The 115,343-nt window shown below is 46.0% G+C and carries 104 protein-coding genes, 7 tRNA genes, 1 rRNA gene, 1 other RNA gene and 1 pseudogene (1 of these 114 running past the window's edge); 36 read left to right on the top strand and 78 right to left on the bottom strand.

Going from position 1 to position 115,343, the window contains the following annotated elements; translation table 11 throughout:
- Positions 1 to 179: 179 nt before the first annotated feature.
- From ACUUHJ_RS12035 to ACUUHJ_RS12005, 7 genes are all read right to left on the bottom strand, one after another.
- Complete coding sequence (locus tag ACUUHJ_RS12035) at positions 180 to 491, bottom strand: hypothetical protein (protein ID WP_142496312.1); 312 nt, start codon at positions 489 to 491, stop codon at positions 180 to 182.
- 82 nt (positions 492 to 573) lie between these two features.
- On the bottom strand, positions 574 to 2,616 hold the full coding sequence (locus ACUUHJ_RS12030) for a molybdopterin-containing oxidoreductase family protein (RefSeq protein WP_472298981.1): 2,043 nt from the start codon (positions 2,614 to 2,616) through the stop codon (positions 574 to 576).
- 319 nt (positions 2,617 to 2,935) lie between these two features.
- Positions 2,936 to 3,448 carry a hypothetical protein gene (locus ACUUHJ_RS12025; protein ID WP_472298980.1) on the bottom strand — a complete coding sequence of 171 codons (513 nt, stop codon included), beginning with the start codon at positions 3,446 to 3,448 and terminating at the stop codon, positions 2,936 to 2,938.
- Between the two features lie 201 nt (positions 3,449 to 3,649).
- Positions 3,650 to 3,937: a barstar family protein gene (locus ACUUHJ_RS12020; RefSeq protein WP_472298979.1), complete on the bottom strand. Its 288-nt coding sequence runs from the start codon at positions 3,935 to 3,937 to the stop codon at positions 3,650 to 3,652.
- Positions 3,938 to 4,371: 434 nt separating this feature from the next.
- A complete protein-coding gene (locus ACUUHJ_RS12015; protein WP_472298978.1) occupies positions 4,372 to 4,857 on the bottom strand; it encodes a hypothetical protein in 486 nt (161 codons plus the stop codon).
- Between the two features lie 14 nt (positions 4,858 to 4,871).
- The gene (locus ACUUHJ_RS12010) at positions 4,872 to 10,439 is read right to left on the bottom strand and encodes a polymorphic toxin-type HINT domain-containing protein (RefSeq protein ID WP_472298977.1); all 5,568 of its coding nucleotides are present in this window, start codon (positions 10,437 to 10,439) and stop codon (positions 4,872 to 4,874) included.
- Between the two features lie 1,440 nt (positions 10,440 to 11,879).
- Positions 11,880 to 12,254 carry a hypothetical protein gene (locus ACUUHJ_RS12005; protein WP_472298976.1) on the bottom strand — a complete coding sequence of 125 codons (375 nt, stop codon included), beginning with the start codon at positions 12,252 to 12,254 and terminating at the stop codon, positions 11,880 to 11,882.
- A 276-nt stretch (positions 12,255 to 12,530) separates the two neighbouring features.
- On the opposite strand from ACUUHJ_RS12005, the gene istA reads away from it, so the two are divergent.
- Both istA and istB read left to right on the top strand, forming a co-directional pair.
- Positions 12,531 to 14,039 carry an IS21 family transposase gene (gene istA / locus ACUUHJ_RS12000; RefSeq protein ID WP_472298428.1) on the top strand — a complete coding sequence of 503 codons (1,509 nt, stop codon included), beginning with the start codon at positions 12,531 to 12,533 and terminating at the stop codon, positions 14,037 to 14,039.
- Positions 14,036 to 14,779, top strand: coding sequence for an IS21-like element helper ATPase IstB (gene istB / locus ACUUHJ_RS11995; RefSeq protein ID WP_087349016.1), 744 nt, complete (start codon positions 14,036 to 14,038; stop codon positions 14,777 to 14,779). Before istA ends, istB begins: the two co-directional genes overlap by 4 nt.
- Positions 14,780 to 15,198: 419 nt before the next feature.
- Here the strand turns inward: istB and ACUUHJ_RS11990 are convergent, their stop codons facing one another.
- From ACUUHJ_RS11990 to ACUUHJ_RS11975, 4 genes are all read right to left on the bottom strand, one after another.
- Positions 15,199 to 15,513, bottom strand: a complete 315-nt coding sequence (locus ACUUHJ_RS11990) for a hypothetical protein (protein WP_472298975.1) — start codon at positions 15,511 to 15,513, stop codon at positions 15,199 to 15,201.
- A gap of 98 nt (positions 15,514 to 15,611) precedes the next feature.
- Complete coding sequence (locus tag ACUUHJ_RS11985) at positions 15,612 to 15,758, bottom strand: aspartyl-phosphate phosphatase Spo0E family protein (RefSeq protein WP_229088030.1); 147 nt, start codon at positions 15,756 to 15,758, stop codon at positions 15,612 to 15,614.
- A gap of 294 nt (positions 15,759 to 16,052) precedes the next feature.
- Positions 16,053 to 16,202 (bottom strand): hypothetical protein, encoded by a 150-nt coding sequence (locus ACUUHJ_RS11980; protein ID WP_472298974.1) that lies wholly within the window; start codon positions 16,200 to 16,202, stop codon positions 16,053 to 16,055.
- Between the two features lie 2 nt (positions 16,203 to 16,204).
- Positions 16,205 to 17,566 carry a DNA-binding protein gene (locus ACUUHJ_RS11975; protein ID WP_472298973.1) on the bottom strand — a complete coding sequence of 454 codons (1,362 nt, stop codon included), beginning with the start codon at positions 17,564 to 17,566 and terminating at the stop codon, positions 16,205 to 16,207.
- Positions 17,567 to 17,896: 330 nt separating this feature from the next.
- Between ACUUHJ_RS11975 and ACUUHJ_RS11970 the strand changes: the two genes are divergently transcribed.
- Positions 17,897 to 18,100, top strand: coding sequence for a helix-turn-helix domain-containing protein (locus tag ACUUHJ_RS11970; RefSeq protein WP_409178384.1), 204 nt, complete (start codon positions 17,897 to 17,899; stop codon positions 18,098 to 18,100).
- 265 nt (positions 18,101 to 18,365) lie between these two features.
- On the opposite strand, the gene ACUUHJ_RS11965 is transcribed toward ACUUHJ_RS11970, so the two are convergent.
- The 4 genes from ACUUHJ_RS11965 to rnpB form a co-directional block, all read right to left on the bottom strand.
- Entirely contained in the window at positions 18,366 to 18,851 is a 486-nt protein-coding gene (locus ACUUHJ_RS11965) for a MarR family transcriptional regulator (protein WP_472298972.1), read from the bottom strand.
- Positions 18,852 to 18,953: 102 nt separating this feature from the next.
- Positions 18,954 to 20,465 carry a monooxygenase gene (locus tag ACUUHJ_RS11960; protein ID WP_472298971.1) on the bottom strand — a complete coding sequence of 504 codons (1,512 nt, stop codon included), beginning with the start codon at positions 20,463 to 20,465 and terminating at the stop codon, positions 18,954 to 18,956.
- A gap of 165 nt (positions 20,466 to 20,630) precedes the next feature.
- Complete coding sequence (locus ACUUHJ_RS11955; protein ID WP_472298970.1) at positions 20,631 to 22,967, bottom strand: S-layer homology domain-containing protein; 2,337 nt, start codon at positions 22,965 to 22,967, stop codon at positions 20,631 to 20,633.
- A 278-nt stretch (positions 22,968 to 23,245) separates the two neighbouring features.
- Positions 23,246 to 23,635: RNase P RNA component class B (rnpB, locus tag ACUUHJ_RS11950), an RNA gene on the bottom strand.
- Between the two features lie 116 nt (positions 23,636 to 23,751).
- On the opposite strand from rnpB, the gene ACUUHJ_RS11945 reads away from it, so the two are divergent.
- Both ACUUHJ_RS11945 and ACUUHJ_RS11940 read left to right on the top strand, forming a co-directional pair.
- Positions 23,752 to 24,060: an iron-sulfur cluster biosynthesis family protein gene (locus tag ACUUHJ_RS11945; protein ID WP_087349415.1), complete on the top strand. Its 309-nt coding sequence runs from the start codon at positions 23,752 to 23,754 to the stop codon at positions 24,058 to 24,060.
- Positions 24,061 to 24,073: 13 nt separating this feature from the next.
- Positions 24,074 to 24,607: a gamma carbonic anhydrase gene (locus ACUUHJ_RS11940; protein ID WP_472298969.1), complete on the top strand. Its 534-nt coding sequence runs from the start codon at positions 24,074 to 24,076 to the stop codon at positions 24,605 to 24,607.
- A 95-nt stretch (positions 24,608 to 24,702) separates the two neighbouring features.
- Here ACUUHJ_RS11940 and ACUUHJ_RS11935 read toward each other — a convergent pair whose 3' ends face one another.
- Positions 24,703 to 25,386: a DUF1385 domain-containing protein gene (locus ACUUHJ_RS11935; protein WP_289677442.1), complete on the bottom strand. Its 684-nt coding sequence runs from the start codon at positions 25,384 to 25,386 to the stop codon at positions 24,703 to 24,705.
- A gap of 77 nt (positions 25,387 to 25,463) precedes the next feature.
- On the opposite strand from ACUUHJ_RS11935, the gene yfkAB reads away from it, so the two are divergent.
- A complete protein-coding gene (gene yfkAB, locus ACUUHJ_RS11930) occupies positions 25,464 to 26,579 on the top strand; it encodes a radical SAM/CxCxxxxC motif protein YfkAB (protein WP_472298968.1) in 1,116 nt (371 codons plus the stop codon).
- 31 nt (positions 26,580 to 26,610) lie between these two features.
- Positions 26,611 to 26,865, top strand: coding sequence for an alpha/beta-type small acid-soluble spore protein (locus tag ACUUHJ_RS11925; RefSeq protein ID WP_472298967.1), 255 nt, complete (start codon positions 26,611 to 26,613; stop codon positions 26,863 to 26,865).
- A 2-nt stretch (positions 26,866 to 26,867) separates the two neighbouring features.
- Here the strand turns inward: ACUUHJ_RS11925 and ACUUHJ_RS11920 are convergent, their stop codons facing one another.
- From ACUUHJ_RS11920 to ACUUHJ_RS11900, 5 genes are all read right to left on the bottom strand, one after another.
- The gene (locus ACUUHJ_RS11920) at positions 26,868 to 28,277 is read right to left on the bottom strand and encodes an MDR family MFS transporter (RefSeq protein WP_472298966.1); all 1,410 of its coding nucleotides are present in this window, start codon (positions 28,275 to 28,277) and stop codon (positions 26,868 to 26,870) included.
- A 182-nt stretch (positions 28,278 to 28,459) separates the two neighbouring features.
- Entirely contained in the window at positions 28,460 to 28,648 is a 189-nt protein-coding gene (locus ACUUHJ_RS11915; RefSeq protein WP_017247839.1) for a hypothetical protein, read from the bottom strand.
- A 100-nt stretch (positions 28,649 to 28,748) separates the two neighbouring features.
- Positions 28,749 to 29,090, bottom strand: coding sequence for a LysM peptidoglycan-binding domain-containing protein (locus ACUUHJ_RS11910; RefSeq protein ID WP_472298965.1), 342 nt, complete (start codon positions 29,088 to 29,090; stop codon positions 28,749 to 28,751).
- 150 nt (positions 29,091 to 29,240) lie between these two features.
- Positions 29,241 to 30,461 carry a metal-dependent hydrolase family protein gene (locus ACUUHJ_RS11905; RefSeq protein WP_472298964.1) on the bottom strand — a complete coding sequence of 407 codons (1,221 nt, stop codon included), beginning with the start codon at positions 30,459 to 30,461 and terminating at the stop codon, positions 29,241 to 29,243.
- A gap of 165 nt (positions 30,462 to 30,626) precedes the next feature.
- Positions 30,627 to 32,162, bottom strand: a complete 1,536-nt coding sequence (locus ACUUHJ_RS11900) for a fumarate hydratase (RefSeq protein ID WP_016739747.1) — start codon at positions 32,160 to 32,162, stop codon at positions 30,627 to 30,629.
- 182 nt (positions 32,163 to 32,344) lie between these two features.
- On the opposite strand from ACUUHJ_RS11900, the gene ACUUHJ_RS11895 reads away from it, so the two are divergent.
- The 3 genes from ACUUHJ_RS11895 (at position 32,345) to ACUUHJ_RS11885 (ending at position 35,829) form a co-directional block, all read left to right on the top strand.
- Positions 32,345 to 34,306 (top strand): beta-propeller domain-containing protein, encoded by a 1,962-nt coding sequence (locus ACUUHJ_RS11895; protein WP_472298963.1) that lies wholly within the window; start codon positions 32,345 to 32,347, stop codon positions 34,304 to 34,306.
- An 80-nt stretch (positions 34,307 to 34,386) separates the two neighbouring features.
- Positions 34,387 to 35,073 (top strand): tetratricopeptide repeat protein, encoded by a 687-nt coding sequence (locus ACUUHJ_RS11890; RefSeq protein ID WP_012685860.1) that lies wholly within the window; start codon positions 34,387 to 34,389, stop codon positions 35,071 to 35,073.
- Between the two features lie 108 nt (positions 35,074 to 35,181).
- Positions 35,182 to 35,829: a SurA N-terminal domain-containing protein gene (locus ACUUHJ_RS11885; protein ID WP_289677434.1), complete on the top strand. Its 648-nt coding sequence runs from the start codon at positions 35,182 to 35,184 to the stop codon at positions 35,827 to 35,829.
- A gap of 53 nt (positions 35,830 to 35,882) precedes the next feature.
- On the opposite strand, the gene ACUUHJ_RS11880 is transcribed toward ACUUHJ_RS11885, so the two are convergent.
- From ACUUHJ_RS11880 to ACUUHJ_RS11845, 8 genes and pseudogenes are all read right to left on the bottom strand, one after another.
- Positions 35,883 to 36,572 (bottom strand): MBL fold metallo-hydrolase, encoded by a 690-nt coding sequence (locus ACUUHJ_RS11880; RefSeq protein ID WP_289677433.1) that lies wholly within the window; start codon positions 36,570 to 36,572, stop codon positions 35,883 to 35,885.
- Positions 36,573 to 36,678: 106 nt separating this feature from the next.
- Positions 36,679 to 37,467 carry an ABC transporter ATP-binding protein gene (locus tag ACUUHJ_RS11875; RefSeq protein ID WP_289677432.1) on the bottom strand — a complete coding sequence of 263 codons (789 nt, stop codon included), beginning with the start codon at positions 37,465 to 37,467 and terminating at the stop codon, positions 36,679 to 36,681.
- A gap of 86 nt (positions 37,468 to 37,553) precedes the next feature.
- On the bottom strand, positions 37,554 to 37,991 hold the full coding sequence (locus ACUUHJ_RS11870) for a hypothetical protein (RefSeq protein ID WP_012685856.1): 438 nt from the start codon (positions 37,989 to 37,991) through the stop codon (positions 37,554 to 37,556).
- Positions 37,988 to 38,818: a DUF3100 domain-containing protein gene (locus ACUUHJ_RS11865; protein ID WP_087349404.1), complete on the bottom strand. Its 831-nt coding sequence runs from the start codon at positions 38,816 to 38,818 to the stop codon at positions 37,988 to 37,990. Before ACUUHJ_RS11865 ends, ACUUHJ_RS11870 begins: the two co-directional genes overlap by 4 nt.
- A 27-nt stretch (positions 38,819 to 38,845) precedes the next feature.
- On the bottom strand, positions 38,846 to 40,021 hold the full coding sequence (locus ACUUHJ_RS11860) for an amidohydrolase (protein ID WP_472298962.1): 1,176 nt from the start codon (positions 40,019 to 40,021) through the stop codon (positions 38,846 to 38,848).
- Positions 40,022 to 40,680: 659 nt separating this feature from the next.
- Positions 40,681 to 41,916 (bottom strand): annotated as a pseudogene (locus ACUUHJ_RS11855) (amino acid permease); the annotation flags it as partial.
- Positions 41,917 to 42,240: 324 nt separating this feature from the next.
- Positions 42,241 to 42,858, bottom strand: a complete 618-nt coding sequence (locus tag ACUUHJ_RS11850; protein ID WP_472301177.1) for a putative bifunctional diguanylate cyclase/phosphodiesterase — start codon at positions 42,856 to 42,858, stop codon at positions 42,241 to 42,243.
- 57 nt (positions 42,859 to 42,915) lie between these two features.
- Complete coding sequence (locus ACUUHJ_RS11845; RefSeq protein WP_472298961.1) at positions 42,916 to 44,616, bottom strand: diguanylate cyclase domain-containing protein; 1,701 nt, start codon at positions 44,614 to 44,616, stop codon at positions 42,916 to 42,918.
- A 186-nt stretch (positions 44,617 to 44,802) separates the two neighbouring features.
- Between ACUUHJ_RS11845 and uvsE the strand changes: the two genes are divergently transcribed.
- Positions 44,803 to 45,729, top strand: coding sequence for a UV DNA damage repair endonuclease UvsE (gene uvsE, locus ACUUHJ_RS11840; protein WP_472298960.1), 927 nt, complete (start codon positions 44,803 to 44,805; stop codon positions 45,727 to 45,729).
- Here the strand turns inward: uvsE and ACUUHJ_RS11835 are convergent.
- Positions 45,688 to 46,008, bottom strand: a complete 321-nt coding sequence (locus ACUUHJ_RS11835) for a hypothetical protein (RefSeq protein ID WP_472298959.1) — start codon at positions 46,006 to 46,008, stop codon at positions 45,688 to 45,690. The genes uvsE and ACUUHJ_RS11835 overlap by 42 nt on opposite strands.
- Before the next feature lie 56 nt (positions 46,009 to 46,064).
- Between ACUUHJ_RS11835 and ACUUHJ_RS11830 the strand changes: the two genes are divergently transcribed.
- The 4 genes from ACUUHJ_RS11830 to ACUUHJ_RS11815 all read left to right on the top strand — a co-directional run bounded on the left by ACUUHJ_RS11830 (position 46,065) and on the right by ACUUHJ_RS11815 (position 49,162).
- Positions 46,065 to 46,601, top strand: a complete 537-nt coding sequence (locus tag ACUUHJ_RS11830; RefSeq protein WP_472298958.1) for a hypothetical protein — start codon at positions 46,065 to 46,067, stop codon at positions 46,599 to 46,601.
- Between the two features lie 6 nt (positions 46,602 to 46,607).
- Entirely contained in the window at positions 46,608 to 46,799 is a 192-nt protein-coding gene (locus tag ACUUHJ_RS11825; protein WP_289677423.1) for a hypothetical protein, read from the top strand.
- A gap of 328 nt (positions 46,800 to 47,127) precedes the next feature.
- The gene (gene hutH, locus ACUUHJ_RS11820; protein WP_289677422.1) at positions 47,128 to 48,642 is read left to right on the top strand and encodes a histidine ammonia-lyase; all 1,515 of its coding nucleotides are present in this window, start codon (positions 47,128 to 47,130) and stop codon (positions 48,640 to 48,642) included.
- Positions 48,643 to 48,721: 79 nt separating this feature from the next.
- The gene (locus ACUUHJ_RS11815; RefSeq protein WP_472298957.1) at positions 48,722 to 49,162 is read left to right on the top strand and encodes a thiol-disulfide oxidoreductase DCC family protein; all 441 of its coding nucleotides are present in this window, start codon (positions 48,722 to 48,724) and stop codon (positions 49,160 to 49,162) included.
- 139 nt (positions 49,163 to 49,301) lie between these two features.
- On the opposite strand, the gene ACUUHJ_RS11810 is transcribed toward ACUUHJ_RS11815, so the two are convergent.
- From ACUUHJ_RS11810 to ACUUHJ_RS11785, 6 genes are all read right to left on the bottom strand, one after another.
- Positions 49,302 to 50,222, bottom strand: a complete 921-nt coding sequence (locus ACUUHJ_RS11810) for an aldo/keto reductase (RefSeq protein ID WP_472298956.1) — start codon at positions 50,220 to 50,222, stop codon at positions 49,302 to 49,304.
- 76 nt (positions 50,223 to 50,298) lie between these two features.
- Positions 50,299 to 50,808 carry an acyl-CoA thioesterase gene (locus ACUUHJ_RS11805; protein WP_012685841.1) on the bottom strand — a complete coding sequence of 170 codons (510 nt, stop codon included), beginning with the start codon at positions 50,806 to 50,808 and terminating at the stop codon, positions 50,299 to 50,301.
- A gap of 56 nt (positions 50,809 to 50,864) precedes the next feature.
- Complete coding sequence (locus ACUUHJ_RS11800; protein WP_289677417.1) at positions 50,865 to 51,629, bottom strand: DUF3109 family protein; 765 nt, start codon at positions 51,627 to 51,629, stop codon at positions 50,865 to 50,867.
- On the bottom strand, positions 51,626 to 51,946 hold the full coding sequence (locus ACUUHJ_RS11795; protein ID WP_016739729.1) for a hypothetical protein: 321 nt from the start codon (positions 51,944 to 51,946) through the stop codon (positions 51,626 to 51,628). The genes ACUUHJ_RS11800 and ACUUHJ_RS11795 overlap by 4 nt, the downstream gene beginning before the upstream one ends.
- A 111-nt stretch (positions 51,947 to 52,057) precedes the next feature.
- Positions 52,058 to 52,342, bottom strand: a complete 285-nt coding sequence (locus tag ACUUHJ_RS11790; RefSeq protein WP_007724250.1) for a 4a-hydroxytetrahydrobiopterin dehydratase — start codon at positions 52,340 to 52,342, stop codon at positions 52,058 to 52,060.
- A 76-nt stretch (positions 52,343 to 52,418) separates the two neighbouring features.
- Positions 52,419 to 53,156, bottom strand: a complete 738-nt coding sequence (locus ACUUHJ_RS11785) for a class I SAM-dependent methyltransferase (protein ID WP_064199748.1) — start codon at positions 53,154 to 53,156, stop codon at positions 52,419 to 52,421.
- A 176-nt stretch (positions 53,157 to 53,332) separates the two neighbouring features.
- Here ACUUHJ_RS11785 and ACUUHJ_RS11780 point away from each other — a divergent pair, with 176 nt between their 5' ends.
- The gene (locus ACUUHJ_RS11780) at positions 53,333 to 53,758 is read left to right on the top strand and encodes a VOC family protein (protein ID WP_289677416.1); all 426 of its coding nucleotides are present in this window, start codon (positions 53,333 to 53,335) and stop codon (positions 53,756 to 53,758) included.
- Between the two features lie 33 nt (positions 53,759 to 53,791).
- Entirely contained in the window at positions 53,792 to 54,382 is a 591-nt protein-coding gene (locus tag ACUUHJ_RS11775; protein WP_289677415.1) for a TetR/AcrR family transcriptional regulator, read from the top strand.
- A gap of 69 nt (positions 54,383 to 54,451) precedes the next feature.
- On the opposite strand, the gene ACUUHJ_RS11770 is transcribed toward ACUUHJ_RS11775, so the two are convergent.
- The 4 genes from ACUUHJ_RS11770 to ACUUHJ_RS11755 form a co-directional block, all read right to left on the bottom strand.
- Positions 54,452 to 55,144 carry a deoxynucleoside kinase gene (locus tag ACUUHJ_RS11770; RefSeq protein ID WP_048032347.1) on the bottom strand — a complete coding sequence of 231 codons (693 nt, stop codon included), beginning with the start codon at positions 55,142 to 55,144 and terminating at the stop codon, positions 54,452 to 54,454.
- 42 nt (positions 55,145 to 55,186) lie between these two features.
- Positions 55,187 to 55,828, bottom strand: coding sequence for a deoxynucleoside kinase (locus ACUUHJ_RS11765; RefSeq protein WP_142496344.1), 642 nt, complete (start codon positions 55,826 to 55,828; stop codon positions 55,187 to 55,189).
- Positions 55,829 to 55,981: 153 nt separating this feature from the next.
- Positions 55,982 to 57,055: a spore photoproduct lyase gene (splB, locus tag ACUUHJ_RS11760; protein WP_289677413.1), complete on the bottom strand. Its 1,074-nt coding sequence runs from the start codon at positions 57,053 to 57,055 to the stop codon at positions 55,982 to 55,984.
- 72 nt (positions 57,056 to 57,127) lie between these two features.
- Positions 57,128 to 57,355 (bottom strand): hypothetical protein, encoded by a 228-nt coding sequence (locus ACUUHJ_RS11755; RefSeq protein WP_472298955.1) that lies wholly within the window; start codon positions 57,353 to 57,355, stop codon positions 57,128 to 57,130.
- 127 nt (positions 57,356 to 57,482) lie between these two features.
- Here ACUUHJ_RS11755 and ACUUHJ_RS11750 point away from each other — a divergent pair, with 127 nt between their 5' ends.
- The gene (locus ACUUHJ_RS11750) at positions 57,483 to 58,007 is read left to right on the top strand and encodes a sigma-70 family RNA polymerase sigma factor (protein ID WP_472298954.1); all 525 of its coding nucleotides are present in this window, start codon (positions 57,483 to 57,485) and stop codon (positions 58,005 to 58,007) included.
- A gap of 5 nt (positions 58,008 to 58,012) precedes the next feature.
- On the top strand, positions 58,013 to 59,344 hold the full coding sequence (locus ACUUHJ_RS11745) for a DUF4179 domain-containing protein (protein WP_472298953.1): 1,332 nt from the start codon (positions 58,013 to 58,015) through the stop codon (positions 59,342 to 59,344).
- A gap of 66 nt (positions 59,345 to 59,410) precedes the next feature.
- On the opposite strand, the gene thiD is transcribed toward ACUUHJ_RS11745, so the two are convergent.
- The gene (thiD, locus tag ACUUHJ_RS11740; RefSeq protein ID WP_289677408.1) at positions 59,411 to 60,205 is read right to left on the bottom strand and encodes a bifunctional hydroxymethylpyrimidine kinase/phosphomethylpyrimidine kinase; all 795 of its coding nucleotides are present in this window, start codon (positions 60,203 to 60,205) and stop codon (positions 59,411 to 59,413) included.
- Between the two features lie 108 nt (positions 60,206 to 60,313).
- Between thiD and ACUUHJ_RS11735 the strand changes: the two genes are divergently transcribed.
- The 3 genes from ACUUHJ_RS11735 to ACUUHJ_RS11725 all read left to right on the top strand — a co-directional run bounded on the left by ACUUHJ_RS11735 (position 60,314) and on the right by ACUUHJ_RS11725 (position 62,250).
- Positions 60,314 to 61,120: a sensor histidine kinase gene (locus ACUUHJ_RS11735; protein ID WP_289677407.1), complete on the top strand. Its 807-nt coding sequence runs from the start codon at positions 60,314 to 60,316 to the stop codon at positions 61,118 to 61,120.
- Positions 61,117 to 61,764 carry a response regulator gene (locus ACUUHJ_RS11730; protein ID WP_012685827.1) on the top strand — a complete coding sequence of 216 codons (648 nt, stop codon included), beginning with the start codon at positions 61,117 to 61,119 and terminating at the stop codon, positions 61,762 to 61,764. The genes ACUUHJ_RS11735 and ACUUHJ_RS11730 overlap by 4 nt, the downstream gene beginning before the upstream one ends.
- An 81-nt stretch (positions 61,765 to 61,845) precedes the next feature.
- Positions 61,846 to 62,250, top strand: coding sequence for an SET domain-containing protein (locus ACUUHJ_RS11725; RefSeq protein ID WP_012685826.1), 405 nt, complete (start codon positions 61,846 to 61,848; stop codon positions 62,248 to 62,250).
- Between the two features lie 86 nt (positions 62,251 to 62,336).
- Here ACUUHJ_RS11725 and ACUUHJ_RS11720 read toward each other — a convergent pair whose 3' ends face one another.
- From ACUUHJ_RS11720 to ACUUHJ_RS11705, 4 genes are read right to left on the bottom strand one after another with little or no spacing between them, the layout of a single operon-like run.
- Positions 62,337 to 63,791, bottom strand: coding sequence for a M1 family metallopeptidase (locus ACUUHJ_RS11720; RefSeq protein WP_472298952.1), 1,455 nt, complete (start codon positions 63,789 to 63,791; stop codon positions 62,337 to 62,339).
- Between the two features lie 24 nt (positions 63,792 to 63,815).
- Positions 63,816 to 64,268 (bottom strand): GNAT family N-acetyltransferase, encoded by a 453-nt coding sequence (locus tag ACUUHJ_RS11715; protein ID WP_472298951.1) that lies wholly within the window; start codon positions 64,266 to 64,268, stop codon positions 63,816 to 63,818.
- Between the two features lie 16 nt (positions 64,269 to 64,284).
- Positions 64,285 to 65,277: a TIGR03943 family putative permease subunit gene (locus ACUUHJ_RS11710; RefSeq protein ID WP_472298950.1), complete on the bottom strand. Its 993-nt coding sequence runs from the start codon at positions 65,275 to 65,277 to the stop codon at positions 64,285 to 64,287.
- Between the two features lie 10 nt (positions 65,278 to 65,287).
- Complete coding sequence (locus tag ACUUHJ_RS11705) at positions 65,288 to 66,214, bottom strand: permease (protein WP_472301176.1); 927 nt, start codon at positions 66,212 to 66,214, stop codon at positions 65,288 to 65,290.
- 252 nt (positions 66,215 to 66,466) lie between these two features.
- Between ACUUHJ_RS11705 and ACUUHJ_RS11700 the strand changes: the two genes are divergently transcribed.
- From ACUUHJ_RS11700 to ACUUHJ_RS11690, 3 genes are all read left to right on the top strand, one after another.
- Positions 66,467 to 66,856, top strand: coding sequence for an ArsR/SmtB family transcription factor (locus ACUUHJ_RS11700; RefSeq protein WP_012685821.1), 390 nt, complete (start codon positions 66,467 to 66,469; stop codon positions 66,854 to 66,856).
- Between the two features lie 143 nt (positions 66,857 to 66,999).
- On the top strand, positions 67,000 to 68,040 hold the full coding sequence (locus ACUUHJ_RS11695; protein WP_472298949.1) for a flavin-containing monooxygenase: 1,041 nt from the start codon (positions 67,000 to 67,002) through the stop codon (positions 68,038 to 68,040).
- A 27-nt stretch (positions 68,041 to 68,067) separates the two neighbouring features.
- A complete protein-coding gene (locus ACUUHJ_RS11690) occupies positions 68,068 to 69,069 on the top strand; it encodes a cation diffusion facilitator family transporter (protein WP_472298948.1) in 1,002 nt (333 codons plus the stop codon).
- 49 nt (positions 69,070 to 69,118) lie between these two features.
- Here the strand turns inward: ACUUHJ_RS11690 and acsA are convergent, their stop codons facing one another.
- Positions 69,119 to 70,834: an acetate--CoA ligase gene (gene acsA / locus ACUUHJ_RS11685; RefSeq protein ID WP_472298947.1), complete on the bottom strand. Its 1,716-nt coding sequence runs from the start codon at positions 70,832 to 70,834 to the stop codon at positions 69,119 to 69,121.
- A gap of 163 nt (positions 70,835 to 70,997) precedes the next feature.
- On the opposite strand from acsA, the gene ACUUHJ_RS11680 reads away from it, so the two are divergent.
- The 5 genes from ACUUHJ_RS11680 (at position 70,998) to ACUUHJ_RS11660 (ending at position 76,544) form a co-directional block, all read left to right on the top strand.
- The gene (locus ACUUHJ_RS11680; RefSeq protein WP_472301174.1) at positions 70,998 to 71,897 is read left to right on the top strand and encodes a metallophosphoesterase; all 900 of its coding nucleotides are present in this window, start codon (positions 70,998 to 71,000) and stop codon (positions 71,895 to 71,897) included.
- Positions 71,898 to 71,939: 42 nt separating this feature from the next.
- Positions 71,940 to 72,947 (top strand): PucR family transcriptional regulator, encoded by a 1,008-nt coding sequence (locus tag ACUUHJ_RS11675; RefSeq protein WP_472298946.1) that lies wholly within the window; start codon positions 71,940 to 71,942, stop codon positions 72,945 to 72,947.
- 112 nt (positions 72,948 to 73,059) lie between these two features.
- Positions 73,060 to 74,175 carry an ABC transporter ATP-binding protein gene (locus ACUUHJ_RS11670; protein ID WP_289677395.1) on the top strand — a complete coding sequence of 372 codons (1,116 nt, stop codon included), beginning with the start codon at positions 73,060 to 73,062 and terminating at the stop codon, positions 74,173 to 74,175.
- A gap of 113 nt (positions 74,176 to 74,288) precedes the next feature.
- Positions 74,289 to 75,059 carry a Cof-type HAD-IIB family hydrolase gene (locus tag ACUUHJ_RS11665; protein ID WP_472298945.1) on the top strand — a complete coding sequence of 257 codons (771 nt, stop codon included), beginning with the start codon at positions 74,289 to 74,291 and terminating at the stop codon, positions 75,057 to 75,059.
- 84 nt (positions 75,060 to 75,143) lie between these two features.
- Positions 75,144 to 76,544 carry a S8 family peptidase gene (locus tag ACUUHJ_RS11660; protein ID WP_472298944.1) on the top strand — a complete coding sequence of 467 codons (1,401 nt, stop codon included), beginning with the start codon at positions 75,144 to 75,146 and terminating at the stop codon, positions 76,542 to 76,544.
- A 123-nt stretch (positions 76,545 to 76,667) separates the two neighbouring features.
- Here ACUUHJ_RS11660 and ACUUHJ_RS11655 read toward each other — a convergent pair whose 3' ends face one another.
- The 8 genes from ACUUHJ_RS11655 to ACUUHJ_RS11620 form a co-directional block, all read right to left on the bottom strand.
- Positions 76,668 to 79,601: a hypothetical protein gene (locus ACUUHJ_RS11655; protein WP_472298943.1), complete on the bottom strand. Its 2,934-nt coding sequence runs from the start codon at positions 79,599 to 79,601 to the stop codon at positions 76,668 to 76,670.
- Between the two features lie 147 nt (positions 79,602 to 79,748).
- Positions 79,749 to 81,125: a bifunctional UDP-N-acetylglucosamine diphosphorylase/glucosamine-1-phosphate N-acetyltransferase GlmU gene (gene glmU / locus ACUUHJ_RS11650; protein WP_472298942.1), complete on the bottom strand. Its 1,377-nt coding sequence runs from the start codon at positions 81,123 to 81,125 to the stop codon at positions 79,749 to 79,751.
- Between the two features lie 22 nt (positions 81,126 to 81,147).
- A complete protein-coding gene (locus ACUUHJ_RS11645) occupies positions 81,148 to 81,306 on the bottom strand; it encodes a YwzD family small protein (RefSeq protein ID WP_157966782.1) in 159 nt (52 codons plus the stop codon).
- 113 nt (positions 81,307 to 81,419) lie between these two features.
- Positions 81,420 to 83,252: a glutamine--fructose-6-phosphate transaminase (isomerizing) gene (gene glmS / locus ACUUHJ_RS11640; RefSeq protein WP_472298941.1), complete on the bottom strand. Its 1,833-nt coding sequence runs from the start codon at positions 83,250 to 83,252 to the stop codon at positions 81,420 to 81,422.
- A 43-nt stretch (positions 83,253 to 83,295) separates the two neighbouring features.
- Entirely contained in the window at positions 83,296 to 84,657 is a 1,362-nt protein-coding gene (locus tag ACUUHJ_RS11635) for a nucleotide sugar dehydrogenase (protein WP_472298940.1), read from the bottom strand.
- A 26-nt stretch (positions 84,658 to 84,683) separates the two neighbouring features.
- The gene (locus ACUUHJ_RS11630; protein WP_472298939.1) at positions 84,684 to 85,487 is read right to left on the bottom strand and encodes a response regulator transcription factor; all 804 of its coding nucleotides are present in this window, start codon (positions 85,485 to 85,487) and stop codon (positions 84,684 to 84,686) included.
- Between the two features lie 27 nt (positions 85,488 to 85,514).
- The gene (locus ACUUHJ_RS11625) at positions 85,515 to 86,918 is read right to left on the bottom strand and encodes a glycosyltransferase family 2 protein (RefSeq protein WP_472298938.1); all 1,404 of its coding nucleotides are present in this window, start codon (positions 86,916 to 86,918) and stop codon (positions 85,515 to 85,517) included.
- Between the two features lie 22 nt (positions 86,919 to 86,940).
- Complete coding sequence (locus tag ACUUHJ_RS11620; RefSeq protein WP_472298937.1) at positions 86,941 to 87,795, bottom strand: hypothetical protein; 855 nt, start codon at positions 87,793 to 87,795, stop codon at positions 86,941 to 86,943.
- Between the two features lie 572 nt (positions 87,796 to 88,367).
- Here ACUUHJ_RS11620 and ACUUHJ_RS11615 point away from each other — a divergent pair.
- Both ACUUHJ_RS11615 and ACUUHJ_RS11610 read left to right on the top strand, forming a co-directional pair.
- Positions 88,368 to 88,697, top strand: a complete 330-nt coding sequence (locus tag ACUUHJ_RS11615; protein ID WP_289677383.1) for a helix-turn-helix domain-containing protein — start codon at positions 88,368 to 88,370, stop codon at positions 88,695 to 88,697.
- A 195-nt stretch (positions 88,698 to 88,892) separates the two neighbouring features.
- Entirely contained in the window at positions 88,893 to 89,054 is a 162-nt protein-coding gene (locus tag ACUUHJ_RS11610; protein ID WP_289677382.1) for an anti-repressor SinI family protein, read from the top strand.
- A 100-nt stretch (positions 89,055 to 89,154) separates the two neighbouring features.
- Here ACUUHJ_RS11610 and ACUUHJ_RS11605 read toward each other — a convergent pair whose 3' ends face one another.
- The 7 genes from ACUUHJ_RS11605 to ACUUHJ_RS11575 form a co-directional block, all read right to left on the bottom strand.
- The gene (locus ACUUHJ_RS11605; protein WP_289677381.1) at positions 89,155 to 89,667 is read right to left on the bottom strand and encodes a YpuI family protein; all 513 of its coding nucleotides are present in this window, start codon (positions 89,665 to 89,667) and stop codon (positions 89,155 to 89,157) included.
- 162 nt (positions 89,668 to 89,829) lie between these two features.
- Positions 89,830 to 91,008 (bottom strand): ABC transporter permease, encoded by a 1,179-nt coding sequence (locus ACUUHJ_RS11600; protein ID WP_472298936.1) that lies wholly within the window; start codon positions 91,006 to 91,008, stop codon positions 89,830 to 89,832.
- The gene (locus ACUUHJ_RS11595; protein WP_472298935.1) at positions 90,998 to 92,188 is read right to left on the bottom strand and encodes an HlyD family secretion protein; all 1,191 of its coding nucleotides are present in this window, start codon (positions 92,186 to 92,188) and stop codon (positions 90,998 to 91,000) included. Before ACUUHJ_RS11595 ends, ACUUHJ_RS11600 begins: the two co-directional genes overlap by 11 nt.
- A gap of 27 nt (positions 92,189 to 92,215) precedes the next feature.
- Positions 92,216 to 92,797 (bottom strand): TetR/AcrR family transcriptional regulator, encoded by a 582-nt coding sequence (locus ACUUHJ_RS11590; RefSeq protein WP_289677378.1) that lies wholly within the window; start codon positions 92,795 to 92,797, stop codon positions 92,216 to 92,218.
- A 127-nt stretch (positions 92,798 to 92,924) separates the two neighbouring features.
- Positions 92,925 to 96,131: a BTAD domain-containing putative transcriptional regulator gene (locus ACUUHJ_RS11585; protein WP_472298934.1), complete on the bottom strand. Its 3,207-nt coding sequence runs from the start codon at positions 96,129 to 96,131 to the stop codon at positions 92,925 to 92,927.
- A 122-nt stretch (positions 96,132 to 96,253) separates the two neighbouring features.
- Positions 96,254 to 96,877: a YhcN/YlaJ family sporulation lipoprotein gene (locus ACUUHJ_RS11580; protein WP_289677376.1), complete on the bottom strand. Its 624-nt coding sequence runs from the start codon at positions 96,875 to 96,877 to the stop codon at positions 96,254 to 96,256.
- A gap of 66 nt (positions 96,878 to 96,943) precedes the next feature.
- Complete coding sequence (locus ACUUHJ_RS11575; RefSeq protein WP_289677374.1) at positions 96,944 to 97,750, bottom strand: copper amine oxidase N-terminal domain-containing protein; 807 nt, start codon at positions 97,748 to 97,750, stop codon at positions 96,944 to 96,946.
- Between the two features lie 244 nt (positions 97,751 to 97,994).
- Here ACUUHJ_RS11575 and ACUUHJ_RS11570 point away from each other — a divergent pair, with 244 nt between their 5' ends.
- Positions 97,995 to 100,058, top strand: a complete 2,064-nt coding sequence (locus ACUUHJ_RS11570; RefSeq protein ID WP_472301173.1) for an exo-beta-N-acetylmuramidase NamZ domain-containing protein — start codon at positions 97,995 to 97,997, stop codon at positions 100,056 to 100,058.
- 65 nt (positions 100,059 to 100,123) lie between these two features.
- Here ACUUHJ_RS11570 and ACUUHJ_RS11565 read toward each other — a convergent pair whose 3' ends face one another.
- The 7 genes from ACUUHJ_RS11565 to ACUUHJ_RS11535 form a co-directional block, all read right to left on the bottom strand.
- A complete protein-coding gene (locus ACUUHJ_RS11565) occupies positions 100,124 to 101,689 on the bottom strand; it encodes an acyl-CoA synthetase (protein ID WP_472298933.1) in 1,566 nt (521 codons plus the stop codon).
- A 157-nt stretch (positions 101,690 to 101,846) separates the two neighbouring features.
- Positions 101,847 to 101,935 (bottom strand) — tRNA-Ser (locus ACUUHJ_RS11560).
- Between the two features lie 67 nt (positions 101,936 to 102,002).
- Complete coding sequence (locus tag ACUUHJ_RS11555; protein WP_472298932.1) at positions 102,003 to 103,421, bottom strand: aldehyde dehydrogenase family protein; 1,419 nt, start codon at positions 103,419 to 103,421, stop codon at positions 102,003 to 102,005.
- A 97-nt stretch (positions 103,422 to 103,518) separates the two neighbouring features.
- Complete coding sequence (locus ACUUHJ_RS11550; protein ID WP_289677368.1) at positions 103,519 to 104,799, bottom strand: peptidase; 1,281 nt, start codon at positions 104,797 to 104,799, stop codon at positions 103,519 to 103,521.
- 32 nt (positions 104,800 to 104,831) lie between these two features.
- Entirely contained in the window at positions 104,832 to 105,509 is a 678-nt protein-coding gene (locus tag ACUUHJ_RS11545) for a 3-oxoacid CoA-transferase subunit B (RefSeq protein WP_289677366.1), read from the bottom strand.
- Entirely contained in the window at positions 105,491 to 106,183 is a 693-nt protein-coding gene (locus ACUUHJ_RS11540; RefSeq protein WP_289677365.1) for a 3-oxoacid CoA-transferase subunit A, read from the bottom strand. Before ACUUHJ_RS11540 ends, ACUUHJ_RS11545 begins: the two co-directional genes overlap by 19 nt.
- Positions 106,184 to 106,199: 16 nt before the next feature.
- Positions 106,200 to 107,552 (bottom strand): aspartate aminotransferase family protein, encoded by a 1,353-nt coding sequence (locus ACUUHJ_RS11535; protein WP_289677364.1) that lies wholly within the window; start codon positions 107,550 to 107,552, stop codon positions 106,200 to 106,202.
- Positions 107,553 to 107,709: 157 nt separating this feature from the next.
- Between ACUUHJ_RS11535 and ACUUHJ_RS11530 the strand changes: the two genes are divergently transcribed.
- On the top strand, positions 107,710 to 109,254 hold the full coding sequence (locus ACUUHJ_RS11530) for a PucR family transcriptional regulator (protein ID WP_472298931.1): 1,545 nt from the start codon (positions 107,710 to 107,712) through the stop codon (positions 109,252 to 109,254).
- Between the two features lie 4 nt (positions 109,255 to 109,258).
- Here the strand turns inward: ACUUHJ_RS11530 and ablB are convergent, their stop codons facing one another.
- Positions 109,259 to 110,113: a putative beta-lysine N-acetyltransferase gene (gene ablB / locus ACUUHJ_RS11525; RefSeq protein WP_472298930.1), complete on the bottom strand. Its 855-nt coding sequence runs from the start codon at positions 110,111 to 110,113 to the stop codon at positions 109,259 to 109,261.
- On the opposite strand from ablB, the gene yjcZ reads away from it, so the two are divergent.
- On the top strand, positions 110,061 to 110,375 hold the full coding sequence (yjcZ, locus tag ACUUHJ_RS11520; RefSeq protein ID WP_372677435.1) for a sporulation protein YjcZ: 315 nt from the start codon (positions 110,061 to 110,063) through the stop codon (positions 110,373 to 110,375). The two genes, ablB and yjcZ, sit on opposite strands and share 53 nt — an antisense overlap.
- A gap of 96 nt (positions 110,376 to 110,471) precedes the next feature.
- Entirely contained in the window at positions 110,472 to 111,200 is a 729-nt protein-coding gene (locus ACUUHJ_RS11515; protein ID WP_472298929.1) for a glycerophosphodiester phosphodiesterase, read from the top strand.
- Between the two features lie 48 nt (positions 111,201 to 111,248).
- Here the strand turns inward: ACUUHJ_RS11515 and mnmL are convergent, their stop codons facing one another.
- The 9 genes from mnmL to ACUUHJ_RS11470 form a co-directional block, all read right to left on the bottom strand.
- The gene (mnmL, locus tag ACUUHJ_RS11510; protein ID WP_012685794.1) at positions 111,249 to 112,217 is read right to left on the bottom strand and encodes a tRNA modification radical SAM protein MnmL/YtqA; all 969 of its coding nucleotides are present in this window, start codon (positions 112,215 to 112,217) and stop codon (positions 111,249 to 111,251) included.
- A 176-nt stretch (positions 112,218 to 112,393) separates the two neighbouring features.
- Positions 112,394 to 113,632, bottom strand: a complete 1,239-nt coding sequence (locus ACUUHJ_RS11505) for a glycosyltransferase family 2 protein (RefSeq protein WP_472298928.1) — start codon at positions 113,630 to 113,632, stop codon at positions 112,394 to 112,396.
- Positions 113,633 to 113,930: 298 nt separating this feature from the next.
- Positions 113,931 to 114,015, bottom strand: a tRNA-Leu gene (locus ACUUHJ_RS11500).
- A gap of 474 nt (positions 114,016 to 114,489) precedes the next feature.
- Positions 114,490 to 114,566: transfer RNA gene (locus tag ACUUHJ_RS11495), tRNA-Arg, on the bottom strand.
- A gap of 5 nt (positions 114,567 to 114,571) precedes the next feature.
- Positions 114,572 to 114,645, bottom strand: a tRNA-Cys gene (locus tag ACUUHJ_RS11490).
- A gap of 9 nt (positions 114,646 to 114,654) precedes the next feature.
- Positions 114,655 to 114,730: transfer RNA gene (locus ACUUHJ_RS11485), tRNA-His, on the bottom strand.
- An 18-nt stretch (positions 114,731 to 114,748) separates the two neighbouring features.
- Positions 114,749 to 114,825 (bottom strand) — tRNA-Met (locus ACUUHJ_RS11480).
- A gap of 10 nt (positions 114,826 to 114,835) precedes the next feature.
- A tRNA-Ser gene (locus tag ACUUHJ_RS11475) sits at positions 114,836 to 114,926 on the bottom strand.
- 49 nt (positions 114,927 to 114,975) lie between these two features.
- A 23S ribosomal RNA gene (locus ACUUHJ_RS11470) occupies positions 114,976 to 115,343 on the bottom strand (it continues 2,561 nt past the right edge of the window).

Below are 115,343 nucleotides of genomic sequence, written 5' to 3'. Positions count from 1 at the left end.
CCAATGTATTCATAACTGACGCTTTCACTCGTGCAATTTTGACAATTCATCCTGGGGACATGGGGAACCGTCTCCTATATGACCGCTACCAAACTCAACCATTGTTTGAATGTAGGATTAATCATTGCCCACTCCTTTCTTTCGTACAATCCTCGTTCTTTAAGGAGTATACTCACTCATCATGTTCGGTCCATAAAATCCTCCGCTACCCTAATATCTTTTGAAAGTAGTAATTCTGGATATTTTCTGTCCACTCGCTTTAAACATTCGATAAAATCCCGACTATTCACTCTTGCTGAGATATCCTCAAAAATTTCACTAAGCCAATAAGCTTCTTGCTCTGTGCAAGCCTCGAAGAACTCGATGGTTTCTAGAGTGTTGGCACTCAACAGCTCCGTTAGCCTTTCCCAGAAATCATATACCTTTGGATCATTCAGGTGAAGTTCTGACCGTTCTTTTATGAGTTGCTTTATTAGATTGGAATCAAGCATAAGACGCTTCCTCCCCTTTTGCGGTACATTCACGAAAAAATGGAACAGCGAGCGCCCTTACAGTAGGGGCACTCGCTGTTTGTTATCGGGCGATCTTTTCCACAGCAACACGTCCAGAAAAAAATGTCGCGCCTCCACCCATATCCGCGATTCGGTCTGGTGTGAGGGCATTTACATAATGCTTCGGACCTTCGTTATCTGCCCATAAGCCTTGACTCACGACGACACCCGTTAGAACATTTTCTCCGACAGCTGCCACGAGCTCGCACTCTCCCCGCTCATTCCATATGCGGACGGTATCACCATCACAAATGTCTAGAGCACCAGCATCCGCCACATTCATGTGTAAACGAGGTATTTTTTCCATCTTCTGATGTTTTTCATTATTCGAGAACGTGGAGTTCAAATAATTGTGATTCGGCCCCGGCACAAATAAATACGGGAAATCCCCATCATTCACCAATGGCGTGTACGTCGGTAATGGGGGCAGCCCTCGTTTTGCCATTGCTTGTGAGTAAAGCTCAATTTTGCCACTTGGGGTGGGAAGGTGTTCCAAAAAGAAAGGTTCCAAATTTGCTTTGGCATATTGTTTTTCGACCAAAGTTTCATACGTGATTCCTTCCAGATGAGGATTGCCGTGCCCCTCCAACGCCTGTCCGACCATCTCTGCATCACTGTCTTGAAAAGCAGGTTCGTCATATCCCATAGCAGCAGCAAGCAAGCGGAAAACATCCGTGTTGGACTTGCTTTCTCCAAATGGTGCGATCACTGGTTGCTGAAGCTGAATGTAATGATGCCAATACGACGTGTAAAAATCCGTATTTTCATAGGAAGACGTCGCTGGCAAAACGATATCGGCATAAAGTGCCGTCTCCGTCAAAAATAAGTCATGTACGACTGTGAACAAATCCTCTCTCGCCAAGCCTTTCCGCACTTTGTTTCCTTCTGGTGCAACAATGGCTGGATTGCTCGTGTAGACGAAGAGCGATTTGACCGGCGGCTCTGTATCGAGCAACGCTTTTCCAAGTTCATTCATATTGATGACTCTCGTCTGTTTATTGGCCAGCAAATCTGGTCGCTGCACGGCAAGCTTGTTGTGCTCCAAGAAACCTTTATTCCCTTTATTGGCCCCACCGCCTTTGACAAGCCACTGCCCTGTCAGGGCCGGAAGACAAGCAATCGTCCTGACACACATTCCACCATTGTCGTGATGCTGAATGCCGTTTCCAATGCGAATAAAGGACGGAGAAGTGGTGCCATACATTCTCGCCAATTTATAAATATCCTCGACAGGGACACCCGTTAAGACTGATACGGTGGCAGGATCGTAGGTGCGTACATGCTCCCTGAGCTCTTCATGTCCTACTGTATACTTTTCCATAAAGGCTGAATCCACCAAGTTTTCTGCAAAAAGCACATGCATGATGCCCAAAGCCAAAGCCGTATCTGTTCCGGGTAAAATCGGGATAAACCAATCAGCCCATCGCCCCGTCTGATTTTTATGGACATCAATTACGACGATCTTCGCCCCATTTTTCCGAGCCTGTTCCGCAAACACCACTTGATGCATGTTGGTGCTAACCGTATTGATCCCCCACATGATGAACAGCTTGGAATGTACAGTGTCTTCCGGATCTGTGCCAAAGGCTCCGCCCATCGTGTAGCTGTAGCCTACAGCCCCTGCACTGTTGCAGATCGTACGGTCAAGTTGACTAGCCCCCATCCGATGGAAAAAACGTCGATCCATTCCCTCAACACTAATCCGCCCCATGTTCCCGTAAAAGCTGTAAGGCAAAATGCTCTCGGGACCGTCTGAATCGATCAAGGCACGCCAGCGTTCGGTTATGGTAGTGATGGCTTCTTCCCAACTGATTCGAACAAACTCCCCGCTCCCTTTTTTGCCAATACGCTTCAACGGATGCGTGAGTCGCTTGGGATCGTAAATGCGCGCTGTCATGTTGCGAACTTTGTTGCAAATATTCCCCTTGGTCACCGGATGGTTCGGGTCTCCTTCGATTTTGACGATTTTCCCCTCTTTTTTATGAAGGAGCAATCCACATTGGTCCGGGCAATCAAGTGAACAAACTGCTGGAAAAACACCGTTTTCCTGAGTCGTATAAGTCATGGAGGTTCCCTCTTTCTCATAACAGTAATCGCTTCTATACGCTATTATAATCGATTGAAAAAAGAAGGCACTACCCCGGCGCGAATGATAAGTTCATGAGTTTTAAATCGCGGCTAATAGCAGAGAAAGGTTTCACCGCCGAAGGGATTGTCTTTCTCTGCACCAACGTGTCAAGGGTTCGCTTCGCCTTACGCCCTTCACCTTGTTGGTTCCATGAAAGATGTCCCAATTAGGGGATGAAACCTTTTTAATATCGGTTGTTCCGTTTACACAAAACCCTTACAAACCCGAGGACTTGTTAGAATTTATCCAATAAAGTCTATTCAACTAAGTTTACATGAAATCGGTTCTTTAATTCTGACCATGTGGCGTTAAGAAATTCAATCTTGTTCGTAAACCCAATATAATGCTCAAAATTTTCTTCGTTAAAAGTTGCATAATATTCTTGTTGGAATATCACATTCGAGTATTTCGAAAAGTCTTCGCCCTCCTTCACTACAACACATCGAAATAAACTGTCGATATCTATCGCTTTTATAATCTCGTCCTTTGACTTTACTGAGAACCAAATCATATTTGGTGGTGTATGATTTGGTTGATCCCAATGAGGAATTGTCTCTTCCCACGGCAATACCCATTCGGAATTAGTAAATAGACGTCTTTCATTGATGAATTCTTGAATCTCCGACTCGAATAAATGAAGATTTCTCTCATAGAAAGAGAATAACAGCAAGGAATCGTTTTCTATTAGAAAACTAAGAATTTGAGCGACTTCCTCAGTTGACACATTATGTTTTAACATTCCAATTGATTTTATTAAGTTAAGTTCCATGCTATTCTCCTAATCGTTGAAATAGAAATGTTGGTCTGATCTAGTACTTCCTACGATTGGATCAATATATTGAAAGTGAGGTGGGACATATTAGTTAGATCGATTACATCTTTTTAGAAAGAATGAACAGCTTTCTTTAAGATTACATTGGAAGAGCTGTTCTGGTGCTTTCTATATACTTAAAATCACTCAAACCAGTTTTCATTTTACTATCACTTTAAATCCTCTTTCATTTTTCTCTGCATCAGTAAAGACTTGGAGTAATTTCTCTGCATAATCCCCTAGATATTCAACACTTTTTTCATAATTCAACCATTCAATCGTAAGAGGTAATTCAATCCACGCAGTTAAACATTCCCATAACGAATCGAGATTATTTCCCCAATACGTATGGTCATAATGTTCAGGTTCTATTAGTTTGCTTCTCAGAATGCTGTGTAAATTATCCCTAGAAGTAAATTCCTCACCGTTAATTTTTATGATCTTCATATTGGCATTCTACCTCCAAAACTCATTTAATGGCAGTTGGCTGTTATGCCATCAGCTTATTCTTCCGTCACTATATCCACTCGATCAATTGAGATCTTTGCCTGCCAATTATAATTCGGAAAGCACGGTTTCTTTCAAAATTTTAGATTTCGCCAAACATGCATCGTCTTTGATTTCACGTACTAAAATTCAAACATTTACGTGCGTACAGGCATATTAAAGGAACATCATAAGAGGATGATTAGGATTAAGTTCATTCAGTTCGTTCCGCCCAATTCGGCACTGAGTAGTGTTCATTTTGCTCAGAAAGAACCACCCTACGCCGGTTAAAGGCGCAGAGTGGCGCTAAGTTAATAGATCCTAATGACAGTAGAAGGAGTTTTGAATTTGTTATTTCCGAAACAAACCAAAGAAAAGATTAGTTACCTGCGATGTTAAATTAATGATTCATATGAAACTTTATTATCTTTCATAACCTTTTCCATTTTCGGGAACACTTTAGATAAAAAGCTACCTCTCGCCTTTTCAGAGATGTATAAGCATATACCTTCATCGGTCTCTTCTAGCGTCATAGCAAAACTATAATTGTTAATATTTTCATTTCCAGATTCAGTGACAATACATGCACAAAAAACCTTTATCTCGTTCAAGATTTCCAAATTATTTTTTGGCTTAAACCAAAGAATTTCCCTAGTTAACTTTGGCCACCAAAACCATGTATCAATTGAACCAATTAATACCTTGCGCTCTTCTATAAATTTCATATACTCTCGATCTGTTGTTTTTACTGGCCCAGCAAATAACAAAAATTCGTCTTTATCTAGAAAGCAATTAAATATTTCGAAATATAATTCTGTTCGGAAAGGTAAAATAGAATCTTCAATTAGAAAATACGGTCTAGATTCCTTAAAGTATATCATTTGTCACCCCTCCATTAGTAGTAATGGTTATTATCGATACTATTTCCATTTGAATCTGTATAGTGAAAATGTTGCGGATCATATTTCCCAGGAGCTCCTGTCTTATTCGGTTGATTTGTATGAAGTTGTGCATAATTACCATTGCCATCCTCGTACTTATCAATGATAAGTCCATTACTTCGCACCTCTCTCCCTACAAACTTAAACCCTTGTTCTTTTAATGTTCCCTTAGGACCTTTCTCTGTTTTTATCCAACTATTCAATTTAGAAACATCTCTGAAAGTACAATTTGTATTATGCACCCAAATGCCCAGATCCGTTACATAATACGTATGGAATTCAGCAACCTTAAAGTTGTAGACCGTAACTGGTTCATCTAGCTTAACGAACTCAACCTTGTCAATCATCAGGTTGCTTCCGTCAGCCTTTTGGAGTTTGTCGCCTACCTGAAGTTCATATGCGAAGACCCACCCTTTACCTGCTACCCAAAACGGATGGTTGTCTGTGGTCTCGATGATTTGCTTCCCAACATGTAACTTAATAATATCGTCACGTTCGTTGCGGTATAAAGCTGTTACTTCTTTGAAAGCCAACTCTCCATCAGGGTTATTCTCATACTTGGCGAGAACCATATCACCGACTTCAATGTCTTCGATATTTTTCTCCCCTTCATCTGTTAGAACCTTTGTTCCAGCAGTAAAACAATTGCATTCACTCATCTCAATGACTTCATCAATTAGTTCCTTTGCTGTTTTACTTATTTTTACAGTTACGGTAGACCCTACACGCAATATACGTATTGCCCCACGCGTTGCAATTGAATAGATGATCGCATCGCCTTGCAGCATAAACTCAATTCTTGCCCCCGAGTAGTCTCGGTGTTCGTCTTTAATAGAATTGCTAACCAATCTCTTCGTTATTTTTCCTCTTTCAGTAATAGGCTCATAGTATTTTCCATCTCTTACTTCCATTTCTTGTTGGGCAACTAGTCCGCTCCATCTGTTGGTAACTACCTCATACATAATTACGGACATTAATAAATCTTCATCGTAAGAGCCTGTAACTTCGCCATGATACATTTTCATGTTTTTAAGTGTTCTTTGCATAATTTTAATGTCTTCGGTAGGTACTTCCCGATTGTATGTCTTAACTAGTTCATCAATATCAAGAGTTTCTGTATCTTTTGCATTGACCAGTCTAAACCATGAACCAATTGTATACCTTTCTGCAACGTCTTTTGCTCGAATTTTTACAATGTAAGTTCCATTTTTTAAGATTGGCTGGGTAGTCGGCATATTGATGGAACCATCCCACGTAAAGGTATGCTTCACATTCTTCGCCAAAAACCTTCTTGTTTCTAGGTAAACTACATGAGTTGGATTATCTTTAGGTGCTACGGTAATAACCGTTTCCTGATGATCTTCGTAGTATTTCCATGAAATCGTTCCGGCAATGTTTAAGTCTGGATCTATAGCCATATACCCCGTATCCCGTACTACTTTATGAAACTTTGTATGGTAGATGGGAGTTGGAGCAGTCTGTAACGAGCGTAGAGCCGCTCTTTTCTCTTTCCTTGGATTTTGCTTCCATACTTTCGCATAAAATACGCCTATGTCGCCTGGAATAAATAACACGTCTTCCTGATTCGCATAAAACGTCTGGAGCTCATTTCCGTCTTTATCTTCCAACGTTAGAATGTTGTTGTCGACATATAAATTCATATCGGCAATCTCATCCAGCGTAAGCTTGAAATAATCAACATCGTATGGTGAAGACAAACGGTCGGAATAAATCCCATCCCATTCTGCTGCCGTAGCTGTTTCACGAGAATTGTCGAAATCTGACTCTACTGTCATTCTGGTCAATAAATTTGCATTTGCCTTTGCAGTAAGTTTTACATAATACGTCGTATTCGGCGCAAGCTTTGCTTCCACCATGGAGAATAGGGTACCGAAAGGGCCATCATGATCATCATTTTGCACAATCACATTCTGCATGGCAGAATCGCTGTACAAGGTAAGAACCGTGTCTACCTCTCCACCACTCTCTTGATACGGAGATGTAAACAAGCGATGCAATCCCTCTTTTTCTGTGGTGAACTGATAGATAACCTCTTTTGCATTCTTCGTCACATCGACAAAAGTATTGACCGCTACATTCTCAATGATCGGGACTGGATCTGAAGTTACGACAAAATGCTCATAGGCTCCATAAAAAGTAATCGGATTATCATTGATGACTGTCGCGGTAAAGGTATGACCAGCCTTAATTGTTTCACTCTTTGACGTGCTTTTTTTATCACTATCTGTGATCTTACCGTCTGGACTCTTGACTTCATAACGATAGGGATCATAACGTGTTGCAGTTGTTTTGATTTTCGAACTTTTTTTACTCTGATTTAGAATGCTTACACTTTCATTCTTTAAAAGGGTTCGTTTTAACAAGGCAGGTTGCAAACTTTCACTTCTTGCTATCGTGCTTTCAAATCCGCTGAACGTCACTGGAGAAGCCGAAGTAACCGTTACAACTACCTTTCCACCTGCGGGAATTTCAAGTAAATCTTTAGAGAAATCACGTTCTAGACTGTGACCGGTTCCATCCACTTCGTACATGGCATAATCAAATTTATTCCCAGACTCATAGGTAACATCTGTCTTTATTTCTCGTGTTACATCACTTTTGTTTACAAAGGTATAAGATTGTCCTTGTTGTACTTGTTGGTTAAATGTTAAAGAAACCGCTGACTCTTCTTTTAAAATGTCAGAGTAACCTGCGAACGTAACCGGCAGGTCAGTGGTCACTGTTGCTGTCAGCTTACCCCCTGGCGGTACGGATACTTGGAGCTGAGAAGTGTCATTGGCCTCCATACTAATAGAACCGTCACTCTTCATCACTTGATAAGTAAATCGATTTTTGTTGTAGGTTGCATCTGTTAGAACTTGTACGGTATCTTGACTTGTATTCCGAATCCCAATTGTTTCGTTTTTAACCGCTGTTCGTTTGAAAAGAGCAGGGGTAGGACTCATTCTTGCTTCTAATCCCTCTTTAAAACCTTCGAATGTCACAGGTTTTAAAGATATAACAGTGACCACTACTCTACTGCCCGGAGGCATTGAAATTTGTCTTCCATTATCACTTGCAGACTGACGTGTTGGAAGTCCTTGATAGTACAAGGCATAATCGTATTTCTTATCCTGAGAGGAATAAGCATCTGTATCTAGATACTGGTATTTGTTCGTACTCGTGTTTGTGAATACATAAGACTCTCCTTGGTTCAGTTGTAGTTTAAAGCGTATCGAACTAGAACCATCTTCTTTAAAGAGGTCATAATATCCATAAAAGGTAACGCTCTGATCGGAGGGAATGGTAACCGTCAGCTTTCCACCTGCTGGTATCTCCAAGCTTGTCGCAGTTGCATCGTTTTGCTGTTTGACGACAGAACCAGTATTTGAGGCAATCTGATAACTGTATTTATTCCTACTGGACGCATTCGTTTCAATCTTCAATTCTTTCGTGCTTGTGTTTAAAAAGCTTACCGTCTCACCATTAAACACTTGGCGCTTAAATAGTGCAGGATTTGCACTGGTGCTTCTTTTTACACCTTTCTCAAATCCTTGGAAGGTCACAGGTATGGAAGACGTGACCGTAACGACCATTTTTCCACCGACTGGAATGTTCTTCGATCTCAAAGCTGTATCCAGGGCATATGAATTGCCAGTGCCGTCGCTATTATAAACGGTGTATTCAAATCGATTTCCATTTGAAGAAGAAGCATCTGTTTCAATCTCTTGAATCTTTCCACTAACATTCGTAAAGATATAAGATTCGCCTTGTTTGACTACTTGTTTGAATAGAAGATCTTCTACCTGTTCTTCTTGAAAATAATCAAAATATCCGTGAAATGTTACGGGATTATCTTTGGTTACTGTTGCAGTCAACGTCGCACCAGCTGGAACAGGTATGCTTCTCAAGGAGGAATTGTCCTGTTGACTCACGATAGATCCATCACGACTTGTAACTTGGTAAGTAAATACTTTACTTGGTCCAGCATCGGTTAAAGCTTTAAGGTCGAATGTGCTTGTATTTCTCACACTGACTGTTTCATTTTTGGAAACAGTTCTTTCCCAAAGAGCAGGATCAAAACTTGGGGTTCCGACAAAGATAGGGTCATAAACTTGGAACGTGATCGGTGTGCTAGACTTAACCGTTACGACGATCTCTCCACCCGCGGGAACAGCGTTCGATCTTGCATATGAATTAGCAGCCTGGGAAAGTACTGTGCCATCGCTTTTGTAAATAGCAAAATCAAATCTCGTATCTGTCTTATACGCAGCATCCGTATCTAACCTTAAAGTCTTTTCACTATTATTGACAAAACGATAGGACTCGCCTTGATTCAGTTTGTGACTGATGACAGTTCCATCAGAGGCATCCTCTTCTTTGAAGATGTCATAATAACCACCAAATGTTACAGGATCATCAGATGTCGAAGTGGCTACAAACTTTCCGCCTGCTGGAACGGAATAGGAAACTGTCGACGTATCGACAGCCTGTGTGTAGCCCGAACCATCACTGTTGAATATATGGTAACTGAATTTCTTTTTCGTACCATCAGTGTATTGTATAGACTCACTTTGTGAGCTTGTATTTACTACAATAAACGTTTCATCTTTGCTCAACGTTTTTTTAAATAAAGCGGGTTCTGATGCCGAATAATAGGTTGTCTTTTCTATATCTCCCGTAAAAGTTACAGGAAATCCAGTAACCGTAACAACAAGCCTTCCATCTAGTGGGATCGACCTTGAAGTAGCAATGGAGTCTAGGTCATGAGCGACACCATTGCCCTCTGCATTGTACGCAGCATAGTCATACGTCCTACCATCACTTCTCGAAGTATCGGCTTTCAACAAAGAACTTGATTTAGGATTACTATTTTCAAAAACATAAGTCTCACCTTCGGAAATGGTCAGCTCGAATGTTTCCCCCGCAACTTGGCTCATCAACCTGGGGATTTCCTCTTCTAATTCGTCAGCTTGTGATTCATCGGTTAATTCATCTACAACTGGCTCTTCAGAAGAAGCATCTACCACTTCAACATTCACTTTCGTCACTTTGTCTTTGTAAGTAGCAGTGAGCGTGGTTTTGCCCGGAGCTTGAGCAATGACCTTGCCTTCTTCGATACGAATCAATTCTTTGTTCTCGATTTCCCACGTGACAGATTGGGTTACATCTTCAACAACCTTATTTGTCCACATTGCCTTAACAAGTAAAGCAACAGACTCATCTACTCCCATTTGAATTTCATCTGGAAGGATCGATAACGCTACTATTTCGTTTTCTGGTTCGAATTCTATCTCGTTTTCTTGCTTTCCCTCATCTATGGATAACTTACTATCTATAGATCCTTCGCCATCTATTTCTGTTTTACTCTCTACACCTTCTGAAGATGTCTTTTCACTTGTTTGCACTGTGTTCATTTGATCATCTAAATTCGTAGATGCGTACGAAAGGGGCACTACCATATTCAATAACACACTCAGCACTAGAAGCACGGACAAATATCTTTTCATGTTAATGTTCACTTTGCTCTCCTCATTGGTTAGGTTTCTACTAGTTTGACATTCGAGAACAGCACTTAAGAAAATGAATTGATGTTCAATATACAAACAGTAGAAAAAGTCACTATCTCAGTAATACCCTCTTACGAATCAATTCCTTAGGCCTTTTGTCACAACAGAATCTCCTGTCTACCCGAATTGAGCAGAACTGGCTAATGCCTTGAAAAAAAAGAATCACTGTTATGTTATCCAAATGCAATTTTATTAACAATTACTACCTCACTTTCCATATTTTATTACGAGTAAACATGATATCATTACTTACTAATATAAAAAATGGGTATATTTTCATATTTTACATATATCACAACCAGGAGCTTAGTCTTTCTCTTAATATAAACAATATTCTTCATAACCTAATTGCGAATGGTCTTTGAGCGTGTAGTATGAACACATGGGTCAGCATTTGAGCAAAGTGATTTGAGTAGAAACGACTTGCATTATGTAATTGATTGAGGAAAAATAAGTAGGAATTCCAAGTGGTTGACAGAGGATAATTTGGCTTTACTGTACGTAAATTTTATTGTACCTAAGTGAATATCAGCGTTATCGCTTTTCAATTCCAGTAAAAACAATAATTAAAAAGTTCCTAATCCAGTTTTGGAAAAGGGGTTTTCATCTTCATTTTCTTTGGTATGTAGTAGGAGGTTTCTTAAATATTGTTACAAAGGTGTGCTGTGATAATCTGTTACCTTTTCAGAATAGTAAGAAAGGAACCATTGTGACCCCCAACTTTACGGCGAAGATCGACGCTGCGAAGCTGGGGAGTAGAGGTTTTAACGGGCAGCTATCAAAAAATCAAAGGGACCAGTGCGATGAATTGGATCGGTGGTAGTCAGCCCCTACCATGACCATTCTAGAGCTTCTGAAAATTCATGAGGAAGCTCTGACACCTGGAGAAAGATACACATCTCGCTTTACGATCCGTTCTCTGTTTTGCCCGTATTGCTCTGTGAGCAGAGCTAGCTGCTCCCAATCACTGAGCTCCTTTTAAAGGCAGCTCGATCCAATGGCTGGCCGTGCGATTCCACGAAAAGGATTGCTTCAGACTGGTATGCTTGCTTCAACACTCGCAGAAAACGGGAGGCTGTATAACTGCGCGGTCCGCCATAGACAGAGGGATTCAAGGCATCCCTAGGAACAGCGTTTGATCCTCTTTTACGTACACATAGCACGAGTCTTCCGAATGATCTCCTCCGACACGGTTTACATTCTGGAGAACAATGGATGCTACTACCAAGGGGTCTTGCAATATGAAAAAACTCGTGTTCCTTAGCGTACAGGAATACGAAGTTTTTTATTACATCCAAGTCACATTTGGTTGGCGGTACCCCCCCAAAAAATACCATGTAGGGTGTGGCCACGTTTTTGCCACAAGAGGTACAATTCGTAACAAGCGATTTGCTACTTCTGATTATCTTCAGGAAGTAGCGAATATTCTAAACCCATAAAACTAGCTACGGAGAGCTTTTCTTCGTTTATGACCTGAAGTCGGTAATTAGCAGGAGACAATAGCGCCTGGTTATCAGCTTCTGACAAATTTTCTTTTAGCTTTAGCTGTTGCGTAATTGTATACCGACTCTCATTACTGTTTAACTCAATTTGAACGAGTGAGGGAGTTTCTGCAAGCAAATTTTTAATGGTCTCGTTACCCGGCATATCTGCAAACGAAAAGTAAATGGGTTTTTCCGTATGCATCATTTTTTCTCTCAAATCGTCCGAAATTAAGATTCGTAACGTGAGTTCTGCTGAATTACCATTTTTTGTTACCTGCAGCACGGATGTTTTTAAATTCTCCCCTGTAATTTGTTCAAAATAATCGTAGACGCTTGCATATGACTTATCTGTAGGGACTGTTACTGATGAACTACCCTCGCTACAACCACTAAGAAGAACTATGAACAGAAGGAAAAACATATGGAGAGGTCGGATGTGAATGCTAATCTAATTATTGACCACTTTGCAGTATAACGCTCAAAAAAAAATTGACCACCTGAGCACCTCTTTCCTATATCTTGAAGTTGCTGAGACTAACAAGATATAGGAGGAAAGGAAATGCTTCAGATGGCTAATTATGAGTTTATCAGGAAACAGCACTTCGTGCTAGGCAAACCGATTCGTCAAATTTCCAGAGAGACAGGATATTCTCGGCAAGTCATACGTAAAGCCTTAACAACAACAGAAATTCCTGTATACAAGCTTTCTAAACCGAAGCCGAAACCAGTCATTGAATCCGTTAAACCAATCATCTTGGAATGGCTGCGTCAAGATGAACATGCTCCTCCAAAGCAGCGACATACTGCCAAACGCATCTATCAAAGACTCGTAGAAGAATATGGCTTCATAGGCGGCGAATCAACCGTTCGTGGCTATGTTAGACAATTACGAGTTTCTCCGCCAAAAGCGTACGTTCCTCTTGAATTCCCACCAGGGAAGTTTGCTCAATTCGACTGGGGAGAGGTGGATATCCTACTGTTTGGAAAGCAAGTTACCGTCCAGGTATTCTGTTTGCGCTGCACGTATAGCCGGAAAATATTTATCCAAACATTCTTTCATCAAAAGCAGGAAGCACTTTTACAAGGTCATGTAAATGCTTTCGAGTTTCTTGGAGCCGTACCTCAAACCATTGTCTACGACAATTTAAAGACAGCTGTGAAAAAAATTCTGGAGGGGAAAAATCGAGAAGAACAGGAACGGTTTACCCAATTACGAGCACACTATTTGTTCGAAAGTTACTTTTGCGAGCCCGCAAAAGGGAATCAAAAAGGACAGGTCGAGAACCTTGTGAAAATGGTCAAACAGCAGTTTTTTACGCCAATGCCCTCCGTATCCTCTTTAGATGAACTAAATCGTTGGCTATTGGAAAAATGCGTGTCTTATGAAAAGACTAAGGTTCCGCGATCAACCATTACAGTGGCGGATGCTTTTATTGAAGATAAGGAGCGTATGTTGCCACTTCCGCCTCAGCCTTTAGATTGCTGTCGAATGGTAACCGTCAAGAGCAATTCGCTCTCCTTGATTACCTTTGAGCAAAACGCGTACTCTGTACCTGTTTCATATGCATCAAAGGAGTTAGTATGCCGAGTTTACGCTGATGATCTTGCGATCTATCATAATGGAGAGCTAATCGCTACCCATAAACGCTGTTTTGAAAAAGGAAAAGAGATTTTCGATTATGACCATTACCTCGATCTCATGTTGATCCGTCCTGGATCTGTTCTTTACGCTCGGCCCTTGCAGAAGGCCAAATTCCCTGATGTTTATCACCAGTTTCTAGATCGGTGCAAACATCGGTCTGGAGGAATGAAAGACTTTATTCGTATTCTCTTATTGCATCGGGAGTTCGAGCCCACCTTAGTGGAGAATACATTGCGCGAATCAGCCCAAAAAGGGATTTTCCAGTACGATGCCGTAAGGCAACTTCTTCTCCAACGAACAATACCAGAGCATCGGGTTCCGTCTCTTGCTTTTGAGACTGACAGCCATGTCCCTGTTATCCGAGTAAAGTCCCCTAATCTTACTCAGTACAATGACTTGTTGCGAAAAAGGAGTGTGGTTCATTGAGTACATCATTTTTACTTGAAGCCTATGCAAAACGTCTACGGTTGCCCGCAATCAAGAAATCCTATAAGGAAATGGCTCATGATGCCATGGAGCGTCAAATCCCTTATGAAGATTTTCTCTTGGCTCTTTTGGAGCAAGAGGTTTTGCAACGAGATGCGAATCAAATTGCATCCCGCACCAAACAAGCAAAGTTCCCTACAATTAAAACCATAGACCAATATGATTTTTCAGTCATGCCAGCTCTAAATAAACCGAAGGTTCTCCAGCTTTCTCGTTGCGAGTACATCGAGAAGGCTGAGAATGTAATCTTTATCGGAAATTCAGGCACCGGGAAAACACATTTATCGATTTCCCTTGGGATGGAGGCTTGCCGTCACGGTTACACTGTTCAATTCTGGACAGCAGCCAAACTGTGTAATGAGCTGATGGAGGCGCAATCAGAGAGGCGCTTGCTTCAATTGGAGAAACAATGGTTAAAAGTCGATCTAGCCATTCTTGATGAGGTAGGCTTTGTTCCTTTAAGTAAAACAGGTGCTGAGCTACTATTTCAATTTTGTGCTGCTCGTTATGAAAAAGGAAGCATGATCCTTACTAGCAATTTGGACTTCGCTAACTGGACTCAAGTGTTCAAAGATGAACAAATGACGGCCGCTTTAGTGGATCGACTTACACACCGAGCTCACATTTTTGCAATGAACGGTGATAGTTACCGATTTAAGCAAAGTCTGAAGCAATCGTGATCATGAAAAAGTTACCCACCCGTCGGGTGGAATAATTTTTGCCATGGTGGTCAATTTTTTGATGAGCACGGTGGTCAACATTTTGATTGACATTCACAGTCGGATCATAGATCTATTGATTTTTTACTATAATACTCTTTGTACGAGTATTTGACGTTAACGTAGTTATAATCTACTACTCTGCCTTGAAAATATTCGACTAAGCTTCCAGTGGTTTTTACTGCTTTTGATCCGTATTCAACAGTTGTCATCGTACGCTTTGGTATGACCCAAGTTTGGGTTGTTTCTATAATGTCTTCTGTTCCAAATGAAACTTCTGCATTAATCCCCACTTTCCCCTCTATTATCCTCCAGTTGACTTTCGTCTCAGCTGACGCACCTATTTTACCGGTCAGAAAGGTTTTTCTTGTATCCTTTCTTCAAATGGAATCGTTTTCGTTACTATCATTCTCAATATCAGCTTCATAAGATTTTGATTTGTATAGGTCCTTCTTAGACATTTCATACACTTTGCCAGTCATATCATTGCCTAAGGGACCAATCTTAGATGAATCACTCTTCGTAAGGGCATCTGTAAAATCATACTCTTCCGGGTTCTCATACACACGTTCAATGATTTTTAGGTTACCTATTTTAATAGTCTCACCTTGAGATGCTGCGAAGGCAGAACCAGCTCCAGATACAACTAAACTGCTAAGTAAGAGAGTTGCGAAAGATAGTTTCTTACTATTCATTTTTTACCCTCCTGTATGGTATTGGAAATTTTAAACAGAAAACAACCGTAACATATATTCCTAAAAAAGGTTCTAAATACCTAAACTCAAATAAAACCTTATTTTTGCATCATTTTTGATTGAATTACCAGAATGTACTGATCCAATTGCTGACTTAATTCCACGACTGCATCATCCAACAAATCATTCTTCTCCAAAAACAATTGCACCAGTTGCTCGCGTAATTGTTCCACAATGTTTTTCAATTGATCTACATCGTGATAAGTTCCTCCTTCCTGATCTAACGCTAGCGTGGTACATTTACTTATAGGAGCTGTATCTGCTCCTCCTGCGGGCGTTCCTTTAACCTGGCAAAGGGGGGGAACGCCCTTTTTATATGCAATAGCCCCTATGGTTATCACCCCCCTTATTTTAACAATAAATACATTTATAACTATACTGCAATTTCCCAAATTCACTGTTCTTAGAAAAATGGGAAAATAAAAAAAGCATCCCTTTTTTATTTGGGATGCTTTTTCGAACCCTTTATCAAACCCTATTTAGCCTCCTACGCCGTGATGATATTGCATAACTGGAGGAGGAGAAACAGTAGAAATAGATGGCGTTTCACTTCCTATAGAAGCCTGGCCAACACTGGAAAATACCCCAAAACTCAAAACCATGGATAACAAAACAAAAAGTTTCTTCATATTCACACTCTCCCTTCTAAAATGGCTTCATAGCGATCTTTTTGCTCATTTGTTGCATGTGGCAAGTGTTTCCAAAACTTTGTGACACAACGTTTAAATCCTTGGTGATAGGTCATTTTGTCAGATAAATCCAGGCACAGCAGTAACTGATCTATCGCTTGTGACGTGTTTCCTTTTCTAAATTCATATTCAGTCTTTTGATCCCAAAAGTGAAAATTCTGACTCAAATTAATAGGGTTCTGATGGTCATGAAAGCTGGATAGATTAGCAGAATAACGATGCAGTAGCTCATCTATACAAAAATTATGTTTATTGGCTGCTTCGATGATGGTCAACATCCCAGGGAGAATTTCATTTGGATGTTCCTGTAAGAAAGCAACATACTCTGATAGGATACTCACGTTTCCCTTCTTTAAGTTAAGCCCATATAAGTTAGCCCTGCCCCATATATTGAATTTCTTTACTTCTTTATGCCCTATCTCATCTAACAGTTCAAACCAAGTAAGATCAGTATATTCGATCACGTGTTTTTCCGCTTCTTCATACTGTTCTTGCATAGTGAGAGCAACTCCTTTTAACAAGGAGCTTTGGCCATAGTACACAACTAGATGACGTTCCGTGTGTAACATTTCAACCGTTTTACCGCTCTCTTTCTTGCGTAGTTGATCCTGATAGACTGCAATAGCTAGGGTCCGTAATTCGTCAGCATATTTTTCTACATCTTTCCACTTCTGCAACATGTAGCACGCATTCGCTAGATGTAGCAACGCGTCCAATTGGTGATTTTCGGACAATCTGTTCCGATAGGGTTCAAACCTTATGACCGCTTTCCAGTTATCTTCTGGACTTTTACCTTGTAACGCACGAAATAACCGATATTGACTTATCAGAAAGTGATCCGAATGACTATCTTTTTCAGCTTCAATCACTAGCTGATAAAAAGGGACTGACATAACCTTTCCACCAGTTTGAAATAATTGCTCTGCAACAGTGAAGAGAATGGAAACGTTTTTAGGGTTCTCTAGCAATCTTGAGACAACCACATCAATACAATCCTGACGCCCGATCTCGGCACATCGAACCAAGTAAGGGATCAAACGTGGACGCGAAATTTTTTCCTCGGCTATGCACTCTTCCGGGTATAACTCGTACAACCAACCAGGAGCCTTTTTAAAGACCTTAGCCAACGTGTCAAGCTGACCAATTGTAATGGCACGTGGTGGATTGCTATTTAGGATCTCACTCAAATGTCCAGGATTCACACCACTTAACTCACCGAGTTTACTAAGTGTATATCCGTTCTCTTTTATATTTGTATCTATTTCAGAGCGTATCGATTTTTGTGTTGTTTTTCTTGTTTCCATACTAAAAGAAATCCCCCTTAGTCATGTACATAAGAAACACTTAACTTCCCACATTTTATAATTGCCACAAGTATTTGTAAATATTTACCATCAAATTCCCTTGAACTTACTTATGATCCGTCAATTATATTACTCATGCATGGAGTTCACATCCTTCTATGAATTTTCATTCCACTTTCATCTTGGTTTTTAGAGGTTATCAAAATGTAAATACCTAGCAATAACAGTAAGTATAATACGTGTATTTTAATTCGCCAAGTATCATGGGTCATCAAAAATTCGCTAACGGGTTAACATATGAGTAAATGATTCAAGGAGAGCTTCCAAGAATTGAAACTAAAAGATGCCCGAATAGAAAAGAAATTATCTCAGGAAAAAATAAGCAGGATCATAAACGTATCCTTGAAACATTATCAGAACATTGAATACGGGATTACCAATCCCACTGTTACGATTGCGCTACATATTTGCGAAGTTCTCGACATCGATCCAAGAGAAGTTGACGAGTGGAAAGACAGACGTATACCTAACTAAGAGCGGTTTCCTATGAGAAATGCAAAATTTAACCCTAAGGTTAAATAAGCAAAAAAGCCAGATTACCGTGGGGTAATTTGGCTTTTTAATTATCCATAATTCTGTTCACGAACATATTTTTCACGCAAAGCAATTATTTGTGAATTTCCCTTCCTTCCTGCTTCCTCCAACGGAGTCATATATCCTGTACTACTCGCATTAATGGTGTCCCCCATAGACAATAACAAGGACACCATCAGTGTGATGGCGCCCTTTGCCTACGATTTCAGAAATCCCAATTCAGCAAGTCCTCCAGCAGTTCGCGGGAAAATGCTAATTGCTCCGGTGTGTATTTATCCAGAAAGCTCTTAAATCGCTGTTCAATGTCCTGATGCAACTGGTGATGAATCTTATACAGCTTTTGTCCCTTTGTGGTTAGCCGATAGTACACTTCTTTCTTATTATCAACCAGCTGTTGCCTTTTAATTAAATCAAGCTTCCATAGCTTCTTGCTGATCCGTGTTATGGACCCTTTCGTTAAATTGACTTTTTCCGAAATCGTGGTGACATTGATGGGACCATGATCCCCGATACAGGCAATGAAATGAATTTCGGATAGGGTAAGGTTTAGCTTCATCCCCATCTCGGATTCCAGCTTCTGCATCTCTTCTGCCATTCGCGCAGTCAATTTGCTTTCTCGCAGCTCTTGCTGCGTGACTAGCTGTATGTAAAGCTGAATGATCCGCTGCTTGGAAAGTTCTGTACTTTGCATATCATGTCTCCTAGATTACCATCTCATCTCCCCTCCATTATATACTGATTGTTTCGAGAAAAACAATTTCATTTTGTTTTGCACAAAACAATTCCGTTTCAATCAATCATGTCCGCACCAGTGTGAGATTCCTTTCCGAATAGCTTCCAGCGGATTAGACTCCTCTTTGGAAACAGCCCATGCAACATATCCATCCGGTCGAATCAACGCTGTATGCACGTCATGCCAATCAGCAGCTCCCTGCGCAAGCGAAGCACGAACTACATGGACATGCTTATATTTCGACCAATCGAGAGCTTCATCCAAACGTTCATCCGAGCCGAAATGTAGCAAGAGGAATAAACCAGAATGAAGAAGCTCGTACGCATTCTGGCACTCACCGTTCTCCAGACGCAGATTCAACTCTGTAAAACGTCGACCGTTCAATACATGCGACGGCATCTCCCCGATCGGTTCATACTGGACATTGAACGCAGAGATTTGGGTAGCCAACCGATAATTTGCCTCGGGTATTTTCAGCAGGTCGGACACCATATTCCTCAAAGCGATAACGGATGGGGAGAATTCCGAACTACCGAACAGTAGTGATTGCATCTGTGTATTTGTAAGTAATGCGGTATTGATGGGGAAACGCTCCGTATGATAGCTGTCCAACAGCCAATCCGGTGCCCAGCCTTTTAAATGGGCCGCTAGCTTCCACCCCAGGTTGATTGCCTCTTGCAAGCCAACGTTCATCCCCTGTCCTCCGGCTGGAAAATGAATATGGGCAGCATCTCCCACCAGGAAAATCCGTCCTTCTCGATAACGCTGAGCTTGCAAAGTCGCATTGCCAAAACGAGTCATCCAAAACGGATCGGAAATTCCAAAATCGTCTCCAAGAATACGCAGTAAACTAGCGCGCAGTTCCTCCAAGGAAACGGGTTCTTCCTTTTGTACAGCCATTCGCTCCGAATCGATTAGAACCACCCGATGCATTCCATTTGGCAAAGGTACAATCATGACCAAACCTTGTTCATGAAAGTAGGAAGGAGCTCCCGATTCCGGCGGATTTTTCAACACAACATCCCCTTGCATAGCCGTAAAGGTCGCATTCTTACCGACAAACGGAATGCCTGCCTGCTTTCGGACAATGCTGGCAGCGCCATCTGCACCGATCACATAGCGTGCCGTCAGCACAGCCTTTCCATTGGGCCCGGAAGTCTCAACCTCAACCCCATGCTGATCTTGGTGTACGGCCACTACCTCCTCTTCCCTCCGTATTTCCACCCCTAGACTTTTTGCCCACTCCTCTAGTACCTTCTCCGTGTCATGTTGGGGAATAATCAGTGTGTAGTTGGAGGAAGAATCCAATACTGAGAAATCCAAGCGTGTATCAAGCGCAGCAAAATGCGTCGTCGAAATCGGCTTTCCTCTCTCAAGTAATTTCGCCTTCAACCCGCGCATATCCAGGATTTCCAGCGTGCGCGGATGTACCGTGAGCGCCCGTGAATACGGGGTCGTTTCCTTTAAGCGCTCAAGTACGCATACCTTCACTTTAGCCAATGCCAGCTCTCCAGCCACCATCATGCCAACTGGTCCACCACCAACAATAATCACTTCATAATCAACCTGCATTGAAATCACTCCTCTTTTTGTTTTGCACGAAACAAAAACAATATATCACATCTTCTTTTAATTGAAAATGATTTTCAATTAAATACTTTTTAAAGCCTATGCCAACAAATGAAAAGGCGACCCCTTTTCCTCGAATGGAGGAGGAGATCGCCTTTTTCCAGTTTCTTATCGTTTTGCTACGACAATGGCATAGACATGACCTTGATCATTTGTCCACAAATCCACTTTGTCCTTGGTGGAAAGCTCGCTTTCTTTCAAGTCATTACCGTTGTAGTATTTGATCTTTGCATCTTCTGTCAGCTTCAAGCTTGTCGATACGTCATCGAAAAATACGTATTTGTCTTTGTTTACGCGGGATTCAATTCCGACGAAACGCACGTTTTCCTTCGCCAGCTTTCCACTCACGGAAGCAGCAATGACATCGCCGTCACGATCCAGAGTCAATGTCACGTACTCAAATTGATCGACATCTTCGATCGCGTCCTCATCCGTTACATCGTACGTCTTGCCGTTAACCTCTATTTTCGCGGAAGTCACCTTGCCGTTATCGTTACGAACCTCAACAGAGTCAACCACGCCGCTTACTTTCTTAGGCGCACCTGTAATGGCTTTTACTTTGCCAGCGTTGTTGAGTGTCAGCGTGTACTCGTTGTCGTTGGATGCTGCATCGCTGTCAATAGTAACCCCGGACAAGAGCTCATACACTTTCCCGTTCACGGTAATTTTGGAACCGGATTTTTTCGTCACGTATCCTTTTACGGTTTGCTTTTCCAAAGTCAGCTCCACAATGTCATTCGTTCCGACATTGTATTTCCACGTAAGGATGCGGTGGTCATTAAACTGATCGTTTTTAATCGTCGTTGGAGATACGGAGTTGCCATCGACAGTCAGCTTCGCGTTGGTCAAGATATCGTAGGTTTTCCCGTCGATTTTCACAGTTGCCAGTTTTCCTGGTGCATACGCAGTTGTGTCTGAGATCTGCTTGTTCGTAGCTGCCCCTACACCCTGCTCTACTTTCACCAGGTTTCCATTTTTGTCAAACGTAAGCACTGCAATTTTGCCGCTTGTCAACTCATCCAGTTCATCTACTTCGTCTTCGTCTACGAACAACTCTGTATCTTCATGCACCTCGTAATTGACGCCGCCAACGCGAATCAAGTTTTTGTCTGTATCAACGGTGATCGTATCAGTGAAGCTCAGCTTCGTGTAAACAAGCTCAGATACTTTGCCGTCCACATTGAGTGTCAGCTCGACCAAGTCATCCTTTTCGATGTCAGAGAACGAAGCACTCGCTGCTTTTGCCTCTGGATGCGCCTTACCTCTGACCGTTGCTTTGGAATCCAGCGTGTAGGTCGTGCCGTCTACTCTCAGCTCTTTTTTCGAGTTGGAACCGCTCACGGAAGATACTTTTTCCACAATTCCTTTTGTCGTATTGTCGCTGATCGTGATGGACTTGATTTTGCCATTGTCGCCAACCACAGCCACAAACTTTTGGCCGATGTGAGAACGGCTTACATTTACGCCATCTTCTACTTCCAAAACAACTTCTCTTCCATTGACGATTGCCTTGAATTTCTTTTCATCGCCTACTGCCGTTGTAAAATTAAGGCCAGTCTTCACGATTCCTTCCACGATTTCGGAGTCAGAAGTAACAACGGTGAGGAAAGCCACTCGGCCATTTTTCGTAATGTATTCGACTTGCGCGCCTACGATCAGATTGCCGTATACTTGCGCGGAATCAGCCAATTCGATTTCTTTGTTTTGTCCGACTAGCTTCAGCTTTTTGCCAGACTTGTCATACGAAGCAACTGCGCCCTTCACTACTTGCAGCTTCTGATTGGTTCCTTTTGCGTTGCCATCTTTGTCGTAGTACGCGCCGTTTGCATAGACAGGCGTTTCCATAAAGCGATCCGTGTACTTCGCGACGATATCACGCGGAGCTGCTGCTGTCGGTGTTTCTTTTGCATCGTAAATACCTGCTCTGTCCGCTTCCAGTAAGTATGGGATGTACCACTCGCTTGAGGCTGATGGATGAACGTCAATTTTTAAGCCTTGTACGTAAACAGTCAATGCTTCCGCAATTTTTACGTTGTTGTTCGGTTTGAAGGTTCCATCTGGATATCCCTTGATGATGCCTTGGGATACGGCAAGATTAATGTACCCAGTTGCCCAGTGATCTGCTGGCAGATCTTTAAATGCAGTCTTTCCTTGCAGTAGCTTTGCTTGCGCGTCTGTGTACCCCAGTGCCAGCACCGCAACTTTGGCGAACTCTGCTCTCGTCACTTCTTTATACGGTCTGAAAGTGCCATCTGTATAACCCTTCAGAACACCCGCATAGTTCAATTTCAGAATCGCGTCTTTGTTCACGTTTCCTCCGATGTCGGAGAATGGCAGTGCCGTAGCAGCCCATCCGGTACCCGGCAACGCAAGCGCTCCTGCCAGAACCGCAGTCGCTACAAATTTTTTAAAATCCTTGGTTGCTCGATTCTTTTCTTTTTTCAAAATAAACCCCTCCATCAATGTAACCGTTTATCAGTTCTTTCTCTCCAGCAGACTCTCCCATTTGAAGAAATGATGGAATAGTCCACAGTAGAACTGTTTTCTTCGGCTGAACGCTCTTTTAAGACGACACGATTTCCGAAAAAGTTTCAAAGCTTGTTCGGGTAAATCATTCCACTGTTCCTCAAACATGGATAGGTATCGGGTTCACGATATTTCGCAGAACGTAAAAAAACCACCTGAGATCTCAGGTGGTTTTACGTTTTCATTCCAGCAGGAAATGCTATAAGCCAGGTTCTGTCTCTCCCGTGCTTCAAGCGGGGCAATCCCTCGCACCAAGAGCGGTAGCCATCTATCTATGGCATCCGAAGATACCATCCGTCCTTTCCGTTTGATTCCTTCAGGACGGTTCCCCTACCTAATTTGGGTTTCTCGCTCGCAGGGTTTACCGCGTTCCATCTTTTCTGTCGCCAGAAAAGCTACGTTTCTGTGGCACTTTCAGCGTACTCGGGCCTCAGAGAGAGCCCTTTCCACGCCGTCAGCAAGGCTCAACACCTTACTGCCCTGGCTTGCACCAGGTACGAACACTCCAGGCATCTCAGCCTGGGCGAGCCTGGACTTTCCTCTACCGCCAATCGTCGAAACGATTGCGGCAGCGACTACCCACATTTCCTGCACATCAGAATCAGTAACATTTACTCTATCACATGCCTCCTACATGGTCAACAAGCAGGATTTGGAAGGGCCATTTGTAGTACAATAGAAATGGCTACAAGGAGGTATGACGATGATAACCATTACTCCAATTGCGGCGGTACGTCTTGCACAAATGATCGCGGAAGAATCGGATGCAGAACAGCTCGGAATCAGACTCGTCCCAACTACAACGGGTTGTGGCAGCTATACATATAGCATCGCCATTACGGAAGCGGACAAACATGATCTCGCCCAAGAAATAAGTGGAATTCGTTTCTTTTATCAAACACATGAGATAGACCAGCTTTCCGGGACAGTCATCGACTGCGATCCTGCAACTGGCCGCTTCTCTATTTTCCATCCGCGCCCGATGCAAACAGATTGCTCACTTACTCATTGATTAGGAGGTAACTATGCTGCTCTTATCATTTGAAAACATCAAACCGAAGATTCACCCTACCGTTTTCCTGGCAAAAGGCTCCGTCGTTTCTGGCGATGTCGAAATCGGCGAGGATTCTTCTATTTGGTACAACACCGTGATCCGCGGGGACATCGCTCCGACTGTCATTGGAAAACGCGTCAGTGTCCAAGACAACAGCACCCTGCACCAAAGCCCGAACAACCCGCTGATCCTCGAAGACGAGGTGACCGTAGGACATAACGCCGTTTTACATAGCTGCGTGGTACGTCACGGCGCATTGATTGGAATGGGCGCGATCGTGCTGGATCGTGCGGAAATCGGAGAAGAAGCGATGGTTGCTGCGGGTGCACTCGTTCCTCCTGGCATGAAGGTGCCACCTCGCTCGCTTGTTGTCGGCAACCCAGCAAAAGTAAAACGTGAACTCAACGAGGCAGACTTGAAAGAATTCGTACGTATTCGCCAATCGTATGTGGATAAAGGAAAGATGTATCGCCAACTGGAAGAAAGCCCGCTCGAACGGGAGTAGGAAAAAGAAAAGGGAGGTCGAGGGCGCATAAGCACCTTCTATCCTCCCTGTTTTTTTATGATTTGCGATCCAAGCCGATTAACACTGCTTTTTCCTTACGAAGCACTCTGCAATCGATCTACCTCACGAATGTGCTCAAATAGCATATACGAGCGGATCGCTGTCTCTAAATGAAGCTGGTCCGGTTCTTTGGTCGTGCTGTATTTTTGAAAGAAAGCCGACAGCTTGTAAAGAAAACCGAAATATTTACGCACGTAGCGATCACCGAGCATGCCAACAAGCAGTCCTGCTACCCCACATGCGACGCTCCATTCTAAAGGTAAAAAGAATACAGACAAGATGAATCCTGTAAAAAACCACACGACCAGATTCGTCGAGCAACCGTCATTCACGATATTTGCCCGTTGAATCTCATTCAGTGCTGCTAGTGACTTCTTCCCTCCATAGCTAAACACTTTATGTTCTGCACCGTGAAATTTTTTCATCTTTTTCGGAAAAACAAAGTGAAAGCCTGCGATGTATACAGCTACCCACATCGGATCGAGGATGGCCCAGTCCGGCTTCACGATCGCCGCCAGTACATAACCAGCAAGCAGGAGATGAAACAATTGATAGTACCACGGGAAGGAGAAAAAGATTCGATACCAGAGCTTACCTATCGTTTTCAATGTGATTTTTTCCGCCCACATATGAATCACGCCGTCTTTTACTTCCGCGCAAGCCAGCACATTTCGATCATGAAAAAGCACACCGCGTCCAAAAGACATCCCCATAATCATCTCGTTAGCTATTCTCCTTCCGCCCTAATGTCGTTATAATAGGTTGAGTTGTACGCAGAATGAAGGAGGTTTCACAATTGATCCGCATGGTTCCAACTACACCATTAACACCTTTACACGATCCATGGGAGCCGTTGTTCAATGCGACACCCCCCGCCTATAAACTTACCAGCGTCGAGTTTACTGTAACGAATCTGTGCAATCTCCGCTGTGAGCATTGCGCGGTTGGTGATACATTGCGATACAAGGACGATCCCGCTCTTCCTGTTGATCTCATACTTCGTCGTCTCGATGAAGCAAAAGATCTGCTTACTCTCAGTATAACAGGCGGCGAACCGATGTACAGCGAGCGTACCGTGAAAACTGTGATCGCTCCTATTCTACAATATGCAGCAGATCGTGGGCTGCGGACGCAAATCAACTCCAACATGTCCATGCCGTTTTCTCGGTATGAGTTGATCCTGCCTTACATCGATGTCATGCATATTTCATGGAACTGGTCTACTCCCGAAGAATTCCATGATATTGTTTACGCAAAAGCACGGCAGCCGGTTTCAATGAAAAGAGCGGAAGCACAATTTCATAAGATGATGGAAAATGCACGCAAGCTCTCGGAAGCAGGTGTATTTGTCTCAGCCGAAACGATGCTGAATCATCGCACCTGGACAAAGCTCGATACTCTCCATCGTCAGATTCAGGAGATGGGCAGCAAGCGACATGAGGTACACCCGATGTACGCCAGTGATTTTGCCCGTGATCTGGATGTCCTTTCGCTCGATGAGCTCCGTCAAGCCATTCATCGGATGCTCGATGTACGTAATGAAGATTTGTGGATGCTTTTCGGGACGCTTCCGTTCTTTGCTTGTAGTTCTGAAGCAGCAGACAGGGAATTGATCAGCAGACTGCGCTCTGCGAAAAATGTGACGACTCGCAATGATCCAGATGGTCGCAATCGTCTAAACATCAACATTTTCACCGGTGATGTCATCGTGACCGATTTCGGGGATGTCGAGCCATTGGGCAATATTCAAACCGATCAGCTCCAGTCTATATTTGAAAAATGGCAAGAACACACGCTGAATCAGAAGATCAATTGCTTCTGCCCTGCTGCTGGATGTGCAGGACCGAACCTGCTCGTTGCTAATACTTACTATCAGGAGACTGATTTTACTCTGCGCAAAGCACTCGTCTAATTGGGCACACTAGGGTGTGAGGTGATCTACCATGAGCAGACGCAAACACCCTCTCGTCCCCGAGGCGAGAAAAGGGCTCGACGCCCTAAAAGCGCAGGTTGCACACGTTGCTGATCCTGCACAGGCCAAGTTCGAAGTCGCAGATGAAATTCATGTCCCATTGCAGCCCGGCTACAATGGACAGTTAACCTCTCACGATGCCGGTCGAATCGGAGGTCGCTTGGGCGGTAGTATGGTCAAAGAGATGGTTCGGATGGCAATGGAAGGTATGAATAAAAAACCGTAATTCTATTGTTTGGGAACCCCGCTATTTGTTGAATGCGAATGGCGGGGTTCTTTGTCGAGTAATCGAGTATTGCCAAGTCGGACACTGGCTATCAAACTGATTCCAATCAGAATCAAACCAGTGATAAAGACGTCGTGCAAAGCTTCACTAAACACCAGTCCTGCCCGCATCCGCCATTCTACGATGCTTCCAAACACACTCACTCCAATCGTCCCCCCAATGGACCGGAATAATTGCGATGTCGACATGGCAACACCCCGATCTTGCGGTTTGACAGCGCTGTGTGCTGCTGTACCGAGTGCCGGATAGATTGCCCCCATGCCTAGACCTGTGACAATCATGTAGATAACAAGCTGTGCGTTGGTTGTCTCTCCATCCATCGTGCTTAGGAGGAAGAAGCCTGTCGCCATGATAAGTAAGCTCGGAATCAGAATCGCCCGAAATGAAGCTTTTGCCATCCATCTTCCCCCAATCGTCGAAGAAATCGCTGCGGACAGCATGAGTGGGACTAAAAGGAATCCAGCCTCTGAGGGACTCGCACCGCGTACCCCTTGGACGAACAGAGGGACATATGCGATTGCACCGAACAAAGCAGCACTCACAAAGAATCCTGCGAGATTGCCATATCCAATGGCCGGAATGCGAAATAGGGAAAGCGGAAGCAGGGGTTCCTTTGCCCTAGTTTCAATCCAGATGAACAAGCCGAGAAATAAGGTACCTGTTCCCCCTAATCCGATCTTGTATTCCCTCCCCTCCATGACAAGGGACAGCAGGATGAGAATGATGGCTGCACTCAAGCTGGTCGTCCCGTACCAATCAATCACAGGCTTCTTATCGTAGTGCCGCTGATCACGAAAGGCTAGCGCAATGATCAAAAAGGCAGCGATACCAATAGGAAGGTTAATAAAGAAGATCCATCCCCATGGCAGATGCTCCACGATCATTCCTCCCAACGAGGGACCGAATATACTCGTCATGGCAAAGACAGCTCCGAAAAGTCCTTGAAATTTGCCTCTCTTTTCGGGTGGATACAGTTCACCCACAATGATGAATGCAACCGGCATTAATGCCCCAGCTCCCAAACCTTGAACACCTCTCGCTACAATAAGACCCGTCATGGAATTCGCCATGCCGCAGAGAAGAGATCCTACAAGAAACACAAACAACCCGATCAAATACATTTTTCTCGCTCCAAACAAGTCCGCCATTTTCCCATAGATGGGCATGCTCGTGGTCGATGTGAGCATATAAATCGCGAACACCCAGCTATAAAGAGATAGACCTCCCAGCTCTTTCGTAATTGTCGGCATGGCTGTTGAGACAATCGTCTGATCCAACGCTGACAAGACTAATCCCATCAGCACTCCACCCGTGACTAAGCCTACGTGACGCCTTTCCTTTTCCATCTCCATCGCACTCCCCTTTTTGAAGTCAGTTGATAACAGCTTCAAAAATATAAGGGAATTTTTAGAAAAAGAGTAGACTTTTTCTTTCTGATGAGTTATTCTGATGATAGAGTCTGCCCCTAGAAATCAAGGATGAACCATAAATAAAAACCGCCTCCATTACGGACGCGGTTTTTTTGTTTTGCCATTCATCTCAGCTTGTCGAGCTTTTTGGCACTTGCCTTTCGAGGTCCAAGCATCGCCTTACCTATGTTGCCCACTTTGTTTACAGAGTCAAAAACTTGGTCGATCACGTCCACCAGTTCCCGAATCTGCACCACTTTTCCATAGACGCCCATGAAATGGTGTCGGACGTTTTTTCCATTTAACCCTAGCATGGGTGCACCTCCTCTTAATCCTCTCGTATCACTTTATGCAGGATCAAGCGAAGAGGAAATTGCTAAATGTGGAAATTTATTTGGCCCCCTATCCAGCTACTTAGCGTGGACGAGGCGTAGCGGTCGGACGTGGGCGCGGAGGTTGTGTCGGCGTAGTGGCCTGCTCCAGACGAGTGACACGGTTCTCCAACCGATCTACTCGATTATCCAGCCTGCGATAGTCTTCGCGCAGCGCATCTACTCGATTCTCCAGTCGATTCAGACGACGCTCGACATCCCCACCTGGAGCTGGTGTCGGCGTAATTGGGATGTACAAATTTTGACCAACGTAAATGTAGTAGGGATAGGCGACATTATTCACACGGATCAATTCCTGAACGGATACACCAAAACGAGCCGCAATGCTGTTTAGCGTATCTCCCGAACGGACTACATAGTTCACGAATCTCACTCCTTTTTTCTGTGATCATTCGCTATTAACCTATGCCCGCCCTGGTACACGCGCAATAAACCAATACCCATTTTGGCTAAAAATAGTCAAACACCCAGTACAAACGCCGTTACAAACCTGAAAGAGCAAGGCTCAGCCCCATCAACACTTTGAATAGACAGAAACACCCTCAAGAAACACTTCCTCTACTTGCTTTAATTCCTCTATCTCTTGTAATGGATCACCTTTTACCACAAGCAAATCTGCAAAATAACCTGACGCTAACGTCCCAATCTTACTTCCTTGGTCCAGCACCTCAGCAGCATTTTGAGTAGCAGCCTGGATCGCACGAATTGGCTCCATCCCCAGCTCCACCATCAGCTTGATTTCCTCTGCCACAGGCGTAATTGGATAGCCTTCCAATACGATATCCGTACCCGTAGCGATTTTTACGCCTGTATTCATCAATTGTACGAAGTTCTCGCGATACGCCTTTTCTGATTCGATGAAAAAGGCTCCCTGCTCGATAATCTCTTCGCTCAAGATGCCTTGATTCGCCTGTTGCTGCTCATTCCAAATATGCTTGTAATAATCAGCAATCTGGAAGAAGGTAACCATAGTCGGTACCCATACCAGTCCTTTTTCTTTCATCTGCTCTGCTTGTTCAACGGTCATAAACGTCGCATGCTCGATCGTATCAAATCCCGCATCAATCGCCATCTGGATCGCCGGTTGGAGCGAGGCATGTACACAGCATTTTCGTCCCAAGCGGTGAGATTCATCAACCGCCGCATCCAGCTCCTCTTGTGTGAACTCCGGCGTTGGTGTACGATGGCTCGTCATGAGCTTGATCCAGTCTGCTCCTGCTCTTACTTGTTCACGCACGGCTGTCCGTACGTCCCACGGACCATTTGCTTCTCGCAGGGCACCCTCCAATTGCCAGCCGTGCCCCCCGGTCATAATAATCCCTTGGTTTACCTGAAAAAGACGAGGGGAAACAATGAAACCGTTCTTGGCTGCCAGCTTCAGCGTACTGCACAATCCATCCGGAGCTGCCACATCACGGATCGTCGTTACCCCCAAGGAAAGTGCCTCTTTCAAATTCGCTGTCGCCAGTAAAGCCACGAGTCCGTCGTTGTTGCGATACTCAGCGGAGTCTGGTTTGCTCCACCAATACCCGATGTGAACATGTAAATCGATCAAGCCTGGCAAAATGGAGCATCCGCTGTACCGCTTTACCTCTCCTTCCGATATGGAATCCGTAAGCTCCGATTCTGTCCCCACTGCTACAATCTTTCCTCGCTCATCAATCCCGACAGCACCTTGTTCGATTACATGCTCTCCATCTCCGATAATGACGCGATCAGCAATCAACCATTTCATTTCTGTCCCCCCTGTCAAAAATGAAAACCCATCTGTCCGCAATCGTGGTTGGTTCCTCGAAAGTTCATCATCTATCCGACTATTTCCTTCTCCTCTCTCGTCTAGTTTGAAAAAAAAGCCTCCGGCAGCACGTGAAGTGCGCCAGAGGCTTTTGTGTTACATTCCTTATTTAAATACAGGTGCAGCAAACTGAGCCAGTTTCTCTGCGGAAGACTTTTCCACATCCGCGTGCAAGCTGTTGCCATGGGAATCCATGGTGACGATTGCTGCGAAGCCTTTAACGCGCAGGTGCCACATTGCTTCTGGAATACCGAATTCCATGAAGTCGACACCTTCTACTTTTTCCAAGCATTCTGCATAATACTGAGCCGCTCCACCAATCGCATTTAAGTACACAGCGCCATGCTCGTTCAATGCTTTCAGGGTTTTTGCACCCATTCCGCCTTTTCCGATAACAGCACGGATTCCAAATTTCTTGATGATTTCGCCTTGGTACGGCTCCTCGCGAATGGAGGTAGTCGGGCCAGCCGCTTTTACATGCCACTCGCCTGCTTCGTCCTTCAGCATGACTGGACCGCAGTGGTAGATGATGCCACCGTTCAAGTCCACTGGACAGTCATGATCCATCAGGTAGCTATGCAGGGCATCGCGTCCTGTGTGCATTTCACCATTGATAATGACCACATCGCCTACTCGCAGGCTGCGGATTTGTTCTTCGGAGATTGGCGCTTGCAGAACAACCTCTCTGCGCTTTTCGCCCGCATCGTCCGTAGCTGCTACAGGGGACAAGTCCATCGCCACTTCTTCGTCTTTATAGAGGTAACGGAGGATTTCGCCAGTCTCCGGATTCAGGCGAACACCTTGACGGCGGAATGCCCAGCAGTTGTACGCAACGGATACGAAAAAACTCGCTGGCAGGCGGTTTTCCACGCCGATTTTACAGCCCAAGAGAGTCGAATTACCACCAAAGCCCATGGTTCCGATTCCGAGTTGGTTCGCTGTTTCCATGATGTAGTCTTCCAAAGCAGCCAGATCAGCAATTGGATTCACATCGTCCACTTTGCGGAACAATTGATGCTTCGCCAGTGCATAACCGGAGGTGCGATCGCCACCGATTCCTACGCCGATGAAGCCGGCACTACAGCCTTGTCCTTGCGCTTGATATACCGCATGCAGAATGCACTTGCGAATACCATCCAGGTTGCGGCCCACTTTGCCCAGACCTTCAAGCTCACAAGGCAGGGAGTACTGGATGTTTTTGTTCTCACAGCCGCCGCCTTTGAGAATCAGCTTGATTTCAATTTCATTCTCTTCCCATTGCTCAAAGTGAATGACAGGAGTACCTGGTCCGAGGTTGTCCCCTGTGTTAGTACCTGTCAAGGAATCTACGGAGTTGGAACGCAGCTTACCCGTTTTGGTTGCTTCTGCAATCATTTCTTTGATGGCTTGTTTAATGATCAGCTGGTTGACTCCAACCGGAGTTTTCACTTCGAATGTAGGCATCCCCGTATCTTGGCAGATCGGAGAAACATTTTCTTCTGCCATGACGACGTTTTGCGCAATCGTAGACAAAGACAGCGCTGCACGTGTGCCAAGATCCTCTTTCACTTTAGCTGCATTGACGGCACGACGCACGTCTGGTGGTAGATTCGTAGAAGTATCCGTGATGAGTTCCAGAATGCTTTGCTTCAAGTTTTCCATCTATGACGCCCCTTTTGACGTAGTGGTGTAAATGGTAGCATAAACCGCCTATTATTATAGCACACGCTCCCCCACCTGTCCGTAGATTGCTGCCCAAAGAGTGTGTGAAACATTCCGTAAACGTGCGTCGTCTTATTACCGACAGCAAATTTTGGCAAGAAGCAGATATGAGGGGGATTAAAATGAAAAGAACATTTGCCGGGCTTCTCGCCTCTGTGATGGTGGTGACCGCTATACCCTTCCTGTTCACAACAGGTACAATTGCGGAGCCAACCGTTCAAGCCGCAGCATCCACAGAAGAGTTGCCAGTAGTCGGTTCCTATGCGGAGCTAAAAAAACTTATCCAATCATCTGACTTGGATCGCTATCATTACGGCACCTTGGAAACGACTGCCGCTATGCCAGTAGCCGCACCTAGCACAGCCAACAAAGTAGCGGACACTTCCGGCGGCGCTGCTCGCGGTGATTTTTCCACAACGAACACACAAGTGCAGGGCGTCGATGAAGCAGATATCGTCAAATCAGACGGAACTTATCTTTATCAATCCACGCAAAATGAAGTGCGCATCATTAAAGCGTATCCAGCGACCGAAATGAAGGTCGCAAGCCGTATCAGCTATGACAATGGAAAATTCGTACCACAAGAAATGTACGTCGACGATCGCAGACTCATCGTCATCGGGCAAGCGGATGAGAATATCTCCTATCCTCCCGGTTCCGCTTCCAAAAGAGGCATCCCCCGTTTCCAAAGCATGCAGTCCGTGAAAACCATGATCTACGATATTACGGACAAAAAACAACCGCGGCTCATTCGTCAACTGGAGCTGGAAGGCCAGTACATGTCGTCCCGCAAAATCGGCGCGAGCTTGTACGTGACAGCCAACCATTACATGGATGCGTATCGTATTATGCAAGAGAAAGCAGAAGTGCCAGGCCCAACGTATAAAGACAGCGCCCATCATAACCAATACCAAACCATTCCCTACAGCGAGATTCGTTACTTCCCGGATCACTTTCGTCCAGAGTATTTGATCGTCACTGGCGTGAATCTGGATGATTCGAAACAAAAGATGTCACTGAATACGTATCTTGGTGCTGGTGAGAACATCTATGCATCCACCAAAAATCTGTATGTAGCCGTCACCCAGAACAATGCCCAGCCAGTAGCCGTTAAGCAAAAAGGGGTGACAGCTCCTTTGATTGCCCCTCCCATTGAGTCAGAAACAACCATTTATCGATTTGCCATGAATAAGGGAGACATTCGGTATACAGGAAAAGGGTCGGTGCCTGGACGTATTTTGAACCAGTTTTCCATGGATGAAAACGACGGTTATTTCCGAATCGCCACCACGAGTGGGGACACGTGGCGGGACGATGAGCTTACGTCCAAAAACAACTTATATGTGCTGGACAATAAACTCGAGGTATTTGGGAAGCTGGAAGGCATCGCTCCAGGAGAACGCATTTATTCGGTCCGTTTCATGGGAGATCGTGCCTACATGGTCACCTTCAAAAAAGTCGACCCGCTGTTCGTTCTCGATCTGAAGAAGCCTTCTGCACCAAGCGTACTAGGTGCCCTGAAAATTCCAGGTTACAGCGACTATTTACACCCGTATGATGAAAACCATATCATCGGTTTTGGCAAAGACGCAGAATCAGATAAAGACTGGGCGTACTACCAAGGGATGAAAATTGCCCTCTTTGATGTCAGTGATGTAACGAAACCGAAGGAAAAGTTCAAGACCGTGATCGGGGACAGAGGAACGGATTCCGAGCTGTTGCGCAATCACAAGGCGCTGCTGTTCTCCAAAGAAAAAAATCTGCTCGCCTTTCCTGTATCCGTCCACGAACGTACGGCTGAACAAAAAGCCAAAAACGACATGCGCGAGTATGGCCACTTTACTTTCCAAGGTGCCTACGTCTATCAGCTTGATCTACAAAAAGGGTTTCAGCTGAGAGATCAGATCACCCATCTGTCGAAGGAAGATGTTGCGAAAGCAGGCGAAGGCTGGTACGACAGCTCCAGTAACATTAAGCGGATACTCACGATTGGCGACACGCTCTATACCGTTTCAGACGATTACGTCAAAACGCAGCAGCTCTCTGCATCCAAAAAAGAGAATATCTTGCCATTGGCGAAATAGCGGTAATGCTCTGTCATGCGGACAGGTTCTGTGCTAAGATGGGTTAATAGATGCAGCGTATATAGAGAGGGTGTCACTACGTGGAGTATTTGAGTTTTAATTTGACATCAACGCTGGCAGGGATTGCGGCTGTGCTGTTGGTTATGTTTATTCGCCTGCACTGGCCCTTCCGCTTTCAGTACATGGCCAATCTGTTCAAACGCCGTTTGAATATTCGATTGCGCTGGCTGGAGGCTTCCTATCGGAAGAACCGTTCCCGTGCTGTCGCTATGCTGGATAAATCAACCCATGAGATCATGCTTGGCAATTATGAAATGGCCGAAAAATATATCGTTCAAGGAATCAACGTCTGCAAGGAACGACCAACGTTATTCAATCAAGCGATGATTCACTACTTGTTTTACAACCTGGCGATCGTTTACTATTCCTCCGAACGATACAACGAATCATTGGAAGTGGCGTTTCGTATTTACCAGCGTGATCAGGGAATGACTGATTCCTTAGCGCTTATTGCCTGCTCGCACGCACGTCTGGGTGAAGTAGAGAGTGCGATAGAAGCTTACCAGCTGATCGCAAGCAAACGATCGGCAAAGGACTGGAAGCTCTTTTGCTTGGCAGAGATTGAAGCTGCCAAAGGAAATTATGAGCGAGCCCTTTCCTATCTGAAACAATTGATGGACAAATCAGCTAGTCTTGTGCATCTGAATCACTCCGTACTGGAAAAACGCTTGGAAGAGTGGAAAAAAGCCTCTACACAAGCCAGCTAATCGATTGACGACCGCACATTGCTTTATGTGTGCGGTTTTTATTTTCCGCTTCCCGTAACGCTGCTCTATGCACAGTCGTATTACTATCAAGAAAGTGAGGTATTTTTCATGAAAAAATTCAATGCATCTATACTTGCTGCCTCGGCACTTGTACTCGCTCTCGCTGTAGCGGGCTGTACACCTGGAAAAGATTCTGCGTTCTCTGCGGATAACCCTGTTGCCAAAATCGGCAATGTGACGATTACGCAAGAGCAAATGTACGACAAATTGAAAAAAGATGCTGGTAAGCGTGTCATGGCTGATATCATCACCTTGGAGCTGTACAAACAGGAAGGCGCTGCACGAGGAATTACCGTAACCGATCAAGAACTCGATGCACGTGTGAACCCAGTCAAAGAAAAAATGGGATCACCAGAAAGATTCCAACAGTATTTGAAGGATAAGCAAATGACTGAGCAAGAGCTCCGTGAAGGCGTGCGCGCTGTTATGCTGCGGGACAAGCTGTTCGAGCAGGATAACCCGATCACTGAAGAACAAATCAAAGAATACTATGAGAAAAACAAAGATAAGTTCGAGGGAACATTTGAAGAAGCCCGCCCGAAAGTGATCGAAAAAGTAAAATCAAGAAACAAACGAAATAATATGGATAAATGGATCGAGGAATTGTATAAAAAGCATAACGTCCAAATCATGGATAAAGATTTAGAAAGCGAAAAACAAGTGAGTGAAGAAGAAACAACACCTTCCAGCAAGTAATGCAAAAAGACTTGTGCGAGCCGTCAATGCGCGGCACACAAGTCTTTTTTTTGTTACGGACGAGCAATCGCAATCAACTCTTGCAAAAACTCCTTGATTTCGCCATGAAGAATGGGGCCATGACCAGTAGCTAAATACTCAATGGGCCAATCCTGCAAAATCTTCAAGCCCTCCGTAAACTCCGCCGCTCGCTCTGGTTCACGTGCTACCCATTGCTTCAATTGTTCTTGATAAGCTGCCCGGCAGTCCACTTCTCCGCCCACGATTTGGCCGAGTTCTGTGTTTTCAAAGCATAAATGATCGCCAACAAAGCATATTTTCGACTGGGGATCAAAGAAGGCAACGGAGCCTTCTGTATGAAAAGAAAGCTGTCGGAAACGCAGGGACGGCAGATCTCCCCCACTACCTGTAAACGTATGGCCGAATAGCGTCTGTGAAAAATCATCCAGTTCGTAATAATCGTCGAGGTGAATCCAATTGTTACGAGAAGGGAACATATCGGCATTTCCAATATGATCAGCATGTCGATGAGTGAAGTAGACATATTCCGTTCGATCTGGCTTGACCCCGATCTCTTCCAACGCCTGTTGAAAAAATGAGCGTTGCTTGCGCTGGTGAGAATCAATCAATACAAAGGCATTCCCTTGTTTGATCACATAGCTGTTCACGTAGCTATTCCACGCTTCCTCATAGGTGATGATCGCCCAGGTGGAGTCTGTGATTGGTGCAATCACATTGTTCATGCCTCCATCTCTCCTCTCCTCCCAGATACAATTTCTTATTGTTATTATACACAATCATGCACAACCGTGCTGACTCGTGCCCAAACTTATCCAACACACTACATAATCACACGGTCGCCTCTTCCCCTAAGCTGACCCAAGATCTTCCTTGCGAGCGTTGAATGTGAACAGGTACGCCGAAAAAGCTTGTCAGACGTTCCGCCGTTAGGACCTCATCTGTTTTTCCAGCCTGGTCAACTTCCCCCGCTTTTAGCAGCAAGGTATGCGTGAAGCAAGGCAAAATTTCTTCGATGTGATGGGTGACATAAATGAGAGTGGGTCCGTTAGGCTGCTTGGCGATTTGTTCAATCATGGCCAACAGCTGTTCTCTTGATAGCAGGTCCAGCCCAGTGCAAGGCTCGTCTAGGATGAGTAAGCGAGGGGAAGCCATCAAGGCTCGAGCAATCAGTACTTTTTGTCTCTCCCCTTGCGATAAAGCGGCAAAAGGTCTGTTTTTCAATGCACGGCATCCAAATGTATCGAGTAAATCCGACGCTTTCTCTACGTCCGCTTCATCAGGAACGGAATACAAGCCGATGGTTGCCTCCCGTCCACTTAAGACGACACGGAGTGCAGTTTCATGCTCATGAAGCTGTGCCATCAACGCTGTGCTTACCCAGCCGATTGATTTACGCACCTCGCGCAAGTCGACGGTTCCGTAAAGGTTGCCTAATACACTGACCTCCCCCTTTGTCGGCCACACATAACCACAAATGATTTTCAACAGACTGGTTTTACCAGAGCCGTTTAACCCGACTAAACACCAATGCTCCTTGTCTTGCACTTGCCAAGCAATGTCTCGCAGAATGGTTGTTTCATCTCTTTGCCAGGTAACCTTTCTTACATCAATGACCATACTCTCTCCACTCCTGCCGTTGTATGTGCAAAGAACCTCCATGGCATATGGAAGCACACGGAGGCCCTAACCCAAAAACAGTTTCGTTAAAATTTACCTTGAATCTTGAAGACAATCTCCGCAAACAACGTAGCGAAGAGGAACGTGCCAGTAAAGACGACGAGAGACACGACTACGATACGCCAGCTAAGCTGTTTGAATAGATGAACATCTTTTCCGAGTGACAGACCTGCATAGGCGAGAATCGGTGTGGCCAATGCGAGCAGATTGATCTTGGCAATCGCAGCAGCCGTATATTCATTCCCTGGGAAAAACGGGGATGTCGCAAGCATCGCAAACAAAGAAATCCAAACAATGACGGGAGATTTGAACGGCAGGATACGAGTAAAGCCCATTCCGATCAACGTAATGACGGCCAAGAGCAAAATACCTGGCAAAGAATCCATGATTGGTACTTTATAACCGATCCAGTTACCGATAAGAGCAATGAAGCCAATGATAAAAATCGTCAAGATTTGATTCATGCGCTTTTTCTCCCCCCTTCTGCTGCAGAAGAAGCGCTTTTACGTCCAATGATAGGCTCAAGCCATGCGTACAGCTTTTGTGTAACCGGCAAGGAGAAGAAGATACACACGTACGTTCCGACGATACTCATCATCAAGTTTGCCGCTCCGGAATAAAAGGCAATGTCCTTTTGCGCTTCCGGGAAAATAACAGCCAATGAGCCTGTTGCTGCTGCCATCATACTACCAGAACCAACTGCGGCTCCCATCGCCAGTGAAATCGGGTGAAACAACCCGCTGCTTCCTAAAATACTTGCAAGAATCGACATATAAATGGCACCAAACAAGGTTCCGCAAATATATACGCCCAGCGCGCCGCGAGCTTCGGCAGAGTTTGCTCCAAACTTTTCTACAATGATCGCCAAGTTTGGTTCGCGGTCCAGAGAATAAGTCGCCCCAATTGCTTCACGCTTCAGACCCAGCCACAATGCGATTGGCAGACCAAGTGCAATTGTCCCCACAATGTGTCCCATCTCTTGTACAATCAAGGATACACCAGAACCGAGCAGCTTAGGCAGCTCAGGCCCGATATTGGCTCCCAGCTTCGCAATAAAGATCAAAAACGAAACACCCAAAATATTGGCTGCGACGTTCATTTCTTTTTCACTTAAGAATTTAAACTTCGGCCAACTGATTGCCCCGCCTAAAACGAGCGCGTAAAGCATCGGAAACAGAGCGATAACCCCGATACCAATACTGATTTTTTTTGTCCCGATAAATTCTGTCAATGCGACGAGAATAAGTACGAGAAAATGCAGCTTGTACTCATTGACGCGTGCCTCTGCCATACGACATCCCCCTCATTCTATCTCGCTCTACGCCATGACGACTTTTTGAGCTGCCCGAACAAACAATTCCACGCCGCGTACCATTGCGTCCTCATCAAAATCAAAGCGAGGATGATGGTGCGGGTATGTAAAGCCTTTGTCCGGATTGCCAGCACCCAATTGAATAAAACAGCCAGGAGCTTTTTTCAAATACTCAGAGAAATCTTCACCCGGCATCAAAGGATCAATGTAAATAATCTCTTTTTCTCCCCAACGCTCGCGGATCGTATCCTCCATCAGCTTCGTCACCTGCTTGTCGTTGACAACGGATGTGTAGCCATGCGAGAACGTGAATTCATAACTTGCTCCATGCGCTTCGGTAATTCCTTTGACAATTCGTTCAATCCACATCGGAATATTTTGGCGAATCTGTGCATCGAAGCAGCGTGTGGAGCCCGTCAGCGTCATCGAATCTGGAATGATGTTATAAGCTGTCCCTGCATTCAGCATCGTCACCGAAATAACGACCTTGTCCAACGCACTGACGTTGCGGGAAACAATTTGTTGTAGGCCAGTAATAACCTGTGCCCCAATGACGATCGGGTCAACTGATGCTTCCGGTTGTGAGGAGTGCCCACCTTTTCCTTGAATCTTGATATCGAAGCGATCTGTCGATGAAGTAAGTGCCCCGTAAAGTACACCAAATTTCCCTACAGGCATGTACGATGCCAAATGAATACCGATGATCGAATCCAATCCGTCCGCTGCACCAGCTCTTACGATTTCAGCTGCCCCACCCGGCGGCAGCTCCTCGGCATGCTGGAAGAAGAACCGAACCTCACCTTTGATTTGATCCTTATACTGGGACAAAATTTTTGCGGCTCCCAACAGCATCGCTGTATGACCATCATGTCCGCACGCGTGCATCACGCCAGCTTTTCCTGATGCATATGGCACATCATTTTCTTCATGGATCGGAAGAGCATCAATGTCAGCGCGAATGCCAAGAACTTTTCCTGGCTGTGATCCGATCAGTCGAGCGACCACACTCGTTTTGGTTGGCCGCGAAAGCTCCAAATTCCCGAAAGATTCCAACGTTTCGTAAATAAATTGTGACGTCTTTTCCTCTTCAAACGACAATTCTGGATGCTGATGGAGATATCGTCGCCATGAGATTACCTGCTCAGCTACTTCATCCGCCCATTTCTTCGTTTCTAAACTCACACAATCACTCCTCTTTTTGCCTCATCCCTCAACATTTCCCGAGTCAGTTAAGTTTAGCTAAAAAAAATATCGTTTTGTGAATTCTATCACGGAACGATGAAAATAACAAATGTCCATTCCACAAGGACAAAGCTGTCGAATCCACATTTGTAGCTGTCTATTTATTTGTTATTTTAGAATTTTCCACCGATAATGTCCATGTAAAATATACGATTTGTAACAATAAAAAGATTTATGCTACTAGATTCGAAAATTGCCCCAGCCACATTTCTCCATTCCCTACCATCACGCCTTGATCATTGACAAACGTCTCTGGTTACCCTTTGCTGTAAAAACGCTTCCCTTACCTTCTCTGTCATGATTCGATCGTACTCTTCCAAAAATGGCAGTTCATCTCGGATAAACTGACAGCACATATCTGTCATACCCACTCACCTGTGGAACCAAGCTTGTTTCTTGTGCCATCAGCACGATTCCCATTGTTAGTAGCAGCCCTCTCATCCCTTTTCATCGCCCACCTCCCATCTGTATGGCTATTTCCTTCCTACTGATAGCTTTTCGTCCTCTGCCATTCGTTATGCAAAACCGTCCTTCACGAAAAAAAACCCTATGCCAATACTGACATAAGGGTGGCCCTTCACATTCCGTGAGCCAGAGCTTCTTTTCCATTTCCCCAGATGCCAAGGACCATAATGCTTCCGCTGAAAAAGTCCCCGCGATTCCGCCCGGAGCTTGAGGTACAACGGAATCCCGTAAGCGACATATAACCCAACGACACTTACCGCCGTCAGAAATGCCAAGGTCGTATACGACGTGTTCGGATTGATGACTTTCACGATGTAATCGAACAAGGCAAGCGCAAAGGAAAGGATGATAACCAGCCAAATTGCTTTTGCCGGCGTTCGGTATTTGGTCGAAATTTCTGCCCACTGATGGCTCCACGGCATTCCTTTATCACGCGAAAACGCATACAACATTCGCGAAAAGGAAGTAATCGATGCCAAGCCACAGAACCACATCGCAAAGGTGACGAGCCACAGTACAACGGAACCAAATGTGCCGCCTAATGCTTCGCTAATCACATAAATAAATGCATTTTCCGCTTCACTGACAGCCGCTGCGTTTTTGATGGATAAAGTGACAAAAGCAAGCATGATAAATCCAAAAATAAAGGAAAAGGCCACAGACGTATAAATCCCCCAAGCAGCACGAACCCGCGGGTTAATCGTTTCTTCAATCGTATGCGCCGATGCATCATAGCCAGTAAATGTCCACTGCGCCTGTAATAACCCAATCAAAAAAGCAACCGCGTACGGTTTGTCTGAAAAGGTTTGACCGACTTGGAAGAGGTAATCAAGCGGTTGCAACTCATGACGGGAGAAAAAAACGAGACTTCCGACGAGTATGACGACGACGCCAATATGGTACCAAGCAGAGAAATCATTTAACCGGGCAACGAGTCGAATTCCAATGTGGTTAAACGTACCGTGCAAAAGGAGTGTAATCCCGAACAGGATTAACGTAGTCGTTTCCGTTGAAGTATAGCCAAACGCACTCGCGAGCAGCGGGTCCGCAAATAAAGAGAACGAATAGTCAATACCTGCGACAATCCCGATTTGGCCGATGAGATTGATCCACGCTGTGTACCAGCCCCACCGTTTGCTGCCTAAAATAGCTGCCCAATGATACAATGCTCCGGCTGTAGGGATCGCAGATGCGAGCTCAGACATCGATTCTGCGATCAGGATGACGAATAACGCGACCAAGGTCCATCCGAAGCCCATCATGCCAGAACCGCCATAGAGTAATCCGTGCCCATACAAGGATACTGCACCTGTCAAAATAGAGATAATCGAAAATGAGATCGCAAAGTTCGAAAAGCCACCCATATCCCTCCCTCTCTGCTTGGGAACCGATAAAACTCTCATGCGCGCTTTCATCAAAGTGGCGGACGCTTTCGTTTGCCCGATACCCAATGGCAATCGCAACTCCAATGGTAAACAGCAATAAGATGACACCTAGAGCTAGCATTCTCTCCCTCCTTTCATCCTAGATGCAATTCCTTGACAAGTTAGCAGGAATAGTACATTTTACGTGCCAGTTTGACAGCTATACCACCTCCTTCGGCTGGCAGAAGCAAAACAAAAGAGCAACTCATGAGAGCTGCTCCTCTTGTTTAACTAACCCCCTTTTGGGCTTGCAAATAAAATGCTACGTCTTCACTCGGAAAACGGTCTGCTGAATAAATTGCCTTGCACTTCTTCACACAGATACTCCTGCAAAAACGCAAGCTCCTCCTTTGTCTCGACCCCTTCTGCAATCACATGCAGTTGCAAATGATGCGCCATGGAAATAATCGTGGACACAATGGCCTGATGGGAAGGCTGTTCAATCATGGCGCGTACAAACGAGCGATCTATTTTCAAACGATTCAACGGGAATTCTTTCAGATAGTAGAGAGAACTGTAGCCCGTTCCAAAATCGTCAATCGCAACGTGCACGCCTAATTGCTTTAGTTCCTTAAGTGCCTGTGTGGCGCACTGGACGTCGATCATGCTGCTTTCTGTGATTTCCAGCTCCAGGTATTCCGGTGCTAACCCAGTCTGGTGCAGAATCTCAGCGATCATCTGGGTAAAATCTTGTTTGAGAAATTGTCGTGCAGATAGATTGACGGCAACCCGAAGCGGCATGAGTCCCTGATCTTGCCATTGCTTGTTCTGCTTGCAGGCCGTCCGCAGCACCCATTCTCCAATCGGTACGATCAACCCGGTTTCTTCTGCTACCGAGATGAACTGGTCTGGCAAAAGTAAGCCTCGTTCAGGATGATCCCACCGAATTAGTGCTTCTACGCCAACGATTGCGCTTGATTTGGCACTTACCTGTGGCTGGTAATGCTATAAAAATTCTTGCCTGGCCAAAGCGCGATTCAATTCATTTTGAATATTCATCTTGTCATTCACTGCTTGCTCCAGATTCGGTACGTACAGGTGGAAACTGTTCTTCCCTTTGTCTTTGGCTGCATACATCGCCGCATCTGCGTTCCGCATCAAGACACTTCTGTCTTGCCCATCCTCTGGGTAACGAGAAATCCCGATACTCGTCGTTATGTACAGCTCGTGCCCATGTATAAAAAATGCCTGTTCAATCGTCTGGTTGATTTCATTCGCCATGGAAGATACTTCTCTTTCCGTGACATCTGTCAGAATGACCATGAATTCATCTCCGCCGAGCCTGTACACCGTTCCTTTTTTTCCTACACAATCCTGCAATCGCAAGGAGGCTTCCTGAAGTAACAGGTCACCAAAATCATGCCCCAAGGAATCGTTTACCAGTTTGAAATGGTCGAGATCCAGAAACAGCACGTAAACTTGTTGATCTGTTTTTTGGGCCTCCATGATCACCTGATCCAATTGCTGTTCGACAAAACGGCGATTCGGCAAACCCGTCAACGAATCGTGAAAAGCGAGATAATTGATTTTTGCCTCGTATTCCTTCTTATTGGTAATGTCTCTCACAATCATAAAGACACCCGTAATCTGCTGATCGACAAATACGGGGGTATGAGTCATGTTTAGATGAAGCTGACAACCCTCGCTCGTCGTCAAGGTAATATCGCAGTTGCATGCCTCACCTTGCACGGCATTTGTAAAATGGGTCGATATGAGCTCGGCATCTGTAGAAATACACATCGTCTTTAATTTTTCGAGTGGCAAGCTCTGCTCCTTTGTCAATCGCATCGCCGCTGGATTCATGACGCTTTGCGTACCATCGATCGAGTAAAAGATTACTCCGTCGTAATTGTGCTCAAATAGCGATTTATAGCGCTGGTCACTTTCTAGAACGCGCAAGGTCTTCCCTGCGAATTGCTTGTCCACGTATACAGAAGCCAAGGTCACGACTAGAATCAACACACTGACAATGCCAATCATGGTAGCGATCAGCCCCGAATCATCATACGGGATCACTGCGATTGCCATGTGCTCGTGAGCGACGAATGTGGTGGCGTACATTCCAGTGTAATGCATGCCGGTAATGCTTGCCCCCATCAACAGCCCTACAAAAATTTTACGCCAGAGACCTTCTACTGGGTCCACCGAACGCAATTGAAACGTAAGAATCAACGCAACCATCGAAAACAAGATCGCCACGAAAATGGATACGGTAAACCATAGCCAATCGTACAGAATAACGGCGTTCATCATCATCGCTGCCATCCCTGTATAATGCATTCCTGCGATACCAGTCCCAATGACAACTGATCCTGTTACCACCCTCGTTTTGGACATGGACTGCTCGCTCACGATCCATAATGTAAGCGCTGATGATAACACGGCCAAAACAATCGAGAAAAATACAATCAAGTTATCATACTCGACAGCAATCGGCAGATGCAAAGCAAGCATGGCAACAAAATGCATAGCCCAAATACCAAGCCCCATGGAGACGGTTCCAGCACATAACCAAAACACACGTCCCCTGCCTTTTGCATAATGGAGACGTGCGCCTAGATCTAATGCTGTGTATGACGCCATTGCTGAAATAAAATAGGAGAGAAAAACCAGAGTCATACTATAGGATTGGTCAAGACTATTCATTGCATTCTCCTTCAAAACCCTTTACCGAAGTCTACTCACGAGGAACGTCCGCATTTTTACGGGTTGTAGGCGTGCCTGTGACATTCTCCCATCTTATCCGTTTTATAATTCCCTGGCAAGAAGTCGGCGCCGTCCCCGTTTTGGAGATACTACAAAGGAATGCTGCTGCAAAGGAGGGAGATTTCCTTGATCCGTATGGGCTATGCCTGCATCAGTGTAAAGACGAAAAACAATCCAAACAAAAAAACGACAGTTGCCCAAGTAAATAAATTAGATCCCCCAGCTCGATTAAAAAAGCTGCGGCAAGTTATGCAGGCAAACTTTTTCAATTTAATGGATTTGCTTGCTTATAATGTAGAAAATCAGATCTTTTTGTATCGGCTTCCTTCTGAATTTGTTCCACTGGCTACTCATCCAGTAGCCGCTGAATGGGATTGGGCAAAGGAATTCGCATGGGACTTCCAAAAAGCTGGGAATTATATCCGCAATCATGGCATTCGTTTGACAGCTCATCCCGGACATTACAGCATATTGAACAGTGACAAGCCTTCTGTGATGGAAGCGACCATTGCCGATTTTTCCTACCATGCAAAAGTGTTTGATTTACTGGGGCTCGACGATAATTCCGTCTTGGTGACACATGTGGGAGGGGTATACGAAGATAAAGCCTCTTCTCTTGCTCGTTTTGCATCCAACTTCGAGCAGCTTCCTGAAAACGTCAAACGTCGTTTAGTCGTGGAAAACGATGACACTTCTTTTACAATGCGCGAGGTTCTGGAGCTGTGCGAACGGATCGGTGTGCCGATGGTGCTCGATATTCACCACCACAACTGCCATTCTGATGGCGAGGATTGGACGGAATACCTTCCACGAATTATTCAAACCTGGGGAGAACGCACACCGAAGATGCACATGTCCTCGCCTAAGTCAGCAAATGACTTTCGCGCTCATGCTGACGATATTGATCCAGAGGCGTTCCTTACATTTGTCAGTGCGCTAGCGGATTACAATGTGGACATCATCTTGGAATGTAAAAACAAAGATGATGCCCTCCTTACTTTAAGGCGCGAGTTAAAGAAAAAAGGAGTCGCTGTTGAAGCATTTACGAATTGAGCATGGAAAAGGACGCAGCTTAATTAGCTGGCGTCCTTCCTCATGCGCTTCAAAATGAACATCCGCAGTCACACCCACGTCCTCGTCTATGATCCCGTCTATGTCGATAATTGTATCCAGAGGAGGAGCTACTGCCACCCGAGGATGAAGATGATGAACCTCGACCAAAGGAACTGCTACCGTCATTCCATAATTGGCAACGGTCATGATAATGATGCATTCTTCGTTCATGATGCTTGTAATGTTTGCGGTATTCCATGTATTTGCGGCGATTTTCACGATGCTCCTCGCATTTGTGGCGGAAATACTCCATCCGATCCATATGGAACTGGAATTTGAACAGGTACAGCTCCAGCTCCCTTCCTATGTTTTCATTCGGTCGAGCATTCGGCCTTACATTTGGTCTGATATTTGGTCTGATATTTGGTCTGATATTCGGTCTTAGATTTGGCATCATATTTGGACTTTCATTCGGCCGCACATTCGGTCTGACATTTGGTCGTACATTCGGTCCGACATTTGGTCTCATGTTTGGACTTTCGTTTGGCCTTACGTTCGGTCGCACATTTGGCCGCATGTTTGGACTCTCATTTGGTCGCACATTGGGTCTGACATTTGGCCTCATGTTTGGGCTCTCATTTGGCCTTACATTCGGTGAAGCGTTAGGCATCGGATTTGCCGGAATCCGGTTCGGGGGCATTGGCATTGGATTCGGCTTGAGATTTGGTGGCATTGGATTGGACGGCTTATTAGGTGGCATCGGATTCGCTGGCATCCGATTTGGCGGCATCACGTTTGGCACGTTCGGGTTAGCCAGATTGGGAGCAGGCATGATCGGTTTTTTCGGCATTGGACGCGCAGGAATAGAATGATTCGGATTGATTGGACTTTCCGACTTGGGCTTTTCAGGAGAAGGCTTGATAGGTGACGGCATCGATGGAGACGGTAATGGCATCGCTGAAGAAGGCGGTTTTGGCATTTCTTTAGGACGCCTTGGGATTGCGGTAGGCATAGGCGGCATCTTACGTCGCTTTTCCACGGAATTCTACACGTCCTTTCGGATGAACTAACACAGTACATGGTATGACATTTATCCAACTCTAGAGACGACTCTCGCCCAGTTTAAAAAATTGGACTAAGCCCGTTTTTTACTCTCTAGGGAAGCCGCCGTGACAAGATCATCTTGACTGCACGTAGGCATTTGCTACAATGATAGCAATAGCTAAAATAATCAGACAGTTGCACATGAACGAAAGTGAGGAAGAACGTATGCCGCGACGATTGCAGGCTAACACGTTTCATCCAATCACATACATGCTCTCGAGCGAGGGGTTAGGAGATAGTATCCTAACCCCTCGCTCTTTTCGTTCTCTGCTCTGCTAAAGGAGGAAATTACAGATGAATCAGCAAGTAAACGTTGTAAAAGTGGATGGGGATCAATTGCGTATCGAAGATGTTGTTTCCATTGCAAGAAGCGCCACCCACATCCAATTATCTGAAGAAGCATTACATCGTGTTCGTGCTTCACGTGCCATGGTGGAGAGAATGGTTGCACAGCAGGAAGTCGTATACGGAATCACTACTGGCTTCGGAAAATTTTCCGATGTCATGATCCACGATGAGGACGTAAGCAAGCTACAAGAAAATTTAATTATGAGTCATGCCTGCGGAATGGGCGACCCTTATGCCGTTGAAGTTGTCCGTGCGATGATGGCATTGCGCATCAATGCGTTGGCAAAGGGGTATTCGGGAATTCGGGAAGAAACATTGCTTCAGCTAGTAGAACTATGCAATCGCGGGGTTCATCCGATTATTCCTCAACAAGGTTCCCTTGGTGCAAGCGGCGACCTGGCCCCTCTCGCTCATATGGTACTGGTCATGCTCGGAAAAGGTGAAGCGCTCGTAAATGGCAAGCGGCTATCCGGTAAAGAAGCACTGAGTGAAGTGGGCCTCTCCCCTATTCGACTCGAGGCAAAAGAAGGTCTGGCTCTGATTAACGGTACACAGGCAATGACCGCACAGCTTTGCCTCGCCTTGTATGATTCGCGAGTTCTACTTGAAAGCGCGGAATTGATTGCGGCGATGACGATTGAAGCACTGCGTGGAATTCCAAAAGCCTTCGATCCCCAGCTCCATCTCGTCCGCCCGCATCCAGGACAGCAGGAATCAGCGAAGCGTTTGCTCCAGCACTTATCTGGCAGCAAACGAACTACTGGACAGGGTGAGTTACGCGTCCAAGATCCATACAGCCTTCGTTGCCTCCCGCAAGTCCACGGTGCAACTCGTGATACGCTTGAGTATGTATGGACTACGGTTACACGCGAATGCAATAGCGTTACCGATAACCCTATCCTTTTCACAGAAACAGGCGATGTCATCTCCGGCGGAAATTTCCATGGTCAGCCAATGGCATTCGCTGCTGATTTTCTTGCCATTGCCATAGCTGAATTAGCAAATATTTCTGAAAGACGCACAGAACGTCTCGTCAATCCACAGCTAAGTGGTCTTCCCGGATTCTTAACCGAAAATGGCGGACTCCATTCTGGATTTATGATTACGCAATATGTAGCCGCTTCCATTGTTTCTGAAAACAAAGTGCTCTGCCATCCGGCATCAGTCGATTCGATCCCGTCATCTGCCAATCAGGAGGACCATGTCAGCATGGGTACGACTTCTGCTCGGAAGCTTCGCACGATCGTATCAAACGTCACCAAGGTGCTTGCTATCGAATATTTGGCAGCAGCTCAAGCTATCGATTTTGGTTCGGGTGATCTCGGAACAGGTACAGCGCGAGCCTATGAGCAATTGCGCCGGGTGATTCCCCGCCTGCATGAAGACCGCGAAATGCACCCTGACCTCGTAAAAGCTGAAGAGTTGATCCAGCAAGGGACACTCGCGTTTGTGACGGAATAATCGTTCATGTATAGGAACCATTGTTTTTCTCTGTTATGATGGAGCTAAGGATGAGCATTTCGACCAAACCACTTGAAGTATGGAGGGCTGTCTCATGAATGCAGGCAGAGAACTGGACCATCCTGCGTACCTGTTACTGTTTGATGGGGTTTGTCATCTGTGCCACGGTGCTGTGCAGTTTATTTTGAAGCGTGATCCGCATGGACACATTCATTTTGCTTCCTTGCAGTCTCAGAGAGCGCAGGAAATTTTGTCTCATTACAACTATCAGGAAAAAGACATGTCATCCGTTGTCTTTATCGCCAACGGACAGCTATATACAAAATCGGATGCGATCTTGCACGTTGGTCGCAAGCTTCAAGGTGGATGGCCTCTGCTATCCAATGTAGCTCGGCTCATCCCAAAGCCTGTCCGCAATCCGATTTATGATTGGGTCGCGAGAAATCGCTATCGGTGGATGGGTAAAGCAGAGCAATGCATGCTTCCTACCCCGCAGATCAGATCCCGCTTTTTGGATTAAAAGAAAAAGGAGAAGTCGCTGTCTCTCGCGGCTCCTCCTTTTTTTATTCGCTCTGCCCAATCATTCTTTCTTGAATGACAAATGACCATTCGCGCACGTTCTTACCGCTTTTTCGGAATTGTCATCGCACGTATCCTTTTTATTTCGACATCGTTTGTGGATGCTCATCGCTCACATAGTCAGCCGCTTTGACATTTGCCTCTACCTGCGCTGGGCTCTTGCTACCTGGGATCACGGTCGTGACAGCCGGATGCTTGAGGCACCACGCCAGTGCCCACTGCGCCATATCCATTCCTTCTGGAACTTCATTTTTCTTGATTTCTTCTACTTGGAGCAACAGCTTGTTGACATGCTCCTGATCGTGTCGATGTCGCACATCGTTTCCACTGAATACAGAACCCGGCTTATACTTTCCGCTCAAATAACCACTCGCCAACGGAACGCGAGCCAATACACCCAGGTCTTGCTGCTGGCAAGAAGCAAACACACCTTCTTCCGGCTTTTGATCCAGACGATTGTAAACTACCTGGATGGCTTTTGCATTTACCGAAGTAGCAGCAGATGTTTGATGCATGTTATCATTTTTCGCAATCGAGAGTCCGAGATGGCGGATCGTTCCTGCCTGCACCTGCTTGTCGAGGTAGGTCCACAAGTCATCATTGTCAAACGCTTCGTCAGGTCCCGAGTGGAATTGGTACAAATCAATATAGTCGGTCTGTAAGGCTTGCAGAGATTTTTCCAATTGCTGCTGAACTTCAGCCGCTCCATAATGATTGGTTCGAGAAAATTTGTCGTGAAAATGATGCCCGAATTTCGTCGCCACAATCCAGTCTTCCCGGCGGTTTTTTTTCAAATATCCCCCGATAAGCTGTTCGGACAGATGATCTCCGTAGCATTCCGCTGTATCAATCAAGTTGATGCCGAAATCTTTTGCTTTGTCGAGAATCTGGTCAACAGCTTCTTGGGAGAAATCCAGTCCCCACTCCCCGCCAAATTGCCAGGTACCTACACCGATTACGGATACGTTCAGATCCGTTTTTCCTAATCTGCGGTACTTCATTGCCCGATTCCTCCTCCTCATAAATAAACGAGAATTCCCTGAACGAATGTTCGCTCAGGGTGAAGACTAAAAAAAATTATATGCTTTTCTCGATGTTCAATTGGCTCACAAAATCTTGCAGATTCCCTTTTCGTTCTTTGCGCATTTTCTTCCGCTCGTCCGCAGTGGCCATCAATCGCTCTTCTTCCTCTGTTTCAGGGACAATAGCTGGCACCTCAGTCGGATTCCCTTCCTCATCTAAGGCAACAAAGGTGAGAAAAGATGTCGCGGTCAAAATACGCTTGCCGGTCTGGAGATTTTCCGAGACGACTTTGACGAAAATCTCCATGGACGTTTTGCCCGTTGACGAAACAAATGCTTCGAGGCAAATGGAATGTCCCATTTTGACGGGAGCAAGAAAATCAATCGAGTCAATCGATGCTGTCACAACAGGGCGACGCGAATGTCGCATCGCAGCGATTGCAGCTACCTCATCTATATAAGCCATCATCGTACCACCAAAAATAGTACCATGGTAATTCGTATCAGATGGCTGAACCAGTGATGCCTGAATTGTACGAGATTCTTGAGTTGTCTTGACGTTCATCGCTGTTGCTCCTTTATCAATCTACTTGATGCATACATCATCATATCACAAGGCATTCAACGTTCCAATTGATAGCTGCTCCCAAGTATGCCTTCTATTCTCTCTGCCTCTTCTTGCAAAATATAACGTAACAAAGGCAGATTCCACTCATAGGCTGGCCGATAGCCGTCTAGTGCAAACAGCTTGTCGTCGATATGCGTAGCAAGCTTTCGGCGGGCCGGACTGGCACAGTAAAACTGCTCCAAATAATCCGTCCCCCATCTGGAAAAGGATGACGTTTCGTTGGTAACCGCCGTTAGCAGGATCCCTTCCCCTGTATCAATCAAGTCGATTGGATACAGTTGACAGCTATATGGCTTGAGCGGCTCAACTTCTCGACCAGCCTGTTCCGCATAAGCATGGATCGCACAGCCGTAACGCCCATCGTTTTCTTGATAAAAAAGACAATTGCCATGTCGCATGCGAATGGTTCCTCGAGGCTCATTGCGATCCCAAACCCCATGGAGAAGCCAATGATTGCGTTCAGCCTCATCCTTTAGTCCAGCAGAGATAGAGGGGATTTCCCCCTCCATGATGGGAATCTGCCATTCTTCTACAGCGTAAGGTTGTCCACCCTCACAGCAGGTCTCACGATGAACGGTCCTGCAATTCCAACAGTCCAAGTGAAACAAAGCATGGAGGGCTGTTACATCAACCAAATATTGTCCCGCTCTCACCAAGGAATGCTTGTGTTTCTTTATATATTTTTCGCAGTGGTACGCCTCTTTATCAGACATGGGATCAGGCGTGCCTACATAACGAAAAGCTCGTTTCGTTTTCATTTTTGCAAAACAATCTCCGCTTCTGTTCCAAAAATTCGCAAATGGCCTTCCTCATAGCTAGCCAAATCTACTTCATCACCCGGAATCTCCATCAGGATTTCCATTTCTTCGCCCTCTTCTGTCGTAAACACGAGCAGGAGATCTTTTTCTTCAAATTCATTGTCAGTCAGCTTGGTTTCCAGAAGCTGAGCTTGAAATTGTGTTACCTCTTCCTCTTCTTCTCTATCGGTATCCCATTGGGTAAAAGTCACGGAAGCCTTTTGATTCTTATACTCCGCCAACAATTGAATCAATTGCTCATGTTGTTGAATGTCCATCTTGTAATCCCTCCGAAATAGTTCATACTGCCCATCATAGCAAAGTAGCTCTTAAAAAGCCAAAAAGAAACACCGCTTCGCTGTGAGAAGCGGCTATTTCTCTTTTGCCTGTCAGCTTACTTTGCTAATCGTCTGGGCTAATGCAAAATCTTTGCCGGTTAAACCTTTTGCCTCGCGGGTGGCTAATGTAAACGTGACTGTGCCACCTGCCAAATGAATTTCCACATGCTGATTGTCATGCTCAAGCATCTCTGCCACACGGTTGACGAAACTGATTGCAGTGGAAAAGTCACGACAGTGGTACGTGCGTGATAGCGCCATTCGGTCTTCTACCAGCTTCCAGCCAGGTACCTTGCTCAGATACAATTTGACCTGTTCCAAAGACAGCTTGCTCATTGTAGCAATGCCCCCTTTTACCCGATAAATGGTTGTTACACCATCATATTCACGAGACGTACAGGTTATCCGCACCCTATTGCTTCACGGCATAAAAAATCATACGAGGTGATTCATGCGCTACATATTCTTCAAACAGATAGTTTCCAAACACTTGGATTTTTTCGAATCCCGCTTCTGTTAGCATCGCAATCATTTGCTCGGCAGAAAACAAGCGAACCTGCTCCATATACTCACGCGGTTCATTCGATGACTCGTCGGAAATCAGTATCCGCTTTTTCACAAATCCATCCTGGACCCAGCGTTCTTCTTTAATCAACATCCCACTGACTTCCTTGGTAGAGTGCGGCACGAGGTTATCGATGACGTACGCTGCATTTAAGAAGTCGATGACCACTTCACCTTTTGTTTTGAGTGCTTGTGCCATGTTACGAATAACGTTAGCATTTTCTTCATCTGTGGAGAAATACCCAAAGCTGGTAAACAAATTCACCACGATATCAAATTCTTCGTGAAACGGAATGTCGCGCATATCACAGCGGGCAAAACTTAGCTGTGGATAGGTGTTTTGTTCCTCAGCCAACTGTAAAAGAACAGGCGACAAATCCACACCAACTACTTCATACCCCCGGCGAGCCAGCGCACGCGAATGACGCCCGCTCCCGCAGCAAAGATCAAGTACGCGTCCTGTGTCCTTTACCGGCAATCTTTCCAACAGATTAGCGATCTCTCCATCTGCGGCCGAATCGTCCCTATGACGATACACAAGCACATAATCTTCGCGAAAGCTGCGTTCAAACCATTCTTCAGCCATGTCTGAGCCCCTTTAATTCCAAGATGTTCTTATTATACCACAGCGGGGTTTATCCGTAGCCGATTTGCGTGTGGCAAAGTGTAGGAAACTCTTTGTTGAAAAAAGCGAAATCACTTTACATACATACTGTATGTATGTTAAATTAACCTCATCCAATCGTGAGGGAGAGATCCAGAATGAAAGTGAACAGCTTTTATCCTGTTATTTTGACAGAACAGGTTGAGACTAGCTCGAAGTTTTATCGAGAGCACTTTGGCTTTGATATTGTTTTCGAAGCAGACTGGTATGTGAGTATGCAGAATCAGAGCAGCACTCCAGCTTTTGAGCTAGCCATCTTAGATCCTTCTCACGACACAATTCCACAAGGATTCCAAAAGCCAGTAGATGGTGGTCTTATCCTTAATTTCGAAGTCGATGATGTTGACGCTGAATACGAGAGGCTTATTGTGAAAGCAGGTCTTCCTCTCCATCTTGACATTAAAGACGAAGATTTCGGTCAGCGGCATTTTATCACATCCGATCCAAACGGCATTTTACTTGATATCATAAAAGTAATCCCGCCTTCTGAAGCATTTGCTGACAGTTATGTTGACTCTGTCTAATCTGGCATGAAACAAGTAAGGAGATTGTAAAGCATGAAGATGTCCAAAGCAGAGCAAAAACAGCAAACGATGCAAAAACTGATCGAAGTAGCAAGAGAGGTGTTCTCCAAACAAGGCTATGCGGATGCGGCCATGGAAGACATCGTGAAACAAGCCGGGGTGACCCGTGGCGCACTGTACCATAACTTTGGGAGCAAAGAAGGATTATTTGAGGCAGTACTGACTTCTGTGCAACAAGAAATCGGAGAGCGCGTAGAAGCGGAAGCTGCGAAAAGTGAGGAGCCTTGGCAACAATTGATCTTGGGTTGCTTGGCCTTTGTCTCCTCGGCCGTCGAACATCGCAACAAGCGGATTTTGCTTATCGATGGCCCTGCTGTCATCGGGTGGGAAAAGTGGAGACGAATGGACGAGGAAAACTCCATGCGGCATCTCAGAGAGCAGCTTCAAACGATGCAGGAGCAAGGGTACCTACGTCCGGTTTCCATCGATGCTCTGACGCATTTGCTGTCTGGTGCGATGAACGAAGCCGTGCTCTGGATTTCAGAGACGCCTGATCATAAGAAGTCCCTTGAGGAAATTTCAGCAGCGATGACCCTTCTCTTGGAAGGATATCGCACCAAATAAAAGCAAAGCACCCCTGCTTCCGCCTCTTACTGGCAATATGCAGGGGTGCTCTGTTATGGCATAGGATCTTTATGATGAAAAGCGGGTAGCTCGTCCAAGCCGAATTTTTTCAGCTGCCCGCGCAATAATGCTCTCTACCGAAGATGGGTCATCCACAACGTCGTATTCGTTAATATTGACCCGCAAAATCGGACAGGAAGTAAAGGAAGCAATCCAGCTATCATAGCGGCCAAACAAATCTTGCCAATAATCCACCGGCGTTTGTTGCTCCATGGGACGCCCGCGCTCTTTTACGCGACCAATAATATCATCGAAGCTTCCCTCTAAGTAGATCAAAATATCTGGATGCGGGAAGTAAGGCGTCATGACCATCGCTTCAAAAAGCTCTGTATAAGTGCGGTAATCTTCTTCTGTCATGTTGCCTTGCTCGTACAGCATACGGGCAAAAATCCCGGTATCCTCATAGATGGAGCGATCTTGGACAAAACCGCCGCCATAATCAAACATCCGTTTTTGTTCCTTGAAGCGTTCTGCCAAAAAGAAAATTTGCAAATGGAAACCCCAACGCGATAAATCATTATAGTAACGGCCCAAATACGGGTTATTGTCAACCTTCTCTACAGATACACGAAATCCGAGCTGATCTGCCAAGGCATGTGTAAAGGTGGATTTTCCTACCCCTACTGTTCCGCCAATCGTAATCACTGCGTTGTTTGGTATCCCGTATTTTTCACGAAGCGTGCTGTTTTGAAACCTCGACATGTACGCAACTCCTTATCCCCATGCTTACTTTTCCCTTGTTCCCTATCCTTCTTGTCCCATCAACTCTTGAATCCGTGGTGCAATTCGATCCAGTACATACTTCAAATCTTCTGGTCTATGTACGAAATCCAAATCGTCACAATCGAATTTGATGACAGGCGTATCCGGATGATGCTTTTCAAACGCGTCCATAAACTCGTTGTAATCCGCAATCAGGTTCTCCATATAGGTGACATCCATGCTGCGCTCCATTTCGCGATCGCGCATCGCAATCCGCTTCATCACGGTTTCAATCGAAGCTGTCATGTAGATCACTAAATGGGCCTGAGGTAAATCCTCTGTTAGGATATCATAAATTTTAAGGTACTTTGGTAGGTTATTTCCTTGTAACGTCCGTTTGGCAAAAATCGTATTTTTGAAAATATTGTAATCAGAAACAACGGAAATACCTTGATTCAGGAACTCTGAATGTATATCCTGCAACTGCTTGTAACGATTGCAGAGGAAAAACATCTCGAGTTGAAAGCTCCATTCGGCAATGTTTTCATAAAATTTACCCAAGAATGGGTTTTCGTAGACGATCTCTTCCAGTAGCTGCAAGTTACATGCACGGCTTAGTTCCCGCGATAAAGAGGTTTTCCCAATTCCAATAGGTCCCTCAACGGTAATCAATATGGACTTCATGTATGCTTCGATCCCTTTCAAGAAAATGAGAGCACTCCATATTCTAGCACGTATGTAAGCGTTTGTCGAAAACATTCGCATTGTGTCGTTTGGTATCATTTGGTACTCCTTTTTCTAAAGAAAAACTGCTCTTCATCGAGAGCAGTCTGGTGCTTACGTAAAATATTCAACGCGAGCCTGAGGAAACAGTCGGGCAATTTCACTTTCCAAATGGGCCTGCAAAGCCTTTGCTTGGATGTCGGGATAGACGTACTTCCCTTTCCCGTATTTCCCCCATTTGTACTTGCGCTCTTCTTCCTTCATCACAAGCTTCGTTTTCGGATAGCGCTGGAGAATCAAGCTTTTAGCAATCTTGGTAAAACGGTGCTGGATCAGCTCAAACGTCAAATCCTCCATCGCTTCGGGAACCAACTGCGAACGCAGTCTTTCCAGTAAATCGGTATACCCTGCTTCCCATCCGTCAAACCAATACAAAGGCGCTAAAATAAAGCCGAGCGGATAACCGGCCTTGGCTACCTTCCCTGCTGCCTCCAGTCGCTGATGAAAGCTGGAAGTACCTGGCTCAAAATTTTTGATGACATAGTCGGCATTCATGCTGAAGCGAAACCGGGTATGCTTGTTGTGCTTGGCATCCAGCAAGGAATCCACGTGGTGAAACTTGGTCACGAAGCGCAACCGCCCAAACTCCTGCTGGCCCATAAACTCAATCGCTCGTTTTAAATTGCCCGTTAGATGCTCAATGCTAACCGGATCGGATGTACAGGCTGCCTCAAAACGTGTGATCTCACCCGGGCGTTCCTGGATATACTTCTCAGCCTGTGCCAGAATTTCATCTGTATTGACGTACACTCGAACATACGGCTTTGTCCCGATATTGGTGTTCAAATAGCAATAATGACAGTGGGCAGCACATCCCGTAGCCAGTGGAATGGCATATTCGGCGGAAGGCTTGGAAGTCTCGAACTTCAATGTTTTGCGTACACCAATGACCAACGTCCGCTTCGCATTGCGATATTTCTCCACTTCTGTATCCCCAGGGATGCCACGAACCTGATTATGGCTGGTCGTCATCTGCATCGGAATCCCTTCCGCTTGAAAACGTTGATACAGCTCTTTTCCAAGTGGATAATTCAATGCATGTGGTTCCACGAAAATATAATCCGGAACAAACAGCTTGCTGCCTTTTTGCTCCGTCTTTTCAGGTCGTTCCAAAAGGGTCGTTCCCATATCCATCATCCCCCCTCACCTAGTATGCCCGTGCCATTCGACTGAACGTAAGGAGAAGTATGGCTGTGCCCGTTATTTCAGGGTGTTTTTAAAATCGCGTAGCAGCACCTTTGCTTGCTCCTGTTGAGCTAGCGGCACTTGCAAAGTATAGACATATCCTGCTTTTTCGGTCTGTTTGGACAAAAGCCTGACTCGAATTCCTTTCATTTCTAAATAACGCCGACATTCCTGAGCAATCCGTGGGAGGCCATACGATTCATGAATCGTAACCCATTTGATCCACATACACCTGCACCCCATCCTTACACACTTCTTTCTTTTACAGTAAGCAGTGGACGGGTGATTGGTTCAAACAAAAGAAAGTTGCTGACATTTTAGGAAAACCGTTTTTGCCTCTGCACCGTCTAATGGTAGAGGAGGGGAAAAAGTGAATCTGGAACAGCTCGTTTCGCGCGCAAAAAATGGGGATGATGATGCCTTTTTTCAACTCGTCAGCCTTCATAAGGATCAACTGTATAAAATCGCCTACGCCTTTCTCCGTAACGAGACAGATGCACTAGAGGCCATTCAGGAAGCGACATGCCGTTCCTATCTCAAGCTTGCACGATTGAAACAGACTGCGTATTTTCGTACATGGCTGACCCGCATCCTTATTCATATTTGTCTCGATGAGCAAAAGCATCGAAAACGGATTATCTTGAGTCCGATGGAAGATGACGTCGAGAGTCGTGCAGGTCTCCCGATGGACGCCCAAAATGTCGAGCGTATTCAAATCGAAGAGGCTCTCGCTCGTCTCCGTCCAAATTATCGCCACATCATTATTTTAAAATATTTTGAAGATCGGACGATACGCGATATTGCAGAGGTACTCGGTCATCCGGAAGGCACCATCAAAACGTGGCTGCACAAGGCTCTAGGTGCACTTCGCAAAGATCTCGGGAAAGGCTGGTGAGCTTTATGAGTGAAAATGATAAAAAGAATGCGAGTCCATTCATGGTTCCCGCTGAGATTGATCAATACATTCGAAGAGGAATGGAACAAGCAAAAGAGCTGCGTCAAAATCGGAGCCGCAATCGGTGGATACGCGTGGGTTCTAGTCTGGTTGCTTGTTTATTCCTTTTTGTGTTTATTTTTTCCGTTCGCCTTTCACCTGCTGTTGCCGCTTATGTCAGCTCTATTCCCGGGATGGAGAAGATCGTTGCGTTTCTTCGGGATGACAAAGGCTTGCAAAAGGCAGCAGAACACAATCTTGTCCAAAATATTGGCGCCAGTGGTTCAGTAGAAGATGTGACGTTTACCATCGATCAAGTTTTGGCCGACGATAAACGGATGGTTCTCTTCTATACTATAAAGCATCCATTTACTGATAAAGAAGTAGCCCTGCACAAGATCGAGTTGTTAGACCAAACGGGAAAGGAATGGGAGCATGGTGTATCTTGGTCAAGCATGGGGAGAGAAGAGCCTGTGATTCAGGATCGTATTGATATTGTCATCAATGAAGCCACTGAAATACCCGATGCAATGACTGCAAAAGTCTCACTTGCTATCAATAATCTCGAACAAAAGACTCCACTCTTGATCGACTTTGCTGTAGATAAAAACAAATTTAAGACCTTTGACAAAAAAGTGTACCCCGTGATGAAGGAAGTCATGATCGACGGTCAGCGTTTCACGATTGAACAAATCGCGGTTTTTCCTACTCAGACTGAAGTGAGCATTCGCTTTGATCCAGCTAACCAAAAGCACATATTTGATTTTGATAAGCTGAGGCTTGAAGATGAAAAAGGAGAAACATTCGCTTTTTGGGGAAATGGCGTTCCTGTTCGGGACAACGGTGAGAATGGAAGAGTATACCATCTGGAAAGTATTTATTTTGTAGAGCCCGAAAAGCTTATTCTCAAAGCCGATGGTATTCGTGCCATAGACAAAGATAAATTGCAAATCGTAATCGATGCGAAGGCAGACACATTAACAAACGTGCCAAATGATCGCTTAAAATTAACGGCACTACGTCAAGTTGATGATGTGGTGGGTATGGACTTTTCTTTGAAGGTTCCACCCCAAGATAAAGACTCTCATATCTCCTTAGGGTATGACCTGACTGACGACGTGGGAAATGAATATGATTATGTGCAAGGAAGCACCCACTCGACAGATGATGAATCCATTCAATACTATTCCATGCTATTCAAGCGAAAAACAAACAAAGGTACGCCTACTTCTTATTCCTTTCCTCTGTCTAGCTATCCTGAACGACTTCAAGGTACTTTTTCTATTGAAGTCAAATAAAAAATGCCCCTTCAGCGATTGTTTGTACGGTATCGCTGTGGGGCATTCATTTTTGGATTCGTCAAATCAATCTACAACCGCCCAGTGATTGGTCGGCCCATGCCCGCCACCTAATTGCGGAGCTGTCTTAATAGCTTGGAAGATAAAGCGATTTGCTTTTTCAACCGCAGTGATGAGCGGTGTATTTTTGGCTAACTCTGCTGTAAGAGCCGCTGAGAACGTACAACCTGTGCCATGCGTATGGCGTGTATGAATACGCTCATGGGATATTTCATGGAATGCGGCACCATCGAATAAAATATCAACGACAACGTCCCCTTGCATATGTCCACCCTTCATCAGGACATTGCGGGCGCCTAACGCATGTATCGCTTTTGCCGCTTCGCGCATCTCATCTGTCGTCTCGATTCTCATGCCAGTCAAGCATTCTGCTTCCGGCAAGTTCGGTGTGACGACTTCCGAGAGCGGCAACAGCTCTGTTTTCAATGCAACGATCGCCTCATCCAGCAGTAGCTTTGACCCTCCCTTAGCGATCATCACTGGGTCTACCACCAGCTTTTTCAGGCCAAATGCTTTGAGCTCTTCTGCAACAGCACGAATGATATCAGCGTTGAACAGCATGCCCGTTTTCGCCGCGTCAGCGCCAAGATCACGCAGCACCTCATGCATTTGCTGGGCAACTGCCTCTGTCGGCAACGGATACACACCTGCTACGCCCAATGTATTTTGTGCAGTGATTGCTGTGATCGCACTCATTCCGTACACACCATGTTGATGAAAGGTTTTCAGATCTGCCTGAATCCCAGCTCCCCCACCGCTATCTGAACCCGCTATCGTCAATGCTTTCGCAATCGTGCTCATGATATTCCCTCCTGCTTTCCACCTTTTCTCACCTGAGTATACCATCCGCTCGTCCCATTCGGTATACTAAAGGAATGTTTGCCAGCAGTCATGCAAGGAGGCATCTGCATGTCCTATCGGATTTTTTATTGGTTGACCTTTTTGATTCCAACCATCATCATCGGGGGTTTTGAATTCATCCGTCACGACTTTCTGTTGCCCTATATGTCTATGGAAGCCGGAAATGTGTACATTACCCTCTTGACGCTCCTACTCTCTTTTTTATTCGCTACCTGGATGTTTCACACCCTTAAACAAATGAATGCACGAATTATCGAGGAACAAGCTCGTCGCGCTGTTTATGAAGAGCGGGAACGCCTTGCCCGCGAATTACACGACGGAATTGCCCAGTCTCTGTTCTTCCTCAACGTAAAGCTGAAGCAGGGACACTTGGACGATGCACGGATCGCTGTATCTGCCATCGACAATCATGTACGGCAAGCCATCTTTAACTTGCGCTCATTGCCAGAAGAAGGCAGTCTGGATCAGCGCCTTGAGAAATGGCTGGCGCAATGGAGCGCTTTATCTGGAATCGACGTTGCAAGCGAATTACATGTCAAAGACGGCTTTTTTACTCCCACCGCAGAGGTACAACTGTTCGGGATCATCCAGGAAGCTTTTGCAAACATTCGCAAGCATTCTCTGGCTAAGCATTCGTGGATTCACCTCACGACAGATGAAGCAACTGGCTGGGTTCTCTCCGTTGAGGACGATGGCATTGGGATTTCTAACCCTTCTCCCGATACGAAAAAATACGGTCTGTCCATGATGCGCGAGCGAGCACGCCAGTTGAACGCCTCCATCGACATTCAGTTACGACCGGCAGGCGGTACGATCATCCGCTTATCTTCTCATTCAGGAGGAAAAACACTATGAACGCTTACCGTGTATTGATCGCCGACGACCACCCGATGGCTCGTATGGCCATTCGTAGCCTGCTTGATCCCGATCCCTCTTTTGAAGTCATCGGAGAAGCACAAAATGGCGAGGAAGCCTTTCTCCTATGCGGACAAATACAACCGGACCTTGTGCTCATGGACATCAACATGCCGAAATGGAGCGGACTCGAAGCGACCCGCGAAGTCAAGAAAGCATACCCGCACATCAAGGTCGTCATTCTCAGCGTCTCCGATGACGTTGCTGACTTGATCACGGCCATTCAATTCGGTGCCCAAGGTTACTTGCTGAAAAATTTAGAGCCTGACGACTGGATTAACTACTTGCATGCCTTGCTCGGCGAGGACAGTGAGTTGACCCGCGAAATGGCAACCCGGCTCATGTACCGCTTCCGTCAAGAAGAGGCGACGGATGAAATGGTACCAGCTGTTCTGACCCCGCGAGAGCGAGAGATTGTCATGTATGTGGGAGCCGGAAAAACGAATCGGGAAATAAGCGAAGCGCTGATCATCGCAGAAAACACTGTGAAAAACCACCTGAAAAACATTCTCGAGAAGCTGCAATTGGCTAATCGCGTCCAGCTCGCTGCTTATGCGGTTCGCCATCATTTGGTTATCAAATAAAAAACATTGCTTTCTGCTCGATCAACTGTCATCCTTAGAAAGATACGTTTTCCACAGACATAAGAAATGCAGGTGATCCGCATGATCGAAGTCAAGACCTCCAAACTTAGCAATGGAGAATTAAATAGAGGTGTATTTGCAACGCAAGATATCAGAAAAGGCGACCTGATTCATGAAGCGCCCGTGCTGCCCTATTTGAACGAAGAGCATGAGCATATCGAGAAAACCTTGCTCGCGGATTATGCATTTGAGTACGGTGCTAATCACACAGCCTTCTTGTTAGGGTATGGCATGCTATTTAATCATTCCTACACGCCAAATGCCACGTATGAGATTAACTTCGACAACCACACGTTTGACTTTTATGCGTATACGGACATTCAAGCGGGTGAAGAAATTTTAATCAATTACAATGGCGATGAGGATTGCGATGATCCTCTTTGGTTTTATGAAGACCAACAGAAAGAAACAGATGATACCAAATAAGTTTACGCCTTAAAAACAAGGAAAACCCGGAAACTAACACTTGAAAAAAGTGCCGTTATCCGGGTTGTTCTGTGTAGAGGGTCGTACTATAAACGCAGCCATTTCGCGAAGTACTGTTCATTCACCGGAAAATACGCTGTGGCAAAACGAACAAACTCAGGCGTATCCACCTGTTTGTAGGCGTACGTCTGATAATACGCTTGCAAAAACTCCCAGCCATCCGTCGCATCGCCATATGTTGTAATCAGCTTCCATAGCTCTTTTACAGGTTGACCGTACACCGGACCCACGATCGGTCCTTTGCCAAACTCATCCAGCGGCAGATTGGAAACCGATTGGGTCGCGTCAGCTTGTTCAGCAAAATAAAAGCTGGCATCCCCTTTTTTCTCAACATCGTAAAAATAGAGCGTCGTGGCAAGCTCTGTTATTCCTTCGTCCAACCAGGCGTGATGGAACGGATCATTCGAGACCACTCCATAGAACCATTGATGGGCAATCTCGTGCACCACGGTGTGACTTAAATCGGGGTCCACACTCCCCATGTGTCCGACCGTCACCACGCCTGGATATTCCATACTTGCGGTTTCATCCAACAGGATATCGAGTTGTTTATGGGGATACGGCCCCAATTTATCCGTAAATTGTTCAAACGATTTTTCCGCAGCTTGCAGGGCGACTGTCATCGCTTCCTTGTCTGCTTCCTTTCCCCATACCCGAAGCTCGACACCTTTGACCGTTTTGCTTATACTACGCATTCCTTTTACTACTGCAATGAATACTTCCTTCGTATTTTTCAGTTTTATTTCACCAGTCTGATTGTTAGACGCCTTATCCTGATCAGACGAGCTGATGACCGTATACCCTTTCGGCAAGCGATACGAAATAGAAAAATCCGCATGGCTCGTATGATACGATTCGCCTCGAAGCGAGTACGGCTTCTTATTCCATCCGTCTTTCCCCTGGTAGGTAGCTAGCATCGGATATGCTTGCGCCAAATGAAAGCCATTTTCCGTACGGTCAAAGCGCAGTCCTTTTCTCGGAACGGTAAACGCATATTTTACGATTACCTCTCGATTCTCATTTGGCGCAAGCTTTTCGGCAAGTGGGATGGCAAGCGTATCACCCGTCAGTTGATACTTGGATTTCACACCATTCAGTTTGACGTCACGAATTTTCACTTCGGCTGCGTCCTCGAAGAATGGAGGTTTGTTCTTTTTTGTAAATGCATTGGGCAGGAAATAAAAGATCAGCTGATCCCATTCGTCCTTGGAACGATTTTCAACGGTGATCTTGGCCTCAGCGGTAAACTTTCCTTCCGGCGACATCTCAAACTTCAGGTCGTACGAGCCTTTACTGCCATCTGCTATAGGCTTGGCTGTGAAGTCGTCTATCTTCCCCACCGCAGGAGACTGCGCCCCTACCCGTTCTGGCATCCACCAGCCACTCCCAGATCCACCGAGGACCAAAGCCAACAAGGAAGCCATTGTCGTGGCATTGAGCAAACGCTGCTGCCACTTGATTTCCTTCCTAATCGATATCAACGTAAACCCTCCCAACCTCTCTCCTTATCGTCGAATCGTTTTCTCGAAAAAAGATAGCCACAGATCGGGCTTCACTTCTTTTTTATCCGTCAAGGTAAATCCATGTCTTTCATACAATCGAACAGCTGGTTCATTCAAGGAACCAGTTGCTACGACGATCCTGCTGCAACCATGCTCGTGGACAGAGGCTAGCAATTGACTCCCGATTCCCTTGCGAAAATGAATAGGATCGACAATCATTCGGTGAATATCCAACGTCTCCCCCTCGATCATAAAAGAAACAGCCCCTGCCAGCTCGTCTCCCTCTATGTAGCCATAAAACGTTTCCCCACATGCCCTCAGTTGTTCTACTGATTCTCGCAGAGGTGGAATATCTTCTGTTCCAATTAACTCCGCCTCTACACAATACGCTCTTTTCTGCATGTTCCAAAGTTTTTGCACCGTTTGTTCATCCTGTAAATCTAGTCGCACGATCATTTTGTTTCCCCCGCTTTTAACTTTCTGGAGCTGATTCAAAGCTGTAATACACATAAGGATCTTTGGGAGCGGAGACGGCTTCAACCTGAGAGGCTTTGAGAACAAGCATGTCATATCCGTCTACCTGACGCAGCTCTAGCTTTCCGCCTACTTTTACCCAGCTATCTTTTTTCCATTTGTCCGCGTCCTCCTTTTCCACCAGAACCCCATAGACACTGGAGTCTGCTGTACAGCAGGTGACGGAAAACCGCGCTACGACAAACTGCTGCTTGGTAAAATCAGGCTGTCGATATACGAATCCCATTGTCTCAAGCTCTTTTCCAGCAAATTCTTTTGCATATAGCTCCATCGTGGTGAGTCCGTCCAGAAACACTTTGTCATTCAGTTCAATCACTGGCTGTTTATGTAAAAAGACGGCGATATCCGTGTAAAAGTCACCAAATCCCACGTTCGAGAATCGCTGCCGCAATTGCTCGTCGTTTGTTGCTTGCACCGGGGGTATTGCTACTTGATTGGTAGCCTCTGGCTGTGGTTTTATACTTGGCTCGGCATCTTCTTTGACTCCTGCTGTCTGCTTCACATTCTCTGTTGCATTCACATTCGCGTTCGCCGTTACATCCGCCAGCTTTCGTACATCATTGCTGAGTAGCGTGATCCCCCGCTTCTGTGCTACATCACTGCCAAGAATTTTATCCGGCATGAAAAATCCCATTAAAATGGGGAGCACAAACAATCCATAAACCAAAAAGGAGCCCATGGGTGTACGTGGTACTTTGTGCTGCTCCTCACAATCGCAATCGTAGACGCTACTGCCAACAAAAATTTGCCGTATGCTGACCATTGTCAGCAGAGCCAGAATGACGAGCGTGACATAGCTGAACATGTGCAAGCGGGGTGCGAGATAGTGACTGAGTGCTTCCGACAGGATCAAATAGGCCAACAATGCTGTAATGCCCGCCAAAATCAAACTGCGCATGATGTGATGACGCTTCAATTTATTCGGATCCATATTCTCCTCCTTACATCGGCATAAGCATAGTGACGCCAATCACCAAAAGCGTAATAGCTACGACCAGCTTGACAACAAAACCAAAGCGAAACGTTCCAAATAGCATCAACGTCGTTTTTAAATCGAGCATGGGACCGAAAACCAGAAACGCAAGCAACGAGCTGCTTGAAAACGTATTGGAAAAGGAGGCAGCAATAAACGCATCCGCCTCTGAACAAAGCGAAAACAAATACGCCATCCCCATCATGACAAAATGGGAGGTGAGCGGCGTTTGAACGATGTCCATGAGCGTATCCCGGCTGATGAACACCTGTAAAAGTGCACTGATAAACGCACCAAACAACAAATATTTCCCCATGTCAAAAAATTCGTCCACTGCGTGCGCAAATGTCGAGGACAGCTTTCCACTCGTCGCTTTTACATGATCGGCTTCATGACTGATTTGCGATTCCATGCCGAGCCGTATCGGATTTTTTTTGACAAACAAGAAGACAAGCATGCCCACTATGAGCGCAACAACGAATCCCGCAACGCCCCGGTAGAGAGCCATTTCCGGCTGACGGGCGAAAGCGACATAGGTCGATGACAAAACAACGGGATTCACAATCGGTCCCGCCAATAAGAAAACAATCCCGACTGACAGCGGCATCCCTTTTTGGATCAAGCGACGAACCACAGGGATAATGGCACATTCACAGACAGGGAACAAAAATCCGAGCAACCCGGCAAACGGCAGGGCCACGAGTGGATGCTTCGGTGTCCAACGCCTCACCTGCTCTTCTGTCACAAACGTCTGGATAAATGCCGAAAAGAATACACCCAAGAGGACAAACGGAATTGCTTCCAGCCAAATACTAAGGAAAAAGGTTTTCACATCAAGCCATAAAGGGGACCACTTTATGCTCCAACCGGAAAACAAGCTGCTGTCACTTCCCATCGTTAACCAAACGACACCTAGACCAAGCAGAAGCGCCCCGATTATTTCAACTAAAAATTGGCGAATCTTCAGAATCAAGCGGGAGTTCTCTCCTCTCTTTTTGTAAATAGGTATCATTCCTATTTATATAAAGACACCTATTTTTCCTTCTTGTCCTTACTTTTTTTACAAAATCAACAGGTTGTCCAGCCTTCCCTTCCCCCTGTATCCGTCTTATAATGGTGAAAAATCGTACGGTTCGGGGTGAATGAAGTGAGCGAAGACATTCAGCGCATTCCCACTGATCTGGAGGTTTGTGAAGTCCAGACGATCGATGAAGAAAAAGTAAACAGGCTTCGGCCTAGAATGACGGAAACGGATGGTGTCGCCCCTCTCTTCAAGGCTCTCGCAGACGATACGCGAGCAAAAATCATTTACGCGCTTGCACTTGAAGGAGAACTCTGCGTTTGTGATGTCGCAGCAACCATCAATAGTTCGATCCCGAATACCTCTCACCATCTGCGCTTGTTAAAAAACATGGGTCTCGCCCGTTACCGCAAAAGTGGCAAGCTCGTCTATTACTCACTCGATGACGATCATGTCCGCCATTTAATCATGTGTGGTATTGAGCATGCTGCCGAATTGAGGCAATCAAAACCGTAAATCCACTGGCTTTTAAACAGGTCCGTCACTAATAGTGGCGGCCTTTTTTGCTGATTTTCAAAAAACATTCAAATAATTACTTGAATATGATAATGAATATGGTATGATTTAGGTAATCAATTACCAGAAAGAAGGCCCAAATCATGAACGACTATGACGTCATCGTAATTGGCGGGGGGCAGGCAGGACTTGCTCTCGGATATGCACTCAAGCGTAAAAATCGCCGTTTTGTCATCGTGGAGCAAAACCAACGGATCGGGGACAGTTGGCGGCAACGCTACGATTCGCTGGTGCTTTTTACACCACGTAAACATAATCAACTACCTGGTCTTACGTTTCCCGGAGAGCAGAATACGCTCCCGAACAAGGATGAAGCGGCAGACTACCTAGAATTGTACGCCACACATTTCGAATTGCCCGTCATGCTGGGTACGACTGTTATGGAGCTCAGCAAAATTGGTTTCCGCTTCCAAGTACGGACACAAGACCGTCTGCTCTACGCGAAGCAAGTCGTCAGCGCAACAGGACCATTTCACACGCCGTTTATCCCAGGTATTGCGAACAGCTTGGACCACACCGTTCATCAACTGCACACTTCGCAGTACAAGAATGAGAGCCAGCTTATCGACGGCCCGGTCCTTGTCGTTGGCAGCGGCAACTCTGGGGCACAGATTGCGGTAGAGCTCGCCGCTCATCGACCCGTTATTTTTTCACAGGGAGATTCACGCTCTTACTTGCCAAACTTCATTTTTGGCAAACCTATATTTGATTACATGAAGACACTTGGATTACTCGATGCTCCCCACTCCACTTGGATCGGCGAGAAAATGCGCAGCTCACCCGATCCGATATTCGGCTACAAAAAGCAGGTGCGCGAGCTCTCTCGCTCAGGAGCATTGCGGTTGGTTTCTCGAACCGTACAGGTTAATGGGCGTACCGTTTATTTCGCAGATGGAACAGAAGCAACAGTCAATAACGTATTGTGGGCCACTGGCTTTCGACCAAACTACGATTGGCTGAGTATTCCAGATGTGCTTGATTCGAAAGGCAGACCCATTCATCTTCGGGGTATCACAAAAGTGCCTGGCCTCTCCTTTCTCGGACTTCCATGGCAGCATACGAGGGCGTCAGCGCTTATGGGCGGCGTAGGAAAAGACGCCCTTTATCTAGTGGAACATTTATAAATTATTTTCTATAAGGAGGATTCTATCATGGGCTTTCACCATCACGATCATGGAGATGGACACGATCACCATCACCATGGAAAAGGAGCCAGTAAACGAGCTCTTCTCATTTCTTTCCTCATCATTGCTGTATTTCTAGTTGTAGAAACCATCGGGGGCTTCCTCACCAATAGTTTGGCGTTGCTCTCTGATGCTGGGCATATGTTGAGCGATGCATTAGCACTTCTATTGAGCTTGATCGCTGTTCATTTCGCTGCACGACCACCTTCTGCAAAGAGAACATTCGGGTTGAAACGTTTTGAAATCTTGGCTGCACTGACCAATGGCGTGACACTTGTACTGATTTCCTTGTTCATTTTCTGGGAAGGGTTCCAACGCATGTGGAATCCGCCTGAGGTTGCCAGTGGCTCTATGATCATCATCGCCACAGTCGGACTCTTGGCGAATATTGCTGCAGCCATGGTACTCATGCGTGGCGATACCAAAAACAACGTCAATGTACGCAGTGCCTATCTCCACGTTCTCGGCGATCTTCTCGGTTCTGTCGGGGCAATCGTTGGTGGTATCCTGATGTGGGCTTTTGGCTGGTACATTGCCGACCCGATCATCAGTATCGTCGTGGCAGTCCTGATCATGCTGAGCGCATGGCGTGTAACGAAAGAATCCGTCAATATTTTGCTGGAAGGCGCCCCTTCACGGCTGGATACAACAAAAGTGGAAGAGTCACTCAGTCAGCTGCCTGGAGTTATCAAAGTTCATGACCTGCACATTTGGACGGTGACTTCCGGATTTGATTCCCTGACATGCCATCTGGTTGTCGAGGACAATTTGCCCAGCTACCCTGTGTTAAATGACGCACTGGTTCTTTTGGAAAAAGAATTCGGCATTACACACGCTACCATCCAGATTGAGAACTCTTCTACTCGACATGGTGACTTACATTGCCAGCCAACATCCGATTCCCACGATCACGATCATAACCATGAGCACGACCATCCACATGATCATAAACAACATAGCCATTCCTAAAAAAAGAAAACCATCTCCCGGCATTTTCGAGAGATGGTTTTTCTTGTGATTAATCTTCCATCGTAGACAGGTCACCAGTTGGTAGACCTAATTCCCACGCTTTCAAGACGCGGCGCATGATTTTTCCGGAACGCGTTTTTGGCAACTTGTCGCGGAATTCGATTTCACGAGGAGCAGCATGTGCAGCCAGTCCTTCTTTCACAAACTTGCGAATTTCTTCCATCAACGCTTCGCTTGGCTCATACCCAGCTCGCAGCGCGATGAATGCTTTGATAATTTCACCACGAACCGGATCTGGTTTGCCGATAACACCCGCTTCGGCTACTGCTGGATGCTCCACGAGCTTGCTCTCGACTTCAAACGGACCGACTCGCTCACCGGAAGTATTGATCACATCATCAATACGGCCTTGGAACCAGAAGTAGCCTTCTTCATCCTTGTATGCAGAATCCCCGGATACATACCAACCTGGGATGCTGAAGTATTCTTCGTACTTCGCTGGGTTGTTCCAGATTTGTCTCATCATAGCTGGCCACCCTGTACGGATTGCCAGATTCCCCATTCGATTCGGTGGCAGCTCATTTCCACGGTCGTCAATAATCGCTGCATATATACCTGGGAACGGTTTACCCATCGATCCAGGCTTGATCGCCATACAGCGATAGTTAGAAATCAGCTGAGCACCTGTTTCCGTCATCCACCAGTTGTCATGAATGCGTTGATTAAACACGCGCATGCCCCAGTGAACGACTTCCGGATTGAGCGGTTCTCCAACGCTCAGGACGTGACGCAGACTGGATAAGTCAAATTGCTTGACGAGTTCATCCCCTGCCCCCATGAACATACGGAACGTAGTGGGAGCACTGAACCAGATCGATACTTTGTTCTTCTCAATGACTTTATACCAGTCTTCCGGAGTGAAACGTCCGCCACGTACAACAATTGTTGCTCCATTCAACCAAGGTGAAAAAATGCCATAAGATGTACCCGTTACCCAGCCTGGATCGGCTGTGCACCAATAAATATCATCCTCTTGCAAGTCGAGAATCCATTTCCCAGTTTGGTAGTGCTGGATCATGGCATTGTGAACATGCAGAACACCCTTTGGCTTGCCCGTTGAGCCTGAGGTGTAATGGAGGATCATTCCATCCTCACGATCAACCCATTCGATTTCCAGCTCGGTGGAGGCTTCTTCCATCGCTTTTTCAAAGCTGATGTGACCTTCTTTTAGCTCCTCTTCTGCACCTACAACAATCACGTGTTTTAAGGCAGGCAGGTCGTTAACGGGTATGCGTGGCAATAGTGCAGGTGTCGTAACGATCGCAACGGCTTCGCTATTTTCCAAGCGATCACGCACAGCCGCTTCCATGAACGCTTCGAACAGCGGTCCTACAATTGCGCCAACCTTGATCGTACCTAAAACGCTTACATAAAGCTCTGGCGAACGTGGCATAAAGACGAAAACGCGGTCACCTTTTACAATGCCCAAATTCCGCAAAACATTCCCAAATTTATTGGATAATTCACTTAATTGAGCGAAAGTATAGGTCTCGTCTCTCGTCGCATTGCTGTACATCAAAGCGATTTTGTCTTTCCGATCAGTAGCGAGATGTCGATCAATGGCTTCATACACCATGTTCACTTTCCCGGTTTCATACCAAGAGAATTGCTTCTCCACATCTGCCCAATCAAAATCCGCATATGTTTCGTCATAATTTTTCAGATTATAAGGGCCTTCCGTTGCTGGAATTTTCTCAACGTTCATGTCTTCACTCTCCCACTCTACATCGTTTTTCTCACTACGCAACATTCATAATATTTCTACATTTTTTGCGTAATTCCTCCTGCCAGAACCTACTTATTCGATTGCGAACTTTTTCTTGTATAATGGACAAGTATTCTTACTGCAAAGGAGATGGCTGACCTTGATGATCTGGTTTATTTTACTTGGCGCTATCGCTTTGTTGCTTTTTCGGGCCTATCGCAATACATTTGATGTTCAAATAAAGGAAGTAGCAATACCCTTGCAAAAATCCCGGCACCTTCAACAACCACATGATTTTGAGCCGATTTCGATCTTGCATTTGTCTGATTTGCACATGGAAAACTTATCTGTATTGCCCCAGCGCATTGTCGATGACTTCTCGCAGCGTCAGGTAGACCTGATTGCGATTACCGGAGACTTGCTCGACCGCGACAAAAACATTCCGAAGGCAGTTGCTTTTGTACAATGTCTTATGCAATTACAGCCGACACTCGGAACTTATGTAGTTTTTGGCAATCACGACTACGTGCTTACCCCTTTCAAGCTTGCACAGTTAAAATCAGAGTTGGAACGAATTGGCTGTCGTGTTCTTGTCAATGAAAATGAAACGATCTATCACAAGGGGCAGCCCCTGCACCTTATCGGTGTGGATGATTTTAGCACGCGCCATAGCAACCTGGCCAAGTCTTTCTTCGGTGTTCCCGAGACTGGAGCAAGGCTCGTCTTGACTCATGATCCTAATATAGTTTTGCACATGAAGGAGTATGCTTACGATTATTTGTTATCAGGGCATTTTCATGGAGGACAGATCCATTGGCCTCGCCCCTTTCATCTCGTAAAGATGGGGAAACTGCCGAAGCAAAATATCGTGAAAGGTCTTCACGAGAAGGATGGTCGACCTTTTTATATCAGCGAGGGCCTGGGGCAGACAGGAGTAAACATCCGTCTGCGTTCCCGCCCCGAGATCACCTTGCATGTACTGGGCAGTGATACTCCACTTCATGAAATAGCCTCTCCAGCTCCGGCTCTTCAAGAAACCGCTGCCGTGCTAGCCCTCGACTAAGGTATAATAGCCTTACTTTCGTGTCGAGATGGGGGTCACCTTGTGGAAAATTGGAAGAGAGATGTCGAGCACATCCGACAAGCGACAAATTTACCTATTGAATATGTACAAGTCTCACAAACAGAAGCAGCACAGACCCAGCAGGATTGGCTACAAACAGGCTGGGAGCAAGTTGCCGTCCATTCGAGCAGCGATGTGATGACAGTGATCCTTATCGAAACGGCATCCTGGCATGCTTCAGCCCGAACGTTGTTGGATCTGATTTTTCCTCATGTGGATGATCCAGCGACGCTTCCCCTCCCAAAACAGATAGCCAATTGGCTTTCAAGCATGGTCTCCGGCCCCCCTATTGCCATCCCTGCTCAGCTGGAAGCAAAATGGCCGTGGAAAGAAGCGCGCGTCTCCTTTTTATTAGAGCGATGCAGACCGGATCGAAAGGGAGAATGGGATTTTTTGCAACCCTTGCTGCATGATTTTTTTGAAGGCGTACCCGATTTCATTCCGTTAACACAAACACATGCGCTTCTCGTCGTCCCTGTCTCCATGCTCGATCATCAAAAAACGGCCTCAGAGCTTTTGGAGTGGGCATCTGGCCTACATGATCTGATATCGATGGAATGGATGGAACCTGTTCGCCTTGTTGTCGGATCGCCAATCACGAGTCCACTTGCATTGGGCGACACTCTTTTACAGCAATTATCACTAGCTCGTGCCCTTCAAGCCTATCGGCCACAAATGATGGTCGCTGGAGATTGGTCTTATCCGCTAGAACGATGGGCAGCTTCTCTCCCCAAAGAAATAGCAGTCGCTCTCGCAAACGAGCTGGCCGCTGTCATAACTGTTCCGCACATGACAAATGAACAACTGGAAACATTAGATACGTTGTTCGCCAGACAATTGAATGTAAGCGATACCGCACGACAGCTTTTCCTTCACCGGAATACACTGTTGTATCGATTGGACAAGCTGACGGAACAAACCGGATTAGACCCGCGATTGTTTCCTGATGCCGTCTTGCTACAGCTCTACCTTCTCTTTCGTCAAAATTAACGAAACATTTTGTATATACTGTCCATATCCAACCTGCACGTGAATTGGTACCCTACCCTTATAGTCATCCAAGAATTTTCTCTCTTCACAATCCCGAGGAGGTGCCTTTTTCATGGCAAAGGTAAGTCTTTCCCACATTTATAAACGATATGGAAACAACGTTACGGCAGTTGACGATTTTCACTTGGAAATTCAAGATCGCGAATTCCTCGTTCTCGTCGGACCATCTGGTTGTGGAAAATCTACCACGCTGCGCATGATTGCAGGTCTGGAAGAGATTTCGGAAGGTGATTTATACATAGGCGATCGCCGCGTCAACGATGTAGCTCCCAAAGATCGCGACATCGCCATGGTGTTTCAAAGCTATGCACTCTATCCGCATATGAATGTATACGAAAATATGGCTTTCGGCCTGAAATTGCGCAAATTCTCCAAATCCGATATTGATAAGCGCATTCAAGATGCAGCGCGAATCCTCGATATTTCGCATTTGCTAGACCGCAAGCCAAAAGCGCTATCCGGGGGGCAAAGACAGCGTGTTGCACTGGGTCGTGCGATCGTGCGTGAGCCGCAAGTTTTTTTGATGGATGAACCGTTGTCCAACCTCGATGCAAAGCTGCGTGTACAAATGCGCACGGAAATTTTGAAACTGCATCAACGCTTGAATACCACGATCATTTATGTGACACACGATCAAACGGAAGCCATGACCATGGGAGACCGAATCGTCGTCATGAAGGACGGTCTCATCCAACAGGTGGCAACCCCGACTGAAATCTACAATCATCCAGTCAATCTGTTTGTTGCGAGCTTCATCGGCTCCCCTGCAATGAACTTTGTGAAAGGGAATCTTTCCGAGAAAGAAGGAGCACTCTATTTTGATGCGCAAAATATTCATGTACGCTTCCCAGAAGATAAAGCCAAGACTTTACGGGAAAAAGGTTATGTAAATAAGCAGGTTATTTTTGGAATTCGCCCGGAGGATATTTACAGCGACGCTTCTTTTATGGAAGCAAATCCATTTGAGAGCACACTGGAAGCAGAAGTTGAAGTCGTAGAAAACATGGGCTCCGAATTGTACGTCTATTTCCACAATATCGGGAATACCCAGATGGTGGCACGCGTGGATTCTCGTGAAGCGCTAAAACCAAAGATGAAGGTAAAACTAGCGATGGATCTTGCCAAATGTCATGTATTTGACAGCGAGACAGAAGTAGCTGTATTCTAATAGCGAAATGAAAAGGAGTGTCCCAGCCGACATTCCTTTTCCTATTTTTTTGTACAAAACCTTTTTATAGAGAGAAAACAACGAGAGAGCGCGTGGAGAGGAGCGGATAAGAAGTGGCTTATCAAATCGTCTTTTTTGACATTGACGGAACCTTACTGAACACCGATCACATTATTCCACAAACAACGGTGGACGCCGTACAAACATTAAAACAAAACGGTGTCCATGTCGCGATCGCAACCGGCCGAGCTCCTTATCATTTGATGCCAATCGCTAAGCAACTGGGCATTGAGACATTCGTGGGCTTTAACGGGTCGTATGTGCAGAGTGAAGGGAAGATTATCCATCACACGCCAATTGCGATAGATACATTGGCAAAGCTCGAACAAATCGCTGAGGGTCATTCCCATCCGATGGTATTTTTGAGTGCTGATCACTTCTATGCCAATGCGATAGACCACCCACATATCGTCGAGTCTTTTGATTGGTTGGGACTGGACTACCCAGCGTATCGCCATCGCTACTGGGAGGAAACGCCGATTTATCAGGCATTTCTCTACTGTGGTGCAGATGAATCGAGATACATGGGTGAATTCCATGACGTCTCATATATTCGTTGGCATGAACACTGCATGGATATTTTGCCCCCGAACGGCTCCAAAGCAAAAGGAATTGAAGCTGTCTTAAAACATTTTGGACTCACTCCGGCGGATGCTGTTGCCTTTGGAGACGGGTTGAATGATAAAGAGATGCTCTCCTATGTTGGCATGGGAGTAGCGATGGGGAATGCCCATGAAGAATTGAAGCCGTTCGCCAATATAATTACGCGCCACGTAAACGACAATGGCATCCAACATGGTTTAGCAAAGCTTGGTTTAATCTAATCACGTTAACTGTAAGCTATTTCCTTCATAAACACTCCCTTCATGTGCACGATATAGATAACAGCACTGGAGGGAGTGAGTTTTTTGCGCGTCTGGCCTTTTGTTGCCGCTATTGCCTTGGTCGGTCTCATCGTTGTCCCGTATCGGATGAATCAGCATGCAGAACAGGAAATGCGCGAACCTCATCCCCGCGTGACATCCGTTCAGGCGAGAATTCCACGGATTAACTACATTGAACAGGTAAAAGACGTTCGTCGTGACCTGGAGAAAAAAAGCCATATCCAAACGCTTCATCATAACCAACGTGACCGCAGTCATTATGTAGAGAATGAAGTCGTCGTGCGCTTTTCCCCTCGTCCCAAGCAAGAAAAAATTGATCAGCTTGTTTCCTCTTTAGATGCCAAGATCAAGCGCGACTTTGACAAATTTCTCATCATCAAATCAAAGAGCATGACTACCAAGCAGCTCATGAAAAAACTGGCTGAACATCCTGACTCCGTATTTGCCGAGCCAAATTACCTCTTACTCCCGAACGTGAAGCCAAACGATCCGTATTACAAGGAATATCAATGGAATCTTCCTCTAATCGGCATGGAGAAAAGCTGGGATGTCAGCGAAGGTAGCAGTGATGTTATCGTAGCAGTCGTCGATACAGGTGTGGATATGAAGCATCCAGAATTTGCTGGAAAGCTGGTCAAAGGCTATAACGTTTTGAATGGCAGTAACAAACCTCAGGATGATAATGGTCATGGAACCCACGTATCTGGTGTCATAGCAGCGAAAACGAATAACAGAGATGGCATTGCCGGGATGTCCTGGAATAGTAAGATCATGCCGGTTAAAGCCATTGGCGCAGACGGCTCGGGATCAGCTGTAGACATTGCACACGGAATTTATTGGGCAACTGATAACGGAGCAGATGTCATCAACTTGAGCGTAGGTAACTACACCTCCTCTGCTGCTCTGCGGGAAGCTTGTCGCTATGCCTTTGATAATAATGTCGTGTTAGTCGCGGCTTCCGGAAACGATGCGAGCGATCAGCCTAGTTATCCTGCAGCCTATGATGAAGTCCTCGCCGTTGCCGCTGTGGACCACCGTAAAGAACGCGCGGATTTTTCCAACTTTGGTAATTATGTAGATGTATCAGCTCCTGGGGTCGATATTCCGAGCACGTACATTTATAGCGACTATGCCTCGCTATCAGGTACCTCGATGGCTTGTCCTCACGTCGCTGCACTCGCTTCGCTCATCCGTTCCGTTCATCCCGATATGAACACCCGAGACGTGATGAACCTCATTAGACATTCTGCAACTGACCTTGGAGCCCCGGGCCACGATCAGTTGTACGGGTACGGTATGATCAATGTGAATCAGGCCCTTCGTCAAGCCCAACCGGTCGAACAAGTCAAAACGGAACAGCCTCCAAAAACAATCGGCGGCTTGCTCACTAAGTTTTTTCAACGTCTGCGTTTTGGTGCGCAATAAGTTTTAGTAATAAACTTCAGTGAACAAAAAGGCGTACGTACCCGTCTAAGGTTTGTACGCCTTTTTAGTTACATTTCGGTGCGGTTCAAATAGAAAAAAGGTGGTTGCTGACCACCCATTTCGTTACTCATGCTTTGGCATACCATATGCTTCGTACGCCTTGCGCAAAATCTCAAAGCTCAGCTTTTTTCGTTCATGGTACGTTGGCAAATCCCATTTGTCCCATTGGTATAAGAGGGGGTTGGAAGCTTCCCGCGAGAATGGCTTTTGATTGGAATGTGCAAATACTTCCACTCCGACACCTTTACTTTCGGTTGGAACGATTCCATTCGCCTCATACGGGTATTTCCAAACCTGTTTACTACTCGGGTCAGTATACCCCAGAAACATCCAAGGAATGCGTATTTCCAAAACATTCCCCTTTGCATACCAATCTGCCAATGAGTCGTACTTCGGATCTTCTGGATTGGAAATCCCTGGCTTCATGATACCCACTTCCAGCTCTTCGAAAGGCACTTTTTTCTTGGTTTCCGGTAAATACAATGCTTTGTTGAGTGTCAACTTCCACGGCAAGAATATTCCCCTATCTGCTTGATCATAACGCTCGTCCCAAGGCAGCATTCCCTTGATATACCCATATAGCCAACTATGCTGATCATAGGCGCTATTGACAAAAATGCGAGAATTGCTTTCCCCTTGCATTCGCATTAAAAATTCGATCTCTTGGGAAAATGTAATTCCCGGTGCTTGATCAGCAGTTCGACTCCCACCACTCAGTGTATCAAAGCCAATATCCAGCCTGTCCTTTGAGAAATCCCAAACCCCTTCGCTCTTCTTTAGCATGAGATACAGGTATGCTTCATCGTGTGAAACAGAGAGATCGAATCCAGGATAAGCACGTTTGACTCGCTGAAGTCTTTTTTCCCAATCTGCTGTTTTCCCATCCAGGATGATCTGGTCAGAGACATAATTACCGGGTTCGACAGCGATGACACCAAATTTTTCCTCGTTTGTTAACGGATTGTTCCACATCGCCCTCCGTTCCCAAGGCAGCTCTAGGTCAATCGTATTCCAAGTAAATTTGAACCATTCATCCTGCCATGCGAATAAAAGTGCGCCATCGTAACCCTCTTCATAAATATTGCTCAGCATATCAGCGTTCATCTCACCTTGCTCTTTTTCCGTATGCATTCCTTGATTCCGTCCAGCAGGCCCATAATGAGTCATTCCACGCGAGCTAGGTACGCCATATTCGGCAACTAACAATGGGATTCCTTTATGGTGGGCTCGCAAATCATGCAGGTATCCGGCATACGGATTTATCTTGCCGCTTGAATCCCGGTACGCTTGGTACTTTTCCTCATATCGCAAAAAGTCCGGGTAATACGGATAGACATGATAAGCGGCAAAGTAACCAGCAGTCCATTCAGCCGAGGCTTTCAGATTCATCGGGTCGATCGAGACCATATCCTCTTGCGGCAGCGGCTCGTTGGGATGCGACAGCGGATCGGTCGTCAGCCAATTTGTGAACGATACTGGATGCTGCCATCCATATTTCATCTCTTCCTCAGCCAAAGAATCAAGCATGGAGGCAAGCCAGCTTTCAAAAGGAGACGCTTTTTCCGTTGTTATGATATATTTCCCCTGATAAGGGGGCATGTCCAGATGAGATGCATTCGTCACCTGTACCGTATACGGATGCCACTCGGTACCGAGTATCCACCCTACCAAGTATTCCGACACATCTGTTCGATATTCACCGCTGGCACGACCGTACCGCTCCGGGAGAGTCACCCCTCCATGAATTACTTGCACAGCGTCTTTAATCTCTTGGCGAAAATCGTTGGTTATCTCGGGAGTAAATGCATCCCGTCCTTTCCGATCTTCACCCGCGAGCGCTTCATCCGGCGACCAGATTCCTTGCAGTAGGAGCAACGGCTCTTCCTGCTTTTGGTTAAACTCATATAATGCCTCATAAAAAGTCGGAGGTAGAATCGTATAAATGCGGACAACTTTGTTATTCATTTCCTTCATCTGCGAAAACCAGCGCAAGTAATCTTCGCGGGTCGGTGAGAGCTCTCCAGGATAGTGCCCTGGTGTCGTTGCACCCAGGTTGATTCCCGCCCAAAACACGGGTTCCCAGCCTTGGCCGTTATAGAGGGCAATATCCCCACCGTCTACTTTGGCAACCAGCTTCTTGCCCTCCCCTTCGAATACAGGCATCGGTTTTGAAGCTTTGTTTACCTCCATTTGGGCTTTGCTATTTTTTACCAGTTCCCTCCACTTCTCGTAATCATGGATGGCGTATCCGGCGTAGCCTGCAAATTCTTCGAGATTATCTTCGAGAACGGCCAGTTGCTCCTCCAATCCGCCATGCCCTTCCTCAAAAAAAGTTGTGTTTTCTCCCTCTGCGCTTTGTAGCAGGTTAAGGCCTACGACCACTTTGTTTTTTTGACCGTTGGCTTCGTTCATGATCGGGTTTACAATTTCCAATACCCCGTTCGGTCCCTCTACCCTGTCGCGATAAGCCATTAACGTTACATGATCTAGCGTGCTGACCAGCCATTTGCTGACCGTTTCCGATTTGTCTGCCAGCGACAGCTCATACATCCAAAACGGAATATCGGCGCTTAGCTCCAACGCCGGGTCCTTTTTGATTTCCGCGGACAAGTATTCGATATTGGCTACCCATTCGTTTTTGATTACTTCCTTATTCTCATTCCATTCGGGAAGTACGTGAGGTTCAATATCGAGATGGAGACCGCTAAATCTTTCACCTTCTCCAGCTGATTTATTATAGGTCTGAACCCAATTTAGAAAGGTGGTAATACTTTTTCGATTGGAAACGAGTGACCATACCGGATCTCCTGCAAGAGCATCCACACGAATGCCGGATGCATTTGCTTCCTTAATAAAGGAACGATAATCTTGTTGGGTAATCTTTTCTTGATCAATATGCAAATAAACGAGATTGACTTCATGTTGCTTGGCAAATGCGATGATTTCTTCTCTTTCTGCAACAATGAGCTCCGTATTCCAAATCCAGGTCGCGATCATCGGAGGAGTCCTAAATAAATAAGCGATGATTGCGATGACTGCTATGATAATGATCACAAAACCAAGCAGTAGCTTTTTTTTGCTTGATCGATTTTGTTCTGGTTCTGTGCTAGCTGTAAAAATAAGACATCCTCCTACTGACTGCGATTATGTGCGGGTTGTCATCAACCGTTTGGCATACTGCTCTTTGATGCTCTGGCGTTCTCTGGCGATAGCCAAAGCATCGCTCGGAACATCATCTGTGATCGTAGATCCTGCGGCTATATAGGCACCCTCTCCAATGGTAACGGGAGCTATCAAATTGGCATTGCAACCAATAAAGGCGTGATCACCCACGATCGTTTTATGCTTGTGGACGCCATCGTAGTTGACAGTGATTGTACCGCAGCCTACGTTTACATGTTCACCAATATCAGAATCACCAATATACGAGAGATGAGCAACCTTTGCCCCTTTCCCGAGACGTGAATTTTTCAGTTCGACAAAATCTCCGACCTTCGCCTCCTCACCTACATCTGAACCTGGACGAATATAGGCATAAGGACCAACCACTGCTCTGTCTCGAATCGTGCTATTACATACATTTGCGTAGCGAATTTCTACATTACTCCCTACGACACAATCCCTTACGTCTGCATTCGGTCCGATGACACAACCGGGTCCTATTGTTATTTTCCCGCGGAGGTACGTTCCCGGATGAATGATCGTATCAGGTCCGATACACACATCGGCATCAATATAGGTGGAGGTTGGATCAATGATAGTGACCCCGTTTTGCATATGCTGCTCATTGATTCTCATTCGGAGTAATCTTTCGGCGCAAGCCAGTTGAATTCTGTCATTCACGCCGCCCCCCTCTTCCGCATTATCGGTCATGAAAGCTGCAATGCTCTCGTTTTGCTCGTTTAAAATAGTCAAAACGTCAGGCAAGTAATACTCTTTCTGGGCATTATCATTTTTCACTCGGGATATGGCTTGAAACAGCTTATGGTTGTCGAAACAATACATTCCTGTATTGATCTCGCATACGAGCCGTTCTTCGGCTGTTGCATCCTTGTGCTCCACGACCCGTTCTACAAGACCGTTTGCGTTGCGGATCAATCGCCCGTACCCTGTAGGATCGTCTACGCGAGCTGTTAATACAGTTGCAGTTGCATGTTGAGTTTCATGCTGCTCGAGCAGTTGCTCCAGCGTTTTCTCCCTCACCAATGGTGTATCTCCGCTCAACACGATCGTTGTCCCCTGTTTGTCATGCAGGAGGTCTGCCGCCATCATCACTGCATGGGCAGTTCCCAATTGCTCGGGCTGGTAAGCATAGCGGACAGAAGCACCGAATTGCTTTTTCACTTGCTCGGCCCCATGCCCAACAATCAAAATAATCTCGTGGATGCCAAGACCATGTAATCGATCGACAATATGTTGGATCATTGGTTTGCCACAAACTTCATGGAGCACTTTGCATCGCGTAGACCTCATCCGTGTCCCTTTTCCCGCTGCCAATACAATTGCATAACGACTAGTCATGTGATCCTCCCATCAAATCGACTTATTTGGCTTCTTTGAAGTACGGCCTTACTCTGTTAACAATATCCTCAACAATATCTCTCGTTCCCATTGTCGTTGTCTGTTGACCCTTCTCGTAAACCTGAAGCATGATTTCGATCAACGTTTTTTGATCAAGAGTTTGGTCAGTGGAATCCATCATGGACAATTCAGCCCCTTACGGAATTAATGTAAATCCGACAAGTCAAAATGGGGAAAGAATCCCGTTCTCTCCAATAAGCTGGCTGTTCCGGGATTCTTTCAAATCATATTTTTTTATTCAACGGTTACACTTTTGGCAAGATTCCGTGGCTTGTCTACATCATTACCCAATGCCAGAGAAGTATAATACGAGATCAACTGCAGCGGAATAACAGACAGGATGGGGGTAAATACAGGCAAAGTCGCAGGTACAAAGCACACTTCGTCAACATTTCGGTGCAATTCGACATTGCCTTCCAATGTGATCGCTAGCACATTCCCACCTCGTGCCTTCACTTCTGTAATATTGCTAACCATTTTTTCTTCCAGCTCTTTTTGTGTCACCAAGGCAATGACAGGCGTACCCTCTTCAATCAAAGCCAGCGTTCCATGCTTCAATTCCCCAGCAGCGTATGCCTCTGAGTGAATGTACGAAATTTCCTTCAGCTTCAAGGATCCTTCCAACGCCACAGCATAATCAATGCCTCGACCGATAAAAAACAGGCTGGCATGATTCTTGATGGACTCGGCATAGACGCGAATATCATCCGCATGTTGGAGTGCCTTCTCAGCCTGCTCAGGCAGCTGTCGCAGATTGGCAATCATGAGTTCCCGCTCTGTTTCCGCAAGCGTCTCCTTCACCTGAGCCAGATACAATCCGAGCAGATAAAAAACAATTACCTGAGAGGTGTACGCCTTCGTTGAAGCGACAGCAATTTCCGGTCCGGCAAAGGTAGCAAGCACATAATCGGCTTCACGGGCAATCGAGCTGCCTTGTACATTCGTGATGGCCAAGACCTTGGCTCCTAAACGTCGACTCTCCCGCAACGCTGCCAGCGTATCAGCTGTTTCACCCGACTGGCTCACGACAATGACCAGTGTTTTTTCAGATATTATAGGACGTCGATATCTGAATTCTGAAGCCACATCGATCTCTACCGGTATTCTTGCCAGTTCTTCAATCACATTTTTACCGATCAGTCCTGCATGATAGGCGGTACCGCACGCGACGATGAAAATCCTCTCAATACCTTTGATTTGTTCTGAGTGTAATGGCATATCCTTCAAAACAATTTGCTTTCCGTCCTCGTCAATCCGGTTAAGCAGCGTGTTACGAAATGCATTTGGCTGCTCGTAAATTTCTTTTAACATGAAGTGCTCAAATCCGTCCTTCTCCGTCTGTTCCACATTCCAATCTACGTGGAACAACTCACGTTGAAGTGGTTCGCTTGTTTCCACTTTCATGAGTGAAACGCTGTCTTTCTTGAGAACTGCCATTTCCCCATCTTCTAAGATGACAATGTCGCGAGTGTGCTCAAGTACAGCAGAGATGTCGGAGCCTATAAAGTTTTCTCCTTTACCTACCCCGATAATTAATGGGCTTGCCAATCGGACTGCCACCATTTTATCTGGTTCGTACTCGCAAATAACCCCGAGTGCATATGCTCCGCGCATACGCAGTACAGCATTTCTAACGGCGGCGACGAGATCGCCTTCGTATAGTACAGCAATGAGATGAGCAATGACTTCTGTATCGGTATCGGATGTAAACGTGACTCCATGGTCCAAAAGCTCCTGTTTGATTTCCAGATAGTTTTCGATAATACCATTGTGGACAACAGAAAACTTCCCCGATTCATCCGTATGTGGGTGAGAGTTCTCATCGGATGGTCGGCCGTGAGTGGCCCAACGCGTATGTCCGATTCCTAAACAACCTCGCATAGGAAATTGGACGAGCCGTTCTTCCAAAACGGCCAGCCTTCCTTTCGATTTGCAAATCTCCATTTTTTCACCGTTAAATATTGCGACACCAGCCGAATCATAGCCGCGATACTCCAACTTCTGCAAACCATTTGTCAGAATTTTTTGCGCTTGTCCTTCACCAATGTATCCCACGATACCGCACATACGATTGCCTCCCCTATTCCGTAATGATCATCCAGTTTCCGAGTTAAGCCAGGAGTACGACTCGCTCTTCCTCACCGTGCATCCTTGCCGGATTCCCCAGCTTGTAAATATGTTGACCCGTTATGCTGTCAAAAGCATTTCGTGTATCAATGATGGCTACACCCAGATCAGCAAACTTCTGGTAGTCAAAGCTCTTATGATTCGTAACGAGTACCATGCAATCGTAATTTTTCATTTGTTCCAAGTCATGCGGAATGGAACGAACTGTGTTCCCGCGTTTGTCTACAAAGCTTTGTGCATAAGGATCGTAGTAATCGACACGTGCCCCGTTTTCCTGGAACAGCTCGTATATATGCAAACCTGGGGATTCACGCAGATCATCAATGTCAGGCTTGTAGGCCATCCCCAAAATGAGAATCCGCGAGTTTTTGATTGATTTCGCATAAAGATTCAGTACCTGTGCGGTTTTATTGATCACATAGTCTGGCATGCTGTCGTTAATCGATTGTGCCAGTTCGATGAATTTGCTATGAAAACGGAAGCCCTTTGCCTTCCATGAGAGGTACATCGGATCAAGCGGAATGCAATGCCCACCGATTCCAGGGCCTGGATAAAACGGCATATAGCCAAACGGTTTTGTTGACGCAGCTTTGATAACCTCCCACACATCGATGCCCATTTTGTCGCACATCATAGCCATTTCATTGATAAAGGCAATGTTTACACTCCGGAATGTATTCTCCAATAATTTTGACATTTCAGCTACCTTCGGGGAAGAAACCGTTACTACATTGGTAACCAGGTTGCCATACAGCAGGGCCCCCAACTCCAAGCACTTCGGCGTGGTTCCCCCGAGTACTTTTGGCGTATTATGAGTGTTGAAGGAATAGTTACCTGGATCAACACGCTCAGGAGAGAAGCAAAGGAAGAAATCCTTTCCGACGGTCAGACCCAGCTTTTCGAACTCCCATTGGATCAATTCTTCTGTCGTCCCCGGGTAAGTTGTGCTTTCAAGCGTAATCAGAAGGTTTTTCTTTTTGTATTTGATAATTTCACGGACAACTCCCTTAATAAAGGACGTATCCGGGTCTTGATTTTCACTGAGCGGCGTTGGAACACATATGCTGACGGCATCTAGCTCCTTGAGCACCCGATAATCAGTGGTCGGGAAGAATCTCTGAGCTGAAAGGCTTGATTGGATCACATCGCTAGGAACGTCCTGAATATACGACCTGCCTGCGAGCAAGGTTTCTACCTTCCGTTGATCCAAATCGATGCCGTAAACAGAGAAACCGCTTTTTGCCATTTCCATAGCGAGGGGAAGACCAACGTACCCAAGTCCAATTACCCCAACTTTTACGGTTTTTGATTCCATTTTTTGCTTCAATTTTGTGAAGTAGCTCATTTTTGCTTCCTCCCTTTTATCTATGTTTAAGACAATAGACTTCTCACTCGTGCTTCCAGGTCTACAGGTGAAAATGGCTTCGCTATATAATCTGAGACTCCCAGCTCGAATGATCTTTTCTTGTCGTCTTCCAACCGTTTGTGGGTTAATACCACGATTTTGGTGCCATGCTCAACTGCATTGATCTTGCTGATCAACTGGTAACCGTCTTCAATGGCCAGATTGACATCGGTGATAACAGCATCTGGTAAAAATCGCTTGTATTTTTCCCACGCTTCTCTCCCGTTGTCCGCCAAATAAACGCTGTAACCTTTTCTTTGTAAATAGATGCGTAAAAACTCATTCACAGTTTCATCTTGCGAAACGAGCAAAAGACTTCTCTTTGCTTCCGATGATCTTTTACCGCTGTATATATGAATCTCTCCAGCGCTTCCCTTTCCAGCAGTAATCTCCCGTACCATACCACTGAGAACTTGTGCTGCTGATTCCCCCTGTTCAGGGAAGCTGGCGATGAATACTGGCCCTGCCAACATATGTTGGGTCTGTAGCTGTTCCTTGATGAAGAGAGAATGGAAATGAGTATTGCCTAGCATCTGGTCACCAAGGAGAATACCGAGGATGCTGCTTTGTTTGTCGTAAAAGCAATGGATATCGGTAAACCCCTCTGCTTTTGCCAAAGACATTTTCAAATCTTGGATCTGTTCTTCACTGCTTCCATTCGTGACAGCCAGAATAATCCCGCATGGCAACTGACTCGATTCATAGAAGGTAAGCACATGTTCAAATACTTGAAATAAAGGAAACGAATACGCTTTTGCAATCTGACTCATGGTATCTCCCTCCCGTGCCCTGTTTCTCTATGTTTTCCAGCTTGTTCTCGTCATGGTTCCCCATGTGTTATTGTTGCGCATAAACTCGATATGACCCAAAAATCTCCAAATGACTCCCAACTGCTGATATCCAAGAAACATAAAGAAGAGGAATGCCAACATCTTGAGGTTGTCGCGAACTCTTGTGTAACGCTTAAAAGCAAGTTCTTCCATAAACAGAGAGCCGATCCCGAGTAGCACGCCAAACAAAAGATTCAGTAGCGAATAGATAGCCAGTATTCTCCATTGAGTCATGTCCATCAATGTGTATCCCAGCAGAGCCACAAAACCGGTAAACCTGAAATAAGGATTCAGCGTTTCGAAAATGATGTTATAGGGAAATGTAATCAGCCCCATAACTTTGTACTTGGGACGGCCTACTATATAAATGCCGTACTCCAGCATGTTTTTGAGGTTTCCGCGTCCCCATCTTCTTCGCTGGCTGCCAAGTATTTTCAGGGTATCTGGGGCCTGGGTCCAGCAAACGGCATCTGGGCAAAAAGCCACTCGATACGGAAGTTTATTTTCAAGCATATATTTATGAAGCTTGATGATGATGTTCATGTCCTCGCCAGGATATCCCCCTCGATAACCTCCGGCTTTGACAACGAAATCTTTTCGAAATACCCCAAAGGCACCCGACACTATAATCAGTCCATTGATTGAACTCCACCCAATCCTTCCCCCTAGGAATGCCTTTAAGTATTCGACACATTGGAACATAGGCAAAATTTTGGTAGGAAGATTGACTTTCTTTATCATTCCGTCCTCGATTTCACAGCCGTTCGCGATTCTGACTATCCCACCGATCGCGACCGTTTCTTCAGGGTTTTCCATGTACACCTTGGCGATGCGGATCAACGCGTCCTTTTCCAATAACGAATCAGCATCGATGGAAGCAATCAATGGATAATGGGAAAGATTTATCCCCGCGTTTAGCGAGTCGGCTTTTCCTCCGTTTTCCTTATCAATGAGATATAAATTAGGATATTGCGGATTGTAATAAACACCTCGTACGTTGGAGGTTTCCAATACTCTGGAGCCCCCTGCATACTCTGTGCGAGTTAACTTGAACTCCAGTAACAAAACTTGCAACGTTTCGTCTTTGGAACCGTCATTAATAACAACGACTTCATACTTGGGATAATCTAGCGCGAGAAGCGAACGAACGTTTTCAATAATGGTCAATTCCTCATTGTAAGCAGGAACAAGAATGGATATTTGTGGTACGTATTCTGATCCAGAGAGTGACTGAAAGCGAGAATACATGGAGCTTTTGATGATGGAAAAAATATTTTTGATGGACAGGCTTAGAATCGTTAAATAGAGCGTCTCAATCACGATTACGTAATAAACAGCAAAGATCCCGTATGCTTGCAAAAAGTCCCTCATTGCAATCTCCTTTCAGGTATAGTTACACGGCATAAACATAACGATTTTTCTTGTCCTCCATCTCATCTTCATTGATTTGCTTTCTGCAACTGGCATACATCTCAATCATTTCAGTATTCTGACAGACCTCCGTATCGTTCGTCTTCATCAACGACTCGAACAATGCCGTTGCCAAAACAGCATCATATTTGAACAGCAACCTCACTGACTGGATGCGGACTTCCTGGTCTTCCGAATCGATCTGCCGATATACCAAATCGGCAATCTCCGCAGTTAAAGGAGCAGACCATCCAATCAAAGCGATTTTATTCAAATCCTTGTCCGTACTTCGCAAACATTCAAGCAATAATGGCGTACAGTCCAACTCTGTCTCTTTCATGATGTCAACAGCAAGGTAATGATTGCTTTTCCGATGCTTTACAACGAGCATCAGCATGTTCCTTATATCGTCCAGATTTCTCGCACACTTGGCGATAGATCTCGCGATGATAAAATGAGTGGGATCGAGTTTTTTTGTCTGTAGCAATTGCAGTAGCCTTGGTACGGCTTCCTCGGATCGCATTGCTCCTAGATGGTAGGCTGCATCGATCCTTATCCAATGGAAGCGACTATTCAGCCTTTGGAGGTTTTGCTTGACGAGCCCTGTATCCTCACATAGTGTGATCATTTTCTTTCGATGGCTTCCTGTAAGAGATTCGATCCATTCAATGAGTTTTTGTTGCAGAACTCTCATTTCCAAACGATTTAATTGCCAGTAAGGCGTTTTCAACCTCTCAGGTGAGTCCATATGAGACTGGATATACGTGAAGTAGTCTTGAAACTGTCCCAGGTAAAGGCGCGTTCTCCTTTCTATCAACAAATTCCTTGATTTAATCACCAAGATACCCATAAAAAATAGTATAATTATTACAATTAACAGGCAGATTACCGCCACTGCTTCTGACAAATTGGCATGCAGAATGGATCTCTCCTCTCCAGTTTTTTTGTAAGTTTTTCTGTACATTTCTATCCATTTCAAGCTGAAAGCGGTAAGCGCCATTCAAGCTCGAACTTTCCTTTATAGAGAACAATCCGTTTGTTTTGTTCTTTATAAAGAACGATTTGAAAACAGTATCCTGTACTGGCAATAGAATGTAAAATATCAATTTCCTTTAAAAATAGACCAAAAACAGCGAAAATCGACTGTTTTGTAGAATATCGTCTGAATATCTCGTTTTTTCTCAACCTTAATAACGAACATTATGTTTTTTATAAAGAACGAACGTAATTTTAGATACTTAGCCATAATGATGCTTCATTTTATCTAGTAGAAAGGTAATTTTTTAGCAACGTCAGTAGGGTCGAATCGAATAAATGAGCCAAACGACACAGGACTAGTCCCACAAAAAGTTGTGTTTCAGCTATTTTGACGTTATAATAAACGAAGAGATTTAAAGGGGTGGCTATTACATGATCGGCTCGCGTATACAGCAGCTTAGAATAGACAAAGGCCTTTCTCTTTCTGATTTAGCTGAACGCGCTGGTGTCGCCAAGTCTTATCTAAGTTCAATCGAGCGTGGCATTCAGCGAAATCCTTCTATTCAATTTCTTGAGAAAATCGCACTAGTATTAAATGTGACAGTAGACACATTGCTTCAGGATAAAGATATTCCTTCAGTCGAGAATGTTGATGAAGAATGGTACAAGCTGATCGAAGAGGCTATGAAATCCGGGGTAAGTAAAGAACAGTTTCGGGAGTTTTTGGAGTACAATAAATGGCGGATAAATCGACATAAATAACATGGTTGCCAGCACTGATATAGTGGTGGCTTATTATTTTTTGCATGAATTTAAAACAAAAGTCACAAATACTAGATTTACATATGAAACTGAATTAAGTATCATTTCTGATATAAGCTTTTTACCTATCTTTTTCCAACCATTTTTTGGGTAATTTATTTGTTTTTACAAAAGGAGGGTAAAAGGGGAACTAACATGAAAACCACTCCGTCTCCTAAAGATCTCCTGGATAAGGAATGGATCGATTTAATCCTGACAGCACGAAAAATGGGATTAAGCATTGAGGAAATTCGTTTTTTTCTCATGAACTCTCCTCTCTCTTTTGATGAGGAGAAAAGTGATTACTTCGAAGCATAATGTAAACAGCTATTATCCATTACGCTACACTTTTATAAATAATAGGACTTCCATCCGGGTTCATCCCCGACTCGAGAAACTATAGAAAAACACAGGCTTATTAGGCCTGTGCTTTTTCTTGTTGCATTTGTTTTTTCGCTATGTAGTCTGTCTCGTAATACTGCAAATCATTACGCAACTGTTCGAACACTCTGGACAAGGATAAGGTCAACTGCTGCAACTCAGGGACGACCTGCTTGCGAAAAATGATACAGTCCTGACCCGTATAGGCCAACCGACCATCTTCTTCGTAAACCTCTCCTTTGGGGTAATAGAAGTTATTTATACAGGTATGGTATACCTGATATAATACTTCCTCGGCAAACTCCTCATGAAATCGTGCGCGTCGGAGTGATACTCCCAGCCTTTCGTATGCATTTTCGCAGTAGACTAAAAGGTGGCGCAAGTCGGAAAGATAGTTACGGTAATACGTTTCAAAATCTTCAGGATCACCTGATGCAGATACAAGACCAGATAAGGTAACCTGATTCAAAAAACGTTCTACTTCCATGCTGACCTTTTTCAACTTGGTGTACGTCTCCTCGCACAATTGCTTTAGATGAGTCGCTGACATAAAGTCCCCCTAGTGTTGAAGAATCTGCTTTTTTATAATAAGTATAAAGGAGAGATTATTTATTACACAAGGTTTATTTTTATACAACTTGACTGCCAAACAAGATCCTTGTAAACAAAAATAAGGCTACGCCATCACTCTGGCGCAGCCAAATCCTTCTATTTATGCCGCCGTTTGTTCTCTAACTTTCCCCTTACTTTTCCTTATCTGCAACAAATAAATGACATAGGCTGCGAACAACCCGATGAGTGTCATGAAACCGAGAACCATGAAGTCGTTCATGACAGCTGACAGCCCGTGTCCCTTCGACAAAATTTCCCTTACACCACCCAAGAAATAGGTCAGCGGCAAAGATTTTGAAATCGCAGCAATCCCTGTTGGCATCGACATGAGTGGCCAAGTATAACCCGATAGCATGAAAGAAGGGACTGCAATCATCATCCCGATCTGAGTAGCTTGGAGCTGGCTGCTGGACACAAAGGAGATGGCATACCCGATAGCCAACACCGCCAAGTTGAACATGCTAGCCAGTAGCATTAGATCAAACGTACTTCCGTAATAAGGGATATTAAAACCTTTTAACATCAGTGTAAACGCCAGGAACATGTTGAGGGTTCCTGCCAGAAAGTACGGCAACAATTTGCTCGCCGTGATCGCGAAGAAGCTATGGCGAGATAGTGTATCCTTCCAGGTCCCCTCTTCTTTTTGCTGGGCAACGGACAATACGATTCCAAGAAACAGCACCTGTTGAAGCACTGTACCTGCAAGACCGAATACCATGAAGGACAGATAGCTGAAGGTTGGGTTGTACAACACTCTGTATCGATAATCGATACCCGTAAACATGTTTTTCCCTTCTTCTCCCCAGCCGCCTAGTGCTTCCATCTTCTTCAGCGTGGTTCCTGCTGAAACAGACTTAATTGCTGTATTCGCTGCTCGAACTGCCGTATTCGAAATCATGATGTTACTGCCGTCGATAACAGTCAGTACCTCTGCTTCTCTCCCAGCTTTCACATCCTTTTCTAATCCAGCAGGTATGATCAGGGCGATATTTGCTTCTCCCTTGTCAACCAACTTCATTGCTTCTTCTTCTGTTCCTACAATAGACGTGATTCGAAATGTATGATCAACCTCAAAGGCGCGGTAGAGCTCACGACTCAATTCGGTTTGATCGGCATCCACCATCACAGTAGGGATCTCCATCACTTTTTTCTCACTGTACAGAAAGCCGAACATCGTCAAATAAATCAGGGGAACGAGGAAGAGAATATTTCGAATGGTTTTGTTTGCAAAAAGATTTTTCCATTCGCTCCAGAACAGGTGAGAGAAACTATTCACCATTACCAGCTCCTTCAAGTTGCCACTCAACCGTCAGGCCTGGACGCAATTCAGAATCGGACACCAGCAGCTTCACCTGGAAGGAACGAATGTCACGATCACCGAGTTCTTGTGTCGCTTTTTTTACGGCAAAGTCAGCAGCAGGAGCTACAGTAACCACTTTGGCGTCTACTTCTCTGTTCAGGGCTGGGACAAACAATTTCACTTGATCGCCTGTTTTCACATTCGAAAGCATGTATTCATTTACATAAAATTTTACATAGTTATCTGATTTTGTTTGGATAGTCAATACAGTGAAGCCTTGCGAAACCAGCTCTCCCTTTTGAACGGCAACTGATTTTACAATACCGTCTACTGGAGCTGTCAGCTTGGTGTTGTTCACATAGGCTTCCATTTCAGCCAGTGCACCTTTTGCCTGCATGACGTTCGCTTCTGCGGATTTAACATCCAGCTCTTTCAAGCCTACTTGACCTCTCCCTGCTACTGCTTGGTTGTATGCAGCTTTTGCTTGATCCAGTTGTGCTTGTGCGGCATCGACCTGCTCTTTGCGTGATCCAGTTTGAGCCATTTTCAACTGCTCTTCTGCTGCTTTAAACTCCGCTTGGGCTTTATCTGCTTGCATTTGCGCCTCTTCCACTTTCACTTGTGGAACGGCACCTTCCGCCATTAATTTCTTCATTCGTTCCAAATTCGTCGCGGCAATTTGATTCGAAGTTTGTGCTGCTTGTAATTTCGCTTTGAGCTGCGTAATTTCTTCTGAACGCGCTCCATTTTTGTTCGCGTCAAGCTGCGCTTGCGCCGAGTTGACAACTGCTTTTGCTTGGTCGACTTGGGCATTGCTGGAGCTATCTGTCACTGATACCCCTTTTTTCGCCTGATCAAGCTTGACGAGTGAGAGCTTGTAAGCTGCTTCAGCCTGTTCTTTCTTCGCAAGGATTTCCGCGCTGCTTAACGTGGCAACTACTTGCCCTGCCTTTACTTCGTCTCCTTCTTTCAGGGAGAGCTGTTCGATGGAACCACCCATTTTAAAAGAGAGGTCGACCTCTGTTCCTTCGATTACACCTGCTAATTTCGTTGTATTCTGACCAGCCATGCTACTCACATTCGAACCAAACAATACGGTTCCAAGTACTGCAATGCTCACTACAAAGCTACCTACACCGATCCATGCACGTTTGTTCATCTGTCTTCTCCTCTTGTTTACATTTCTCTAGACGTTATTTTGAAACATTCCTGAAAGCAAATAACGAAGTGTCTGTTTATCTTCGGCACTGTTCACTGGCTCTTTGCGAAATTGCTTGCGAAGTACGGTAAAACCAACCATGCCAAACAACGAGGATGCAAGTGTGCGTATATCGATATCCGCCCGGATATACCCCAACTGCTGCAGTTCTAGCATGTGTGACTCCATCGTGCTGAAATAGCCACCTAGCAGATTGCAAACCATCCTGTCGCGTTGTCCATCTCCTGAGAAAGCACTCAGCAACAGGAAACACAAATCTTGATTCTCGGAAAAGAAGCGAAGATGCTCATCCAGCACATTCAGAATACGATCCTCCAAGGAAAGCTCTTCATTCTGCATTACATGATCTACATGGTAAATCAGCATCTTCACGCCTTTTTCTATCACGTACAAAAACAGCTCTTCCTTTGTGGAAAAGTGATAATAGAGGGTTCCTTTTGCCACCTGTGCCATTTCCGCGATTGCATCCATGGTCGTTTCGCTATAACCCAATTGGGCAAATGCGGTTAAAGCTCCGTTTGCAATTTGATCTTTTTTGGATGGTGCCATCACTCCTGTCCCCTTTCGACTTTTTGAACTGACTGGTCAGTACAAAGATTATATTACGAATACTTCCTAGTTTTGTCAAGCAACCATTGCTCTATGTACAAAAAAAGATCGCTTTGTGGGCGATCTTTTACTTCGCTATAATTTGAAGATAAGTCTCCATGGTTGCAGGCATCGGTGCGACACCGAGGTTCTCCCTCAGTTTTGCTACACACTTTTCATACCAGCGGATTGCCTGTGTGCGATTATTTTGCTGATAATACGCAGTCATAAGTAAGCGGTATGACTCCTCCCAGCAATCATCCACCCGCAGAATCGCTTCACACCAGCGGATCGTCTTTTCCAACTTCCCGTCCTCTAGCATGATTTTGGCTAACCGCTCTGCTCCGCGTAAAAACAGCGTCTGCACTCTCTCACGCTCTTCTACACACCAATCCTCATAACGGCATTCCGGCATGTAATCGCCCAAGTAATATGCAAGTCCTTTTTCCAACAGGATAGTCCCTTGGCGCCGATCTGATTCTGCCAAGCCCAGTGTAACGAGCTTCTCGAACTCTTCGACATCCATATGGTAGCCCGATGCCAGGTTGAAACCGTAAGAGCTGCCATGGCGTTGAATGAAGAAGGTGTCTGTTCTGGCAGCACGATCTGGCTCAAGGGCTTTGTTCAATGCATTCAACGACACTTTAAAATCGCGAATTGCCGCTTCTTCGATACTGTCTGGCCAAAGTCGGTTCATGATTTCTTCCCGGGCTAACAAATGGTGTCTCTTTGTCAATAAAAGCTGAAACAACAGCTTGGCCGTCCCACGCTGCCATGCCTTTTCGCTCAATTCCCGCTCTCCCAGCCATACACGGAAAGCGCCCAGCGTCTGAATACGAAGGGTATATCCGGGGTGGAATGTCACGTTTTGCAAGCCCAAATCATTTAACAGCTGAGAGACGTAATCCGGCGATACCTTTCGGCGCTCTGCCTCAATCAGAATCGGCATCAGCTGCTGTACATCATGCGGTGTAAGCAGCGTAGGTCTCTGCAAAAGGAATTGATATTCACCGGACTTCATCAAGGACAGAGCTTGCGTCACCGCAGGTACAAACAAATCCCATTGTTTTTTGCGATAAGCCAAGAAGCTCAGCCACAATTGACAAATGACGACATTATAGCTATCCCCGCAGTGACTGAGTCGGTCGGCACAATCGATAAAGGTAGCCCATGCTTCCTCTTCTTTCCCGTATTTGGCATAGGCAATTCCAATGGCCATACGTACCAGACTGCCTAACCAGTCGTCGCGCATTGCCTCTGTCTCTTGTATTCCTCTGTTGCCATACAGAAGCGCTTGGTCGAGTGCCTTTTCTCTTGCGTAAAGCAAGGTTAGTCCCAGAAGCGTTTCTGACTTTCCGCGTGTGGACTGGAGCTCCTCCATGATTTGCAAGCCTTTTTCATAAAGCTCGCGAATCTCGTCCGTAGGCAATGTTTGACTGATGAGGGCCGCATGCGCTTTTCGAACATAGCCATTCGCCTCTACAAAAGGGGAATGCGCTGCACGTCCGAGTTGTATGGCAGTTTCTGCTGCTTCCCACCCTCGCTCCCATTCGCCATTCAATGCATACACAAAAGATAGCAGTAAAGAGGTTTCCCGATACGATCTGGTCAGTGGAGGATGCTTCCCTTGTTCTACCTGCCACTTACTTTCCAATATCTGGATGGAAGATTGCAATCGGCCAGTACGAAACAACAGGCGCGATTCCAGCTCAACCTCGGTCTGCTGCTCTAACTCCTGACTCCGTTCATACCAAGCTGCCGCCTGTTTGGCATCTCCGCGATTCGTATAAATTTCTGCCAGCAAGCGATATAGCCTCGGTGCCATCTCATTCTCTTGTTCAAATGGGGGCAAAAGTTGAATTGCCCTCTTGAGCAGCTCTTCGGCCCTGACGCCTTGGACGCTGTCGAGATGGACGCGTGCTTGCCCTTCCAACCCGCGGCACAATCCGATTTGATCTTGCTTTTGTTCACATTGTTTCAAAAATTGCTCATAAGAAGCAAAGGATTTCGCATATAGACACCGATAGCGTTCTACCTCACCCTGATAAAACAACAGCCAATGCTGCTCGCACTTGATATGCTCTGGTAATAGCGTTATCCACTCGTATAAAAAGTCCAGCTTCCCTGCTTGCAGCAACCTTTCTGATGCTTGGCACAGCCACTCACCCAGCATCTCCCACTGTTCAACGAGACGCAACCGCCCAAAAGCTTTTGCCTCGTCCCCTTTACGTCTGTACCATCCTGCGGCCTTTTGATTTACATGCACGTACGTCGCTTGATTCGCAGCCAGCTTGCTCGACAAGAGACGCTGAAATAGCGGATGAAAGGAATAATGAGAATCTGCTTGGACATGCAGAAAAAGATGACAACGTTGTGCTTCCAACAGGTGCTCGATACATCCCTCCCCGAGTATTTGCTTGCAATCCTCCAAATCGAATTGTTCGAGAACGGCTGCCTCCATCAAGAAGCGCTGCATACCTGCATCCAGCTGTGTCCAGACTTCTACTTCCAGCAAATGCAACAATCGGGATAACTCACGCAGACTATCGGACACCGTCTGCCCCCTCGTTACCATTTCACCAAAAGTTCGCAGCGCCATCACCCAGCCTTGCGCAACCTCTTCGACTCGACCCCAATCTTCTTCGGACAACGTGATGTCGTATTGATCAGAATAAAAGGCCTCACTCTCTTCCAGCGTAAAAGAAAGGTCATTGGTTGTAAGCTCCAGACACTCTCCTCTTGCGGACAACAAGTCGAGATTGGACCATTTCGGTCGGGAACGCGTTAAGATAACCAGCTTGACCTTTTGTGGAAGCGCCTCGGCTAATCGTTGAACAAATTGATCGACTTCACTCCCATTCTCAATTCGTTGGAAATGGTCCAAAACAAGTATGTGGTCAGCCTGGAGCTGTACGCATTCCCCGACAAACAAGTCGACCAGTACTTTACTGTCTAGGGACGGCACCGGACTTTGCTCAGTGATGTCTTTGAGTTGTTCTTTCAATACCTGTCCAAAACCAGAATGAACCTGCCGAACACTTTCGACGAGACAAATGACAAACGCAAGAAGGGCATCGTCTCCATCCTGAATGGTAAACCAGGACGCAGCCAGTGCTTCATCATGTAGAAATGTAGCAAAAGAAGTCGTTTTGCCATAGCCTGCCCCTGCATGAATGAGACAAATCTGCGTATATTTCAACAGACGCAATTTTTTTGCTAATGCAGGACGCCGTAAGACATATGGCTTCTGTCCTGGAGGAGTTATTTTGGATATAGGGATGTGGATTGGAATCATATAATGTGCACTCCTTGCCGTTCTCCTGCTCTTCTTTGACTATTTCCCCATTTCTAACTATTCTCCTGCCATTTGACCCTTATTCGACAAAAAGCCCACCCGGGAGTCCAGGTGGTGCTCTTTCAATCCACTAAATTATATCCAATAACCGTATACCCAATATCATTTAACAGGACTTGAAATTCCTCGTCACTGATGTGCTCTCCGTTCGTAATTCGTGAATGCAAATCTGCGATTCGGTCATAAACAGCGCGATTGGTAGACACGTACAAAATGTTAAAGCGTGTTTCTGCCTGTAAGCTTGACCTCATCCGGTTCACAACACGTCTGTGCAGCGAATCTGGATGTCCATTATCGACTCGCACAATTTTTCCAGGCGTATACGGGATCGAGGTCCGCGGATTGACTTCGTCAGGCTTTGGTGTATCAACTGGCAGGACACCTACAATCAAGTTATCCTTGTACGCTAACACCTTGATATCGGCTACACCGGGCAGCTTTTCCGCACGCCCTTCCAAGTACGTCACCAGCTGTGGTTCTCGCTGATGAACCCTCTTTTGGCTAATCATGGCTGCCGGTCCTTTGTCCCTACCGACGTTATCGTTCTGGAAGTTAATTCCCAGAGATTCAAATTTGGCCTTATTTCCGTTCTGATCTTCGGTGCCCTGTTCTTTGTTAGGCGAACACCCTGTCAGCAAGCCGGCAAACAGGAGTACAGCAACGATACTCCTACTTATTCGTCTCACAACAAAAACACCTCCTTGCACTTAGTGTGATGTGCAGGAGGTGTTCTTACTCAGGAAGTAGCTGCCTTATTGAGCGATAAACTCACCATCTACTGTATCTTGTTTTCCATCTTTTTCTGCTTTTAAAGTGAAGCTACGAATGCCATCATGTTCACCTTCGAGTTGGAACTTGAAGGTGCCATCCTTATTTACTGTAACCTCATATGTGTCATCTCCTACGATGACGACAACTTCTGAACCTGCTTCAACCTTCCCGGTAACCTGATAATAAGCAAAGACGTTCACTTTTTTACCCTCAATACTCGCTTTATCGAACAATGTTACCTTTGTATCGGTTTTTTTCTCGTCTGTTCCAGGCTTTGCTGGATCTTTCGGCTTTTCCTGTTGGTCGACTTGATTAGGGTTCACATTATCCGCAATCAATACCGTTTGTGTCTTCGGATCCCATTCAACCTTGTAGCTCAGAGCTTCCGCGATGAATCGAACAGGCACTACAGTACGCTTGTTCACAATCTGTGCAGGTACGTCGAGGTTGATGGTTTGTCCATTTTTGTTGGCAATTTTTTGAGTAACGACCAATCTGATGTTATCTTTCCCTTTATTGATGGTAACGGTACGAGTTTGTTCATTCCATTTCACTTCAAATCCAAGACTCTCTGCAATCGGACGAATCGGTACCAATGTCCGCCCTTGGGAAATAATAGGTGCTTGGTCAGGAAACGCAATTTGGTTTTTATTGTACTCCACCTTAACAGCATTCTGTACGGCTTTAGGCACTACAGGTGCAGTCGCTGCCGCTGCAGAAAACGCTGCCATCGGTACCAAGGCAATCGCGAGCAGTAATGAGGTTACTTTTTTCAGCAAAACATTCACTCCATTTCCAAAAAGGTTCACACGATTCTTAATCTACTATAGGATGAAGGCTGTTTCAAGATTTTCCTGTAGACTCCCTTTCAAAAGAACATTTTTTCCTAATACCCCTCCTCTTTTCTGTTCCTTTTTTCTGCTCCTTTTGACCTAATTTCAAATTGTTACAAAAATGCAACCATCTTGCTTTCCAAAAGCGTTACAATAGACAAGAAGCGACAGTATTTTATCTTGAAAGAGGCAATGAATGATGAACAAATTTCTCCCTTTCCTCATCCTGGCACTTATCTTAACTTTAATTCCTCCAGTAGGAAGCTCCGCCAATACGACTGCCATCCAATTGGGAAGTGATGTACTGTTCAATCAGTTCCACTATCTCATTGAAGGCAAAAAAGTCGGATTAATTACGAATCAAACAGGTCAGAACAGTCAAATGGTTAGCACGATCGACATGTTACGACGAGATCGCTCCGTCCATTTAGCCGCTCTCTTTGCACCTGAACACGGCCTCGATGGAAAAACGGTAGCAGGAAAACAGGTAACGAGCTTTGTTCATCCCGTCTACGCTATTCCGGTCTACGGCTTGTCTGGTTCAACTCGCAAGCCGACACCAGAAATGCTCAAAGACATTGATATTCTTCTCGTTGATTTGCAGGATATTGGATCGAGAACCTACACATACATATCTACCTTGCAATACGCCATGACTGCAGCAAAAGAACAAGGAAAAGAAGTAATGGTACTGGATCGACCGAATCCTCTCGGTGGAACGATTGTCGAGGGGCCAGTAGTTGAACTACCTTACCGTTCCTTTATCGGAGTGGATATCCTCCCGCTTGCACATGGCATGACCATCGGAGAGCTGGCCTTGTATTTCAATCGTACCATCGGTGCAGATCTAACCGTTATTCCGATGCAAGGGTATACACGTAGCTTGATTTATCAACAGACAGGATTGGCCTGGATTCCGAGTTCTCCGCATCTCCCTAACTTGACCTCGGTTTTCGGGTATATGGCAACTGGTTTGGGTGAGGGTACCCCCCTTCGACAAGGCGACCATTTCACTTGGATTGGGGCAGAGGGTCTAGATTCGCACAAGTACGCCGATCTGTTAAATGGAAGTCTTCTGCCTGGCGTCATCTTTATTCCTGAGACTAAAGGAACTGCCGGGGGCGTCCGCCTTCAGATCAACGATCCACATCAGTTTAACCCTGTAAAAACAGGTATTTACGCGCTGGCTTATGCCAAGCAATTACAACCATTCCCTATACCAAAAAGTACGAGTATGCAAATCTCCATGTTCGACAAGGTGATGGGTACCAACAAAATCGGTCTGCTTCTCGAACAAGGCAAATCCCCTCAGGAGATTGTTTCTTCCTATGAAGCGGATCTTAAGAAATTTGTTGAGCTGCGGCAAAAATATCTGATCTATGGCGATGAACCGTTTATCCCGATGCTGCCGCTTCAACAGAAGCAACCAAAGCAGCCTGAACAACCAAAGAAACCGGAGCAACCGAAACCAGAACAACCAAAACCATCTAAGCCAGCAAAACCAGAGACACCGACTCCACCGCAGCCTGACAAACAAAAAGGAACGACCAATCAAACGAAGAAGCCTGAACCATCTACAAAACCGATCCCTCAGACACCGAAGTCTTCTGAGAAGATCGCTTATTTAACCTTTGACGATGGACCTTCACCTGTCACTCCACGCATTTTGGATACGCTGAAAGCGCATCAAGTCAAAGCCACTTTCTTTATTGTGGGCCGTGAGGTAGCTGGTCATGAGGCCATTCTCAAACGGATCGTAGCTGAAGGACATGCGGTGGGAGGACATTCGTATTCCCATAATTATCAGCTTCTTTACAAAAATATGGATGGCTTTTTTGCAGACGTGGAAAAAGGTAGTCAAATGATTGAAAAGGCAATTGGCGTAAAACCAACCGTGTTCCGCTATCCAGGTGGTAGTACGAATACCGTTAGTTTGAAATATCAAGATCCCACACGTTATAACAAGCAGCAGACCGTCATGCATGCGATCAAAGAAGAAGCAAAACAACGTGGCTATACGTTTATCGACTGGAATGTAACAAACGGCGATGCAAGGAGCAACAAGTACACAGCCGCGCAGGCACTGGCAAATGTAGTGCAGCAAGTAAAGTCACAAAAAGAAATCGTTGTCTTGATGCATGATTCCAGCACCAAGTCGCCAACGGCTGAAGCTCTCCCCCAAATCATTTCGTACTTGAAAGAAAAAGGTTATCGTTTTGAAGTCATTCAAGCCGATCGCCCAACTGTTTCCAACGTCAAATAATCACAGCAGCAAAAGCCCGCTCCATAACAGAGCGGGTTTTTCTGTAGGTAAGACCTTGTGAATGGCTAAGTCGTCAGTGTTTCGTATCGGAGGCGCAACTCTCTTTTCAAGATTTTGCCGCTGGGGTTTCGAGGAAGATTGTCAGCAATCACTACATATTTGGGTGCTTTGAAGGAGGAAAGGCGGTCTTTGCAAAAAGCAAGCATCTCGTCAGCAGTCAGTAACTCACCCGCTTTTGGGACAACAACAGCCGTCACTGCTTCGATCCAGAACGGATGGGGAACTCCGATCACAGCGACCTCTGACACTTTCGGATGTTGATAAATAAGCTCCTCAACCTCCCTGCTTGCTACGTTCTCTCCCCCCGATTTAATCATATCTTTTTTCCGGTCAACGACCGTGATATAGCCTTCGTCATCCATGATGCCTAAATCCCCGCTGTGAAACCACCCTCCTTGGAAGGCAGCCTGTGTCTTTTCCTCATCTCGGAAATACCCTAGCATCGCATGGCTGGTCCTGTGAACAATTTCACCAACACTACCACGAGGGACTTCTTTCCCGTCATCATCGACGATTTTCGTTTCCACATTTAATGCTGGCTTGCCTGCAGAGCCTGCTTTTCTCATCTGATCCTTCGGTTGTAAAACAGTTGCTAATGGCGCCACTTCCGTCTGTCCGTAAAAATTGTAAAACTGAGCGTTTGGGAGACGTTTATCGAGCTCTTTTAATACTTCTACTGGCATAATTGCTGCACCGTAGTAGCACTTTTGCAAAGAACTCAAATTACGCGCGGCAAAATCGGGAGACCGCAGTAAAGCAATCCACACGGTTGGCGGACAAAACAACTGAGTGGCCTTATACGCCTCTACTGTCTGTAGCATCAACGTAGGGGTTGCCTGTTCCAAAATAATCCCACTTCCACCTAGATACACGTACGGTCCCAAAAAGCAGTGAAGCTGTGCACTATGGAACAAGGGAAGTGCGTGAACAGCCACATCATCCTGCGTCATCCCGCCTTCGATAATCGTGCTGACATATTCGGAGATAATGCTTTTATGAGTGAGCATAACGCCCTTTGGCTTTGATTCCGTTCCGCTGGTATACAAAATCTGCACAACATCTTCGTCCACTATGTCTACTTCAGGCTCGTGATCGTCTGCCGGTTCAATCATCGTGCGAAAAGGCAACCATTCCCCTGCTTGTTCTGCTGGTTTGGACATGAGCGAAAGCAGCTTGGGGGAAATTCCAGCTAATAGGAGTCCGTCTTGGGCGAGCTGCATGAATTCGGGAGCTGCGAAGCACGCACTCACTTCCGCATGACCGAAAATATAGGCGACATCTTCTTTATTCAACATGAAGTTGATCGGCACCATGATGGCCCCTGCTTTTGCTATCCCAAAGTTCAGAATCGCAAAATCCATCGAGTTGCGTGACAATACTGCTACCCGCTCCCCTTTTTGCAAGCCTTTTGAAAGAAGCGAATGAGCCGTCTTGTTTGCAAGCTGATCAAGCTGCGTGTAGGTCAATACTTCTTCCTCAAAGTATAGGGCAGGCTTATCAGGATTTCGTCCACGACTTCTTCGCAAAATATCGCCAAGTGCATTTCTACGAACCTTTTGCGCTTCAAGCATGCAAATTCCCCCATCACTTATAGTCTCCTCTCCATTATATAATAGTTTTCTTTATTTTCTGATATTTTTACAAAAAAGAACCGACAACCACCTCTCAAAGCTCTCGACCATAAAAAAGACCCCAGCTTCTCAACTGGAGTCGGTTCATTTGTATTTATGGCGGAGGGAGCAGGATTCGAACCCGCGTGAGCTTGCACTCTAACGGTTTTCAAGACCGCCCCGTTATGACCACTTCGGTATCCCTCCGTATTTCAACAATATAAACTATATCACAGCTCTACTATGATTTGCAAGAGCTCTTTCCTCATTTCTTTTATCGCTTGATGGCAACGAGTTTCAATTCCGTCATTTCTTCTATCGCGTATTTGACCCCTTCCCGACCAAGTCCGCTCTCCTTTACGCCACCGTAGGGCATATGGTCGACGCGAAATGTCGGAATATCATTTACCATCACCCCGCCAACGCGCAGCTCTTCTGCCGCTTCCAAAGCCAACGACAGATTGTTGGTATAGACACCGGCCTGTAATCCAAAGCGGGAATCGTTGACCAACGTAATGCCATGCCGGACCGACTCCACTGGATTTATGAGAACGACCGGGCCGAGTACTTCCTGACTAGATACTTTTGCATCTTCCGGAACACCCGTCAACACCGTAGGCTGGAGCATCCGATCCACGATCTGTCCCCCACACTCCAAACGCGCCCCTTGTAGGAGAGCTTCATGAATCCACTCCATCGCACGTTCTGTTTCCCGGGGATTGATCATAGCGGAATAGTCAGCGTCCTCAGAAAGCGAATCACCACCGCGTAGTGCTCGTGTTTGTTCAACAAAACGTTGGACGAAATCTTGATAGATTTCTTTGACCACATAAATTCTTTGCACGGAGATACATACCTGCCCAGAGTAGGCGAAGGCGCCAAAAACGCATCGAGGAATCACTTCATTCAGCTGCACATCGCGATCAACGATCACTGCCGAATTCGATCCCAGCTCGAGCGTGACTCTTTTCATACCCGCTCGATTGCGTATATCCAGCCCAACACTTGGACTCCCTGTAAAGGTCACCGCCCTGACTCTCGGATCAGACACGATTTGATCGCCAACGCTCGACCCACTACCCGTGATCACATATAGTGCGCCAGCAGGCACACCTGCTCGCTCTGCGAGCTCTGCCAGAAACAATGCGCTAAGCGGTGTCTGCGATGCTGGCTTGAGAACAACGGTATTACCAGCAGCGAGAGCAGGGCCTACCTTATGGGCGACGAGATTCATCGGAAAAGGAAAGGGTGTAATGGCCCCGATGACGCCTAATGGTTCACGCACGGTATAAGCCAAGCGTCCCTCTCCCCCGATCGCTGCATCGAGTGGCACGGTTTCGCCGTGGAGGCGTTTGGCTTCCTCTGCCGCAAACTTATACGTCTGAATGGTTCGAATCACTTCACCACGGGCTGTTTTGATTGGCTTCCCCGCTTCTATTGCGATGATCCGCGCCGCTTCCTCCAAGCGTTCATTCATCAAAATCGAGATTCTTTCAAGCAGGAAGGCACGATGATAGGCAGAAAGGCGCCGCATGACGGCAGTCGCTTCGTGGGCCGCGGCAATTGCTTTTTCAACCAATGATGAGTCTGCTTGCGAAATTTGTGCAATCTCTTGACCCGTACATGGAGAGAGTAGGGGTGCATGAACAGTAGCTGGCACCCATTCTCCCCCGATAAAGCACGTTTTTTTCATCGGCATATCCCCACTCTCATTGATTGGCGTTCACCTTGCAATCATTCTCCCTCATACACGTGCCTTCCTGTCTTGAATTTGAAATATTTGGATATCTCTACTCTTTCACACTTTCAGCTACACCGCACCATTCTAGTAACGTCAGCGCAAAGATCTCCGCACAACGGAACACCTCATCCAATACGATGTATTCATTCGGATAGTGTGCAACCTGTGTGACGCCAGGTCCAACAACAATCGCTGGCGTATTGGCCAAAGCGGTCAACAACCCACCGTCTGTTCCCCAAGGCGATGCTTCCACAATGGCACGATCTCCTGTCACAGCTTCAAACTGCGCTTGCAAAATATCCATCAACGGATGATCGAGCTCCACTGCTCCGGGAACCCAACGAGCTCCGAACCACTCCAGCTCAACAGGCTGCTCTGCAAACCACGGATCGACCTCTGCCAGCTTTTTGAGTGCTGCCGCCATTTCCGCTTTGGCATCATCCATCTGTTCTCCTGGGGCAACCCCCATCCTTCCTTCCAGCTTGACGAGATCAGCTACAGACGAAGGCCACTTGCCTCCCTCAATCACCCCCAGATTAATCGGGATAGGAATGGGCAGCTTGGCATAGAGCGGATCGTCGAGTCGATCGTTACGCTCTTTTTCCAGTTGACCAATTGCTTGAACGACGAGCATGCTCTTTTCGATGGCACTGACTCCCTCGTAGCGGGTCCCTCCGTGAGCAGAACGGCCTTTGACGGTCAATCTGAACCACATGGAGCCTTGCTGCTTCGGGAAAATTTTCATATTGGTCGGCTCTGGAATCAGGGCAGCATCCGCCTTGTAACCGCGAATGATCGTCGCCAATGTGCCTGCACCACCGCTTTCTTCTTCTACCACGCTTTGAAAAATGACGTCGCCTTTCAGTTGCACACCCAACTTCTGTAGAACCTGGATCGCCAACAGGGAAGATAAGTTTCCACCCTTCATGTCGGTTGCTCCGCGCCCGTAAAGCTTGCCATCCTCAACCTTCCCGCTAAACGGATCATCGCTCCACTGTGCCAAATCACCCGCGGGTACTACATCCACGTGTCCGTTTAGAATGATGGACCGGCCCTCTCCTTGTCCCTTCCACACACCGACGACATTCGGGCTGCTTTCAAACGTCGTACGCGGGGAGACAAAATACGGATGTGACACCAGCTCATCGCCTTCCATGACCCATAAGTCAACGGCCAGCCCCATCTGCTCCAAAAGCTCTGCAATGCTTTGTTGAATGGATTGCTCTTCTCCTTGTACACTCGGGCTTTTTACCCATTGCTGTAGCAGTTGAACAGCGGCCTCGCGTTCTTTTTCCAACTGCTCCCGTATAAGCACCTGCCAGTTTGCCATGTTTTTCCCCCGTTCCATGGATTTGTCTTTGCTTAGCGGAAAACGCCAACCTCTCCGTCCATCTTGAGTTCGGCTTCCGTTGCTCCAATCACGTCTGCGACACTGTATGGATACATGACTTCTCGCAGGTACAAACCATCTGGCATGACCTCCATTACAGCCATGTCCGTGATGATCAAATCCGCAGCCTTTGTCGCGGTTAACGGCAGTGAGCATTCCCGAACGATTTTCGAACGTCCGTTTTTATCCAGATGCGTGGTCACAACCATGACCTTCTTGGCCTTTTGTGCCAGCTCCATCGCTCCACCCATGCCAGGGACACGTTTGCCTGGAACGATCCAGTTGGCAATGTCACCATTTTGGCTTACTTCCAGGACTCCTAAAATCGTCATATCCAATAGTCCACGTCGGATGATGGCAAAAGCAGTCGCACTGTCAAAAAAGGATGCCCCTGTGGCAAGCGTGACAGGAAAACCGCCCGCATTGCATAGCATGGCGTTCTCCTCGCCTTTCGCAGGGCTTGGTCCTGTACCGAGGATGCCGTTCTCCGCGTGAAACATGACTCGTTTCTCAACTGGGATAAAATCCGCTACTAACGTTGGAATGCCGATTCCCAAGTTAATAATCATGCCGTCTTCCACTTCCAATGCTGCGCGGCGGGCAATACGTTCACGATAGCTCTCGGTTTCTTTTACTTCTCCCATGCCCATTGCCAATTCACCCCTTCACTTTGGACGATTACGTTCACGAAAACGCCCGGGGTGACGATTTCTTCCGGGTCGATCATGCCTACCTCTACTATCTCATCCGCTTCCACGATGGTAATGTCGCCCGCCATCGCCACTAACGGATTGAAATTGCGTGCACTCGTATCAAACACCAAATTGCCAAAGCGATCCGCTTTTTTCGCATGTACGATAGCCACTTCGGCAGTGAGCGGTGTCTCCAACAAGTATTCCTTTCCATCCAGAACGACCTTCTGCTTCCCTTTTTCCGCGATCGTCCCGATACCGACATCCGAGAGAATGCCTCCCAGACCGACTCCACCTGCCCGTACACGCTCTGCAAGTATCCCCTGCGGGCAGAACTCTACCTCCAGCTCTCCAGCCGTCATTTGGGCCCCTGCGTTCGGATTTGAGCCAATGTGGGAAGCTATCACTTTTTTGACGCGCTTTTCGGTCACCAGCTTGCCTATTCCGATATGTGGAAAAGCAGTATCGTTACTGATCAGCGTCAGATTACGCACGCCCTTATCCAAAATTCCCTGAATCAATGTAGGCGGATTGCCTACCCCACCGAATCCCCCTGCCAACAGCGTCATCCCATCGCGAAAATGGGTGAGCGCTTCGGACAGGGAGACGACCTTTTCAAATCGGTTTGTCATCCTCGTTCCTCCTTCTCTATCCGATCAGTGCTTTGTCTTGGAGCTCTTGCTGAACAGCTGTCACCGCTTCTTTCAGCAGAGATATCAGTTCATCGATTTGCTCCGTAGTAATGGTCAGTGGAGGTGAGATGATGACAGCGTCTCCTGCCACTCCTTCGATCCCCCCCATTGCCGGATAAATAAGCAGGCCTTTTTCAAATGCTTTTTGAATGACCTTCCCGCCTACTCCTTGAGAAAGCGCAAACGGTTCTTTTGTCTGGTTGTTTTTCACAAATTCCAGCGCGCACAGCATACCAAGACCACGTGCATCTCCGATCAACGGGAGCTCGTCGGCCAGTTCTTTTAGGCGGGCAAGCAAATAGGCACCTTGTTCTGCCGCTTTTTCGACGAGCTGATGCTTCTCTACATAGTCGAGGACAGCCAGAGAAACAGCAGCAGATTGTGGGTTAGCACTATACGTATGTCCTGCCATAATCGAGCCGCTGCCTTTTGTAATCGTCTCAATGATTTCGTCCGAGACAATCGTAGCAGCCATAGGCGTGTAACCGGCACTCATGCCTTTGCCCAATGTCATCAAGTCAGGTACGACGCCCCAATGGTCGACCCCAAACGCTTTCCCCGTGCGCCCTACTCCTGTCATTACTTCGTCTGCGATAAACAAAACCTCATACTTATCACAAATCTCGCGAATACGTTGGAAGTAACCGTCTGGCGGCACGACCGCTCCCCCAGAAGCCCCGATGACAGGCTCTGCGATGAATGCCGCTACCTGCTCAGGTCCTACGCGCAAAATTGCGGTCTCCAGCTCGTTTGCACACGCAAGCGCATACGATTCGAGGGACATGTCTTCCGGTTTGCGATACGGATATGGTCCTGTGATCGCCGGATAGTCAGCCAATAACGGGGTGAAACGCTTTCGGCGCAAGACGTGTCCAGACATCGAAAGTGCGCCCATTGTAATCCCGTGATAGCTCATCCAGCGGGAGATAATCCGATTTTTCGTTGGTCTTCCTTTTTCCTGCCAGTATTGAATCGCAATTTTTTGTGCTGTCTCCGTAGCTTCCGAACCGCTGCTGACAAAAAACGTCCAGTTTAGAGAGCCTGGTGCCCACTCTGCCAGCTTTGTAGCCAGCTTCTCCACAGCATCGCTGCTGAAATGCGAGCGGTACACAAAGGAAACTTCCTTGGCTTGCGCATACATCGCCTCAGCCACTTCTTCTACACCGTGACCAATGCTTGCCGTCACCGCTCCACTGGAACCATCGATGTAACGATTCCCCTCTTTATCGTAAAGATAGATGCCTTTTCCGTGAGAAATAATCGGATACTCTTTGCCCAATTCAGGCTTGATTACATAGCTTTTCGTCATTTTCGTCGCCACCTCGCTTATTCTTTACCTCTATCCTAGCTGACCAGCACGTAAGAGCCATCCTACGTGCTGGCAAAAAAACATGGAAAAGAGACAAAATCTTTTGTACATTTTGTATAAGAGAACCTTTACCGAGAGCTTTTGGAGGAGATGCCTGATGACCATCACGATAAGAGAAGCACTACAACTGCCGGATATGGTTCACACCAGGCTGATCGCAGGAGCAGGCGGACTCGACAATCCAATTCGTTGGGTAACAATTGTCGAGGTGCTGGAGGATACGAGTCGCCTGCAAGAAGGCGAATTTTTGATTACTACCGGCTTTGGGCTGGCTGAGCATACAGAAAAGCTCGCTTCTTTTATTCCTTCGTTGGCGAAGCAAAAGCTGAGTGGCGTTGCGATTCATACGGGCTTTTATTTACGGGAAATTCCCGAGACGTTTTTGACCTTGGCGGATCACTATCAACTTCCCTTGATTGAAATTCCTACGGAGATCAACTTTTCAACCATAACCAAAGCCATTTTGCAGCCGATCATGAATCGGCAATTTGAAACGCTGGCCTATTCCTCGGCGATTCATAATCGAATGATTGATGCTGCCCTGTCCAAGGGAGGCCTTCCCGCCATCGCTGGCGAGCTCGCAGCACTTACGGGAGGCGTCGTGTCGCTCGTCGATGCATTAGGCTTTGAAGTCACACAGCATGGCAGTTCGGAAGCACTTCCGCATGATCAGTCTCAGGAAATCGCGCATCGTGTACCAATTCGTGCCAATCGCGAGCATTTTGGCACGTTGACCTTAACGAAGCCCGAGCACGCCTGGAAAGAGCTCGATGACGTCGCTCTACAGCATGCCTCTACCTTATGTGCACTCGAATATGTAAAGGAAAAGGCGGTAGCCGCAACGGAATGGCGGTTAAAAGGGGATTTTGTGGAGGAGTTGCTGAATGGGCAGCAGATGACCCATACGGAGCTGGAGAGCCGTTGTCGCATGCTGGGGTACCCGCTTGCTGGTCATCATCTCTGTGTCGCTGTTCGTGTAGAGGTAGCTGATCAGACGATGCTCGGAGACATGCATCAAAGTGTCATTACATTGATGCGGAGGCTTAGCGACCGTCATCAGCGCTCTTATTTGCTGCGCGAGCGACCGCATTGCCTCTTGTTTATTTTGCCTGATGATCAGACAAGCCTACGCCTGCTAGAACAGCTCACTTCCCGCTGGAGAGGGCTGCACCCTGAACTTGCCCTACAGATCGCCTTGAGCAATCCCTGCGAGCAATTACCAAACGTCGTCAGTTCCTCCGAAGAAGCGATGTTTGCTCTACAAGCGTACCCGCTGTTAGCCCAATCCCCGCAAATTTTGCGATACCGGGATATGCAGGGCTATCAGTTTTTGTTTCCGTACCATCGTGAAAAAGAAAGCTTGCTCCGTCTGTGGAACCCATTGCTGGAACCATTAATCCGCTATGATACGAAATACAATCAACAGCTTCTCGAAACCCTTGAGGTTTATTTGGCTCAGAATGGAAACGGGCTACAGACCTCGCAAGCCTTGTATATCCATCGACATACGCTCAAGTACCGGTTGACCCAGATTGAAGAAAAAACAGGCTACCGCCTGGAGGATGCTCATCAACGCTGGCAGCTTCAATTGGCCTTGATGGCCCGTCGTCTGCAACAGCAGTTGTATCCTACAAACAGGTAGCCTGTTAATCCCTCGTCGGGCGAAGTGGCTTTACCCATATATTCATGTCTTCATAGCCTGAAAAGATCGTACAATTGTTAATCAACCGTCCTCGGTATGCATAACCCATCTTGGCAGCCGTCACATTCATTCCTGCTGATTGTGCCCGGGTCAAGGTGTACAAAAAGTAAATCCCCGTCTCCTCCATCCTCTGTTCCAGCGCGATAAACAGTGGTTGGAGGAGGCCTTTCCCTGCATGGTCAGGATGGGTCGCGCAATCCGTCATTTCCGCAGAACCAAATCGTTCGGATACCTCAGCTGACGCAGCACATGCAATCTTGCCTTCAAATTCAACGACATAGTAGATGGTACCTTCCTGCATGGTTTTGCGAATGTAGGAAGGATCGTTCATCGGTGTAGGATACGTCGCGAATACCAGACCATACAAACACGCCAATTCCTTCGTGTCTGCCTCCGTTGCTTCACGCAGGTTGTAACCCTCTGGTAATGATTTCTCTATCGTACTCCCCGCTTTTGACAGGCTCAACGTAAGGATTTCCTCGGCAAGTTTTTCTGCACCAGAGGTAGCCCGCTCTTTTGTCAGATAGCAGGTGAGCATCTGTGCGTTTTCCCCTTGAAAAAAACCATCAATGGTTCCCTCTAGCTCGTACCCCAGAGATTGCCATCGTGGAATATCTTGTTTCTTCCCGTACACAATCACTTTTGTTGCCTCTGACTCTTCAGCCAGCTCCTTCATGACCCGATCCCACTGCTCGATTTGTGATGGTTCATACACGTGCAGCTTTACGCGGCGATTTTGTCGATCAATGATCAGGTCGCCAGCATCCTGTGCGCCTACAACATTTATCACGGTCTTCATCCTCCCCTGCAATACTCCTCCTCTCATTGTAGCAAAACGAGTAAGACCGTCATCTGCCAATCTGTATAAAAAAGCGTTCCTCATGCACAAAAAAACAGAAGGTGGGCATTCTGTTGGGTCATATTTACCGGTTCTTCATACCATGAGAGTAGGTGCTTCATGTGCGGGAAGGAGGGTGTTTTTTGTGAGCTGCAATAACAATTTTGCCCTGATCCTTGTCCTCTTTGTCCTTTTGGTCATCGTACTCGTCGTAATCGGATAGACTTCTGGAGATGCCTCTCATGTCAGGTCGTATCGAGGGGCCCTTTACATATCATAGTAGAAGGTAATGACACGCTCGAGAAGGGAGGAAGCCCTCGTGCCCCCACTTATCTATGCCCATCGTGGCGCTTCCGGCCTGTTTCCGGAAAATACGATGGAATCGTTTCAAGGAGCCGTCCGACGAAAAGCCAATGGGATCGAATTAGACGTTCAGCTCAGCAGTGACAATAAGCTGGTTGTCATTCATGACCATAACCTGGAGCGCACGACCAATGGTTCCGGTTTGGTTCGCCATTACACATTGCGTGAACTGCGTCAGCTTCGAGCAGATAAAGGCTCGTCTATGCGACTACCAAAAGCACACATTCCAACCCTTCAGGAAGTATTTCAGTCGTTTGTCGACTCACCACTGCGCTTCATCATCGAGATGAAAAATTTCTTCCTCGATCAACCTCACTTAGAGGAGCTCATCATCGAACAAATCAGACGTTATCAGCTAACAGAGAGAACCATCATTTCAACATTTAACTTCGACAGCCTTTTACGAATCAAGCAATTGGATGCCAGACAAACAACAGGACTTTTATACGTGGGACCACTCGTCAAGCCTTGGGAAGTAGCCAGCAGATATCGTGCTGATCAACTGCACGTCCCCTATGATCAATTGACGGAAGACTTGGTCAAACAAGCAAAGCAGCATCATTTTGAAGTTTTGAGCTGGACGGTAAATACTGGTCGGCAAATCCAGCGAGCCATTGACTGTGGGGTAGATGGTCTGATCACCAATTACCCGAAGCGTGCGAGAAATCTGATTCGCAATCTTTAAAAAAGAAAGGGAGCCCTTAAAAAGGCTCCCTGCTTGTTGCTATGACTTTTACGTACGTGGTACGAATAACTTTCCTTGCCAGCTATTCCGCGCTTTCAGTTCTGCGTCAATGCCATTCAGAACTTCCCACTTTTTACGGCTCCACATCGGTCCAATCAAGAGATCAGGTGGTCCGTCCCCTGTGATTCGATGGACAATCATTTCTGGCGGTAAAATTTCCAATGTATCTACAACGAGCTTCGTGTACTCTTCCTGCGAAAGGAATTCCAAGAGGCCTGCTTCATATTGCTTCACCATCGGCGTTTTGCGCAGTAGATGCAACAGGTGTATTTTGATTCCCTGCACATCCAGATGTGCCACAGCATCTGCCGTCTGCATCATCTCTTCGTGGCTCTCTCCTGGCAATCCATAGATGATATGAGAGCATACACGGATGTTGTGCTTGCGCAGCCTCTCTACAGCGTCCACGTAGCATTGATAATCGTGCGCTCGATTAATTAACTGAGCTGTGTGCTCATGGACTGTTTGGAGACCGAGCTCCACCCACAAATATGTGCGCTCATTCAATTCAGCCAAATACTCCACGACGTCGTCCGGAAGGCAGTCAGGACGTGTGGCAATGGAGAGTCCGACTACGCCTTCTTGTTGGAGGATGACTTCGTACATCTCCCGCAGCTCCTCCACAGGCGCATACGTATTTGTGTACGCTTGGAAGAAGCCCAAATACTTGGCTTGTGGCCACTTCTCGTGCATGCGATTTTTCACATCATGGAACTGTTTTTCCAGATCCATTCTGCGATCACCAGCAAAATCTCCAGATCCTCTCGCGCTGCAAAACGTGCAGCCTCCTGTCGCTACTTTCCCATCCCGATTCGGGCAACTAAAACCGCCATCCAATGGAACCTTGAAAATCTTTTCGTGAAAAGTCCCTCTTAAATGATAATTCCATGTATGGTATCGTTTATCGCCCCACAACAATGGGACGTCGTTGTTGTGAATATCTGTCGCGAGCTTCATTGCTGTTTTCCTCCTATGGGCACCGCTACGTCTGGCGCTGGTGCCTTAATCCCGTTGGCGAACGCTACTTGCTTGATCACGTCATTATACCAAATTCGGCAACGGTCTCGCTACTTTAAGATAATAGGAAAACCACAGGTGAATATTCCCCCTGTGGTTTTTGCTTGTTTACGTTACTATTGCTGGATCTCCTCGATACGAATCGCACGAGTGTGAGAGGTATGACTCCACACTTGGTTTTTCTTCGTAAAGAACGCGTAAAACATAATCGGAAGCCAGGTTAGGAAAAAGAACGGTAGCAAGAGGAGCCCGAAATACCCCTTCCACGGAACTTTATCCAAATAGAGGGCCAAGATCGGCAACAGGTAGAACACGGCTGTGGATCCGTATACCAGCCATGTAGGCAAGATCGTGGATACCGTTGAAAACGTACCAATATCAAAAAATCTTGCCAGGAACAATACCGACATCATTGTCACCATCAGTACGTACATCGGTTGGAAGAGGTAGAAGGCTGCGTCAAGCATCCCCAGCTTTCTCGACTTCACACCATTAAACAAGACAGATCGAATGTAGCGTCCTGCCACATCGTAGTGCCCTTGCATCCAACGCAAACGCTGGCGCATAGACGATTTTAAGTCAATCGGTTTTTCATCCCAGACCTTGGTATCATGAGCCCAAGTCGGGTAAATACCGCGTTCAATACAACGTGTTGCAAATTCCAGGTCTTCCGTGAGACTGGTTGCTCCCCAGCCCATTTCTTTGAGCAGGTTGCTCTCAATGCACAAGCCAGTTCCGCCCAAAGTGTTCGGCAGTCCCAAATTGTGACGAGCCAGCTGCCACATACGGTTTGTAAACCAGTAGGTAACCGCATAGGACAGCGTAATCCAGGAATCAAACGGGTTCTTGGAGTCGAGGTAACCTTGAATCACACGCGCCCCTTTGCAAAGACGGTCATTCATTACTTTCAGAAAGTTTTTCTCAACCAAGTTGTCAGCATCAAACATGACGACAGCGTCGTACTGCTTAGGTCTTGCCCAGAGGTTCTCCAGCATCCATTCGATGCCGTAGCCTTTCCCACGCTTGGATGTGTCAAAACGCTCACATGCAATTGCACCATGCGCCCGACTAATTTCTGCCGTGTTATCTGTACAGTTGTCGCAAATGACGAAGATGTCGTACATTTCACGTGGATAGTCGAGCTTCTTCAGGTTTTCAATAAGCGGAGCAACTACGGCGCTCTCATTGTGAGCAGCCACGAGCACAGCAAACGTCTTTTGCGGCTCAGCTGTTACTTGCTCTTTTTTGCGGAACAGGCCTGCACAAGAAACAAGTGTTTGGTATGTGCCGATTACGCCCACCGCAGAAGTAAATCCGATGAATAATCCCTCAATGATCTCTCTAATTACACTCATGGGTTCTTCTCCTCGACCTAAACCAGATTGGGTCTGATCTGAATTTAGGTAGTGTTGTTTTTCCAACATTTCTCTATTGTTTTTCTCTCAATTGGCAGTTTACATCAAATACGATTCATAAGCAATGACCCAAAAGTGGGAAAAAATAAGGCACTGCTATCACCTTTCCCACCTTTTTCTCTTTCTATTCGACAGTGCTTCGCAGTTGGCAGAAAAAAAAGCCCTTGTCGAAAAAGGCTCCGTTTATTTAGAAAAACACAAACGCTCGTTTCCATTTCTTCCTGATTGTTTCCGGGATTGGTGCGGTCGGCGAGACTCGAACTCGCACGGGTCGCCCCGCCACCCCCTCAAGATGGTGTGTCTGCCAATTCCACCACGACCGCCTATAAACGTTGATTTAACACGTGTTTTTCTGTTGACACGAAGTACGTGTTTGAGTATACACAATCAATTTCCGCAAGTCAATATCGTTTTCGAATTGGATAGAGCCCATATTCTTCCTATCAAGCTATCATTTTCTGGCTCTGTCTTCTAGTAGATACGTTTGTCGAAAAAGAAAGTTACATGTCGCAAAAATTTTAAAAGAATATAAGTGCCTCTCTACAAAAATATCATTGTTTCGTCACATTTTCCGAGTAGTGAAGGAGCCATATTCTGTGATTTTCTTACATAATTTATGACAAATTAGACAAAATATTTCCAATCGTAGATGAAAGTTTTTTTACTATTTTTTTTGAACTAGGTCCTTTGACTGACTACTTGCTTCTGATTTCCTCTTGAAAGGCGCACTATCTTCTACGAAAAAAACCTCCTGCGGACGCCACAACGTCCTAAGGAGGCTATCTTTTGTAAACGCGTGGCGTCCCAGGAGAGATTCGAACTCCCGACCGACGGCTTAGAAGGCCGTTGCTCTATCCTGCTGAGCTACTGGGACTAAAATGGAGGGAGTACCCGGATTTGAACCGGGGATAAGGGTTTTGCAGACCCGTGCCTTACCACTTGGCTATACTCCCGTGTTATTATGGGGCGATCGATGGGACTTGAACCCACGAATGCCGGAGCCACAATCCGGTGCGTTAACCCCTTCGCCACGACCGCCATAATTTTTATGAAGTTTGGTAGCGGTGGAGGGAATCGAACCCCCGACCTTTCGGGTATGAACCGAACGCTCTAACCAGCTGAGCTACGCCGCCAAAATAAAAATGGCGGAGAGTGAGGGATTCGAACCCTCGCTACGCTTGCGCATACTAACGGTTTAGCAAACCGTCCCCTTCGGCCTCTTGGGTAACTCTCCGTGATTATATGCACCTTCAAAACTAGATATGCATGATTGCTAAGAGTGTGTGGATAAGTCCTCGACCGATTAGTATTCGTCAGCTCCACGCGTTACCGCGCTTCCACACCGAACCTATCAACCTCATCGTCTATGAGGGGTCTTACCAGCTTGCGCTGTGGGAAGTCTCATCTTGGAGGGGGCTTCACGCTTAGATGCTTTCAGCGCTTATCCCGTCCGCACATAGCTACCCAGCTGTGCCACTGGCGTGACAACTGGTGCACCAGCGGTGCGTCCATCCCGGTCCTCTCGTACTAAGGACAGCTCTCCTCAAACTTCCTACGCCCGCGACAGATAGGGACCGAACTGTCTCACGACGTTCTGAACCCAGCTCGCGTACCGCTTTAATGGGCGAACAGCCCAACCCTTGGGACCTAC

This window comes from Brevibacillus schisleri, assembly GCF_055685845.1.
The sequence above is the reverse complement of the archived record's forward strand: the minus strand, read 5'-3'. Positions and strand labels throughout refer to the sequence as shown.

What these genes read in the sequence shown, in the direction of transcription:
- ACUUHJ_RS12035 (WP_142496312.1), bottom strand. Translation starts at nt 491, where the DNA reads ATGCTTGATTCCAATCTAATAAAGCAACTCATAAAAGAACGGTCAGAA.
- ACUUHJ_RS12030 (WP_472298981.1), bottom strand. Translation starts at nt 2,616, where the DNA reads ATGACTTATACGACTCAGGAAAACGGTGTTTTTCCAGCAGTTTGTTCA.
- ACUUHJ_RS12025 (WP_472298980.1), bottom strand. Translation starts at nt 3,448, where the DNA reads ATGGAACTTAACTTAATAAAATCAATTGGAATGTTAAAACATAATGTG.
- ACUUHJ_RS12020 (WP_472298979.1), bottom strand. Translation starts at nt 3,937, where the DNA reads ATGAAGATCATAAAAATTAACGGTGAGGAATTTACTTCTAGGGATAAT.
- ACUUHJ_RS12015 (WP_472298978.1), bottom strand. Translation starts at nt 4,857, where the DNA reads ATGATATACTTTAAGGAATCTAGACCGTATTTTCTAATTGAAGATTCT.
- istA (WP_472298428.1), top strand. Translation starts at nt 12,531, where the DNA reads ATGCTTCAGATGGCTAATTATGAGTTTATCAGGAAACAGCACTTCGTG.
- ACUUHJ_RS11990 (WP_472298975.1), bottom strand. Translation starts at nt 15,513, where the DNA reads ATGAATAGTAAGAAACTATCTTTCGCAACTCTCTTACTTAGCAGTTTA.
- ACUUHJ_RS11980 (WP_472298974.1), bottom strand. Translation starts at nt 16,202, where the DNA reads ATGAAGAAACTTTTTGTTTTGTTATCCATGGTTTTGAGTTTTGGGGTA.
- ACUUHJ_RS11975 (WP_472298973.1), bottom strand. Translation starts at nt 17,566, where the DNA reads ATGGAAACAAGAAAAACAACACAAAAATCGATACGCTCTGAAATAGAT.
- ACUUHJ_RS11965 (WP_472298972.1), bottom strand. Translation starts at nt 18,851, where the DNA reads ATGCAAAGTACAGAACTTTCCAAGCAGCGGATCATTCAGCTTTACATA.
- ACUUHJ_RS11960 (WP_472298971.1), bottom strand. Translation starts at nt 20,465, where the DNA reads ATGCAGGTTGATTATGAAGTGATTATTGTTGGTGGTGGACCAGTTGGC.
- ACUUHJ_RS11945 (WP_087349415.1), top strand. Translation starts at nt 23,752, where the DNA reads ATGATAACCATTACTCCAATTGCGGCGGTACGTCTTGCACAAATGATC.
- ACUUHJ_RS11940 (WP_472298969.1), top strand. Translation starts at nt 24,074, where the DNA reads ATGCTGCTCTTATCATTTGAAAACATCAAACCGAAGATTCACCCTACC.
- ACUUHJ_RS11935 (WP_289677442.1), bottom strand. Translation starts at nt 25,386, where the DNA reads ATGATTATGGGGATGTCTTTTGGACGCGGTGTGCTTTTTCATGATCGA.
- ACUUHJ_RS11925 (WP_472298967.1), top strand. Translation starts at nt 26,611, where the DNA reads ATGAGCAGACGCAAACACCCTCTCGTCCCCGAGGCGAGAAAAGGGCTC.
- ACUUHJ_RS11920 (WP_472298966.1), bottom strand. Translation starts at nt 28,277, where the DNA reads ATGGAGATGGAAAAGGAAAGGCGTCACGTAGGCTTAGTCACGGGTGGA.
- ACUUHJ_RS11915 (WP_017247839.1), bottom strand. Translation starts at nt 28,648, where the DNA reads ATGCTAGGGTTAAATGGAAAAAACGTCCGACACCATTTCATGGGCGTC.
- ACUUHJ_RS11905 (WP_472298964.1), bottom strand. Translation starts at nt 30,461, where the DNA reads ATGAAATGGTTGATTGCTGATCGCGTCATTATCGGAGATGGAGAGCAT.
- ACUUHJ_RS11900 (WP_016739747.1), bottom strand. Translation starts at nt 32,162, where the DNA reads ATGGAAAACTTGAAGCAAAGCATTCTGGAACTCATCACGGATACTTCT.
- ACUUHJ_RS11895 (WP_472298963.1), top strand. Translation starts at nt 32,345, where the DNA reads ATGAAAAGAACATTTGCCGGGCTTCTCGCCTCTGTGATGGTGGTGACC.
- ACUUHJ_RS11885 (WP_289677434.1), top strand. Translation starts at nt 35,182, where the DNA reads ATGAAAAAATTCAATGCATCTATACTTGCTGCCTCGGCACTTGTACTC.
- ACUUHJ_RS11880 (WP_289677433.1), bottom strand. Translation starts at nt 36,572, where the DNA reads ATGAACAATGTGATTGCACCAATCACAGACTCCACCTGGGCGATCATC.
- ACUUHJ_RS11875 (WP_289677432.1), bottom strand. Translation starts at nt 37,467, where the DNA reads ATGGTCATTGATGTAAGAAAGGTTACCTGGCAAAGAGATGAAACAACC.
- ACUUHJ_RS11870 (WP_012685856.1), bottom strand. Translation starts at nt 37,991, where the DNA reads ATGAATCAAATCTTGACGATTTTTATCATTGGCTTCATTGCTCTTATC.
- ACUUHJ_RS11865 (WP_087349404.1), bottom strand. Translation starts at nt 38,818, where the DNA reads ATGGCAGAGGCACGCGTCAATGAGTACAAGCTGCATTTTCTCGTACTT.
- ACUUHJ_RS11845 (WP_472298961.1), bottom strand. Translation starts at nt 44,616, where the DNA reads ATGAATAGTCTTGACCAATCCTATAGTATGACTCTGGTTTTTCTCTCC.
- hutH (WP_289677422.1), top strand. Translation starts at nt 47,128, where the DNA reads ATGAATCAGCAAGTAAACGTTGTAAAAGTGGATGGGGATCAATTGCGT.
- ACUUHJ_RS11815 (WP_472298957.1), top strand. Translation starts at nt 48,722, where the DNA reads ATGGAGGGCTGTCTCATGAATGCAGGCAGAGAACTGGACCATCCTGCG.
- ACUUHJ_RS11810 (WP_472298956.1), bottom strand. Translation starts at nt 50,222, where the DNA reads ATGAAGTACCGCAGATTAGGAAAAACGGATCTGAACGTATCCGTAATC.
- ACUUHJ_RS11805 (WP_012685841.1), bottom strand. Translation starts at nt 50,808, where the DNA reads ATGAACGTCAAGACAACTCAAGAATCTCGTACAATTCAGGCATCACTG.
- ACUUHJ_RS11800 (WP_289677417.1), bottom strand. Translation starts at nt 51,629, where the DNA reads ATGAAAACGAAACGAGCTTTTCGTTATGTAGGCACGCCTGATCCCATG.
- ACUUHJ_RS11795 (WP_016739729.1), bottom strand. Translation starts at nt 51,946, where the DNA reads ATGGACATTCAACAACATGAGCAATTGATTCAATTGTTGGCGGAGTAT.
- ACUUHJ_RS11790 (WP_007724250.1), bottom strand. Translation starts at nt 52,342, where the DNA reads ATGAGCAAGCTGTCTTTGGAACAGGTCAAATTGTATCTGAGCAAGGTA.
- ACUUHJ_RS11785 (WP_064199748.1), bottom strand. Translation starts at nt 53,156, where the DNA reads ATGGCTGAAGAATGGTTTGAACGCAGCTTTCGCGAAGATTATGTGCTT.
- ACUUHJ_RS11780 (WP_289677416.1), top strand. Translation starts at nt 53,333, where the DNA reads ATGAAAGTGAACAGCTTTTATCCTGTTATTTTGACAGAACAGGTTGAG.
- ACUUHJ_RS11775 (WP_289677415.1), top strand. Translation starts at nt 53,792, where the DNA reads ATGAAGATGTCCAAAGCAGAGCAAAAACAGCAAACGATGCAAAAACTG.
- ACUUHJ_RS11770 (WP_048032347.1), bottom strand. Translation starts at nt 55,144, where the DNA reads ATGTCGAGGTTTCAAAACAGCACGCTTCGTGAAAAATACGGGATACCA.
- ACUUHJ_RS11765 (WP_142496344.1), bottom strand. Translation starts at nt 55,828, where the DNA reads ATGAAGTCCATATTGATTACCGTTGAGGGACCTATTGGAATTGGGAAA.
- splB (WP_289677413.1), bottom strand. Translation starts at nt 57,055, where the DNA reads ATGGGAACGACCCTTTTGGAACGACCTGAAAAGACGGAGCAAAAAGGC.
- ACUUHJ_RS11755 (WP_472298955.1), bottom strand. Translation starts at nt 57,355, where the DNA reads ATGGGGTGCAGGTGTATGTGGATCAAATGGGTTACGATTCATGAATCG.
- ACUUHJ_RS11745 (WP_472298953.1), top strand. Translation starts at nt 58,013, where the DNA reads ATGAGTGAAAATGATAAAAAGAATGCGAGTCCATTCATGGTTCCCGCT.
- thiD (WP_289677408.1), bottom strand. Translation starts at nt 60,205, where the DNA reads ATGAGCACGATTGCGAAAGCATTGACGATAGCGGGTTCAGATAGCGGT.
- ACUUHJ_RS11735 (WP_289677407.1), top strand. Translation starts at nt 60,314, where the DNA reads ATGTCCTATCGGATTTTTTATTGGTTGACCTTTTTGATTCCAACCATC.
- ACUUHJ_RS11730 (WP_012685827.1), top strand. Translation starts at nt 61,117, where the DNA reads ATGAACGCTTACCGTGTATTGATCGCCGACGACCACCCGATGGCTCGT.
- ACUUHJ_RS11725 (WP_012685826.1), top strand. Translation starts at nt 61,846, where the DNA reads ATGATCGAAGTCAAGACCTCCAAACTTAGCAATGGAGAATTAAATAGA.
- ACUUHJ_RS11715 (WP_472298951.1), bottom strand. Translation starts at nt 64,268, where the DNA reads ATGATCGTGCGACTAGATTTACAGGATGAACAAACGGTGCAAAAACTT.
- ACUUHJ_RS11710 (WP_472298950.1), bottom strand. Translation starts at nt 65,277, where the DNA reads ATGGATCCGAATAAATTGAAGCGTCATCACATCATGCGCAGTTTGATT.
- ACUUHJ_RS11705 (WP_472301176.1), bottom strand. Translation starts at nt 66,214, where the DNA reads ATGGGAAGTGACAGCAGCTTGTTTTCCGGTTGGAGCATAAAGTGGTCC.
- ACUUHJ_RS11695 (WP_472298949.1), top strand. Translation starts at nt 67,000, where the DNA reads ATGAACGACTATGACGTCATCGTAATTGGCGGGGGGCAGGCAGGACTT.
- ACUUHJ_RS11690 (WP_472298948.1), top strand. Translation starts at nt 68,068, where the DNA reads ATGGGCTTTCACCATCACGATCATGGAGATGGACACGATCACCATCAC.
- acsA (WP_472298947.1), bottom strand. Translation starts at nt 70,834, where the DNA reads ATGAACGTTGAGAAAATTCCAGCAACGGAAGGCCCTTATAATCTGAAA.
- ACUUHJ_RS11680 (WP_472301174.1), top strand. Translation starts at nt 70,998, where the DNA reads ATGATCTGGTTTATTTTACTTGGCGCTATCGCTTTGTTGCTTTTTCGG.
- ACUUHJ_RS11670 (WP_289677395.1), top strand. Translation starts at nt 73,060, where the DNA reads ATGGCAAAGGTAAGTCTTTCCCACATTTATAAACGATATGGAAACAAC.
- ACUUHJ_RS11655 (WP_472298943.1), bottom strand. Translation starts at nt 79,601, where the DNA reads ATGATCGCGACCTGGATTTGGAATACGGAGCTCATTGTTGCAGAAAGA.
- glmU (WP_472298942.1), bottom strand. Translation starts at nt 81,125, where the DNA reads ATGACTAGTCGTTATGCAATTGTATTGGCAGCGGGAAAAGGGACACGG.
- ACUUHJ_RS11645 (WP_157966782.1), bottom strand. Translation starts at nt 81,306, where the DNA reads ATGATGGATTCCACTGACCAAACTCTTGATCAAAAAACGTTGATCGAA.
- glmS (WP_472298941.1), bottom strand. Translation starts at nt 83,252, where the DNA reads ATGTGCGGTATCGTGGGATACATTGGTGAAGGACAAGCGCAAAAAATT.
- ACUUHJ_RS11635 (WP_472298940.1), bottom strand. Translation starts at nt 84,657, where the DNA reads ATGAGCTACTTCACAAAATTGAAGCAAAAAATGGAATCAAAAACCGTA.
- ACUUHJ_RS11630 (WP_472298939.1), bottom strand. Translation starts at nt 85,487, where the DNA reads ATGAGTCAGATTGCAAAAGCGTATTCGTTTCCTTTATTTCAAGTATTT.
- ACUUHJ_RS11625 (WP_472298938.1), bottom strand. Translation starts at nt 86,918, where the DNA reads ATGAGGGACTTTTTGCAAGCATACGGGATCTTTGCTGTTTATTACGTA.
- ACUUHJ_RS11615 (WP_289677383.1), top strand. Translation starts at nt 88,368, where the DNA reads ATGATCGGCTCGCGTATACAGCAGCTTAGAATAGACAAAGGCCTTTCT.
- ACUUHJ_RS11610 (WP_289677382.1), top strand. Translation starts at nt 88,893, where the DNA reads ATGAAAACCACTCCGTCTCCTAAAGATCTCCTGGATAAGGAATGGATC.
- ACUUHJ_RS11605 (WP_289677381.1), bottom strand. Translation starts at nt 89,667, where the DNA reads ATGTCAGCGACTCATCTAAAGCAATTGTGCGAGGAGACGTACACCAAG.
- ACUUHJ_RS11600 (WP_472298936.1), bottom strand. Translation starts at nt 91,008, where the DNA reads ATGGTGAATAGTTTCTCTCACCTGTTCTGGAGCGAATGGAAAAATCTT.
- ACUUHJ_RS11595 (WP_472298935.1), bottom strand. Translation starts at nt 92,188, where the DNA reads ATGAACAAACGTGCATGGATCGGTGTAGGTAGCTTTGTAGTGAGCATT.
- ACUUHJ_RS11590 (WP_289677378.1), bottom strand. Translation starts at nt 92,797, where the DNA reads ATGGCACCATCCAAAAAAGATCAAATTGCAAACGGAGCTTTAACCGCA.
- ACUUHJ_RS11585 (WP_472298934.1), bottom strand. Translation starts at nt 96,131, where the DNA reads ATGATTCCAATCCACATCCCTATATCCAAAATAACTCCTCCAGGACAG.
- ACUUHJ_RS11570 (WP_472301173.1), top strand. Translation starts at nt 97,995, where the DNA reads ATGAACAAATTTCTCCCTTTCCTCATCCTGGCACTTATCTTAACTTTA.
- ACUUHJ_RS11565 (WP_472298933.1), bottom strand. Translation starts at nt 101,689, where the DNA reads ATGCTTGAAGCGCAAAAGGTTCGTAGAAATGCACTTGGCGATATTTTG.
- ACUUHJ_RS11555 (WP_472298932.1), bottom strand. Translation starts at nt 103,421, where the DNA reads ATGAAAAAAACGTGCTTTATCGGGGGAGAATGGGTGCCAGCTACTGTT.
- ACUUHJ_RS11550 (WP_289677368.1), bottom strand. Translation starts at nt 104,799, where the DNA reads ATGGCAAACTGGCAGGTGCTTATACGGGAGCAGTTGGAAAAAGAACGC.
- ACUUHJ_RS11545 (WP_289677366.1), bottom strand. Translation starts at nt 105,509, where the DNA reads ATGGGCATGGGAGAAGTAAAAGAAACCGAGAGCTATCGTGAACGTATT.
- ACUUHJ_RS11540 (WP_289677365.1), bottom strand. Translation starts at nt 106,183, where the DNA reads ATGACAAACCGATTTGAAAAGGTCGTCTCCCTGTCCGAAGCGCTCACC.
- ACUUHJ_RS11535 (WP_289677364.1), bottom strand. Translation starts at nt 107,552, where the DNA reads ATGACGAAAAGCTATGTAATCAAGCCTGAATTGGGCAAAGAGTATCCG.
- ACUUHJ_RS11530 (WP_472298931.1), top strand. Translation starts at nt 107,710, where the DNA reads ATGACCATCACGATAAGAGAAGCACTACAACTGCCGGATATGGTTCAC.
- yjcZ (WP_372677435.1), top strand. Translation starts at nt 110,061, where the DNA reads ATGATCAGGTCGCCAGCATCCTGTGCGCCTACAACATTTATCACGGTC.
- ablB (WP_472298930.1), bottom strand. Translation starts at nt 110,113, where the DNA reads ATGAAGACCGTGATAAATGTTGTAGGCGCACAGGATGCTGGCGACCTG.
- mnmL (WP_012685794.1), bottom strand. Translation starts at nt 112,217, where the DNA reads ATGAAGCTCGCGACAGATATTCACAACAACGACGTCCCATTGTTGTGG.
- ACUUHJ_RS11505 (WP_472298928.1), bottom strand. Translation starts at nt 113,632, where the DNA reads ATGAGTGTAATTAGAGAGATCATTGAGGGATTATTCATCGGATTTACT.